At 66.0% G+C, this 112,977-nt stretch carries 102 protein-coding genes, 1 tRNA gene and 2 pseudogenes; 57 read left to right on the forward strand and 48 right to left on the reverse strand.

The window, feature by feature from the left end; genetic code table 11:
- From ACMX2H_RS06525 to ACMX2H_RS06555, 7 genes and pseudogenes are all read left to right on the forward strand, one after another.
- A pseudogene (locus ACMX2H_RS06525) lies at positions 1 to 111 on the forward strand (integration host factor, actinobacterial type); the annotation flags it as partial.
- A gap of 12 nt (positions 112 to 123) precedes the next feature.
- Positions 124 to 696, forward strand: coding sequence for a guanylate kinase (gene gmk, locus ACMX2H_RS06530; protein WP_414959733.1), 573 nt, complete (start codon positions 124 to 126; stop codon positions 694 to 696).
- Between the two features lie 43 nt (positions 697 to 739).
- Entirely contained in the window at positions 740 to 1,003 is a 264-nt protein-coding gene (gene rpoZ, locus ACMX2H_RS06535) for a DNA-directed RNA polymerase subunit omega (protein WP_136785354.1), read from the forward strand.
- 29 nt (positions 1,004 to 1,032) lie between these two features.
- Positions 1,033 to 2,388 carry a bifunctional phosphopantothenoylcysteine decarboxylase/phosphopantothenate synthase gene (locus tag ACMX2H_RS06540; protein ID WP_414959734.1) on the forward strand — a complete coding sequence of 452 codons (1,356 nt, stop codon included), beginning with the start codon at positions 1,033 to 1,035 and terminating at the stop codon, positions 2,386 to 2,388.
- A gap of 308 nt (positions 2,389 to 2,696) precedes the next feature.
- Entirely contained in the window at positions 2,697 to 3,902 is a 1,206-nt protein-coding gene (gene metK / locus ACMX2H_RS06545; protein ID WP_414959735.1) for a methionine adenosyltransferase, read from the forward strand.
- Positions 3,903 to 3,907: 5 nt separating this feature from the next.
- Positions 3,908 to 6,043: a primosomal protein N' gene (locus ACMX2H_RS06550; protein WP_414959736.1), complete on the forward strand. Its 2,136-nt coding sequence runs from the start codon at positions 3,908 to 3,910 to the stop codon at positions 6,041 to 6,043.
- Between the two features lie 286 nt (positions 6,044 to 6,329).
- Positions 6,330 to 8,282 carry an HNH endonuclease signature motif containing protein gene (locus ACMX2H_RS06555; protein WP_414959737.1) on the forward strand — a complete coding sequence of 651 codons (1,953 nt, stop codon included), beginning with the start codon at positions 6,330 to 6,332 and terminating at the stop codon, positions 8,280 to 8,282.
- 356 nt (positions 8,283 to 8,638) lie between these two features.
- Here the strand turns inward: ACMX2H_RS06555 and ACMX2H_RS06560 are convergent, their stop codons facing one another.
- Both ACMX2H_RS06560 and ACMX2H_RS06565 read right to left on the reverse strand, forming a co-directional pair.
- Entirely contained in the window at positions 8,639 to 9,736 is a 1,098-nt protein-coding gene (locus ACMX2H_RS06560; protein ID WP_414959738.1) for a glycosyltransferase family 4 protein, read from the reverse strand.
- The gene (locus ACMX2H_RS06565; protein WP_414959739.1) at positions 9,733 to 10,611 is read right to left on the reverse strand and encodes an alpha/beta fold hydrolase; all 879 of its coding nucleotides are present in this window, start codon (positions 10,609 to 10,611) and stop codon (positions 9,733 to 9,735) included. The genes ACMX2H_RS06560 and ACMX2H_RS06565 overlap by 4 nt, the downstream gene beginning before the upstream one ends.
- Before the next feature lie 285 nt (positions 10,612 to 10,896).
- Here ACMX2H_RS06565 and glpK point away from each other — a divergent pair, with 285 nt between their 5' ends.
- The 8 genes from glpK to holA all read left to right on the forward strand — a co-directional run bounded on the left by glpK (position 10,897) and on the right by holA (position 23,789).
- Complete coding sequence (gene glpK, locus ACMX2H_RS06570; protein ID WP_414959740.1) at positions 10,897 to 12,411, forward strand: glycerol kinase GlpK; 1,515 nt, start codon at positions 10,897 to 10,899, stop codon at positions 12,409 to 12,411.
- 164 nt (positions 12,412 to 12,575) lie between these two features.
- Positions 12,576 to 15,065, forward strand: coding sequence for a leucine--tRNA ligase (gene leuS, locus ACMX2H_RS06575; protein WP_414959741.1), 2,490 nt, complete (start codon positions 12,576 to 12,578; stop codon positions 15,063 to 15,065).
- A 14-nt stretch (positions 15,066 to 15,079) separates the two neighbouring features.
- Positions 15,080 to 16,027, forward strand: coding sequence for a DegV family protein (locus ACMX2H_RS06580; protein WP_414959742.1), 948 nt, complete (start codon positions 15,080 to 15,082; stop codon positions 16,025 to 16,027).
- A gap of 63 nt (positions 16,028 to 16,090) precedes the next feature.
- Positions 16,091 to 17,047 carry a TIGR03885 family FMN-dependent LLM class oxidoreductase gene (locus tag ACMX2H_RS06585; RefSeq protein ID WP_414959743.1) on the forward strand — a complete coding sequence of 319 codons (957 nt, stop codon included), beginning with the start codon at positions 16,091 to 16,093 and terminating at the stop codon, positions 17,045 to 17,047.
- Between the two features lie 43 nt (positions 17,048 to 17,090).
- On the forward strand, positions 17,091 to 18,779 hold the full coding sequence (locus ACMX2H_RS06590; RefSeq protein ID WP_414959744.1) for an alpha-amylase family protein: 1,689 nt from the start codon (positions 17,091 to 17,093) through the stop codon (positions 18,777 to 18,779).
- A gap of 150 nt (positions 18,780 to 18,929) precedes the next feature.
- Positions 18,930 to 19,796 (forward strand): helix-hairpin-helix domain-containing protein, encoded by an 867-nt coding sequence (locus ACMX2H_RS06595; RefSeq protein WP_414959745.1) that lies wholly within the window; start codon positions 18,930 to 18,932, stop codon positions 19,794 to 19,796.
- Between the two features lie 632 nt (positions 19,797 to 20,428).
- Complete coding sequence (locus ACMX2H_RS06600; RefSeq protein ID WP_414959746.1) at positions 20,429 to 22,714, forward strand: ComEC/Rec2 family competence protein; 2,286 nt, start codon at positions 20,429 to 20,431, stop codon at positions 22,712 to 22,714.
- 67 nt (positions 22,715 to 22,781) lie between these two features.
- A complete protein-coding gene (gene holA / locus ACMX2H_RS06605; RefSeq protein ID WP_414959747.1) occupies positions 22,782 to 23,789 on the forward strand; it encodes a DNA polymerase III subunit delta in 1,008 nt (335 codons plus the stop codon).
- Positions 23,790 to 23,922: 133 nt separating this feature from the next.
- Here holA and ACMX2H_RS06610 read toward each other — a convergent pair whose 3' ends face one another.
- The 3 genes from ACMX2H_RS06610 to ACMX2H_RS06620 form a co-directional block, all read right to left on the reverse strand.
- Complete coding sequence (locus ACMX2H_RS06610; protein WP_414959748.1) at positions 23,923 to 24,396, reverse strand: hypothetical protein; 474 nt, start codon at positions 24,394 to 24,396, stop codon at positions 23,923 to 23,925.
- Between the two features lie 157 nt (positions 24,397 to 24,553).
- On the reverse strand, positions 24,554 to 24,814 hold the full coding sequence (rpsT, locus tag ACMX2H_RS06615) for a 30S ribosomal protein S20 (protein ID WP_414959749.1): 261 nt from the start codon (positions 24,812 to 24,814) through the stop codon (positions 24,554 to 24,556).
- 285 nt (positions 24,815 to 25,099) lie between these two features.
- Positions 25,100 to 25,762: a type II toxin-antitoxin system PemK/MazF family toxin gene (locus tag ACMX2H_RS06620; RefSeq protein WP_414959750.1), complete on the reverse strand. Its 663-nt coding sequence runs from the start codon at positions 25,760 to 25,762 to the stop codon at positions 25,100 to 25,102.
- A gap of 196 nt (positions 25,763 to 25,958) precedes the next feature.
- On the opposite strand from ACMX2H_RS06620, the gene lepA reads away from it, so the two are divergent.
- Positions 25,959 to 27,812, forward strand: coding sequence for a translation elongation factor 4 (lepA, locus tag ACMX2H_RS06625; RefSeq protein ID WP_414959751.1), 1,854 nt, complete (start codon positions 25,959 to 25,961; stop codon positions 27,810 to 27,812).
- A gap of 41 nt (positions 27,813 to 27,853) precedes the next feature.
- The gene (hemW, locus tag ACMX2H_RS06630) at positions 27,854 to 29,083 is read left to right on the forward strand and encodes a radical SAM family heme chaperone HemW (RefSeq protein WP_414959752.1); all 1,230 of its coding nucleotides are present in this window, start codon (positions 27,854 to 27,856) and stop codon (positions 29,081 to 29,083) included.
- A 6-nt stretch (positions 29,084 to 29,089) separates the two neighbouring features.
- Here hemW and ACMX2H_RS06635 read toward each other — a convergent pair whose 3' ends face one another.
- Positions 29,090 to 29,659 (reverse strand): TetR/AcrR family transcriptional regulator, encoded by a 570-nt coding sequence (locus ACMX2H_RS06635; protein ID WP_414959753.1) that lies wholly within the window; start codon positions 29,657 to 29,659, stop codon positions 29,090 to 29,092.
- A 54-nt stretch (positions 29,660 to 29,713) separates the two neighbouring features.
- On the opposite strand from ACMX2H_RS06635, the gene ACMX2H_RS06640 reads away from it, so the two are divergent.
- Positions 29,714 to 30,214, forward strand: a complete 501-nt coding sequence (locus tag ACMX2H_RS06640; protein ID WP_414959754.1) for a DUF4188 domain-containing protein — start codon at positions 29,714 to 29,716, stop codon at positions 30,212 to 30,214.
- Positions 30,215 to 30,426: 212 nt separating this feature from the next.
- Positions 30,427 to 30,804, forward strand: coding sequence for a DUF1622 domain-containing protein (locus ACMX2H_RS06645; RefSeq protein ID WP_414959755.1), 378 nt, complete (start codon positions 30,427 to 30,429; stop codon positions 30,802 to 30,804).
- Positions 30,805 to 30,856: 52 nt separating this feature from the next.
- Here the strand turns inward: ACMX2H_RS06645 and ACMX2H_RS06650 are convergent, their stop codons facing one another.
- Positions 30,857 to 31,279 (reverse strand): DUF4870 domain-containing protein, encoded by a 423-nt coding sequence (locus ACMX2H_RS06650; protein ID WP_136785334.1) that lies wholly within the window; start codon positions 31,277 to 31,279, stop codon positions 30,857 to 30,859.
- Positions 31,280 to 31,377: 98 nt separating this feature from the next.
- Positions 31,378 to 32,220 (reverse strand): DUF3097 domain-containing protein, encoded by an 843-nt coding sequence (locus tag ACMX2H_RS06655; protein WP_414959756.1) that lies wholly within the window; start codon positions 32,218 to 32,220, stop codon positions 31,378 to 31,380.
- Positions 32,221 to 32,368: 148 nt separating this feature from the next.
- Here ACMX2H_RS06655 and hrcA point away from each other — a divergent pair, with 148 nt between their 5' ends.
- The 3 genes from hrcA to ACMX2H_RS06670 all read left to right on the forward strand — a co-directional run bounded on the left by hrcA (position 32,369) and on the right by ACMX2H_RS06670 (position 35,494).
- The gene (gene hrcA, locus ACMX2H_RS06660) at positions 32,369 to 33,388 is read left to right on the forward strand and encodes a heat-inducible transcriptional repressor HrcA (protein WP_414959757.1); all 1,020 of its coding nucleotides are present in this window, start codon (positions 32,369 to 32,371) and stop codon (positions 33,386 to 33,388) included.
- 67 nt (positions 33,389 to 33,455) lie between these two features.
- Positions 33,456 to 34,586: a molecular chaperone DnaJ gene (dnaJ, locus tag ACMX2H_RS06665; protein ID WP_414959758.1), complete on the forward strand. Its 1,131-nt coding sequence runs from the start codon at positions 33,456 to 33,458 to the stop codon at positions 34,584 to 34,586.
- Between the two features lie 2 nt (positions 34,587 to 34,588).
- Positions 34,589 to 35,494 (forward strand): 16S rRNA (uracil(1498)-N(3))-methyltransferase, encoded by a 906-nt coding sequence (locus ACMX2H_RS06670; RefSeq protein ID WP_414959759.1) that lies wholly within the window; start codon positions 34,589 to 34,591, stop codon positions 35,492 to 35,494.
- A 92-nt stretch (positions 35,495 to 35,586) separates the two neighbouring features.
- On the opposite strand, the gene ACMX2H_RS06675 is transcribed toward ACMX2H_RS06670, so the two are convergent.
- Positions 35,587 to 36,414, reverse strand: a complete 828-nt coding sequence (locus ACMX2H_RS06675) for a GerMN domain-containing protein (RefSeq protein ID WP_414959760.1) — start codon at positions 36,412 to 36,414, stop codon at positions 35,587 to 35,589.
- A gap of 493 nt (positions 36,415 to 36,907) precedes the next feature.
- Here ACMX2H_RS06675 and ACMX2H_RS06680 point away from each other — a divergent pair, with 493 nt between their 5' ends.
- The 5 genes from ACMX2H_RS06680 (at position 36,908) to ACMX2H_RS06700 (ending at position 42,534) form a co-directional block, all read left to right on the forward strand.
- Positions 36,908 to 37,987, forward strand: a complete 1,080-nt coding sequence (locus tag ACMX2H_RS06680) for a PhoH family protein (RefSeq protein ID WP_414959826.1) — start codon at positions 36,908 to 36,910, stop codon at positions 37,985 to 37,987.
- Positions 37,984 to 38,457 (forward strand): rRNA maturation RNase YbeY, encoded by a 474-nt coding sequence (gene ybeY, locus ACMX2H_RS06685; RefSeq protein WP_414959761.1) that lies wholly within the window; start codon positions 37,984 to 37,986, stop codon positions 38,455 to 38,457. Before ACMX2H_RS06680 ends, ybeY begins: the two co-directional genes overlap by 4 nt.
- A gap of 10 nt (positions 38,458 to 38,467) precedes the next feature.
- The gene (locus ACMX2H_RS06690) at positions 38,468 to 39,799 is read left to right on the forward strand and encodes a hemolysin family protein (protein ID WP_414959762.1); all 1,332 of its coding nucleotides are present in this window, start codon (positions 38,468 to 38,470) and stop codon (positions 39,797 to 39,799) included.
- A 29-nt stretch (positions 39,800 to 39,828) separates the two neighbouring features.
- Positions 39,829 to 40,776 carry a GTPase Era gene (gene era / locus ACMX2H_RS06695; RefSeq protein ID WP_414959763.1) on the forward strand — a complete coding sequence of 316 codons (948 nt, stop codon included), beginning with the start codon at positions 39,829 to 39,831 and terminating at the stop codon, positions 40,774 to 40,776.
- 246 nt (positions 40,777 to 41,022) lie between these two features.
- Complete coding sequence (locus tag ACMX2H_RS06700) at positions 41,023 to 42,534, forward strand: LCP family protein (protein ID WP_414959764.1); 1,512 nt, start codon at positions 41,023 to 41,025, stop codon at positions 42,532 to 42,534.
- Between the two features lie 7 nt (positions 42,535 to 42,541).
- Here the strand turns inward: ACMX2H_RS06700 and ACMX2H_RS06705 are convergent, their stop codons facing one another.
- The gene (locus ACMX2H_RS06705; RefSeq protein WP_414959765.1) at positions 42,542 to 44,482 is read right to left on the reverse strand and encodes a M13 family metallopeptidase; all 1,941 of its coding nucleotides are present in this window, start codon (positions 44,480 to 44,482) and stop codon (positions 42,542 to 42,544) included.
- A gap of 211 nt (positions 44,483 to 44,693) precedes the next feature.
- On the opposite strand from ACMX2H_RS06705, the gene leuA reads away from it, so the two are divergent.
- The 3 genes from leuA to ACMX2H_RS06720 all read left to right on the forward strand — a co-directional run bounded on the left by leuA (position 44,694) and on the right by ACMX2H_RS06720 (position 48,074).
- Positions 44,694 to 46,445 carry a 2-isopropylmalate synthase gene (gene leuA, locus ACMX2H_RS06710; protein ID WP_414959766.1) on the forward strand — a complete coding sequence of 584 codons (1,752 nt, stop codon included), beginning with the start codon at positions 44,694 to 44,696 and terminating at the stop codon, positions 46,443 to 46,445.
- 79 nt (positions 46,446 to 46,524) lie between these two features.
- Entirely contained in the window at positions 46,525 to 47,277 is a 753-nt protein-coding gene (recO, locus tag ACMX2H_RS06715) for a DNA repair protein RecO (protein WP_414959767.1), read from the forward strand.
- On the forward strand, positions 47,274 to 48,074 hold the full coding sequence (locus ACMX2H_RS06720) for an isoprenyl transferase (RefSeq protein WP_414959768.1): 801 nt from the start codon (positions 47,274 to 47,276) through the stop codon (positions 48,072 to 48,074). The genes recO and ACMX2H_RS06720 overlap by 4 nt, the downstream gene beginning before the upstream one ends.
- Here the strand turns inward: ACMX2H_RS06720 and ACMX2H_RS06725 are convergent.
- On the reverse strand, positions 48,071 to 49,120 hold the full coding sequence (locus ACMX2H_RS06725) for an alpha/beta hydrolase (protein ID WP_414959769.1): 1,050 nt from the start codon (positions 49,118 to 49,120) through the stop codon (positions 48,071 to 48,073). The genes ACMX2H_RS06720 and ACMX2H_RS06725 overlap by 4 nt on opposite strands.
- A gap of 58 nt (positions 49,121 to 49,178) precedes the next feature.
- On the opposite strand from ACMX2H_RS06725, the gene ACMX2H_RS06730 reads away from it, so the two are divergent.
- Positions 49,179 to 50,246, forward strand: coding sequence for a quinone-dependent dihydroorotate dehydrogenase (locus tag ACMX2H_RS06730; protein WP_414959770.1), 1,068 nt, complete (start codon positions 49,179 to 49,181; stop codon positions 50,244 to 50,246).
- Positions 50,247 to 50,336: 90 nt separating this feature from the next.
- Here the strand turns inward: ACMX2H_RS06730 and ACMX2H_RS06735 are convergent, their stop codons facing one another.
- Positions 50,337 to 50,918 (reverse strand): DUF3043 domain-containing protein, encoded by a 582-nt coding sequence (locus ACMX2H_RS06735; RefSeq protein ID WP_414959771.1) that lies wholly within the window; start codon positions 50,916 to 50,918, stop codon positions 50,337 to 50,339.
- Between the two features lie 112 nt (positions 50,919 to 51,030).
- Between ACMX2H_RS06735 and ACMX2H_RS06740 the strand changes: the two genes are divergently transcribed.
- The 6 genes from ACMX2H_RS06740 to ACMX2H_RS06765 all read left to right on the forward strand — a co-directional run bounded on the left by ACMX2H_RS06740 (position 51,031) and on the right by ACMX2H_RS06765 (position 57,032).
- Positions 51,031 to 52,410, forward strand: coding sequence for a dipeptidase (locus ACMX2H_RS06740; RefSeq protein WP_414959772.1), 1,380 nt, complete (start codon positions 51,031 to 51,033; stop codon positions 52,408 to 52,410).
- Positions 52,411 to 52,550: 140 nt separating this feature from the next.
- A complete protein-coding gene (locus tag ACMX2H_RS06745) occupies positions 52,551 to 52,937 on the forward strand; it encodes a HesB/IscA family protein (RefSeq protein ID WP_136785319.1) in 387 nt (128 codons plus the stop codon).
- A 175-nt stretch (positions 52,938 to 53,112) separates the two neighbouring features.
- Complete coding sequence (ctaC, locus tag ACMX2H_RS06750; protein ID WP_414959773.1) at positions 53,113 to 53,958, forward strand: aa3-type cytochrome oxidase subunit II; 846 nt, start codon at positions 53,113 to 53,115, stop codon at positions 53,956 to 53,958.
- Between the two features lie 17 nt (positions 53,959 to 53,975).
- Complete coding sequence (gene ctaD, locus ACMX2H_RS06755) at positions 53,976 to 55,703, forward strand: aa3-type cytochrome oxidase subunit I (protein WP_414959774.1); 1,728 nt, start codon at positions 53,976 to 53,978, stop codon at positions 55,701 to 55,703.
- Between the two features lie 2 nt (positions 55,704 to 55,705).
- On the forward strand, positions 55,706 to 56,107 hold the full coding sequence (locus tag ACMX2H_RS06760) for a cytochrome c oxidase subunit 4 (RefSeq protein WP_414959775.1): 402 nt from the start codon (positions 55,706 to 55,708) through the stop codon (positions 56,105 to 56,107).
- A 139-nt stretch (positions 56,108 to 56,246) separates the two neighbouring features.
- The gene (locus ACMX2H_RS06765) at positions 56,247 to 57,032 is read left to right on the forward strand and encodes a GntR family transcriptional regulator (RefSeq protein WP_414959776.1); all 786 of its coding nucleotides are present in this window, start codon (positions 56,247 to 56,249) and stop codon (positions 57,030 to 57,032) included.
- Positions 57,033 to 57,165: 133 nt separating this feature from the next.
- Here ACMX2H_RS06765 and qcrB read toward each other — a convergent pair whose 3' ends face one another.
- The 4 genes from qcrB to ctaE form a co-directional block, all read right to left on the reverse strand.
- Positions 57,166 to 58,812 carry a cytochrome bc1 complex cytochrome b subunit gene (qcrB, locus tag ACMX2H_RS06770; RefSeq protein ID WP_414959777.1) on the reverse strand — a complete coding sequence of 549 codons (1,647 nt, stop codon included), beginning with the start codon at positions 58,810 to 58,812 and terminating at the stop codon, positions 57,166 to 57,168.
- 2 nt (positions 58,813 to 58,814) lie between these two features.
- Positions 58,815 to 59,843, reverse strand: coding sequence for a cytochrome bc1 complex Rieske iron-sulfur subunit (gene qcrA / locus ACMX2H_RS06775; protein WP_414959778.1), 1,029 nt, complete (start codon positions 59,841 to 59,843; stop codon positions 58,815 to 58,817).
- Between the two features lie 89 nt (positions 59,844 to 59,932).
- On the reverse strand, positions 59,933 to 60,745 hold the full coding sequence (qcrC, locus tag ACMX2H_RS06780; protein ID WP_136785313.1) for a cytochrome bc1 complex diheme cytochrome c subunit: 813 nt from the start codon (positions 60,743 to 60,745) through the stop codon (positions 59,933 to 59,935).
- Between the two features lie 78 nt (positions 60,746 to 60,823).
- Complete coding sequence (gene ctaE, locus ACMX2H_RS06785; protein ID WP_414959779.1) at positions 60,824 to 61,462, reverse strand: aa3-type cytochrome oxidase subunit III; 639 nt, start codon at positions 61,460 to 61,462, stop codon at positions 60,824 to 60,826.
- 148 nt (positions 61,463 to 61,610) lie between these two features.
- On the opposite strand from ctaE, the gene trpD reads away from it, so the two are divergent.
- On the forward strand, positions 61,611 to 62,663 hold the full coding sequence (gene trpD / locus ACMX2H_RS06790) for an anthranilate phosphoribosyltransferase (protein ID WP_414959780.1): 1,053 nt from the start codon (positions 61,611 to 61,613) through the stop codon (positions 62,661 to 62,663).
- Between the two features lie 115 nt (positions 62,664 to 62,778).
- On the opposite strand, the gene ACMX2H_RS06795 is transcribed toward trpD, so the two are convergent.
- Positions 62,779 to 63,057, reverse strand: coding sequence for an Lrp/AsnC family transcriptional regulator (locus ACMX2H_RS06795; protein ID WP_136785310.1), 279 nt, complete (start codon positions 63,055 to 63,057; stop codon positions 62,779 to 62,781).
- Between the two features lie 44 nt (positions 63,058 to 63,101).
- Positions 63,102 to 63,509, reverse strand: a complete 408-nt coding sequence (locus ACMX2H_RS06800) for a DUF3054 domain-containing protein (RefSeq protein ID WP_414959781.1) — start codon at positions 63,507 to 63,509, stop codon at positions 63,102 to 63,104.
- Between the two features lie 83 nt (positions 63,510 to 63,592).
- On the opposite strand from ACMX2H_RS06800, the gene ACMX2H_RS06805 reads away from it, so the two are divergent.
- The 3 genes from ACMX2H_RS06805 to ACMX2H_RS06815 all read left to right on the forward strand — a co-directional run bounded on the left by ACMX2H_RS06805 (position 63,593) and on the right by ACMX2H_RS06815 (position 65,143).
- Positions 63,593 to 63,964 (forward strand): VOC family protein, encoded by a 372-nt coding sequence (locus tag ACMX2H_RS06805; RefSeq protein ID WP_414959782.1) that lies wholly within the window; start codon positions 63,593 to 63,595, stop codon positions 63,962 to 63,964.
- 70 nt (positions 63,965 to 64,034) lie between these two features.
- On the forward strand, positions 64,035 to 64,622 hold the full coding sequence (locus tag ACMX2H_RS06810) for a sigma factor-like helix-turn-helix DNA-binding protein (protein ID WP_414959783.1): 588 nt from the start codon (positions 64,035 to 64,037) through the stop codon (positions 64,620 to 64,622).
- A complete protein-coding gene (locus ACMX2H_RS06815) occupies positions 64,619 to 65,143 on the forward strand; it encodes a hypothetical protein (protein ID WP_414959784.1) in 525 nt (174 codons plus the stop codon). Before ACMX2H_RS06810 ends, ACMX2H_RS06815 begins: the two co-directional genes overlap by 4 nt.
- Positions 65,144 to 65,158: 15 nt before the next feature.
- Here the strand turns inward: ACMX2H_RS06815 and ACMX2H_RS06820 are convergent, their stop codons facing one another.
- Positions 65,159 to 65,887, reverse strand: coding sequence for a GAF and ANTAR domain-containing protein (locus tag ACMX2H_RS06820; RefSeq protein WP_414959785.1), 729 nt, complete (start codon positions 65,885 to 65,887; stop codon positions 65,159 to 65,161).
- A 162-nt stretch (positions 65,888 to 66,049) separates the two neighbouring features.
- Between ACMX2H_RS06820 and ACMX2H_RS06825 the strand changes: the two genes are divergently transcribed.
- The 4 genes and pseudogenes from ACMX2H_RS06825 (at position 66,050) to ACMX2H_RS06840 (ending at position 69,007) form a co-directional block, all read left to right on the forward strand.
- On the forward strand, positions 66,050 to 66,382 hold the full coding sequence (locus ACMX2H_RS06825; RefSeq protein ID WP_414959786.1) for a hypothetical protein: 333 nt from the start codon (positions 66,050 to 66,052) through the stop codon (positions 66,380 to 66,382).
- Positions 66,383 to 66,691: 309 nt separating this feature from the next.
- Positions 66,692 to 67,168: a VOC family protein gene (locus ACMX2H_RS06830; RefSeq protein ID WP_414959787.1), complete on the forward strand. Its 477-nt coding sequence runs from the start codon at positions 66,692 to 66,694 to the stop codon at positions 67,166 to 67,168.
- Between the two features lie 146 nt (positions 67,169 to 67,314).
- Positions 67,315 to 68,660, forward strand: a pseudogene (locus tag ACMX2H_RS06835) (amidase).
- Positions 68,661 to 68,761: 101 nt separating this feature from the next.
- Entirely contained in the window at positions 68,762 to 69,007 is a 246-nt protein-coding gene (locus ACMX2H_RS06840; RefSeq protein ID WP_414959788.1) for a hypothetical protein, read from the forward strand.
- A gap of 49 nt (positions 69,008 to 69,056) precedes the next feature.
- Here ACMX2H_RS06840 and ACMX2H_RS06845 read toward each other — a convergent pair whose 3' ends face one another.
- Entirely contained in the window at positions 69,057 to 70,034 is a 978-nt protein-coding gene (locus tag ACMX2H_RS06845; RefSeq protein ID WP_414959789.1) for a S1C family serine protease, read from the reverse strand.
- A gap of 232 nt (positions 70,035 to 70,266) precedes the next feature.
- Here ACMX2H_RS06845 and ACMX2H_RS06850 point away from each other — a divergent pair, with 232 nt between their 5' ends.
- Entirely contained in the window at positions 70,267 to 70,608 is a 342-nt protein-coding gene (locus tag ACMX2H_RS06850; protein ID WP_414959790.1) for an ArsR/SmtB family transcription factor, read from the forward strand.
- Between the two features lie 12 nt (positions 70,609 to 70,620).
- Positions 70,621 to 71,097, forward strand: coding sequence for an SRPBCC family protein (locus ACMX2H_RS06855; RefSeq protein WP_414959791.1), 477 nt, complete (start codon positions 70,621 to 70,623; stop codon positions 71,095 to 71,097).
- Between the two features lie 866 nt (positions 71,098 to 71,963).
- Here ACMX2H_RS06855 and ACMX2H_RS06860 read toward each other — a convergent pair.
- A complete protein-coding gene (locus ACMX2H_RS06860; protein WP_414959792.1) occupies positions 71,964 to 74,348 on the reverse strand; it encodes an ATP-binding cassette domain-containing protein in 2,385 nt (794 codons plus the stop codon).
- Positions 74,349 to 74,544: 196 nt separating this feature from the next.
- Positions 74,545 to 75,471, reverse strand: a complete 927-nt coding sequence (locus ACMX2H_RS06865) for a 5'-3' exonuclease (RefSeq protein WP_414959793.1) — start codon at positions 75,469 to 75,471, stop codon at positions 74,545 to 74,547.
- Between the two features lie 111 nt (positions 75,472 to 75,582).
- On the opposite strand from ACMX2H_RS06865, the gene ACMX2H_RS06870 reads away from it, so the two are divergent.
- Together ACMX2H_RS06870 and ACMX2H_RS06875 are read left to right on the forward strand one after the other, a co-directional pair.
- On the forward strand, positions 75,583 to 76,446 hold the full coding sequence (locus ACMX2H_RS06870) for a hypothetical protein (RefSeq protein ID WP_414959794.1): 864 nt from the start codon (positions 75,583 to 75,585) through the stop codon (positions 76,444 to 76,446).
- Positions 76,447 to 76,512: 66 nt separating this feature from the next.
- A complete protein-coding gene (locus ACMX2H_RS06875; protein WP_414959795.1) occupies positions 76,513 to 77,145 on the forward strand; it encodes a peptide deformylase in 633 nt (210 codons plus the stop codon).
- Between the two features lie 23 nt (positions 77,146 to 77,168).
- On the opposite strand, the gene ACMX2H_RS06880 is transcribed toward ACMX2H_RS06875, so the two are convergent.
- On the reverse strand, positions 77,169 to 79,235 hold the full coding sequence (locus tag ACMX2H_RS06880; protein WP_414959796.1) for a S9 family peptidase: 2,067 nt from the start codon (positions 79,233 to 79,235) through the stop codon (positions 77,169 to 77,171).
- Positions 79,236 to 79,309: 74 nt separating this feature from the next.
- On the opposite strand from ACMX2H_RS06880, the gene ACMX2H_RS06885 reads away from it, so the two are divergent.
- Positions 79,310 to 80,194, forward strand: coding sequence for a putative RNA methyltransferase (locus tag ACMX2H_RS06885; protein ID WP_414959797.1), 885 nt, complete (start codon positions 79,310 to 79,312; stop codon positions 80,192 to 80,194).
- Positions 80,195 to 80,250: 56 nt separating this feature from the next.
- On the opposite strand, the gene yczE is transcribed toward ACMX2H_RS06885, so the two are convergent.
- Positions 80,251 to 80,895, reverse strand: a complete 645-nt coding sequence (gene yczE / locus ACMX2H_RS06890) for a membrane protein YczE (RefSeq protein WP_414959798.1) — start codon at positions 80,893 to 80,895, stop codon at positions 80,251 to 80,253.
- Between the two features lie 267 nt (positions 80,896 to 81,162).
- Between yczE and ACMX2H_RS06895 the strand changes: the two genes are divergently transcribed.
- From ACMX2H_RS06895 to ACMX2H_RS06905, 3 genes are all read left to right on the forward strand, one after another.
- Positions 81,163 to 81,636, forward strand: coding sequence for an NfeD family protein (locus ACMX2H_RS06895; RefSeq protein WP_136786728.1), 474 nt, complete (start codon positions 81,163 to 81,165; stop codon positions 81,634 to 81,636).
- Between the two features lie 60 nt (positions 81,637 to 81,696).
- Entirely contained in the window at positions 81,697 to 82,629 is a 933-nt protein-coding gene (locus ACMX2H_RS06900) for an SPFH domain-containing protein (protein WP_414959799.1), read from the forward strand.
- 287 nt (positions 82,630 to 82,916) lie between these two features.
- A complete protein-coding gene (locus tag ACMX2H_RS06905) occupies positions 82,917 to 83,264 on the forward strand; it encodes an RNA polymerase-binding protein RbpA (protein WP_136786730.1) in 348 nt (115 codons plus the stop codon).
- Between the two features lie 114 nt (positions 83,265 to 83,378).
- On the opposite strand, the gene ACMX2H_RS06910 is transcribed toward ACMX2H_RS06905, so the two are convergent.
- The 18 genes from ACMX2H_RS06910 to ACMX2H_RS06995 form a co-directional block, all read right to left on the reverse strand.
- Positions 83,379 to 84,110, reverse strand: coding sequence for a polyprenol monophosphomannose synthase (locus ACMX2H_RS06910; protein WP_414959800.1), 732 nt, complete (start codon positions 84,108 to 84,110; stop codon positions 83,379 to 83,381).
- 519 nt (positions 84,111 to 84,629) lie between these two features.
- Positions 84,630 to 86,264, reverse strand: a complete 1,635-nt coding sequence (locus ACMX2H_RS06915; protein ID WP_414959801.1) for an amidohydrolase — start codon at positions 86,262 to 86,264, stop codon at positions 84,630 to 84,632.
- Between the two features lie 35 nt (positions 86,265 to 86,299).
- A complete protein-coding gene (locus ACMX2H_RS06920; protein WP_414959802.1) occupies positions 86,300 to 89,119 on the reverse strand; it encodes a DEAD/DEAH box helicase in 2,820 nt (939 codons plus the stop codon).
- 67 nt (positions 89,120 to 89,186) lie between these two features.
- Complete coding sequence (gene tatC, locus ACMX2H_RS06925) at positions 89,187 to 90,083, reverse strand: twin-arginine translocase subunit TatC (RefSeq protein WP_414959803.1); 897 nt, start codon at positions 90,081 to 90,083, stop codon at positions 89,187 to 89,189.
- Positions 90,084 to 90,088: 5 nt separating this feature from the next.
- Positions 90,089 to 90,373, reverse strand: a complete 285-nt coding sequence (gene tatA / locus ACMX2H_RS06930) for a Sec-independent protein translocase subunit TatA (protein ID WP_414959804.1) — start codon at positions 90,371 to 90,373, stop codon at positions 90,089 to 90,091.
- Between the two features lie 42 nt (positions 90,374 to 90,415).
- Positions 90,416 to 90,751 (reverse strand): hypothetical protein, encoded by a 336-nt coding sequence (locus tag ACMX2H_RS06935; protein ID WP_414959805.1) that lies wholly within the window; start codon positions 90,749 to 90,751, stop codon positions 90,416 to 90,418.
- A gap of 10 nt (positions 90,752 to 90,761) precedes the next feature.
- Positions 90,762 to 92,759: a helix-turn-helix transcriptional regulator gene (locus tag ACMX2H_RS06940; protein ID WP_414959806.1), complete on the reverse strand. Its 1,998-nt coding sequence runs from the start codon at positions 92,757 to 92,759 to the stop codon at positions 90,762 to 90,764.
- Between the two features lie 113 nt (positions 92,760 to 92,872).
- Positions 92,873 to 93,268 carry an FKBP-type peptidyl-prolyl cis-trans isomerase gene (locus ACMX2H_RS06945; protein ID WP_414959807.1) on the reverse strand — a complete coding sequence of 132 codons (396 nt, stop codon included), beginning with the start codon at positions 93,266 to 93,268 and terminating at the stop codon, positions 92,873 to 92,875.
- 75 nt (positions 93,269 to 93,343) lie between these two features.
- Positions 93,344 to 94,252 carry an FKBP-type peptidyl-prolyl cis-trans isomerase gene (locus ACMX2H_RS06950; protein ID WP_414959808.1) on the reverse strand — a complete coding sequence of 303 codons (909 nt, stop codon included), beginning with the start codon at positions 94,250 to 94,252 and terminating at the stop codon, positions 93,344 to 93,346.
- Positions 94,253 to 94,340: 88 nt separating this feature from the next.
- Entirely contained in the window at positions 94,341 to 95,702 is a 1,362-nt protein-coding gene (pafA, locus tag ACMX2H_RS06955; protein WP_414959809.1) for a Pup--protein ligase, read from the reverse strand.
- 2 nt (positions 95,703 to 95,704) lie between these two features.
- Complete coding sequence (gene prcA, locus ACMX2H_RS06960) at positions 95,705 to 96,436, reverse strand: proteasome subunit alpha (protein WP_414959810.1); 732 nt, start codon at positions 96,434 to 96,436, stop codon at positions 95,705 to 95,707.
- A gap of 2 nt (positions 96,437 to 96,438) precedes the next feature.
- Complete coding sequence (gene prcB / locus ACMX2H_RS06965; protein ID WP_414959811.1) at positions 96,439 to 97,275, reverse strand: proteasome subunit beta; 837 nt, start codon at positions 97,273 to 97,275, stop codon at positions 96,439 to 96,441.
- A gap of 3 nt (positions 97,276 to 97,278) precedes the next feature.
- The gene (locus ACMX2H_RS06970; RefSeq protein ID WP_414959812.1) at positions 97,279 to 97,482 is read right to left on the reverse strand and encodes a ubiquitin-like protein Pup; all 204 of its coding nucleotides are present in this window, start codon (positions 97,480 to 97,482) and stop codon (positions 97,279 to 97,281) included.
- A 42-nt stretch (positions 97,483 to 97,524) separates the two neighbouring features.
- A complete protein-coding gene (dop, locus tag ACMX2H_RS06975) occupies positions 97,525 to 99,123 on the reverse strand; it encodes a depupylase/deamidase Dop (RefSeq protein ID WP_414959827.1) in 1,599 nt (532 codons plus the stop codon).
- A gap of 14 nt (positions 99,124 to 99,137) precedes the next feature.
- Positions 99,138 to 100,895: a proteasome ATPase gene (gene arc, locus ACMX2H_RS06980; protein WP_414959813.1), complete on the reverse strand. Its 1,758-nt coding sequence runs from the start codon at positions 100,893 to 100,895 to the stop codon at positions 99,138 to 99,140.
- A 188-nt stretch (positions 100,896 to 101,083) separates the two neighbouring features.
- Positions 101,084 to 102,124 carry a tRNA (adenine-N1)-methyltransferase gene (locus ACMX2H_RS06985; protein WP_414959814.1) on the reverse strand — a complete coding sequence of 347 codons (1,041 nt, stop codon included), beginning with the start codon at positions 102,122 to 102,124 and terminating at the stop codon, positions 101,084 to 101,086.
- A 112-nt stretch (positions 102,125 to 102,236) separates the two neighbouring features.
- Positions 102,237 to 103,394 (reverse strand): site-2 protease family protein, encoded by a 1,158-nt coding sequence (locus ACMX2H_RS06990; protein ID WP_414959815.1) that lies wholly within the window; start codon positions 103,392 to 103,394, stop codon positions 102,237 to 102,239.
- Positions 103,391 to 104,119 (reverse strand): HAD family hydrolase, encoded by a 729-nt coding sequence (locus tag ACMX2H_RS06995; RefSeq protein ID WP_414959816.1) that lies wholly within the window; start codon positions 104,117 to 104,119, stop codon positions 103,391 to 103,393. Before ACMX2H_RS06995 ends, ACMX2H_RS06990 begins: the two co-directional genes overlap by 4 nt.
- A gap of 151 nt (positions 104,120 to 104,270) precedes the next feature.
- On the opposite strand from ACMX2H_RS06995, the gene ACMX2H_RS07000 reads away from it, so the two are divergent.
- A complete protein-coding gene (locus ACMX2H_RS07000; protein WP_414959817.1) occupies positions 104,271 to 105,188 on the forward strand; it encodes a PAC2 family protein in 918 nt (305 codons plus the stop codon).
- A gap of 525 nt (positions 105,189 to 105,713) precedes the next feature.
- Here the strand turns inward: ACMX2H_RS07000 and mshC are convergent.
- Both mshC and ACMX2H_RS07010 read right to left on the reverse strand, forming a co-directional pair.
- A complete protein-coding gene (gene mshC, locus ACMX2H_RS07005) occupies positions 105,714 to 106,976 on the reverse strand; it encodes a cysteine--1-D-myo-inosityl 2-amino-2-deoxy-alpha-D-glucopyranoside ligase (RefSeq protein ID WP_414959818.1) in 1,263 nt (420 codons plus the stop codon).
- Between the two features lie 111 nt (positions 106,977 to 107,087).
- A complete protein-coding gene (locus ACMX2H_RS07010; protein WP_414959819.1) occupies positions 107,088 to 107,912 on the reverse strand; it encodes an undecaprenyl-diphosphate phosphatase in 825 nt (274 codons plus the stop codon).
- 172 nt (positions 107,913 to 108,084) lie between these two features.
- On the opposite strand from ACMX2H_RS07010, the gene ACMX2H_RS07015 reads away from it, so the two are divergent.
- The gene (locus tag ACMX2H_RS07015; RefSeq protein ID WP_414959820.1) at positions 108,085 to 109,020 is read left to right on the forward strand and encodes an aldo/keto reductase; all 936 of its coding nucleotides are present in this window, start codon (positions 108,085 to 108,087) and stop codon (positions 109,018 to 109,020) included.
- Positions 109,021 to 109,034: 14 nt separating this feature from the next.
- Here the strand turns inward: ACMX2H_RS07015 and ACMX2H_RS07020 are convergent, their stop codons facing one another.
- Positions 109,035 to 109,313 (reverse strand): hypothetical protein, encoded by a 279-nt coding sequence (locus tag ACMX2H_RS07020; protein WP_414959821.1) that lies wholly within the window; start codon positions 109,311 to 109,313, stop codon positions 109,035 to 109,037.
- Positions 109,314 to 109,365: 52 nt separating this feature from the next.
- On the opposite strand from ACMX2H_RS07020, the gene ACMX2H_RS07025 reads away from it, so the two are divergent.
- Positions 109,366 to 109,599: a DUF5703 family protein gene (locus ACMX2H_RS07025; protein WP_414959822.1), complete on the forward strand. Its 234-nt coding sequence runs from the start codon at positions 109,366 to 109,368 to the stop codon at positions 109,597 to 109,599.
- Positions 109,600 to 109,639: 40 nt separating this feature from the next.
- Here the strand turns inward: ACMX2H_RS07025 and ACMX2H_RS07030 are convergent, their stop codons facing one another.
- Positions 109,640 to 110,797, reverse strand: a complete 1,158-nt coding sequence (locus ACMX2H_RS07030) for an acyl-CoA dehydrogenase family protein (protein WP_414959823.1) — start codon at positions 110,795 to 110,797, stop codon at positions 109,640 to 109,642.
- A gap of 31 nt (positions 110,798 to 110,828) precedes the next feature.
- The gene (locus ACMX2H_RS07035) at positions 110,829 to 112,133 is read right to left on the reverse strand and encodes a M20/M25/M40 family metallo-hydrolase (protein ID WP_414959824.1); all 1,305 of its coding nucleotides are present in this window, start codon (positions 112,131 to 112,133) and stop codon (positions 110,829 to 110,831) included.
- A gap of 241 nt (positions 112,134 to 112,374) precedes the next feature.
- Here ACMX2H_RS07035 and ACMX2H_RS07040 point away from each other — a divergent pair.
- Positions 112,375 to 112,458: transfer RNA gene (locus tag ACMX2H_RS07040), tRNA-Leu, on the forward strand.
- A gap of 65 nt (positions 112,459 to 112,523) precedes the next feature.
- Here the strand turns inward: ACMX2H_RS07040 and ACMX2H_RS07045 are convergent.
- A partial coding sequence (locus tag ACMX2H_RS07045; protein WP_414959825.1) for a DNA alkylation repair protein occupies positions 112,524 to 112,977 on the reverse strand: 454 nt, incomplete at its 5' end.

Here is a 112,977-nt window from a genome sequence, read left to right on the forward strand (position 1 = left end):
GTCCGCGCCGCCGCCATCATGGAGACGGTCGGCATTGCGCGCAGCCGCCGGCTACGCGGCCTCGGCGTCCACCAACGGCGTGCCTTGATTGACCACTTGGAATCCCAGTAACAGATGGAAGATATGTCCGACAAACCCCGCCTGACCGTTCTCGCCGGCCCCACCGCCGTCGGCAAGGGTACCGTTTCCACCTATATCCGCGACCATTACCCTGAGGTCTGGCTCTCCGTCTCCGCCACCACCCGTGAGCCCCGCCCCGGCGAGCAGGACGGCGTCCACTACTTTTTCGTCGGCGCCGATGAGTTCGACCGGCTGGTGTCCACCGGCGACATGCTGGAATGGGCCGTGGTGCACGGGCGGAACCGCTACGGCACGCTGCGCCGCACCGTGGAGCGTGCGATGGCAGACGGCAAATCGGTGCTGCTGGAGATCGATCTGCAGGGAGCCCGGCAGGTCAAAGAATCCATGCCGGATGCCACCTTCGTGTTCCTGGCCCCGCCCAGCTGGGACGAAATGGTCCGCCGACTGGTGGGACGCGGCACCGAAACACCCGAGGAACAGCAGCAACGGCTGGAAACCGCTAAACTAGAACTTGCTGCCGAGCCCGAGTTCGATTTCACCGTCGTTAACGACGATGTCCAGCGGGCGGCAGACGAGCTCGTTTCACTGATGGGACTTCTTCCGCACCCGCGCTGAGCAGGTCATGGAAGAAATTGTTCCGGAACAAATTGGAGATTTTGTGTCGACCAACCTCGAAGGCATCATCAACCCGCCGATCGACTCCCTGCTGGAAGCTGCGGATTCGAAGTACGCGCTGGTGATTTACGGTGCCAAGCGTGCCCGCCAGATCAACGCCTACTACTCGCAGCTGCACGAAGGCCTGTTCGAGTACGTCGGCCCGCTGGTGGACACCAAGCTGAACGAGAAGCCGCTGTCCATCGCACTGCGCGAGATCAACGAGGGCCTGCTGGTCAGCAAGCCCGTTGAAAAGGTCGCAGAGTAACTTCACCAGCGTCTAACACCGGGGCAGGCATGCGGATCATTTTGGGCGTAGGCGGCGGGATCGCCGCCTACAAATCGGCATCCCTGCTCCGGCTCTTTAAGGAAGCCGGCCACGACGTCACTGTGATGCCGACCGACGCCGCAGAGAAGTTCGTTGGCCGCGCCACCTGGGAAGCCCTTTCCGGGAACCCGGTCAGCAACAGCGTGTTCGACGACGTGGAGTCGGTGAATCACGTCCGGCTGGGCCAGGAAGCCGATCTGGTGGTGGTCTGCCCGGCCACCGCGGATCTGCTCGCCCGCGCCGCGGCCGGTCTGGCCGGCGACCTGCTGACCAACACGCTGCTGGTCGCCACCGCACCGGTGGTTTTTGTGCCGGCCATGCACACCGAGATGTGGCAGCACCCGGCTACCGTGGCGAACGTGGCCACTTTGCGCAGCCGCGGCAGCACCGTCATGGACCCGGCCGTCGGCCGGCTGACCGGCAAGGACACCGGACCCGGACGGCTGCCCGAACCGGCGGAGATCTACGCGTTCATCACCAGCGGACTCGCTGATGGAACCTTGAAACAGCGTCCGACGGCGGCGTCTGGCTCTGCAGCGTCCCTCGCCACCCAGCAGGGAACGTCAGCGGTAAGTGCGCCGGACGCCGCTGCTTCCGGCTTTGCTCCGGATGCTGCCGAGGTGGTTTCGAACGTCCCTGCTGCGGAACCGGGCCCGCTGGCCGGTAAGCGCGTGCTCATCACCGCAGGCGGCACCCGCGAGCCGCTGGACCCGGTGCGCTTCCTGGGCAACCGGTCGTCCGGAAAACAGGGCGTTGCGCTGGCACGGGCCGCTGCCGCCGCCGGGGCCGAGGTCGAACTGATTGCCGCCCACCTTGAAGTCGCTATCCCCGACGGGATCAAATCCAGCACGGTGGAGACCGCGCTGGACCTGCGGGAGGCGACGCTTGAAGCAGCGGCGCGCGCCGACGTCGTCATCATGGCCGCGGCAGTAGCCGACTTCCGGCCGTCCGAAGTGACGGACAGCAAGATCAAGAAACGCGACGACGACGAGGACCCGGTCATCACGCTGGTCCGGAACCCGGACATTCTGGTGGAGATCGTGCAGCAGCGCGGCGCCGCCGGCACGCCGCTGATTATTGGCTTCGCGGCGGAGACCGGCGACGACCGCGGAGACGTGCTGGACTACGCGCGCAGCAAGCTCGAACGCAAGGGCTGCGACCTGCTGGTGCTCAACCGCGTGGGCCGCGACCTGGTGTTCGGCCAGGACGACACCGAGATCACCGTGCTGGCTCGCAGCGGCGCCGAACCGCAGACGCACCGCGGCAGCAAGGACAGCGCCGCCGCCGCGGTCATCAAGCGCATCGTCGCCGAACTCTCGGGCTGACGTCTGCCGGCGCCCGCGGGCTGCGCCAGCGCAGCAAGGCCAACACTGCTGCGCCAATGCAGCCGCGCAGGTTCTGGGGTTGCCAGTCCTGACGATGCCGGCGCCACAGTAACTGTGCGGCAGCGCCAGCCAAGGCAGGGCCAGCGGCAGCGTTGGTTCTGCACCGATAAAAGGCCCCGAGTCGCCGCCGTCCAACGGGTGTTCCGGCGTCCCTGCCCCTGATGTCCCTCTGTTTCGCCCCATGACCGGCGCGCTCGGGCCGTGTCAACAGTTCCGTGGCGGTCCCCGCCAGCAAGTAAGGTATGTCTGTGACTTCTTCTGACAGCAATCTGCGGCTCTTCACGTCCGAGTCGGTGACTGAAGGCCATCCGGATAAGATCTGCGACCAGATTTCCGACGCCATCCTCGACGCACTGCTGAGTGTTGACCCCGATTCCCGGGTGGCGGTCGAGACGCTGACGACCACCGGCCTGGTGCATGTGGCCGGTGAGGTCACCACCCAGGGCTACGTGGAAATTCCGCAGATCGTCCGGGACACCATCCTGGAGATCGGCTACAACTCCTCGGACAAGGGTTTCGACGGCGCCCGCTGCGGCGTCTCCGTCTCTATTGGCCAGCAGTCGCCGGAGATTGCCTCGGGCGTCTTCAATTCCTTCGAAAGTCGCGAGGGCACCGGACTGGACGAGCGCGACGCCCAAGGCGCCGGCGACCAGGGCATCATGTTCGGCTATGCCAGCGACGAGACAGACGTGCTGATGCCCGCCCCGATCTGGCTGGCCCACCGGCTGTCCGAGCGGCTGACCGAGGTCCGCAAGGACGGCACCCTGTCGTACCTGCGTCCGGACGGCAAGACGCAGGTGACCGTTGGCTACGACGGCGACAAGCCCATCTCTGTCAACTCTGTGGTCATCTCCAGCCAGCACGAAGCCGGTGTTGACCTGGGCCATCTGCGTGCCGATCTCGCCTCGCACGTGATCGAACCCGTGCTCGCGGCCAGTTCCCTGGACACCACCGACGTTCGCTACATCCTCAACCCGGGCGGCGACTTCGTGATCGGCGGACCGGTGGGCGACGCCGGACTGACCGGACGCAAGATCATCGTGGACACCTACGGCGGCATGGCCCGGCACGGCGGCGGTGCCTTCTCCGGCAAGGACCCGTCCAAGGTGGACCGCTCGGCGGCCTACGCCATGCGCTGGGTAGCCAAGAACGTGGTGGCCGCCGGCCTGGCGCGGCGCGCCGAGATCCAGATTGCCTACGCCATCGGCATGGCCCGGCCGGTGGGCATCTACGTGGAGACCTTCGGGACCGAAACGGTGGATCCCGCCCGTATTGGTCAGGCCATCAACGAAGTGTTCGACCTGCGCCCGCTGGGCATCATCAGCGACCTGCAGCTCAAGCGGCCGATCTACAAGCAGACGGCAGCGCACGGCCACTTTGGTCGCGAAATTCCGGACTTCACCTGGGAGCGGACCGACCGCGCCGACGCACTGCGCAGCTACTTCAACGCCTGAGCCCGATGGGCTCTGATCCGCATCAGCTAAGCCTGCTGCAGGGCTTCGGCACGCCGAAGAATGCTCCCGGTACGTCGCCGGCGGCTGCCACCAACCGGGTGGCCCGGGTGCTGATCGAAACGTCGCTGCCACATCTCGACCGCATCTTCGACTACCTGGTGCCGGAAATCCTCGACGCCGAGGCCGTCCCCGGCGCGCGGGTCAAAGCCCGCTTCGGCGGCCAGGAGATGAGCGGGTTCATCACCCGCAGGACGTCGGAAGCGCCGGAAGGGGTCAAGCTGGTCCCCTTGGCCAAGGTGGTCTCCGCTCAGCCGGTACTCAGCGACGAACTGCTGCAGCTGGCCACCGCGGTAGCGGAACGCTACGCCGGCAACGTCAGCGACGTGCTGCGCGCAGCCATCCCAGCCCGCGTCGCGAAAGTGGACAAGGAATTTGCCGCCCGGGAAGCAGAGTCCGTTGCGTCGGATACTTCTCTACCCGACGCCGCCGGTTCGCCTGAGCCCTCACCGGGAGCTGCCGAAGCCTATGCGGGCTACGACGGCGCCGCGGATTTCCTTGCCCAGCTGGCTGCTGGTGCCGCGCCGCGAGCGGTCCTGGCCAGCCATAAGTCCTACGGCCCGGCGTCGTGGGCCGCACAAGTAGCCCATGCCGTCGCCAGCGTTCGGCAGAGCGGGCGCGGCGCCGTCGTCGTTGTTCCAGACGCAAAGGATCTGGCAAGCCTGGAAGCAGAGCTGCAGCGGGTACTGGGCGCAGACCAGTACGTGCGGTTGACCGCCGAGGACGGCCCGACGCCCCGCTACCGCAACTACCTGCGGCTGTTGCACGGCGAGGTTTCCGTGGCGGTCGGGACGCGCTCAGCGGCCTATGCACCGGTGCAGGATCTGGGCATGGTAGCTCTGTGGGACGACGGCGACGACCTCCTGATCGAGCAACGCGCCCCCTACCAGCATGCACGCGAAGTGTTGCTGCTGCGGACGGCCCAGATCGGCTGTGCGGCACTGTTTGGCGGTGTCTCGCGCAGTGGCGAAGCGCAGCGCCTGGTCGAGAGCGGTTGGGCATCGGCGCTCACGCCCTCCCGACCGTTCCTGCGGAAAGCCGCTCCACGCATCCTGAACACGGCGGATTCCTTCCAACAGGAACGCGATCCGATGCTGCGGCAGGCGCGGTTGCCGCACGCCGCGTGGCTGGCAGCCAAGGAAGGGCTGGAACGCGGGCCGGTGCTGGTGCAGGTGGCGCGGACCGGGTTTTCGCCGGCTTTGTCCTGCCAAGACTGCCGCACGCCGGCGCGGTGCACTGACTGCAACGGGCCGCTGGCGCAGTCGGGACGCAGCGCAGTGCCGGCCTGCCGCTGGTGTGGCCGGCTTGCCACGCACTACTCCTGTCCGGAATGCGGATCGCAGCGGCTTCGCGCCTCGGCGATCGGTGCCCTGCGCACTGCGGAGGAGCTGGGGCGGGCGTTCCCCGGCGCCACCGTGGTGTCATCGTCCGGGGAGCACATCAAGTCCGTTGTGGAGTCAAAGAAGGCCTTGGTCGTGGCCACACCGGGTGCTGAGCCGGTAGCCCCCGGTGGCTACGCCGCGGCGCTGCTGCTGGACGGAAACTCCATGCTCATCCGCGAGTCCTTGCGGACGCCGGAAGACGTGCTGCGGCGCTGGTTCCGTGCCGCGTCACTGGTTCAGCCTTCCTCGGAGGGAGGGCTGGTGGTGGTCACGGCCGACCAGGACACAGTGGTGGCCCCGTTGGTCCGCTGGGATCCCGCGGGCGCCGCGGCAAGGGAAATGCAGCTGCGCCGCGAGCTCCAGTTGCCGCCCGCGGTCCGGATTGCGGCCCTGACCGGCAAGGCGTCAGGGATCGAAGCGTTCATGGCGGATTTTGAACTCGCAGGCAGCCTGCGCACCGTCGGCCCGGTCGAGCTCCAGACGCGTGAGGGGCAGGCGCATGACGGGCAGGCGCGTGAGCATCAGTTGCGCGAGCTTCAAGCGCGGCCGGGGGAGGGCGGTGAGCACCGGTTGCTGTTGTTCTTCAGCTATCAGGACGGGCCCACCGTGACGGCGGCGTTGCGCCATCGCAAGGCGGCGCTGGCGGCCAAGCGCGTCCCCGACCCCGTGCAGGTGCGCTGCGACGGTGTGGACTTGCTCTAGTTGCTTGGTCCCGGACCCGTGCAGGTCGGCGTAATGGGGGGCCTATTTTCGGACTCGGGCTTGCTCCCGAGTTCCTCTCCCACCCTTGGTCTAACGATCACGCGCACTCTTGGACGGACGTCGCCCACCCTTCGTAGTCTCCACCGCCCACCTTTCGATGAAGTCGTTGCTCACCTTTGACGGGTGAAGCCCACCTTCAGTTGAAGTGGATACCCACCCTCTTTTCGAACGCAGTATCTACACCACACCTATTGTGTTCGAAGTCACATTCTACTAAAATAGGTGCATGGCACCCGCACCGCTGGAATCCCGCGAGCCGGACACTCCCGGCCAGGGCAGTGTGCCATTCGCGTCCCGCGACGTGGCTGCCGCCAACCAGCCACAAGCTGAGCCGCAAGCCGGTTCCGGACGCGACGCCGTAGGCGAGGCACAAGTGGGGCTGGCGCGCCGGTATGCAGCGGTGCAGGCGTTTGATGTAGACGGGATTCCCGTGGATCCGGATCCTGACTGGATGTCGGGTCGCTGGGATGCCTCACCCGAAGCCGATTCCTACTGGGCAGAGCTGGAAGCGTCGCTGAACGCTTCGTTGGATCAGCAATGCGTAGATCCGCTGAACGGATTGCTGCCTCGGGAGTTCTTTGACGACGAATCTTGCGATCGGCCCACTGACGCGGACTTTCCCGAACTGATCGGGTTACGAGACTCGGCTGGCGCGCATGTCTCGGCTGGCGGCGCCGGTCTTCCCTCCGGTGCCGCGGCCGACTCCGGTGCAGCAGCCGCCGCCCGCACGGGCGGGCCTGGTGCCGGGTTGCGGTTGTCCGGTCAGCAGTTGCTAGACGTAGTGGGCCGGCAGGAGCCTGCCCTGATGGTTTACGAGGAGGCTGCCTTCGCGCTGGTTGAAACCGGGCGGGCGCTGGCGTGGCTGGAAGCGCACAAGTTCAGTCTGCTCAATGCCCTCTACCTGCAGGCGCTGGACAGCCAGGAAGACGCTTGGGCCACGCCCTACGAACCGGAAGGGCGTCGTCCGAACGGCCACGACGCGGAATCTTCGGTGGTGGATGAGGCCGCGCACGCGCTGCGACTTCCGCGGAGGACAGCACAGGACAAGATCGCGTTGGCACTCAAGCTCCACGGACCTTTTCGCAACACGCTGGCGGCCCTGTCTGCCGGGGATACGAGTGCCGGGATTGCCGAGGCACTGGTGGATCAAGCCGGTTCATTGCCTGAGGATGCACGCACCGACTTCGAAGCTGTCATGCTGCCGGCCGCGACGGAGGACGCGATGACCCGGTCCAAGTTTGCGGCCCGCGCCCGGACGCGGCGCGAGCGGGAACACCCCGAATCGATCGCCGTCCGCCATGCCAAAGCGCGCCGGGACCGTCGGATCGAGCTGCATCCGGACGAGGACGGCATGGCCTGGCTGAACGCATATCTGCCGGCCGAGGAAGCGGTCGCGGCGTTCAACCGGATCCAGTCCACCGCCATTTCATTACAAGACGCCGAGGAGTCCCGGACACTGACCCAGTTGCGGGCGGATGTGCTTTCCGACTTGCTGCTGACCGGCATTTCACCGGGGCCGAGGATGGGTAAATCGGGCCCGAGGATCGCCGCACATGCCAGCCTCACCGTTCCGGCGCTGACGCTGCTGGGACTCGGTGAGGAGCCGGCCGAGCTCGACGGGTACGGTCCGATTGCCCCCGATGTGGCACGCCGACTTGTAGGCGATGGGACATCCTTCACACGAATCCTGACCGATCCGATCAACGGTGCCGTGGTCGCGCTTGACCGCAAACAGTACCGGCCCACCAGGGCGCAGCGCCGGTTCCTGCGTACCAGGGACCGGACCTGTCGGGCGCCGGGCTGCAACAGGGCTGCTGAACACTGCGAAATAGATCATGTCCACGCCTACTCGAAGGGCGGGAAGACTGATGTCGACTGTATGTGTTGTTTCTGCAAGGTCCACCACGGTTTGAAGACTGCGGGCTACGCGAAGGCAGGCCAACCGGTCCCCGGTACCATCGACTGGACTACCGCAGCCGGCCTTACCTACAGCACTTCGGCAGACCCGCTCGCGGTCACCCCGCCGGGGGAGCTCGCCGACATCCTCGAACGGCACGAAATCAGCGACTTGAACGAACGGCTCAAAGACGCTTGGCGAAAGCACCAAGCTGCCCATCCACCCACACCACATGCGGTCCACAACGGAATCGCCACGGACCTCACACCACCACCGTTCTAACCGCCACGTTTCTAGCCGCCATCCTTAGCAGCGTGCAACCGCCGAGTAAGTGATTGGCTGGACGGCCTGACTGTGACTTCACCGCCTGTTCTTCACCGTGAGGGAAATCACGCAGGCCTTACCACGCGGCGTCGCCGCAGGTACTTCACCGTTTAGAGAAAGCGTGCCGGACATTCCATGCGGGGTCGCCGCTTGTGCTTCACCGTGTGGCCTTCACAGGGCCTCGACGAGCGGGCCTCACAGCCTGTGCTCCACCTGCGCGCTTCTCCGCACGAGCTGCACGCTGCATGCTTCACGGCTCAGGAAAACCGTGCAGGCTCACCAGGCTTCATCGAGGAGGTCTGGCGGCTTGCGCGTTACCTCGCGTTCTTCACACCCACTCGGCGGCGTCGCTCCATGACTTCCTCGGCTGCTGCCACCAGCTGCCGCGCCGATTCGTCCCAGTCGTAGGCGGCAGCCCGCGCGATGCTGGCTTCGGAGGCGGAACGGAACGCGCCGGGCTGGTCCAGGGCTGCCACGGCGGCGGCAAAGTCGGCCGGTTGGTCCGGATCGACGAGCGTGACCGCACCGCCGCCTACCTCACGGAAGATGGGGATGTCGCTGGCGATCACCGGCGTCCCGGCAGCCATGGCCTCGATCAGCGGGAGGCCGAAGCCTTCGTCGCGGGAGAGGGTGACCAGCGCGGTGGTGCGCCGGAGCAGCTGCTGGTATCCGGCGTCCGAAATGCCGCTGTGGAATACCAGGCGGCCCGAATCCGCTGCCCGCGCCTCCAATTCAGCCTGCCGGTCCGGCCGGATGGGGCTGAGTAGATGGAGTTGGTAGTCAGGCAGCAAGACCATGGCGTCGATGATGGTTTCCACGTTCTTGTACGGCATGAATGAGCCCATGTAGAGCAGGGTTTTGTCGCGCGCGGCGGCCGGGTCACGCGGCGCGCCGTGCGGCTGGGCGGCGTTGGAGACAATCCGGATGGGCTTCCGGGTGAGCCGGTGGCGTTCCATCAAAGACTGCGTGGTCCGGCTGATCGTGGCGACCGTGTCCGCCCGGTTCAACAGCAGGCGCTGGGGCCAATAGGCCTTGTGGTAAAGCCGCCACAGCAGCTGCACCGGTTTCGGCAGGAAACCGGGAGGCTTGGGGTGCGAGTAGTAGATCAGGTCATGCAGGGTCAGGATCAGGCCATAGTCGCGGCCGAAGCTGCCCATGGTCTGCATGGGGCAGACAACCACGTCGGCGCCCAGTTTGTTGACGCGCCGTGCCACGAAAAGTTCTGCAGGGGAGAGCGGACTGTTGATCTTGGTCCACGGCACATCCGGCAAAAACTGCAGCTGCCGCTCGTCGCTGATGAGCATGCCCACATCCACCAACCGGGCGGTCGCTTCAATCAGGCTCGCCCCGTAGCGGCTGATGCCGTCCAACTGGTCCGTACGGGTGAACCTGGCGTCAATCAGGAGTTTCATGCACTCATTCCGTCGATGAAGTCCCGGATGTAGGCGGCGGCCGGGGCCGGGGTTTCGTAGTGAATCAAATGCCCGACGGCGGGGATCACTTCCAGCCGGGCGTCCGGTATCGCTGCGGCCAACTTGCGCTGGCTCGGCACGGATCCGATGTCGTCGCGTTCCCCGGCAATCAGGAGCACCGGCAGGTCCAGTCGGCCGGCAACCTGGGCGACGTCGGCGGAGATGGAAGCGCGAAAAGCTTCCAGCACCACTCGGCGGTTCGCGAAGGCGCTGAAGTAGGCATCGTGCTGGGCATGGATATAGGAGCGCAGTTGCGGGTCCCGGGTCTTGGCCATCATGACGCTCATCGCCCGGACAATGATGCGGTTGCGCAGCAACCCAAAGCCCAGCCGTTCGGGCAGCTTGGCGCCGGCCCAATAGTAGAACCCGGCCAGCCGGGAGGCGACGGCCTTCGGTCCCTGGAGCGCCGGTTCGCTGATCGGATTAACCAGGATCGCGGCCCGAAAACGCCCCGGATGCGCCGCCAGATAGTGGCTGGCCACGATGGACCCGAAGGAGTGGCCCAAGAGGTAGGTCTGCGGACCCAGGTCAAGCTCCCCGGCCAGACGGTCCAGGAACCGGATGTACCCCTCGACATCGTGGCTGCCGGAGGCCAGCGGTTCGGACTCGCCAAAGCCGGGCAGGTCCGGGGCGATCACGCGGTATCCGGGCAGCTGGTCAACCACCAGTTCCAGCCCATGGTGATCACCGCGGAAGCCGTGGACCATCAGCAGGGTGGGCGCGCCGTCGTCGTGCCCGGGATACTCCCAATAACGCACCCATGCGCCGTCGAGCAGTATCTCGCGCCGAAGTGCGCGTTCGGCCACGGTGGTCACGTCCGGCTTCCTGCAGGTTCCATGCCTTCGACTTTACCGACACGACGGCGGGGCAGAGTGCAGCCGGGACATGTCGGCGCGTGGGATCGCCCGGCGTGGGAGGGTCCGGCGACGCGGCGGCGCACCAGCGGAGGTGCACGAAGGGTGCACCGGGTCGGCGCACCAGCGGCGGTGTACACATGCCGACCCACAACTGCCGGGACGCAATTGACGGTGCCCTGTGCCGCCGGTTAGGTTCAACAGCAGCCGGGCACAGTTGCCCGGGACAATCGGTGGAGGGCTTAGATGGCGGAGTTCGTACTGGCGATCGACCAGGGAACCACCTCCACGCGCGCGATCATTTTCGACCACAGCGGCACCCCGGTCTCCACGGGCCAGCGCGAGCACCGGCAGATCTTCCCGCAGCCGGGCTGGGTGGAACACGACCCGCTGGAAATCTGGGACAACACCCGCGAAGTAGTGGGCACGGCGCTGTCCCGGGCCAGCCTGACCCGCCATGACATCGCCGCCGTCGGCATCACCAACCAGCGCGAAACCACGGTGGTGTGGGAGAAAAGCACCGGCAAGCCGGTGTACAACGCGATTGTCTGGCAGGACGTGCGCACGCAGCAGATCTGCGATGAACTGGCCGCCGACGGCGGTGTTGACCGCTTCCGCGAGCAGACCGGCCTGCCGCTCTCGCCCTACTTCGCCGGCACCAAGCTGGCCTGGATCCTCCGCCATGTGGACGGTGTCCGCGAACGGGCCGAGGCGGGCGAGCTGCTGTTCGGCACCACCGACAGCTGGGTGCTCTGGAACCTCACCGGCGGTCCGGATGGCGGCACGCACGCGACCGACGTCACCAACGCCTCCCGCACCCTGTTCATGGATCTCCGCACCCTGCAGTGGGACAAGGAGATCCTCGACGTCTTCGACATCCCGACGGCGATGCTGCCGCAGATCCGCTCGTCGTCCGAGGTCTACGCGGAGGTCCACGGCTCACAGTTGCTGCGCCATGTTCCGGTAGCCGGCATCCTCGGCGACCAGCAGGCGGCCACATTCGGACAAGCGGCGTTCAACCCCGGCGAGGCCAAGAACACCTACGGCACCGGGTGCTTCGTGCTGGTTAACACCGGCCAGGAGATCGTCCGGTCCTCGCACGGACTGCTGACCAGCGTCGGGTACCAGCTGGGCACCGCCGCACCGCAGTATGTGCTGGAGGGTTCCATCGCCGTCGCCGGGTCATTGATCCAGTGGCTGCGCGACAATCTGGGCATGGTCTCGTCGGCACGGGAGGCGGAGGAGCTGGCCGGCACTGTCGCGGACACGGGCGGCTGCTATTTTGTGCCGGCGTTCTCCGGGCTATTCGCGCCCTACTGGCGGCAGGATGCCCGCGGAGCCCTGGTCGGCCTGACCCGGTTTGTCACCAAGGCACACATTGCCCGTGCGGCACTGGAAGCCACGGCATTCCAGACCCGGGAGGTGCTGGATGCAATCAATGCGGACGCCGCGGTGCCGCTGACCGGCCTCAAGGTCGACGGCGGGATGGTCGCCAATGACGCCCTGATGCAGTTCCAAGCAGACATCCTCGGCGTGCCGGTGATGCGGCCGCAGGTCACCGAGACAACGGCCCTCGGCGCGGCCTACGCGGCGGGCCTCGCCGTCGGATTCTGGGAAGGGACGGAGCAGCTGGCCCGCAACTGGGCGCAGGACAAGGTTTGGGAACCGCAGATGCCTGCCGAAGAGCGGGAGCGCCGGCTGCGCTTGTGGAAGAAGGCGGTCACCCGGACCTTCGACTGGATCGACGACGATGTGTTGTGAACGTGCGGTAAAGTGGTGCCATGTTCGCACTGCTCCTTAGCTAGCCGCTGCCGCGGGGTCCACGCCCTGCTTCAGCGGCCCGCCCCTCCGATGTTGAGGGGCTTTTGTGTGTCTAGGGGAGTCAGGCCAGTGCGCAGTACAGACAAGAGGACGAGGCAAGCACAGTGAGTACGCAGTCGGGTACGGAACAGCACGAGTACAGTTTCTCCACCATGGAGGCCAAGTGGCCGGCCGTGTGGGAGGAACTTGATGTCTTCGCACCCGCCGACGACGGTTCGCGCGAGCGCCGCTACGTGCTGGATATGTTCCCGTACCCCTCGGGCGACCTGCACATGGGCCACGCGGAGGCCTTCGCCATGGGCGATGTGGTGGCCCGCTACTGGCGGCTGAAGGGCTACGACGTCCTGCACCCGATCGGCTGGGACTCCTTCGGCCTGCCGGCCGAGAACGCCGCGATCAAGCGCAATGCCCACCCCAGCGAGTGGACCTACGCCAATATCGACACCCAGGCGGCCTCCTTCAAGCGCTACGCCATCAGCGCCGACTGGTCCCGCCGGCTGCACACCTCGGACCCCGAGTACTACCGCTGGACCCAGTGGCTGTTCCTGCGGTTCTACGAGCGAGGCCTGGCCTACCGGAAGAACTCGCCGGTCAACTGGTGCCCGAAGGACCTGACCGTGCTGGCCAACGAACAGGTGGTCAACGGCGCGTGCGAGCGTTGCGGCACCCCGGTGACAAAGAAGAGCCTCAACCAGTGGTACTTCAAGATCACCGAGTACGCGGACCGGCTGCTCGACGACATGGACGAGCTCAAGGGCCACTGGCCGGAGCGCGTGCTGGCGATGCAGCGCAACTGGATCGGCCGGTCCGAAGGCGCGCACGTCCGCTTCACCGTTGAGGAAGCCGCCGGGCGCCCGGCGAAGGACGTCACCGTCTTCACCACCCGGCCGGACACCCTGCACGGCGCCACGTTCTTTGTGGTGGCCGCCGACGCCCACCTGGCACTGGACCTGGTCACGCCGGAGCACCACGATGCGCTGATGGACTACCGGGAAAAGATCAAGGCGCTCTCCGACATCGAACGCCAGTCCACCGAACGCGAAAAGACCGGCGTGTTCCTGGGCCGCTACGCGGTGAACCCGCTGAACGGCGAAAAGCTGCCGGTCTGGGCGGCAGACTACGTGCTGGCCGACTACGGCACCGGCGCGATCATGGCCGTCCCGGCGCACGACCAGCGCGACCTGGACTTCGCCAAGACCTTCGACCTGCCGGTGCGCGCCGTCGTCGACACCGGTGAAGAGGACCCGGCGGTCACCGGCGTCGCCACCAACGGCGAGGGCACCCTGATCAATTCCGGCGAGCTGGACGGCCTGTCCAAGACGGAGGCCATCAGCCGCGCCATCGAACTGGTGCAGGCTGCCGGGACCGGTGAGAAGACGGTGAACTTCCGGCTGCGCGACTGGCTGCTGTCCCGCCAGCGGTTCTGGGGCGCACCGATCCCGATTGTCCACTGTGACGAATGCGGCGAGGTGCCTGTGCCCGACAACCAGCTGCCGGTCCGGCTGCCCGACGATTTGCGCGGCGAGGCGTTGTCGCCGAAGGGCACGTCGCCGCTGGCCGCTGCCGCGGACTGGGTCAACACCGACTGCCCGAACTGCGGCAAGGCCGCGCGGCGTGATACCGACACCATGGACACGTTCGTGGATTCGTCCTGGTACTACCTGCGTTTCGCCTCACCCGACTACACCGAGGGCCCGTTCGAGAAGGAAGCGGCGGCGCGCTGGCTGCCGGTGGACCAGTACGTGGGCGGCGTGGAGCACGCCATCCTTCACCTGCTCTACAGCCGGTTCTTCACCAAGGTGCTCAAGGACATGGGCCTGATCGATTTCGACGAGCCGTTCCGGGCGCTGCTGAACCAGGGCCAGGTGCTCAATGGCGGCAAGGCAATGAGCAAGTCGCTGGGCAACGGCGTGGACCTGAGTGAGCAGCTGGACAAGTTCGGCGTGGACGCGGTCCGGCTGACCATGGTCTTCGCTTCGCCGCCCGAGGACGACGTGGACTGGGCCGACGTCTCGCCGTCCGGTTCGGCCAAGTTCCTGGCCCGCGCGTGGCGGCTGGGCCAGGACGTCGCCTCGGCGCCGGGCACGGAGTACGACGGCGGAGACCGCGCCCTGCGTGCGGTGACGCACCGTACGGTCGCCGACGCGGCGGACCTGCTGGACGCCGGCAAGTTCAACGTGGTCATCGCCAAGCTGATGGAGCTGGTCAATGCTACCCGCAAGGCCATTGACGCCGGCCCCGGCGCGGCTGATCCGGCGGTGCGCGAAGCCACCGAGGCGGTGGCCATCATCCTGAGCCTGTTCGCCCCCTACACTGCGGAGGACCTGTGGGCCCAGCTGGGCCACGAACCGTCGGTGGTGAACGCCTCCTGGCCGACCGTGGATGAGTCGCTGCTGGTGCAGGACACAGTCACGGCCGTGGTGCAGGTTGCCGGCAAGGTGCGCGACCGGCTGGAGGTGGCGGCGGACGTCAGCGAGGACGAGCTGGAGAAGCTCGCGCTGGCCTCGCCGCAGGTCATCCGCACCCTCGAAGGCCGCGACGTGCGCAAGGTCATTGTGCGTGCACCGAAGCTGGTCAACATCGTTCCGGCCTGATCGGGCCGGCACCCGTGAACTGGCTCGAGCAACTGCTGCAGCGGTCCAAACGGCTGCTGCAGCAGCCGCCTGCCCGGACGGGCCAGCCGCCGCGGCACCGCGTCGCCGTCGTCACTGATTCGGCTGCGTCACTGCCCGCCGACTGGGTCAACCAGCCGGACACCGCCGACTGGCTCCGGGTGGTGCCGATGCCCGTGATGATTTCCGGCCAGATCTACGGGGAAGGGGTCGACGACGTCGCTTCCGCCCTCGCGATCGGCCTCGCCGAGGGACGCGACATCAAGACGTCGCGGCCGTCGCCGGGGCTCCTCGAACGGACCTACCGCGAGCTCGAGGAGCTGGGCTTCGAGTCGATCATCTCCATCCACCTCTCCGCCGAGCTGTCCGGCACCATCGAGGCCGCAGGCCTGGCTGCCGACGGCGTGGGCATCCCGGTGGAAGTTGTGGACACCCGGAGTGCCGCGCTGGGGCAAGGCTTCGCCGTGATCGACGCGGTGATCGCGGCGCAGAGCGGCTTCGACCGGCAAACCGTGGCCGAGCGCGCCCGAGCCGCCGCGGTTTGCTCGGACGTGTACTTCTACGTGCCCAGCCTGGACCAATTGCGCCGCGGCGGCCGGATCTCCGCCGCCTCCGGCGTGCTGGGTTCGCTGCTGTCCATCAAGCCGCTGCTGGGCATCCGCGACGGCGCGATTGTCCCGCTGGAAAAGATCCGCACCGCCGCCCGTGCGCAGGCCCGGCTGCAGCAGCTGGTGGTGCGCCGGATCGAGGAACTCGACTACGAACCGCGGGTCTCGGTGCATTATTTCGGCAATGAATCCGAGAGCCGGGCCATCGCGGAAACCCTGCAGCAACACCTCAGCGACGACGTCCTGATCACCCCGGTGCCGTCGGTTCTTGCTGCGCATACCGGACTGGGCGTCATCGCCGTGGTGGTCGGGCCGCCCGCCCCGCACCTGGCCTGAACGGGCGTTCCGCGACTCCTCAGTCCCTCGACAACCCGTGCAGGGCTCGGTAAGGATGGAGGGGTGACTGTCATTGGATTCCATGCATCCCACGAACAGATCTCGCCCGCACAGCTGCTGAAGGACGTGAAACTGGCGGAGGAAGCGGGCTTCGACGCCGCGATGTGCTCGGACCACATCGAGCCGTGGTCCGAGCGCCAGGGACATTCCGGCTTCGCCTGGTCCTGGCTTGGTGCAGCGCTGGCCACCACCACGTTGCGCTTCGGCGTCGTCACCGCTCCAGGCCAGCGCTACCATCCGGCGATCATCGCGCATGCCGCGGCCACCCTGGCCGTCATGTTTCCGGGGCGGTTCTGGATGGCTCCGGGCAGCGGCGAGAACTCCAACGAGCACATCACCGGCGATGCCTGGCCGTCCAAGGACGTGCGCCAGCAGCGGCTGGAGGAGTCCGTGGAGGTGATCCGCCGCCTGCACGACGGCGAGGAGGTCACCCACCGCGGTCTGGTCACCGTGGAGCACGCCAGGATCTGGGAGGTGCCGGACCCCAAGCCCGAACTGATTGCACCCGCCATCAGCGTGGAGACCGCCCGCCGCGCCGCACGTTGGGCGGACGGGCTGATCACGGTCAACCAGCCGCCGGAGCAGCTAAGGAAGGTCCTGGCCGGTTACCGGGACAATGGCGGGCGCGGGAAGGCCGCGCTGCAGGTGCACCTGTCCTGGGCGCCGTCGGAGGAGGCCGCCGTCAACATCGGCCTGGACCAGTGGCGCTCCAACACTTTTGCTCCTCATGTGGCCGCAGATTTGGCCACGGCCGGGCACTTTGACGCCGTGAGCGAGCATGTCGGCGAGGACCAGTTGCGCAAGGCAGTCAACGTCTCGGCCAGCACCGGCCGCCATGTGGAATGGCTGCAGGAGTATCTGGACTTGGGCTTCGACGAACTGTACCTGCACTTCGTGGGGCAGGAGCAACGGCCCTTCATCGAAACGTTCGCCGGCGAGGTCCTGCCGAAGCTGCGCTGACGGACTGTCCCGGACCGTCCTGACGGAAAGCGAGGAGAGGCCAGTGAGGATTACCGATACCTCCGACCTGTGGTGGAAGACAGCCGTTGTCTACTGCCTGGACGTGGAGACGTACTTCGATTCCGACGGCGACGGCGTGGGAGACTTCGCCGGCCTGGCTCAGCGCGTGGACTATCTGGCCGAACTGGGTGTCACCTGCATCTGGCTGATGCCCTTCTATCCCACGCCCGAGCGGGACGACGGCTATGACATCACCGACTTCTACGGCGTGGACCGGCGGTTGGGGGACCACGGGGACCTGGTGGAATTCCTGCGCACCGCCCGGGACCGCGGCATGCGGGTCATCGCGGACTTGGTGGTCAACCACACCTCGGACCAGCATCCCTGGTTCCAATCCGCGCGCCAGTCCAAAGACAGTCCCTTCCGGGACTACTACGTGTGGCGGTCGGACCCGCCGCCGGACACCTCCAAAGAGGTGGTGTTCCCGGACCAGGAGCAGTCGATTTGGACCAAGGACAAGTTGACCGGGGAGTGGTACCTGCACCGCTTCTATAAGCACCAGCCGGACCTGAACGTGACCAACCCCGAGGTCAGGAACCATATCGCCAAGGCCATGGGCTTCTGGCTGGAACTGGGGCTCGACGGTTTTCGTGTGGACGCGGTGCCCTTCTTTCTTGAAACCGTGGGGCAGGACGGGGCTGGGCTGCCGGACCCACATGAGGTCCTGCGCGACCTTCGCCGCTACTTGAGTCGCCGTCGCGGTGGCGGAATCCTGCTGGGCGAGGTCAACCTGCCGTATAAGGACCAGCTGACCTTCTTCGGCGGCAGCGACGGCGACGAACTGAACGTGATGTTTGACTTCATCGCCATGCAGAACATGTACCTGTCCCTCGCCCGGCAGGACGCGGGACCGCTGGCCAAGGCGCTGACGGGCAGGCCGGCCATTAACCCGGACAACCAGTGGGCAACCTTCGTGCGCAACCACGACGAGCTGACGCTGGACAAGCTCACCGACGAAGAGCGCCTAGAAGTCTTCGCCGCCTTCGGGCCCGAGGAACAGATGCAGCTCTACGGCCGCGGCCTCAAACGCCGGCTGCCCCCGATGCTGGACGGGGATCCGCGCCGGATCCGGATGGTGTACTCGCTGCTGTTTTCCCTGCCGGGCACCCCGGTGCTGTACTACGGCGAGGAAATCGGCATGGGGGAGAACCTGGATGCCGAGGGCCGCCTGGCCGTCCGCACGCCCATGCAGTGGACGGACGGCCCGAACGCGGGCTTCTCCACCGCGGAGCCCCGACAATTGATCTCGCCGATGGTGGACGGCGGCTTCAGCCCGCAGTTCGTCAACGCCGCACAGGCCAAACGGGATCCGGATTCGCTGTGGAACTTCATGGCCATGCTAATCAAGCGCTACCGCGAGTGCCCGGAGCTGGGCTGGGGCCGTTTCGAGGTCCTCAAGCAGCCGGAGAAGTCCGTGCTGGCCCATCGCTGCAGCTGGGAGGAGTCAAGCATGGTCCTGCTGCACAATCTCTCGCCCGATCCGGCCACCGTCACGCTGGACTTGACGACGGAGGATTTGCCAGCGGAGAAGCTCCGGGACGTGATGCTGCTGGACCTGTTGGGCGATTCGGACGTGAAGATCGCCGAGGACGGCACGTGCAGCCTGCCGCTCGAGGGCTTCGGCTACCAGTGGCTGCGCCTGCAGCGCCCCGAGGACCGGCGGCTGCCGTAGGACTGGCGCGGAGCGGACTGCGCGGCAGGGCGGCGCTGTACGGGGTTAGCTGAGCGTCATTCCCTCCACAGCCGGCCTCTCTGGTCGGTTCATCCACGAACACCCCAGCGGCCGGGAAAGGTGCCCGCGCCGCGGACCTAATGTTTCCGCATGGGCCGACACCGCTGGCTTCCAGCAGCCGTCCGCGACGGCGCTGCATCACCGCTCAAGCGAACACCTCGGTTCCGCATTGCCCTCGGAGCGGCCTTCGTCGTGGCCGGGCTGTGCCTGGGCTACGGGATCGTTTCGATAGCGACCGCGGACCTGGCCCGCTCGTCCGCGCCGGTTGTGGACGGCATCCCTTTACGGTCCGGCCCTTCCTCGGGGCCAGATACCCGGGAGGGTGCCGGGGGCAGCGGAGATTCGCCTGCCGCCAGCGACGGTGAAGGACCGGCGATGCCTCAGGACGGCGGCGACGGCACGAAAAGTGGCGGCGGAGCAGACGCCGAGGCTGACGGCGGAATGGGCGGCGGGGACGACGGCGGCGGCGACGCCGGAGCACCCCTCATCGTCCACGTGGCGGGAGCCGTGGCATCGCCTGGCATCGTCCGGCTGGGCGCAGGCGCCAGAGTGTTCGAGGCGATCGAAGCGGCCGGCGGCGCCAGAAAGGAAGCACGGCTCGAGGCGCTGAACCTGGCCGCACCTCTGACCGACGGCCAGCAGGTCTATGTGCCCACGCCGGACGATGCCGGGCCGCCGGCGCCGGGCAGCGGGACCGGCGGCGGCGCCGCTGGTGGACCTGGGAGCGGCGGCGCCGCTGGTGGCGGAGCGGCCGGCGGTCCTGTTGGCAAGATCAACATCAACACGGCCAGCGCCGAGGAACTGGCGGAGTTGCCGCGCGTGGGGCCGGTGCTGGCCGGGAGGATCGTGGAGTTCCGCGAGCAGCACGGGCCGTACGGGCAACCGTCCGATCTGGACGCGGTGCCGGGCATCGGGCCGGTCATGCTTGAGGCGCTGGTGGAGCTGGTGACGGTGTGAGCGGAGCACGGTGGCAGCGGTACGCAGACGCGGCCCGCAAACCGGTCTCGGCCGGGCCGGTGGACTCTAGCGTCCCCTGTGAACGGGAGCACGGCAGCGCCTCTGGCCGCCCGGAAACTGGCGCTGCAATCGACGGGCGCGGCCCTGTCCCCGGCGCTGCGAACGACGGGCGCGGCCCCGTCCGCGGCGCTGCAATCGACGGGCGCGGCCCTGTCCCCGGCGCGCTGGATAGCAGCCGGTCGGAGGGAAGGCGCCGGGCGGACCTGCAGCAGCTGCTGCTGAAGCACATCACGCCGGATCCGGCTTCCGCAGCGCAGGGAGAAACCCGGCGACTGGACCTCCGCCTCGGACTCGCCGCATTGACTTGCTGGGCAGCGGCGCTGGCCTTGCCACATGCCCCGCCCGGAGTGGCACTGACAACGGCTGCCCTGCTCCTGGGTGCTGCCGGCGGCGCGTCGGCCCGCCTGTTGCTTCCGGCGAGGCTGTTCCGAACCGGGCTGCGCCGGGCCGGGAGACTGCAGCCGAAGAGCCGGCCGTCGCCGGAACGTGGCCTAAAGTCCCGGTGCCCGCCTTCCGACGCACGCAACGGCCGGCAGGGTGGCAGGCGGCGCCCCGAGCGTAGGCGACAGCCCGTGCGCAGACGGGGCAGCGGGTCGGGAGCCACCGCCGTCGTGCTGGTGCTGTCCAGCTGTACCGGACTGCTGGCGCTGATGGTGGGTGTGGGGCAGACACAACGGTTGGCCGGACCAATCGGGGGCGCCATCGCCGCAGAGGAAACCATTACCGCGCGCCTCGTAGCCACCGGTGACGCGTCCCAAGTGCAGGCACCGCAGCAATTCGGCGGCGGACCGCGCTTCCATCTGAAGGCCACCATCGTCGAGGCAACGTCCGCGGGCACCCGCTTTGAGGCGGACACGCCCGTGCTGGTGCTGGGCGGCCCGAAGTGGTCCGGAGTCAGGTATGGAGAGCGGCTTCGGGCGTCCGGCACCCTGGTCAGGGCCGACTCTGGCCAGTCGGTGGCGGCGCTGTTGATTGCGTCGACGGTGCCCGCGGATCGGACCACACCGCCGCTGGACGCGTGGGTCTCCGGTCTTCGCACGCAGTTCGTCAAAGCACTGGTTGCCCTGCCTCCGGACGCACGCGGCCTCCTGCCCGGCATGGTGCTAGGCGACAAGGAACACCAGGCCGACGGCTTGGAAGACGCCATGCGGCGCACCGGTCTGACGCACCTGCTGACCGTGAGCGGCGCGAATGTGTCCTACGTGCTGGGGTTCGTTTACCTGCTGGGTTCGGCCGTGCGCTTACCGCGCTGGGCCAAGGCAGTTGCCGGGGTCGCGAGCCTTGCGGGATTCGTGCTGCTGGTTCGCCCCGAGCCCAGCGTCCTGAGGGCGGCGGTGATGGGCTCCATCGGGGTGGCCGCTGTGCTTAGCGGGCGGCGGAGGGCATCGCTCTCTTTCCTGGCCTTGGCGGTGCTGGTGCTGCTGGTCATGGATCCGTGGTTGGCCGCCAGCTACAGTTTCATCCTCTCGGTGCTGGCAACCTTGTCGCTCGTGCTGCTGGGTGCCGCCTGTTCGCGCTGGCTGCAGCGGTTCCTTCCGGTCCCGCTGGCCCACGCCGTGGCGATGCCGATGGCGGCTCAGGTGTTCTGCGCGCCGGTGATCGTGCAGTTGCAGCCGGAACTGGCCCTGTACTCCATACCGGCGAACGTGGCAGCCGGGCCGGTGGTTCCTTTCATCACCATTACCGGAATGATTGGCACCGCCCTGCTACCGCTCATCCCGGGCCTCGGCACGTTGGCGCTGCACACGGCTGGATGGATGACGCTATGGGTGGCCGGCGTGGCCCGATGGTTTTCCGAGCTGCCGCTGGCAGCACTGCCGTGGGCCGGCGGCCCGCTGGGCGCCGCCGGTGCGGCTGCGGCCGGCCTGGCACTCCTTTGGGGCGTCCGCCGCATCTCGGTCGGCAGCAGTTCCGGAAGGAATCCGGAATCGAAGGACGAGCCATCCGGGAACACGTCCCGCCGCGGCGGACACGGCGGGGCCAACTCGCGCCGGCGGGTTCTGCGGCTGGCGTGCTGGACGGCAATTCCGACGCTGCTGGCAGGAAGTGGAGTTGGCCTGCTGGTTGTGCTTCTGGTTCCGAGTGGCCCCCAGGCATCGTGGGATGTAGCAGCCTGCGATGTGGGTCAGGGGGATGGCCTGGTGGTCCGCACCGGTCCGCGGAGTGCCATCGTGGTGGACGCCGGGCCGGAAGCTGACCTGATGGGCCACTGCCTGGACGGGCTGGGCGTGGAGCGGATCGATGTCCTGATGCTCACGCACATGCACCTTGACCACTACGGCGGGCTTGACGGCGTCCTGGCCGGGCGCCAGACCGAGCGCGTCCTGTATTCGAGTGCGAAGGAAACACTGCCCGAGGCGGTCCGCGCCGCGCTCCAGACGCACGGGCTGGACGCCGAACGCGCCGCGGCAGGACTAACCGGCTCGGCCGGAGCGGTTGACTGGGCCGTGCACTGGCCAGTGGAAAACAGCGCCGGCCTGTCCGAGAACGATGCCAGCCTCGTCGTCGGGATCAAACTGCGGGTGGACAGCGGGGGAGAGGTGAGGATGCTTTTGACCGGTGATCTGGAGCAGGAACAGTTGCCTAAGCTGGCGCTTCGCCTGGGCTCGGATTTCGCCGTGGACGTCCTGAAAATCAGCCATCACGGCGCCCGCAACGGCGGGACTGCGCTCATCAGCGGGCTGCGGCCGTCCGCAGCCCTTGTCTCGGTGGGCGCGGAGAACGACTATGGCCATCCTGCGGCGGAAATCCTGTCCGCGCTGAGCGCCGCCGGCGTGCATGTGCTGCGGACCGACCAACTGGGGACGGTGCTGCTGGATGCCGACCGCGGAAAGCTCTCCGTGCTCAGCGGCAGGTAGGCACCGGACGCTTTGGGCAAAAGCCCCGGAACGTGAAACTCTTGACCTGAACAAGGAGGAACCTGACGTGAACCCGCCCCCCGGATCCCGCGCTTCTGCCGCCAAAAAGAGCGCCGCGACTGTCTCTTGGCGCGACGTCGAGCCGGCCCCCATCGTGCTGGTCAGCGGTCCGGAAGAGTACCTGGCCCACCGGGCCAAGGAGCGCGTCCGGAACCTGCTGCGCGGCCAGCAGCCGGACCTTGAGCTGACGCAGCTGGACGCTTCCTCCTACACCAGCGGTGAGCTCACCATGCTGGCCAGCCCCAGCCTTTTCGGCGAAGCGAAACTCATTGAAGCCTCCTCGCTGGCGCAGATGAACGATGAGTTCCTGACGGATACGCTCGCCTATCTCTCGTCTCCGGCCGACGACGTCTGGTTGGTCCTGCACCACGGCGGCGGAACCCGGGGAAAGAAACTGCTTGATGCGGTCAAGGCATCGGGCGCCCCCGTGGTTGACTGCCAGGCGATGAAGAAGGACGCCGACAAGCTGGACTTCGTCAGGCAGGAGTTCAAGGCCGCCCGCCGCGCAATCGACCCGGCCGCGGCCCAGGCGCTGGTGTCCGCCGTCGGCTCATCTCTGCCGGATCTGGCGGCCGCCTGCTCCCAATTGATTTCCGACGCCGATAGCGCCGTCACCGAAGAGACGGTGGAAAAGTACTATGGCGGCCGGGTGGAGGCAACCGGCTTCAAGGTCGCCGACGCTGCCATCTCCGGCCGGGGTGCCGCCGCACTGGCCTCCCTCCGGCACGCGCTGGCAACCGGTGTTGATCCGGTACCGATCGTTGCCGTGCTGGCCATGAAGCTGCGCCAGATCGCCAAGGTCAAAAGCGCCTCGGCCAATGCACGGGAGTTGGGCATGGCCCCCTGGCAGTTCGACCAGGCCCGCAGGGACGCACGGCTGTGGGATTCGGAGGCGCTGGCCCGCTGCATCCAGGTGCTGGCCGAGACCGACGCCCAGGTCAAAGGCGAAGGCCGCGACCCGGAATACGCCGTGGAACGGGCCGTCACGCTGATCGCCACCAGCGCCCGTCGCTAACGGGCTGACCCGGCGGTCTGCGTCCGGGCCCAGCGAGCATGAAAGCCTCACGCTTCCCTACCTCAAGGCGGCATCCCGCCGGCATCACCCACGGTGGGTGAGATTTGGTACTCCTCTGGCTGGCGCTGCGGGGTTAGCTGCCGTCCGGTGACTCCTCCGGCGACCCCTCGGGGGACTCTGCCGGGGACCCTGACTGCGCCGCCGGCACGGCCGTCACACGCGCAACGCACTCGAGGCCCGAGGCATTGCTGGTGTAGATACTGGCGAAGGCGACGTCGGTGGAATCGCCAGGCGCGAGGGTGAAGGATTCCTCCTTCATGCCGAGGACGTCTTCGCTCCCGGTGCGGATTACCGAGAAGCGGATCGTGTACGTGTTGGCGGCGGTACCGACGTTCGTCAGGCTGGCCTTGCCTCGCCAGACCCCGTCCTCGTCTGCAGAACACAGGAACCCGCTCAACGCGCCTTGCGTCGTCGCCGACGGGGAGGCCGTCGCTTCAGAGGCAGTCTCCATTGGGCTTGCGGTGCTTTCGCCTTCCGGCGGACCTGAGCAGCCCGCCAGCAGGATCGTTGCTGTTGCCAGTGCGGTGACGAGTTGGGCCCGTTTCATCTGGCCAGATTATGCGCGGCGACCAGGGGGAAGGATCACCCAATCCGGGTGAAGAACCGGAAACCGGACGAACAACCGGAAAAGGCCGGAGGCCGCCACCCTGAACGGGTGACGGCCTCCGGCCTTGGCTTGGTTCGGCCTGTCGGCCGGATGCGCTTTAGAGCGCGTTGACCTGCTTGGCCAGCGCCGACTTGTGGTTGGCGGCGTTGTTCTTGTGCAGAACGCCCTTGCTGACGGCCTTGTCCAGCTTGCGGCTCGCGGCAACCAGAGCGGTGTTGGCGGCTTCCTGATCGGCGGACTGAATGGCACCGGTCACGGCGCGGATAGCGGTCTTGAGCTCGGACTTGACCGAGTTGTTGCGCTGGCGTGCCTTCTCGTTGGTGAGAATGCGCTTCTTCTGGGACTTGATATTGGCCACGAAATAACTCTCTGTTGTTGAGGAACTTTGGTCTTTGAGGGCATTCGGTCCGGTCATTGACTGAGCGGCGTGGGGCACCGTAATGGCAACCGGCCCGAGGTGCCCGTCGACCTGCGCGGACACACAGCTATAAATATTAGCAGATCAGCGCCCGCGCCGGGCGAATGGTGCTTGGCCGACACGCCGGCCGCGAGTACGGGTGAACAGTGCTTGGCCGACATGCCGGCGGCCGGGCCGGGTGAACGGCGCTTCGCCGACACGCCGCTTGCGGTCAGTTCCAGGCAGTCAGTTCCAGCCGCGGCGGCGCATGCCCTGGGCGACCTTCTCGAACGTGGCGCGTGGGAGCACTGCGCCTTCGCGCCGCACTGCCTCCGGATCCAGCTGGAGAACACGGTCCAGCTTGATCTCACTGGGACGGCCCTGCGAGTCCCAAGCACCGGAGCCGATGTCTACGTAGTCCTCGTCCCGGCTCCGCGCGTTGTTGCGGTCCCGGGAAGTCATCATGAGCGCCAGCAGGCGGCCGCGGTGGTTCCCGATCACCAGGACGGGACGATCCTTCCCCCGCGAAAAGTCTTCCTCGTAGGGCACCCACGTCCAGACGATTTCGCCCGGGTCGGGGGAGCCGTCGGCAGCAGGGGAGTAGCTGATGGTCCCGGAGCCACGGTAGTCGCCGGGATACGGCAAGTCGGTGCCTCCGCCCGCTGTGCCGGTGCCTGTCATTCCGCGGCCCGCCGTGCCACCTCCCGCTGGGCCCTGGCCCGCTGTGCCGCGGCCAGAGCCCCTTCCCTGGGGCTGCGGACGGTTGCCGGTTGCAGCCCCGCGCGGCCGCGTCGAGCCGCCGGTTCCGGAGGCGCCGGGAACGCCGGTGCGGCCGGAGCCGGACAAGGCCCGGATAGCCCGGACAGCGTTGTTGAGGAGCCGATTGAGTCCCTTCGGGGAAAATGCCATGGCCCTAGGCTACTGAACGAAGGCTGCCGCAGGTCACTGACCATCACGGCAACACACCCGGCCATCACCGCAGTTCACCTTGGCGTAAAGGTGCGCGGATGCCGGATCGGCGTGGGACACTTATAGTTGAGCAAAATCTGCGTGCTGGTACCGGTGCGCATTGCCAGTCCGCTTGTCCGAGAGTAAGGAACCATCTGTGTCACCGATGGCCCGCACCGCACCGGTGCCCGCCGCCACCGATCCGGCGATCATCAGGAACTTCTGCATCATCGCCCACATCGACCACGGTAAGTCCACTCTGGCCGACCGGATGCTCCAGCTCACCGGCGTAGTTCAGCCGCGCGACATGAAGGCCCAGTACCTGGACCGGATGGACATCGAACGCGAACGCGGCATCACCATCAAGTCCCAGGCGGTGCGCATGCCTTGGGAACTCGACGGCAACAGCTACGCCCTCAATATGATTGACACGCCGGGGCACGTTGACTTCACCTACGAAGTCTCGCGGTCGCTGGCCGCCTGTGAGGGTGCCATCCTGCTGGTAGACGCCGCGCAGGGGATCGAGGCGCAGACGCTGGCGAACCTCTACCTGGCGATGGAAAACGACCTGACCATCATCCCGGTGTTGAACAAGATCGACCTGCCGGCCGCACAGCCGGAAAAGTATGCAGCCGAGTTGGCCAACCTGATCGGCGGTGAGCCCGAGGACGTGCTCAAGGTCTCCGGCAAGACCGGCGTCGGTGTCGAGGCGCTGCTCGACAAGATTGTCCGGGACCTGCCGGCCCCGGTGGGCGACCCCGATGCGCCGGCCCGCGCCATGATCTTCGACTCGGTCTATGACACCTACCGCGGCGTGGTCACTTACGTGCGCGTGGTCGACGGCAAGCTCTCACCGCGGGAGCGCATCCAGATGATGTCCACCAAGGCCAGCCACGAACTGCTCGAAATTGGCGTCAGCTCGCCCGAGCCGACCCCGTCCAACGGCCTTGGCGTTGGAGAGGTCGGCTACCTGATCACCGGCGTGAAGGACGTTCGCCAGTCCAAGGTCGGCGACACCGTCACCAACCTGGCCAAGCCGGCAGCCGAATCCCTCGGCGGCTACGCCGACCCCAAGCCGATGGTCTTCTCCGGGCTCTACCCGATCGACGGCACGGACTACCCGGTGCTGCGCGACGCGCTGGACAAACTCAAGCTCAACGACGCGGCTCTGATCTACGAACCGGAGACCTCCGCGGCCCTCGGGTTCGGCTTCCGCGTCGGCTTCCTGGGCCTGCTGCACCTGGAAATCACCCGGGAGCGGCTCGAAGCCGAATTCGGACTGGACCTGATTTCCACCGCCCCCAACGTGGTCTACGAGGTCACGCTGGAGGACAAGAAGATCCTGACGGTCACCAACCCGAGCGAATACCCGGACGGCAAGGTTTCCGAGGTCCGCGAGCCGATGGTCTCTGCCACCATCCTGGCGCCCAACGAGTTCGTCGGCACCATCATGGAGCTCTGCCAGTCCCGCCGCGGGGACATGAAGGGCATGGAATACCTCTCCGAGGACCGGGTGGAGCTGCGCTACCGGCTGCCGCTGGCCGAGATCGTCTTTGACTTCTTCGACAACCTGAAGTCGCGCACCCGCGGCTATGCCTCGCTGGATTGGAAGGCCGACGGCGACCAGGTGGCCGATCTGGTCAAGGTGGACATCCTGCTGCAAGGCGAACAGGTGGACGCGTTCAGCGCCATCACGCACCGTGACAAGGCCTACAGCTACGGCGTGATGATGACCTCAAAGCTCCGCGAGCTCATTCCGCGGCAACAGTTCGAGGTGCCCATCCAGGCGGCCATCGGTTCCCGGATCATTGCCCGCGAGAACATCCGCGCAATCCGCAAGGACGTGCTCGCCAAGTGCTACGGCGGCGACATCTCCCGCAAGCGCAAGCTGCTCGAGAAGCAGAAGGAAGGCAAGAAGCGGATGAAGATGGTCGGCCGCGTGGAGGTCCCGCAGGAGGCCTTCATCGCCGCGCTGTCGTCGGACGATTCCAAGGACAAGGCTAAGAAGTAGTTCCGCAGTGCTGAAAACAACGACGGCGGGGGCGCGCCTCAGTGCCTAGCGTCCTGCCCCTCGGGGATCCGGCCCCGGCCGACGGTCTGCTGCCTGCCCAGGCAGCAGACGGGGCGGAAAGCCGGGCCTTCTGCCTGTATGTGCACATACCGTTCTGCCGGGTGCGCTGCGGCTACTGCGACTTCAACACCTACACGGCCAAGGAGCTCGGTTCCGGGGCCTCGCAGGATGAGTACTCCGGCACGCTGAACACCGAACTGGACCTGGCGGCGCGCGTGCTGCGCGGCTCGGGCCTGCCCGACCGCCCGTTGGCCACGGTTTTCTTCGGCGGCGGCACGCCCACCCTGCTGCCGGCACCGGACCTGGCCAGCATGCTTGGCCAGGCCGGACGCTTATGGGGGCTGGAGCCGGACGCCGAGGTCACGACGGAAGCCAACCCGGACTCGGTGACGCCGGAATCGCTGAAGATCCTGGCCGACGCGGGTTTCACCCGGGTTTCCTTCGGGATGCAATCGGCCGTGCCGCACGTGCTGAAGGTGCTGGACCGCACGCACAACCCGGAACGCGTACCGCAGGCGGTGCAGTGGGCGCGCGAGGCCGGGCTCAAGGTCAGCCTGGACCTGATCTACGGCACGCCGGGGGAGTCCATTGCGGACTGGGAGGCCAGCCTGGACTCCGCCATCGCCTGCGGGCCGGACCATATCTCCGCGTACGCCCTGATCGTCGAGGACGGCACTAAACTGGCCGCGCAGATCCGCCGGGGTGAGGTGCCCGGCATCGACGACGACGACCATGCCACCAAATACGAGATAGCGGATGCGCGGTTGGCGGCGGCAGGGTACAGCTGGTACGAGGTGAGCAATTGGGCCCGTACTCCGGAAGACCGCTGCCGGCACAACCTCGCCTACTGGCGCGGCGACGATTGGTGGGGCGCCGGCCCTGGCGCTCATTCGCACATCGGCGGCGTCCGCTGGTGGAACGTGAAGCATCCGGCCGCTTACGCGCAGCGTCTGGCCACCGGAGTCTCCCCGGCAGCCGGCCGTGAAACGCTGGACCCGGGTACCCGGCAGTTGGAGCACGTGATGCTGCAGACCCGCATCATCGACGGGCTGCGCACCCAGGACCTGGGGCCGAACGGCAGGAAAGCCGTAGCCGGACTGATCGCGGATGCCCTCGTCGAGCCGGCAGCGGCCTTCGCCGGGACCATTCGGCTCACGCTCAAGGGACGGTTGCTGGCCGACGCCGTGGTCCGCCGGCTGCTGGAAGACTGATCTTCGCTAGCGTCCCAGTGAGCGGCCAATCTGCCTGAGGGCCGCAGCATAGGCAGCATCCCAGCTCCAGCCAGCCGCCGGTGCCCCGGCCAACTCCAGTGACACCAGCCCGTGGACCTGGCCCCACACGACGCCGACCATCGAGGCGATCTCGTCGTCCGCCGCTCCGGGCAGCGCGGCAGCCACGGCGCTGAAAAGCGGAGCAATCGAGGGTTCAGCTGCTCCCGGCGTCGGACGGCACGGCACCTGGCTGGCCAACGAACCGCCGAACATCAGGCCGTACAGGACCGGATGTTCCAGCGCCCAGCTTCGATAGGCCCAGCCCAGTGCTTCGAGGCCTGCAGCTGCAGCGCCCTGTTGGGAAGCAGCAAAGGAAGCGAAGCCGTCGTCGAGCACGGCTGTCAACAGTTCCGCCTTGCCCCCGAAGAGTGAATACACCGCCGTCGTCGACGTCCCTGCTGCAGCGGCAATGCTGCGCAGCGATACCGAGGCGGCGCCGTCGCGGGCAATCAGGGACGCTGCAGTGTCAAGCAGGCTGCGGCGCAGGGTCTCATCGTGGACTATGGGTCTTGCCATGGGACCAGTATTGCATAACACTGTTCTGTAACACTGTTATGGAAGGAAAAGCTCATGTCGGAACAAGTGCGCCCAGGACGTTTCACTGCCAGTCCCGAAGCAGGCCCGGTGACGGTCTTCCTGATCGGGATGCGGGCCAATCGGTGGTGGAAGATCGGGAAGTTAGCACGCGTGGGGGCGGCCATGCCCAGAATGCTGGCTCACTTGGCCAAGACGCCGGAGGCCGGATTGCTGGGTTACCAGCAGTGGTTCGGGCGCACCACGATCATGGTCAGCTACTGGAAGAGTCCGGAACACTTGCAGCGGTTCGCGGCCGATCGGTCGGCGCCGCACCTGGAGCCATGGCGCCGGTTCATGCGGGAGTCCGCCGGCACCGGGGACATCGGGGTGTGGCACGAGACTTACGAGACGGTGCCCGGCGGGAGGGAAAGCGTGTATAGCGACATGCCGGTCTTCGGGCTGGCAGCTGCCACCGGCCATGTTCCGGTCGGGGCGGGGTTGAACACCGCGCGCCAGCGTTTGGCAGCCGGCGCGGGCGGAGGGGACGCGGACTAGCGGAACATCCTGACCCGGGTGGCCGGGCCTCTGTCCATTGCGCCCCTCGTTCCCTGGGCGGACAATGAGGCCCAGCGATGATGCAAAGCTGCCGAGGCGGTCAGGTGCGTCAGGAACCACCGGTAGCCTCGGTGCCCTGCGCAGGATTTCCCGCCGAACTGCCGCTGGAATAGGACTGGTGCCGTGACGGACCGTGAAGGTCAGGGGATGCCATGGAGTTCGGGGAGATAATGGAGGCAGTCGGCCGCCTCATGGACGCAGCGGGAGTTGCAGCCATCGTGGCCGGCGCGGTCTTGGCTTCCGTGTTTGCCGTTCCGCGGCTAGTGCGGAGGCAGGCCGGAGTCTATGAGCAATTTCGCCGGTTTCTGGGGCGGTCGATCCTGCTCGGTCTGGAACTCTTGGTCGCCGCGGACATTATCAGAACCGTCGCCATCAGCCCGACGCTCGAAAGCGTGGCGGTGCTCGCCGCGATCGTGCTCATCCGCACATTCCTCAGTTGGTCGCTGGAGCTGGAAATCACCGGCAAGTGGCCATGGCAGGGCAGGGCCGCCCAGGCGCCGGGCACGCCTGCCGTGGCGAAGGACGAATAACCAGGGGTGTCCGGGAGTCTTCCGCCGCAGTGGCTACTCGGGCGGCGCAGACCTAGCGGAACAAGCGCAGGTTGTAGGTGTAGCGGTACGGCACGCCCCGGTTGCACTTGATGCCCGCGATCACGGAATAGACCGTGAGGAACACCCAGATGGCGGCGGCGACGACGGCAAAGATGCCGCTGACTGCCGGGATGACAATCAACAGGTTCGCCACAATGGCCACCACAGTGGGCGGGACGGTGAAGTTGAGCGCCTCTTTGGACTCTTGGGCGGTGAACGGTCCCCGGTCCTTGAAGATCAGGTAGATCACCAGCGACGGGAAACAGCCAAGGATTCCGCCGAAGTGCGCCATGGTTGCCCACTGCCGGTCCTCGGAGGGGGTCAGCGGCAAGGCGGAAGCCGACGCGCTCTGATACTGCGGGCGCGGTGCCGACTTGCGTCCCGGCTGCTGGTTGCGAGCAGAGTTCTCGGACACTTGACCTACCTTTGGAAAATCTGCTGATGGCTCACTGCTGTTCCTAGCCTAGCGGTTAGATCCTGCGGTCCGTTGCATACTGCGGCCGCAGAAACAGCTCAGACCGTGAGGAAATCGATGACTTCCTCTACCCGGCCCAACAGGCTGGGCTCCAGATCCGCATAGCTGTTGACGCTGCCCAGCAGCCGCTTCCAGCCGTCGGCCACGTCGATCTGGGTCCGGTGCGGCCAGCCGAGGCCGGCGAGGATGCCGGTCTTCCAGTCCGTGCCGCGCGGAACGACCGGCCACTGTGCCCGGCCGATCACCGAGGGCTTGATCGCCTGCCAGACATCGACGTAGGGGTGGCCCACAATCAGCACATTCCCGGCGGCCGCCGGAACGGCCATCGCGGCCTCGGCAATCCGCCACTCCTTGGAATTCGGCACCAAATGATCCACCAAGATGCCGAGCCTGCGCTGCGGGCCGGGGGAGAACTCAGCCACTGCCGCGGCCAGGTCGTCCACGCCGTGCAGCGGTTCGACGACGATGCCCTCCACTCGCAGGTCGTCTCCCCAAACCTTCTCCACCAGTTCGGCATCATGCTTGCCTTCAACCCAAATGCGGCTGGCCCGCGCCACCCTGGCGCGTTGGCCCTCCACCTTTACCGAGCCGGAGGCTGTCCGCTGGCGGACCGGCGCCTTCGCTGCGGCCGCGGGCGGAACAACGTTCACCGGCTCGCCTTCCAACAGAAAACCGAAGCCCAGCGGGAAGGAACGTATCTTGCCCCTGCGGTCCTCCAAAGAGACCAAATGCACGCCGCCGGATTTCTCCACCCGGACCACGGCCCCTACCCAGCCGCTCTGCGCATCCTCCAGCACCAGCCCCGGCCCGGCGGGGACCTCGCGCAGGGCCCGGGCCTTGGGAGCGGTGAGATCCTGGGGGCCCCAGCCGTAGCTGCTCATATGCTTCAAGTCCTTACACAGGTAGTACGTCCACGGCTCCGCCGCGAAGACAATGCTAACAACGGGGGCAACGTATTAGACTTAGCACTTGGACGTGTTGAGTGCTAACAACCCGTCATCAGGTTGAGCCGTAGACAGGAGGAGTGCAGTGAGCGAGGTCCGGAGGCTGGAAGTGCTCCGCGCCATTGTCGAAGACTATGTGCATTCACGGGAGCCAGTCGGCTCCAAAGCACTGGTCGACCGGCACAGCCTGGGCGTGTCTTCTGCCACGATCCGCAACGACATGGCGGCGTTGGAGGAAGACGGGCTGATTGTCGCCCCGCACACCAGTGCCGGCCGAATTCCCACGGACAAGGGCTACCGCCTGTTCGTGGACCGGATTTCGGACGTCAAGCCGCTCTCTGCACCGGAACGCCGGGCTATCCAGCAACTGCTGGACGGAGCCGATGACCTGGATGACGTGATGGAACGCACCGTGCGGCTGCTCTCGCAGCTGACCAACCAGGTGGCAGTGATCCAGTATCCGCAGTTGGGCGCTGCCAAGGTGCGGCACATTGAGTTTGTCTTGCTCGCGCCGCGTCGGGTGCTGGTGGTGCTGATCGCGGACAACGGCAAGGTGGACCAGCATGTTGCCATGCTGCCAGTGGACGTGGCGGAAGATACCTTGGCCACGCTGCGTACTTCCTTCCTGGCTGCGCTGTCCGGGAAACCGCTGGCTGGCGTGCCGAGCCGGCTGAAGAGCTCCGCGGTGCCGGCGGAGCCCGCGCATGCGCAGATCGTCGAAGAACTGTCTGTGACTCTTGCCCAGTTGGCCGCTGCCACCAGCGAAGAGCGGATCCTGATGGCCGGAACGGCCAACCTGGCCCGTTCCACAGTGGACTTCCCGCTGAGCATCGGCCCCATCCTCGAGGCACTCGAAGAACAGGTCATCCTGCTGCAGCTGCTCTCCGAGATGCATCAGGACGCGCACGGCATGTCGGTCAGCATCGGCCGCGAGAATCCGTACGGCTCGCTGGCCGAAACCTCGGTGGTCGCCACCGGCTACGGCCCCGGCGCCACGGCCAAGGTCGGCATTCTCGGCCCTACCCGGATGGACTACCCCACCACGATGGCGGCAGTGCGCGCTGTCGCACGCTATTTGTCACGGATACTCGCCGGCCAGCCCTAGGCCGCGCCCTGTCCGCGCCGGCCGTCGTCGCCGGTGAACCAATCTCCAGGAAGTGAAGTATTACAAGGTGAGCAACCACTACGACGCCCTCGGTGTCAGCCAGGACGCCTCGACCGAGGAAATCAAGAAGGCCTACCGCAAGCTGGCCCGCAAACTGCACCCGGACGTGAACCCTGGTCCGGAAGCCGCGGAGCAGTTCAAGCAGGTCAGCCATGCCTACGAGGTGCTCTCGGACCCGCAGAAGCGGCGCGTCTACGACACCACAGGCAATGAAAACGGCAACGACACCGGGTTCGGCGGTGGTTTCTCCGGGTCCGGCTTCGCCTTCCAGGACATCTTCGAGAGCTTCTTCGGTGGTGCCGGAGCGGGCGGCGGTCCGGCGTCGCGCACCCGCCGCGGCCAGGACGCCCTGATCAATGTGCGGATCGACCTCAAGGACGCGGTCTTCGGGGTGAACAAGAAGATCGAGGTGGACACCGCCGTGGTCTGCCCCACCTGCGATGGCAGCTGCTGCCGCCCAGGCACCAGCCCGCGAACCTGCGACATCTGCGGCGGCTCGGGCCAGGTCCAGCGCGCCGTGCGGTCCATCCTCGGTCAGGTCATGACCACGGCCGCCTGCGGCAGCTGCCAGGGCTTCGGCACGATCATTCCCGACCCCTGCAACGAGTGCAACGGCGAGGGACGCATCCGCAGCCGCCGGTCGCTGACCATCAAGCTTCCGGCCGGCGTCGGAACCGGAACCCGGATCCAGCTGGCCGGCCAAGGCGAGGCGGGTCCGGCGGGCGGACCGCAGGGCGATCTCTACGTGGAAATCCGGGTCAATCCGGACAAGAACTTCATCCGCGAGGGCGACGACCTGCACGTCACCCTCACTGTGCCGATGACCGCGGCCGCGCTGGGCACCGACGTCACCCTGGATACTTTCGACGGCGAACGCGAACTGAACATCAAGCCCGGCACCCAGGCGGGGGAGACCGTGACACTGCGGGGCCTGGGCGTGACCCACTTGCGCGGCTACGGGCGCGGCGACCTGCAGGTGCATGTGCACGTGGAGACTCCCAGCAAGCTGGACCCGGAGCAGGAGGACCTGCTCCGCAAACTGGCGCAGGCCCGGGGCGAGGAATACACCGAGGGCAAGCTGGCGTCCTCCGGCACCGGCGTCTTCGCCCGGCTGCGCGAGCGGCTCGGTAACCTCTAGGCGTGACCAGCCACCTGTTTTTTACCGCTCCAGGGGAGCTTGACGCGGTTGTCCCCGGCGACAGCTTCACGCTGACCGGGGACGAGGCGCGGCATGCCGTCACGGTGAAGCGGATCGAGCCCGGCGAGCCGGTCGACCTTGCCGATGGCCGGGGCCGCCGGCTGGTCGGCGAGGCAATCTCCGGCGGAGCCGGCGAACTCACCGTCCGCGCCCTGCGGATCCTGCAGGAGCCGGACCCCAACCCGGAATTGGTGCTGGTGCAGGCGCTGGCCAAGGGCAACCGCGACGAACTGGCGATCGAGGCGGCCACCGAGCTCGGCGTCGACGTCGTGGTCCCGTGGCAGGCCGAACGCAGCATCGTGCGGTGGAAAGCAGACAAGGCGACCAAGGGCGTCGCCAAGTGGCAAATGGCGGTCCGGGCGGCCGCCAAGCAATCACGGCGGGCACGCGTACCGGACGTGGAATCGCTGGTGGAACGGTCCGGGCTGTGCGCCATGATCCGCTCCAGCCGGTTGTCGCTGCTGCTGCACGAAGACGCCGCAGGCAGCGTGGCCGACGCCGTGCACGGCGCGGACTTGGGCCCGGGCCCGTCCCGTGCTGAATACAGGGGCAAGAACGACGGCGGTGCCTCGCCGGCTGATGGTTCCTCGCCTGATGGCGGAGCCACACGCGACGGCGGCCCCTCGTCCGCTGCCGCCAGCGTCGGCAGGGCGTCGCCCGGCGACGGCCGTATGGACCGGGTGCTGATGATTGTGGGCCCCGAAGGCGGAATCAGCCAGGCGGAAGTGGACGCGATGCTGGACGCCGGGGCGGTGGCCGTGCGGCTGGGGCCTCACGTCCTGCGTTCCTCCACCGCAGGACCGGCCGCCCTGACCTTGCTCAGCGAGATGTTGGGCCGCTGGCGGTAGACCAACCGGCTGTTCGGCCGCATTTAGTGGCGGCCGCGGTCTACTTGATTGTGAAGACCCTGCTGTCGGTGTTCCAGCGTGGCGGCCGCGGTCTACTTGATCGTGAAGACCTTGCTGTCCGCGTTTTGCCGCTCTTCGGTCCGCCCGCTGACGTCCTCGTGGAAGACGTAGAGCTCGTAGGTGCCCGGATCCAGTTTCTGGCTGAATTTGTACTCGCCGATTTCGCCCGCGGGCGCGTCAACGGAAACCGTTCCGGCCTTGACCAGCTTGCCTTCCGACGGTTTGTCGAGGTCGGTAATCCGGAAGATCTGCCAGCGCAGCTGCGATTCGAAGGCGACGCCTCGGCCGAATACCTCGACGCGTCCTTCGGACGTGACGCCCTGGGCCGGGTCGATGATCCACACCGGGGCGGCCAGGCTGCCGTCGCGGGACATGGGTTCGCCCAGCGTGACATGGCCGAAGGCTTTGTAGCCGTGGTGGCCGTCCACCAGGATCACTACCTCGAGCGGATTATCCGCGTTGCTGAGCCCGGCGTTGGCCGCGGCCGCGGTGGCGGTATAAACCAGCTGCTGCACGGCGCGTTCGGCGATGCCGGCATCCACACGGCGTTTGAAGGCATCCGAGGAGATGTCCAGCGTGATGACCGAGCCGTTGGTGATGGACGCGCCGACCTTGGTGGCGGGGCTGAGCGGATTGAAGTAGTCCGGATCCAGGGGTTGTTGGCGGGTCAAGGCCGCCACCGCCGTCGTAATGGGGTCTCCGAGGTTTTCTGCTTCACGGTATTCGCGGTACAGGAACACGTTGTCCGCGTTCGTGCCCAGCCAGTACAGCGGGGAGAGCTCGGAGGAGCGCAGCGTCTCCACGGGTGCGCTGGAGACCAGCGGGCTGCTGGCGGCGGTGGATGCCGTGGGGACAGGCATGGAGGTCTGCCCGCCGCTGGCAGTACCTTGGGGTGTGCAACCGAGCAGCACCAGCGAGGATGCGGTAACCAGCGCCAGCCACGCGCCGAAGCGGCGTGCCGGGACCGAGCCCGAAGGCTGTCGGAGCTGGTTGCTGGTGATGCCTGGTTCCCTTCTGGTAGGCCGTCTGATCAGTCGGAAAGACTGCGTAGATTCAGGGCAGGAAGCGGGGGCGTCCGTTTTCCTGCCCCACTAGCTTGGCATAGGGGAGGGGGGCTGATGGCTGCTTTAACCAGCCCTCAACCGGACTGATGCACGATTGATGCAGGATCGAGATCAAGGCGTTTTTCACCGCGCAGAGGACTGCGCGGTGCCCTGTGCCGTAGCATGTACCTTGTACCGTCAGGGCTGGAGCACCTCCGGCCCACCACTGGCAGCACCGCCGCCAGTACCGTCATCAGCACCGCGCGCAGCGCCCACCGAAGGAGCGATGAAAGGCCGCATCGGCCGGACTATGTCCCAATCACGCCTGGATGTCGATCCGCTGGGATCAAGCAGCCGTTCCGTCCATTTCGATTCGCCGGAACACATGGTGAGGGCGCTCGGTGCCCATGATGAGGTGCTGCAGGTCATTGAGGCCGAGTTCAGCGACGTGAACCTCCATGTGCGCGGCAACGAGCTCTCCATTTCCGGCCCCGCCGACGCAGTCCAACTCACGCTGAACCTGGTCGAAGAGATCCGTGCGCTGGCCGCCAAGGACACCCGGATCACGCCGCAGGTGGTTGCCCAGTTGCTGCGCATGCTCGGCGAACAGACTGCGCAACGACCGGCCGAAGTGCTCACGCTGAACATCCTGTCTTCGCGCGGCCGCAACATCAGGCCCAAGACGCTCAACCAGAAGAACTACGTTGAGGCCATCGACAACCACACAGTGGTTTTCGGCATCGGTCCGGCCGGCACCGGAAAGACGTACCTGGCGATGGCCAAGGCCGTGCAGGCCTTGCAGCACAAAGAGGTCAACCGGATCATCCTGACCCGTCCAGCCGTTGAGGCAGGGGAGCGGCTGGGCTTCCTTCCGGGCACGCTCAACGACAAGATCGATCCGTATCTGCGCCCGCTCTACGACGCGCTGCACGACATGATGGATCCGGAATCGATTCCGCGCCTGATGGCGGCCGGCACCATTGAGGTGGCGCCGCTGGCCTACATGCGCGGCCGCACGCTGAACGACGCCTTCATCATCCTGGACGAGGCGCAGAACACCACGCCGGAACAGATGAAGATGTTCCTCACCCGGCTGGGCTTTGGCTCCAAGATGGTGGTGACCGGCGACGTCACGCAGATCGACCTGCCCGGCGGCACCAGCTCCGGCTTGAAGGTGGTCAGCGAAATCCTGGAAGGTGTCGAGGACGTTCGCTTCTCCCAGCTCGATGCCACCGACGTGGTCCGGCACCGGTTGGTCAGCGACATTGTGACGGCCTACAGCCGCTGGGACGAGCGCCGTCGCAGCGCGGTCGGGCGCATCCCGCACCGCACCCCGCCCGCGCGGCGGAAGACTGAAGCGGAAGGCCCGAGCCCGGAGCGTGGAGCATGAGCATCGAGGTCAATAACGAATCGACCATCGCGGCGGACGAAGAAGAGCTGGTGCGGCTGGCACGGTTCGTGCTGGATTCGCTCTACGTGCATCCGGAAGCCGAGCTGTCCATCATCATGGTGGACACCGAGGCGATGGAACGGCTGCACATCGAATGGATGGACGAGCCGGGTGCCACCGACGTGCTGTCCTTACCGATGGATGAGCTGCGTCCCGGTACCGCGATGAAGCCCGGCCCGGCCGGCGTGCTCGGCGATATTGTGATCTGTCCGCAGGTTGCGCAGGAGCAGGCGCAGAAGGCGGGCCACGGGCTGCTGGACGAAATGCTGCTGCTGACCACGCACGGCATCCTGCATCTGCTCGGCTTCGACCACGCGGAGCCGGCCGAAAAGGAAGAGATGTTCGGCCTCCAGCGCCAGCTCCTCTCCTCCTTCACGGGCAAGGCCGCCCCCACCGAAACCACGCTGTAGAGACGCGACGATGCTCTGGGTTCTTGCCGGCATGACGCTGGCTTTTATACTTGTCGCCGGCGCGCTCACCGCCGCCGAGGCAGCGTTCACGTATTTGCCGCGCCACGACGCCGAACATTTGCTGCGGTCCGGACGGAGCCGCAGCCTGCGCGTCATCCTGGCCTCGCCGGCGGCGCACATGCATGCGCTGCGTTTCTGGCGGGTCTGGTTCGAGATGGCCGCCGCCGTAGCCATCGCGCTGCTCTTTCACGATCTGCTGGACAACATCTGGTTGGCGGGTCTGCTCGCCACCGCCACCATGGCCGGCGTCGGGTTCGTGCTGGTCGGGGTGTCGCCGCGCCAACTGGGCCGGATGCATGCCAGCGCCGTGGTGCTCTCCACCGCGTTGCTGGTCCGGATGCTGTGCGCGGTGCTGGGGCCGGTGCCGCAGTGGCTCGTGCGGCTGGGCAGCGCGGTTGCGCCGAACGCGCCCCGGGCCGACGCCGCGTTCTTCACCGAAGAAGAGTTCCGCGAACTGGTGGACCGGGCCAATGAATCGGACATGATCGAGGACACGGAAGCGGAACTGATCCACTCGGTCTTTGAACTGGGCGACACCAAGGTCAGGTCGGTGATGGTGCCGCGCACGGACATGCTGAGCATCGATTCCGGCTCCACCCTGCAGGAGGCCATGACGCTGTTCCTGCAGTCCGGCTACTCGCGCATCCCGGTGATCATGGACACCGCCGACCAGGTCCGCGGCATCCTCTATCTGAAAGACGTCGCTGCCCGGATCCACGGGAGGGCCGACCACGGCGCCGGCATCCTGGTGGATCAGATCTGCCGCGAGGTCCGCTATGTGCCGGAGTCCAAGGCGGTGGGGGAGTTGCTGCAGGAAATGCAGCGCGAGTCCACGCATGTGGCGATCGTGATCGACGAGTACGGCGGAACCGCCGGCCTGGTCACGCTGGAGGACTTGATCGAAGAGATCGTCGGCGAAATCGTCGACGAGTATGACACCGAGCGCCCCGAGATCGAAGCGCTGCCGGACGGACGGTTCCGCGTCAGCGCCCGCGCCGGCATCGACGACGTCGGTGAACTGTTCGGCCTGGAGCTGGACGATGAAGAGGTGGACACGGTCGGCGGGCTGCTGGCCAAAAGCCTGGGCCGGGTGCCGATCGTGGGCAGCGAAGTCCTGCTGGACGGCCTGCATCTGCGGGCGGAGCGGCTGGAGGGACGGCGCAACCGCGTCAGCCACGTGCTGGCCTGGTACGACGTGCCGCCCGAAGCGCAGACCAGCCACGACGACGGAGCTGCCGCGACTGACACCGCGCGCCTGCCCGGGACTGAGAGGGAACGATGACAGAGAACAGGTCCGATTCTGGAAAGCCCATGGCGATGCCGTCCAGCGGCTGGCCGGACGACTACCGCGCCGGTTTTGTCTCGCTGGTGGGCCGGCCCAACGCCGGCAAGTCCACGCTGACGAATGCCCTGGTCGGTCAGAAAGTGGCCATCACGTCCGCCAAGCCGCAGACCACCCGGCACACCATCCGCGGTATCGTGCACCGGTCGGATGCCCAGCTGGTGCTGGTGGATACCCCCGGACTACACCGGCCCCGGACCCTGCTGGGGCAGCGGCTGAACGACTTGGTGGCCGATACGCTGTCGGAAGTCGACGCGATCGGTTTCTGCCTGCCGGCCAATGAGAAGATCGGGCCCGGCGACCGGTTCATCGCCAGCCAGTTGGCAGGCCTGGCCCGAAAGCCCGTGGTGGCACTGGTGACCAAGACCGATCTGGTGGACAAGCAGGCGTTGGCCGAGCAGTTGCTGTCGGTGGCCGGACTCGGTACCGAAGTCTTCGGTGCGGAGGGATTCGCTGCGATCGTGCCGGTGTCCGCAGCCAAGGGTGACCAGGTTCAGACCGTCGCCGACGTCTTGGTCCAGCAGATGCCGCTGTCGCCGCCGCTATACCCGGACGGCGAGCTCACGGATGAGCCGGAGGCGGTGATGGTGGCCGAACTGATCCGCGAAGCCGCGCTGGAGGGTGTGCGCGACGAGTTGCCGCACTCCTTGGCCGTGGTGGTGGAGGAGATCGTTCCGCGCGAAGGCCGCAGCGCCGACAATCCGCTGCTGGACGTCCGGGTGAACCTGTTCGTGGAACGTCCGTCACAGAAGGCCATCATCATCGGCAAGGGCGGGGCGAGGCTGCGCGACGTCGGCACCCGGGCCCGCAAGGGGATCGAGGGCCTGCTCGGCACCCGGGTCTATCTGGACCTGCATGTGAAAATCGCCAAGGACTGGCAGCGCGACCCCAAGCAATTGGTACGCCTGGGTTTCTAGGCTGGGGCTTAAACCGGGAACTTTACCCAGCTGCAGGCCGTACAATACTTAGCGGCCTGCGTTCGGGTAGGCCAATTGTGCATTAAATTTTTCAATGGATTGAGGGGAAAGCCAGTGGCTCATCGCGGCAGCTCCAGTGATGAACCGCAGACCCCGACCGGGCCAACCCCGCAGCGGCCCGGACCGTCGCGGCGTGCCACCCCGCGCCACATGGGCCGGGGCCCCCGTTTGCTATGGCTGAAGATCGTGTCCGGCGTGCTGGCCCTGGTTCTGGCGGCCGGCGTCGGTGTCGTCGTCTTCAAAATCGTCGGCCTGCGCGACAGCATCACCACGTCGCCGCTGAACCTGAGCACCGGCGGGCCGGGTCTTCCGGTAGACCTGAGCCGGGATCCCGTGCAAATCCTCGTGCTGGGGACGGACACGCGGGACGGCACCGGCGGCAAGTACGGCTCGAATGATTCGTCGTCGGGCTGGGGCAAGTCGGACGTGATGATGCTGGTCAACATGTCCGCTGACCGCAAACGCGTCACCGTGGTCAGCTTGCCCCGTGACCTGCTCACGACGATCCCCAGCTGCACGGATCCGGAGACCGGGCAGGTCTATCCGGAACAGCAGTCTGCCCAGCTCAACGCCGCCCTCAGCTACGGCGGCCCGGGCTGCACCGTCGCGGCATTGAACGAGATGACCGGCCTGGAGATCGACCACTTCATGATGGCCGACTTCAACGCGGTCAAGGAACTCTCCACCGTCATCGGCGGCGTGGACGTCTGCGTCAACGAACCGATCGACGACAGCTACTCGAAGCTCAAGCTGCCAGCGGGCGTGAGCTCGGTGCAGGGCGAGCAGGCGCTGGCGTTCCTGCGCACCCGCCACTCCTTCGGTGACGGCGGAGACCGCGGCAGGATCAGGGCCCAACAGAGCTTCCTGGCCTCGATGGCCCGCAAGATCCAGTCCGAGGGGACCTTGACCAATGTGCCCCGCTTGTATTCCATTGCCGAAGCCGTGGTCAGCAACCTGACCGTGGATGAGGGACTGGCGGAAATTCCCCGGCTGCTGGCGCTGGCGGACCGGATCAAGGCCGTGGATCTCGGCAAGGTCGCCTTCGTCTCGCTGCCCACCCAGGCATCTCCGGTGGACGAGAACCGCCTGGTCCTGGACGAGGAGCCGGCGCAGGAGCTGTTCCGGATCCTGCGCAAAGACGGCGACGTCACCGCCCCCGAGGTGAACGCTGCCGGATCCTCCGGTGCCGAGTCCTCCGACGCGCAGGCCACCGACGGCGCCACCCCCGATGCGGGCGCCGGGACGCCGAAGAGCGACGACGGCGGTGCTGCCACCGACGCGTCCACCGCCCCCGGGAACGATCCCACGGCCGGCGACGACGTACCGGCCTTCGATCCGGCCGTGCAGCCTGTCCAGGTGGTTAATGCCTCCGGTGCAGCGGACCGCGGCGAGGAATTGTCCACGCAGTTGCACGAGCTGGGCTACCTGCTGGCCGCTCCGGTGGCCGGCGACGCGGAGCGGACAACCACCCAGCTGTTCTACTCCGCCGGCTTCGAAGAGGTCGCCCTGTCCCTGGCCGGGGAACTCAACGTTCCGCGGGCCAACGTGCTGGCCTCCGGCGACTACTACGGCGTCGCGCTGTCGGTGGGGCAGGACTTCGCCAGCGGTAAGCAGCTGGCGAAAACCGGCGGTGTGGCAGGCGGCTTCAAGGGCCAGACCGCCGATCAGGTGACCTGCCAGCAGTCTGGCGCCTTCTAGCCGGCGGCTACCAGATCCGGACGCGCTGCTCCGGGTCGAGCCAGAGTCCGTCGCCCTCGGCCGTCCCGAACGTGTCGTGGAAGGCATCCAGGTTGCGCACCACCTGGTTGCAGCGGAATTCGTTCGGGGAATGCGGATCGATGGTCAGCCGGCGCACCGCCTCCTCGGAACGGATCTTCTGTCGCCAGCACTCGGCCCAGGAGTAGAAGAACCGCTCGCTGCCGGTCAGCCCGTTGACCACCGGGGCTTCCTCGCCCTGCAGGCTCAGTTGGTAGGCGCGGTAGGCGATGGCCAGTCCGCCGAGGTCGCCGATGTTCTCGCCCAGGGTGAGTTCGCCGTTGACGGTGTTGCCGGGAGCCTCTGCCGGACTGAGCGCGGCGTACTGCGCCACCAGCTTGCCGGTGAGGTGTTCAAAGGCAGCCCGGTCTTCGTCCGACCACCAGTTCCGCAGCGCGCCGGTGCCGTCATACTGCGATCCTTTGTCGTCGAAGCCGTGGCCGATCTCGTGGCCAATGACCGCGCCGATGGCTCCGTAGTTCGCGGCGGCATCGGCGTCGGCGTCGAAGAAGGGCGGCTGCAGGATGGCGGCCGGGAAGACGATTTCGTTCATGGTCGGCATGTAGTAGGCGTTGACCGTCTGCGGAGTCATGTGCCACTCGGCGTCGTCGATAGGACCGCCCAATTTGGCCAGATTGCGACGGACCTCAAACTCATTGGAGGCCTGGACATTGGCCCAGACGTCCTCCACCGGCACGAAGCTGGAATAGTCGATCCACTTCTCCGGGTAGCCGATTTTGGTTCGGAAGCCTGCCAGCTTCTCCAGCGCCTTCCCGATCGTGGCCTCGGTCATCCACGGCAGGCCGGTGATGCTTTCCCGGTAGGCCGCCAGCAGGTTGCCGACCAGTTCCTCCATCCGGGCCTTGTGCGTCGGCGGAAAATGCCGGGACACGTATTCCTCCCCGATGGCTTCGCCGAGGGCACCTTCGACCAGCGCCACCCCGCGCTTCCACCGCTCCTTCAGTTCCGGAGTACCGCTCAGGGCCCGGCCGTAGAAGCCGAAGTGGGTCTGCACCGCCTCGTCGTGAAGGTAGGGCGCCGCCGTCGTCAGCAGTTGCAGCCGCAGCCACGCCTGCCAGGCTTCCAGCGGCTCGTTGTCCAGCAAGGCGTCCAGCGTGCGCAGAAATTCCGGCTGGCAGACCACCATATCGGCAGCGCCTGCGGCTTCCGGCCCCAGCGCGGCCAGCCATTCCGGCACCCATCCGGCCACCGCTTCCACCTGTTCGGCGGTGCGCAGGTTGTAGGTCTGCTGCGGGTCGCGGCAGGAAACCTTGTCCAGGTGGCCGGCCGCCAGTTTGTGCTCCAGGTCCAGGGCTGCGTCGGCCTGTGCCGGATCAAAGCCGGCCAGTTGCAGCATCTTGCCCGCATAGTCGCGGTAGGCCTCGCGGATGGGACCGAACTCCTCCTCGCGGTAGTAGGCCTCGTCCGGCAGGCCGAGCCCGGCCTGATACAGGTAGATCACATAGCGGGTGGGGTCGCCGGCGTCGTTGTTGACGAAGAAGGCCAGCGGATAGGCGGCACCGCTGCGGCTGAAGGCCCCGATGACCTCGCGCAGGCCGTCCCGGTCGGAAATTTTCGCAACGGCGGCAAACTGCTCGGCCAACGGGGAGAAGCCCTTGGCTTCGATCGTTGCGGTGTCCATGAACCCGGCATACAGCATGCCGATCTTGCCGGCAGGGCTGGCCGGGTCGGGATGCTTGGCGGCGTCTTCGATGATGGCGTGCACGGCCTCTTCGGACGCATCGCGCAGGGCGGTGAAGGAGCCTTCCAAGGCGCGGTCGTCCGGGATGTCGGTCTCCGCGAGCCACGTGCCGTTCACGTGCCGGAAGAGGTCGTCCTGCGGGCGGACGGCCGGGTCGACGTTGGACAATACGATTCCGGAGCGGCTCATGCGGCGCCTCATTTCATAGTTGTGTCAGCGTTTCCCTCACATCCTACGCACCGTGCTAGTGTGAAATTGTGCGCGCAGGAATGCTCCTTCTTAGCTGCCGCGGCGAGGCCACGCGAACTACTGTTTGACAGGCCGAACCCTCGCTGCGGAGTTTGTGTTGCCCGGCCAATATTCTTCAATTAGCTCTCATGAGAAAAGGCCACACACTAAAATGCGAAACGCACAGAAGCCCTCCGGAATGCCCATCCATAAGTACATTCCGTTCCAGGACCAGATCACTGTGGAACTGCCGGACCGCACCTGGCCGGACAAGGTGATGACCAAGGCCCCGCGCTGGTGCGCCGTGGACCTGCGTGACGGCAACCAGGCGCTGATCGACCCGATGAGCCCCGAGCGCAAGCACAAGATGTTCGACCTGTTGGTGGGCATGGGCTTCAAGGAGATCGAGGTCGGGTTCCCCTCGGCGTCGCAGACCGACTTCGACTTTGTCCGCCAACTGATCGAAGGCGACCGGATCCCCGACGACGTCACCATCCAGGTCCTGACGCAGTCCCGCGAACACCTGATCGAGCGCACCTACGAATCGATCGCCGGTGCGGGCCGCGCCATCGTTCACCTGTACAACTCCACCTCCGTGCTGCAGCGCCGCGTGGTGTTCCGCGAGGACCAGGACGGCATCGTGGACATCGCCCTGCAGGGTGCCCGGCTGTGCCGCAAGTACGAAGAGGGGCTGAAGGGCACCGAGATCACCTACGAGTACTCGCCCGAGTCCTACACCGGGACCGAGCTGGAGTTCGCCGCCCGGATCTGCAACGCGGTCACCGACGTCTTTGAAATCTCGGCCGACCGGAACGTGATCCTGAACCTGCCGGCCACGGTGGAGATGGCCACGCCAAACGTCTACGCCGATTCCATCGAATGGATGTCGCGGAACCTGACCAACCGGGAGAACGTGATCCTCTCGCTGCACCCGCACAACGACCGCGGGACCGGCGTGGCGGCGGCGGAACTGGGCTATCTGGCCGGCGCCGACCGGATCGAGGGCTGCCTGTTCGGCAACGGCGAGCGGACCGGCAACGTGGACCTGGTGACCCTGGGGCTGAACATGTTCAGCCAGGGCATCGACCCGATGATCGACTTTTCCAACATCGACGACGTCCGCCGCACGGTGGAATACTGCAACCAGCTGCCAGTGCCGGAACGTTCGCCGTACGGCGGGGATCTGGTCTTCACCGCCTTCTCCGGCTCCCACCAGGACGCCATCAAGAAGGGCTTCGAGGCCATGGAAGCCGACGCCGCCGAGCAGGGCAAGACGGTGGACGAACTGACCTGGGCCGTGCCGTACCTGCCGGTGGACCCCAAGGACCTGGGCCGCAGCTACGAAGCGGTGATCCGGGTCAACTCGCAGTCCGGCAAGGGCGGCGTGGCTTACCTGCTCAAGCACGAGCACAAGCTGGACCTGCCGCGCCGGGCGCAGATCGAATTCTCCGGCGTGATCCAGCGCCGCACTGATACCGTCGGCGGCGAAGTCAGCCCGGCGCAGCTGTGGGAGGTCTTTAACGACGAGTACCTGCCCACCCCGGAGAACAGCTGGGGCCACTACACCCTGGGCTCGGTGAAGACCGACAGCGCCGAGGACGGCACCTTCCAGCTGACCGCCACCATGGGCGTAGACGGTGTGCAGAGCCGCCGTACGGCCGAGGGCAACGGGCCGATTGCCGCACTGCTGGAGATCTTCCGCCAGGACGGCGTGGACGTGCGGGTCCTGGACTACACCGAGCATGCGCTGTCCGAAGGCGGCAACGCCCGGGCAGCAGCCTATGTGGAGTGCGCCGTGGGCGAGCGGGTGCTCTGGGGTGTAGGCATCGACACCAACACCACGATGTCCTCGCTGAAGGCCGTGGTGTCCGCGGTGAACCGCGCCATCCGCGACGAAGCAGCCAAGAGCGTCGGTTCGCTCTAGCTCCGGCGCCGAATCCGTCATCGCGGGCCTTCCTGCCGTACCGCGGCGGGAAGGCCCGCTTTAGTGGGAGAATAAAACGGTGTCCAACAGATCTTTCGCCTCCCGTACCTACCGGGACCAGGGCGTCATCTTGCGGACCCACAAACTCGGCGAGGCCGACCGCATCATCACTTTGCTCACCAAGCAGCACGGCCAAATCCGGGCTGTTGCCAAGGGGGTGCGCCGCACCAGCAGTAAATTCGGCGCGGTGCTGGAACCGTTCATGGTGGCGGACCTGCAACTGGTGTCCGGCCGCAGCCTCGACATCGTCACGCAGGCCCAGATGGTCGGCCCCTATGGCCGGGACATCGCCGCGGACTACACGAAATACACCTCCGCGGCCGCGATCTGCGAGACCGCGGAAAAACTCACCGACGTGGATGGCGAATCGGCCAGCGCGCAGTACGGGCTGGTCATCGGCGCGCTCTCCGCGCTGAGCCGCAGCGTGCACGCGCCCGAACTGATCCTCGATTCCTACCTGCTGCGCGCCTTGGCGACGGCAGGCTGGGCCCCCAGTTTCGACCAGTGCGCCCGCTGCGGCGCTCCCGGTCCGCACACCGCCTTCAACGCGCCGCTGGGCGGTGCGGTCTGCCACGACTGCCGGCCGCCGGGTTCGGCCTCGCCCGCGCCGCAAACCATGGAGCTGCTGGCCGCCCTGCTCTCGGCGGACTGGCCGGCCGCCGACGCCTCGGCCACCGGTCCGCGCCGCGAGGCCGCCGGGCTGGTGGCCAGTTATCTGCAGTGGCATCTGGAACGAACCCTGAAATCCCTCAAGCATGTGGAGCGAGTGTGACCCCAATTTCCCGGCAACCACAGCAGCCCTGGCCGCACCCCTCCGGCGCCCAGCCGCCCACCCTGCCACCGGCGCTGGTTCCGGAGCATGTGGCCATCGTGATGGACGGCAACGGCCGCTGGGCCAACCAGCGTGGCCTGCCGCGCACCGAGGGGCACCGGGCCGGTGAAGCGGCGCTGCTGGACGTGATGGCCGGTGCCATCGAGATCGGAGTCAAGCACGTCAGCGTGTACGCCTTTTCCACCGAGAACTGGAAGCGGTCCCCGGAAGAGGTGCGCTTCCTGATGGGCTTCAGCCGCGACGTGCTGCGGCGCCAGCGCGACCAGTTGGACGCGTGGGGCGTGCGCATCCGCTGGTCCGGCCGTCGGCCGCGGCTGTGGAAGTCGGTGGTCAACGAACTGGAGGTCGCCGAGCGGCAGACCGCCGGGAACTCCACCTGCACCCTAACCATGTGCGTGAACTACGGCGGCCGGGCGGAAATCGCCGACGCCGCAGCCGCCATCGCTGCGGACGTCGCGGCGGGGAGGCTGCGTGCGTCGTCGGTCTCGGAAAAGACCATCCAGCGCTATCTTGACGAGCCGGACCTGCCGGACGTCGACTTGTTCCTGCGCACCTCGGGGGAGCAGCGGTTCTCCAACTTCATGCTCTGGCAGTCGGCGTATGCCGAGATGGTGTTCATGGATACCCTGTGGCCCGATGTCGACCGGCGCACGCTGTGGGAAGCGATCGACATCTATGCTCGCCGCGACCGCCGGTACGGTGGAGCGGTGGACGCCGCGGCCGCCGGCGGCGCCTAGGCGGTTTGCGGCGGAAGGGCCGGGCGTTCGCTGGTGCCCAGCATGTAAGCCTGGGCCCAGCGCTGCAGCCGCGCATAGGCGTCGTCACGCACGTCCGCCCGGGAGAGGAACACGTCGTGCAGGGCATCCTGCACCTGCTCGATGGAGACGCTGCTGCCCAGCCGCACCGCCCGTTCGGTCATCGTGCGGATGTCGAGCACGACGTCGGTGTTCTTCATGTCCTCATGCCACACCGGTCCGTTCATGCTGCGCGTCGAGGACATCACCAGCACCGGAATCTGAAGGTTGAGGCCCTTCGCAACCTTCGCCTGCCCGTCCCAGATGGCGCTGAGCCAGCCGGCCCGCACCGGGAAGGACTCCGGCGGGCGCAACCGAGGGTCCAGGTCCCACTCGCCCTCGGCCGTGCGACTGATGCTGCGGTAATAGAAGCCCCGGACGGGGAGTTTGATCGCGGCCTCCGGCTTCATCCGGGCCAACGGCTCCAGCACGGCTCCCGCAGCGCGGCGGACCAAGGAGCTGCCGTGCATTTCCAGCCAGGGGCTGTTCAGCACCAGCGCGCGTAGCCGGCCCGGATGTTCGGCCGCCCACAGGGACGCCACCAGCCCGCCGGTGGAGTGTCCCATCAGCGTGACATTGGTCTCCGACCCACCGTTTTCCTCGCCGATCAGTTCCAGCGCCAGGGAGATCTCGTCGTCGTACTGGCGCAGATCCGTGACGTAGCCAGCGGGCTCGCCCTCCTGCAGGCTGCGGCCGTGGTGGTGCAGATCCAGCGCGTAAAACGCCACCCCTTGGCGGTGCCAGAATCCGGCCAGCTCGGTGTTGAAGAAATAATCGCTCCAGCCGTGCACGTACAGCACGGCATGGCCGCCGGGGGAGCGCTGCGGGGACTGAGGCAGATAGCGGACCAGCGTGGCGCGCTGCGCCGCCCCGTCCACCGCCGGCACCTGCAGGACGGTGGACTCGAACTCCGCACCGAGCATGTCTTCCTGCCAGTCGGCTGCCATCGCCAGGGTGGTCCTTCCTCTCGCCACGGTCGCTGACTTCATGCTAGCGCCTAAGGCGACACGGTTTGGTGCGGCGGCCCGCACACGGAAAACTAGGACCATGCGCCTGTACCCAGCCTTCTTCCGCGCCGCGTTCTCCTGGATGGACGCCGAGCGCGCACACCGAATCGGTTTCCAGCTCATCCGGACCGCGCACCGCTGTGGTGCCGGGGCCGTGCTGCGGCGGCTGACCCGTCCGCATCCGTCACTGGCCACCGAGGCCCTGGGACTGCGCTTCCCGTCGCCGTTCGGCCTGGCTGCCGGCTTCGATAAAGAAGGCCACGGTATCGAGGCGCTGGCGGACTTGGGCTTCGGTGCGGTGGAGGTCGGCACCATCACCGGAAGCGCCCAGCCTGGCAACGCGCAGCCCCGGCTGTTCCGGCTGATCGAGGACCGCGCCGTGATCAACCGGATGGGATTCAACAACGACGGCGCCGCGGCGGTCGCACCGCGGATCGCCGCCGCACGGCGCGGCCTTGCTGCCCGTTACGGGGCGCTGCGCCCGGTGATCGGCGTCAATATCGGCAAGACCAAGGTGGTGGAACTGGACAACGCCACCGAGGACTACCTGAAGAGTGCCCGGCTGCTGGCGTCGTCCGCGGACTATCTGGTGGTTAATGTGTCCTCGCCGAACACTCCGGGCCTGCGGTTGCTGCAGAGCGTGGAGACGTTGCGGCCGCTGCTGCAGGCAGTCCGGGAGACGGCCGATACGGCGGCCGGGCGACATGTGCCGCTGCTGGTCAAGATCGCCCCCGACCTCAGCGACGAGGACATCGACGACGTCGCCCGGCTGGCGCTGGAACTGGAGCTGGACGGGATTATCGCGACCAACACGACGATTTCCCGGGACGGCTTGGTGTCCGACCCCGCCCAGGTTGCTGCCTGCGGCGACGGAGGCCTGTCCGGTGCTCCCTTGAAGCAGCGGTCGCTTGAGGTGCTGCGCCGGCTGCGCACCGCCGTCGGACCTGACATGGCGCTGGTAGCCGTGGGTGGCGTGGAGACGGCCGACGACGTACAGGAACGGCTGGATGCCGGCGCCACGCTGGTGCAGGGCTACACGGCATTCCTCTACGAGGGACCGTTCTGGGCCGGCCGGATCAACCGGGGCCTGACGAAGCGGCGGCGCTGACCAGGCGGAAGCTGGCAAGCACATTGGGCATGAAAAAGGGTCGGGAGCAACGTTGCTCCCGACCCTTGATGCGGTGTTCTCCGCGCAGAATCAGCTGGGGTATTCGCCGCGCTTGACCTGCGGCTTCGGCAGCCGCATCCGGCGCAGCTGCAGTCCGCGCATCACGCCGTACCACACGGCGCCGCGCTCCACCTCGCCGAACTTGGCGGTCAGGCGCTTCTTCAGCTGCCGCCCCAGGATGAACGCGTCGACGGCCACCAGCCCCAGCAGCACCCAGAAGCCCACCAGGATGAAGGCCTGTACGTTGAGGTCGCGGACGAAGCTGAGGATCACGAAAATCAGGGCGAAGACAATCAGGAATTCGCCAAGCACCCAGCGGGCGTCGACGAAGTCGCGGACAAAGCGCTTCTGCGGGCCCTTGTCTCGGAACGGCAGGTAGCGCTCGTCGCCGGTGTTCATCGCCTCGCGCATTTTCAGCCGCTGGTCCGCCTGGGCAAGCCGGTTGGCGTCGCGCGCTGCTTTGCGGTCGTTCGGGACCAGCGGGCGTTTCCGCGCAGCTTCCTGGTCCTTGCGCCGAGGTGTGGGCGCGCCCTTGCCGTCCCGGGGCTGGGCCGGGGTGGCCTGGTCGATGGTTTCTTGGGGCGTGGGAGCCTCTTTTTTACGTCCGAACACCAGTCAAGAATACCGGACCGGCCGCGGGTATCCGCCCGCTGTGAAGCACCGGCCCGGCGGCTGCCTTGCGGGCATCGGCGCGAGGCGCTGGGCGGGCGGTAGGGTGGCGGCTATGACCAATGTGAACGTACAACAACTCGCCGCCGCGGTCGACTCCGACATGGGGCGCACCATTTCCTCGCTGGAGCAGCTGGTCTCCATCCCCGGCATCGCCTGGGCGGCCTTCGATCCGCAGGATTTGGTCCGCAGCGCCGACGCCGTAGCCGGCCTGGTCCGCGAGCTCGGACTGGAGGACGTGCAGATCCTCAGTGTGCCGAACGGCGATTCTGACGGCGGCCCTGCGGTGGTGGCGCGCCGTCCGGCCGCAGCGGGCAAGCCGACCGTCCTGCTGTACGCGCACCACGATGTGCAGCCGCCGGGGGATCCGGCGCTGTGGCGGACCGAGCCGTTCAAGGCCACGGAGATCGACGGCCGGCTCTACGGTCGCGGCACCGCCGACGACAAGGCCGGAATCATGGTCCACCTCGCCTCGTTGCGGGCGCTGCTGGAGGTCCTCGGCGACGACTTCGGCGTCGGCATCACCTTCTTCTTCGAGGGGGAGGAGGAAGCCGGTTCGCCGACCTTCCGTTCTTTCCTCGAGACCCACCGCGAACTGCTGCGGGCCGACGCCATCATCGTGGCCGACTCCAGCAACTGGAAGGTCGGTGTTCCGGCCCTGACCACCAGCCTGCGCGGCCTCGTCGACGGCACGGTGGAACTGCGCGTCCTGGAACACGCCGTCCATTCAGGCATGTTCGGCGGTCCGCTGCTGGATGCGCCCACCCTGCTCGCGCGGCTGATTGCCACATTCCACGACGACGACGGCGCTGTCGCCATCGACGGGCTGGTCTCCGCTCCGCCCGCGTCGGTCGACTACCCGGAAGAGGACTTCCGGCGCGATTCCTCGGTGCTGGACTCAGTGCAGCTGGCCGGTACCGGCAGCATCGCCGACCGGCTGTGGAACAAGCCGGCCCTCTCCGTGATCGGAATTGACGCTCCCAGTGTGGAGCTGGCTTCCAACACCCTGATCCCTGCGGCCCGGGCTAAGATCAGCCTGCGCCTCGCGCCGGGCCAGGACCCGGATCAGGCGATGGATGCGGTAGCAGCCCACGTGGCGGCCTATGCGCCGTTCGGGGCCGAGGCCACGTTCGTGCCGGGGGAGCGGGGCCAGGCTTTCGCCACCGATACCGCCGCACCCGCGGCCCAGGCCGCGCTGTGGGCGCTGGAACAGGCCTGGGGCACCCGGCCGGTGGAGGCCGGCATGGGCGGATCGATCCCGTTCATCGCTGACCTGACGGAGATCTATCCGCAGGCGCAGATCCTGATCACCGGTGTGGAGGATCCCGATTCGCGGGCGCATTCGGCCAACGAATCGCTGCACCTGGGGGACTTCCGCAACGCCGTCCTGGCCCAGGCGCTGCTGCTGGCCCGGGTCAACGAGCACGGCATCTGAAGCGGAGTCCGCAAAAGGCTTGGAGGCCGGCCAAGTTATCCCATTTTGGGCGTCGGGACGTACGATGGAACGGTAGCCCGACGCACCACTGAGTAATAGCAGCAGGTCACCGGACGGCCCGTCATAGATAAGGAAGTGCAATGAGCGCAACGACCAACTCATCCGCCCCCACCACGGCTGAAGAAACGGCAGAACTGCCCACGCATGAAGTGGCTCTGACCGATGTGGCAGCGGGGAAGGTGCGCAGTCTCCTGGAACAGGAAGGCCGTACCGACCTGCGCCTGCGGGTTGCGGTCCAGCCCGGCGGATGCTCCGGCCTGATCTACCAGCTGTACTTCGACGAGCGGATGCTCGACGGCGACGCAGTCCGTGATTTCGACGGCGTTGAGGTGGTCGTGGACAAGATGAGCGTTCCTTATCTGTCCGGCGCCTCGATTGACTTCGAGGACACCATCTCCAAGCAGGGATTCACCATCGACAATCCGAACGCCGGTGGCTCCTGCGCCTGCGGGGACTCGTTCCACTAACAGCTGGCGGGGGCGTTCCCCGGCCGCAGCAGCGGCCGACGCACAGGGGAGCCTGTCACATGAAAGTCATGTGTGCGGGTAAGCTCTACAGTGAGTAGTAAAACTGGATATGAGGCCAGGGCTTTGCTCTGCCATGGCCCCATCACTTGCACGAAACAAAGAGGAAGGGCCGTCTGTGAGTTCGCAGGTTCGAACCGGCAGTCGACGCGCCAGAATTGCCAAGGCCACTGGTCTGGGCGCAGTTGGCGCGTTGTTGTTGACGGGATGTTCAGAAGAAGTCCGCCTGGGCTGGTTGCCCACGCAGCGGGACGTTACCAACCACACCCCGGAAATCATCGATTTGTGGGTTAATGGTTGGATCGCCGCGTTGGCTGTTGGTGTCCTGACCTGGGGCTTGATCCTCTGGTGCATCATCGCCTACCGCCGGCGCAAGGGCGAGACCGGCTACCCCCGCCAGCTCAGCTACAACCTGCCGCTCGAAATCTTCTACACCGCGGTCCCGATCGTTATGGTGTTGGTCTTCTTCTACTTCACGGACAAGACCACCACCAACCTCACCACCCGGACGGACAACCCGGACGTCGTCGTCGACGTGCGCGGCAAGCAGTGGGCTTGGGACTTCAACTACGTCAAGCAGGACAAGTACTTTGCCGGTGTGCAGGCCCACCTGACCGGTGAGACCGGCGTTCCGGAGACCCTGCCGACGCTGTACCTGCCGGTGAACAAGAGCGTGGAGCTGGAGATCAACTCCCGCGACGTCATCCATTCGTTCTGGGTTCCCGCCTTCCTTCAGAAGGTGGACATGGTCCCGGGCAAGACCAACTACCTGAACTTCACCCCGACCCGTGAGGGTATCTACGACGGCAAGTGCGCCGAGCTTTGCGGCGAATTCCACTCCGAAATGCTCTTCCGCGTCGCTGTGGTCTCCGAGGCTGAGTTCGAGGCGCAGATGGCACGGCTCAAGGACGGCCAGATCGGCGAAGAGTACGACCGCAACCCCTACGCTGAAGCGTCGAAGTAAAGGAGCGAGGGCCACAAGTGTCAACGTACGAATACACAGCTGACGACCGGGGTACCACGGTAGCTCCGCGCGTCGTCCCGCGGTCCAAGGGGCGCATCGTCGTCAACTGGATCACCTCCACGGACCACAAGACCATCGGGTACATGTACCTGATCACGTCGTTCATTTTCTTCTGCCTCGGCGGCGTGATGGCCCTGGTCATCCGTGCTGAACTGTTCGAACCGGGCATGCAGATCCTGCAGACCAAGGAACAGTACAACCAGCTCTTCACCATGCACGGCACGGTGATGCTGCTGATGTTCGCCACCCCGCTGTTCGCCGGCTTCGCCAACGTCATCATGCCGCTGCAGATCGGCGCCCCAGACGTTGCTTTCCCGCGATTGAACGCGCTGGCCTTCTGGTTCTTCCTGTTCGGCAGCGTCATCGCCGTTGCCGGCTTCATCACCCCGCAGGGCGCAGCCTCCTTCGGCTGGTTCGCTTACGCACCGTTGTCCAACACCACGTTCTCGCCCGGCGTGGGCGGAGACCTATGGGTGTTCGGCCTGGCACTGTCCGGCTTCGGCACGATCCTTGGCTCGGTCAACTTCATCACCACCATCATCACCATGCGGGCCCCGGGCCTGACCATGTGGCGGATGCCGATCTTCACCTGGAACACGCTGGTCACCGGCATCCTGGTCATGATGGCGTTCCCGCCGCTGGCCTCCGCCCTGTTCGCGCTTGGTGCTGACCGACGGTTCGGTGCACATATCTTCAACCCGGAAAACGGCGGCGCCATCCTCTGGCAGCACCTGTTCTGGTTCTTCGGCCACCCCGAGGTGTACATCATCGCCCTGCCGTTCTTCGGCATCGTGTCCGAGATCTTCCCGGTGTTCAGCCGCAAACCGATCTTCGGGTACAAGGGCCTGGTCTACGCGACCATCGCGATTGCTGCCCTGTCCGTGACGGTGTGGGCACACCACATGTACGTCACCGGATCGGTCCTGCTGCCGTTCTTCGCCTTCATGACCATGCTCATTGCGGTCCCCACCGGCGTGAAGTTCTTCAACTGGATCGGCACCATGTGGCGCGGATCGATCACGTTCGAAACACCGATGCTGTGGAGCCTGGGCTTCCTGGCTACCTTCCTGTTCGGTGGCCTGACCGGCATCATCCTGGCTTCGCCGCCGCTGGACTTCCACGTCTCCGACACCTACTTCGTGGTGGCGCACTTCCACTACGTGGTCTTCGGTACCGTTGTGTTCGCCATGTTTGCAGGCTTCTACTTCTGGTGGCCCAAGTGGACCGGCAAGATGCTCAACGAGCGCCTGGGCAAGATCCACTTCTGGATGCTGTTCCTCGGCTTCCACGGCACCTTCCTGATCCAGCACTGGCTTGGTGTTGAGGGCATGCCCCGCCGCTACGCGGACTACATGCCGGAAGACGGGTTCACCGCAATGAACCAGTTCTCCACCATCGCTTCGTTCGTGCTGGGCGCTTCGATGATCCCGTTCTTCTGGAACGTGTACATCACCTGGCGCAACGGCAAGAAGGTCGAAGTTGACGACCCCTGGGGCTTCGGTGCCTCGCTGGAGTGGGCCACCTCTTGCCCGCCGCCGCGGCACAACTTCACCTCGCTGCCCCGGATCCGGTCGGAGCGCCCGGCGCTGGACCTGCACCACCCGGAGCTCGCACCGCGGCACACCCCGACGACTCCGGTGCCGGCGGCCCAGCTGGCCGGTCCCGCTGACCAGAAGGATGCATAACTGTGAAGATTGAAGCCTGGCTATTCATCGCGCTTGCGCCGTTCTTCGCCATTGTTGGCACGGTTTACGGCTTCATGGGTCAGTGGCACGAACCAGTCGGTTACCTGGCGCTGTGGTTGACGGCCGGACTGTCGCTGATGATCGGCGGCTACCTCTGGTTCACGGCTCGGCGTGTCGGACCCCGTCCCGAGGACCGGGTAGACGCCGAAATCCATGAGGGTGCCGGCGAACAGGGCATGTTCAGCCCGTGGAGCTGGTGGCCGCTGGTCTTGGGCCTTGGGGCCGCTTCCGGCTTCATGGGTCTGGCAGTCGGCTGGTGGATCGTCTACATTTCCCTCGGCCTCACCACCGTAGCCATCATTGGATGGGTCTACGAGTACAGCCGTGGAGATCACGCCCACTAGGCGCATAGCACCACCTGAAGGGCCCGGAACCGCTTGGTTCCGGGCCCTTTCGCATGCCCGGGATCCTCCCGCGCTGCCGCATGGCTGGTCTAGACCGGGATAGAATGGCTTCGACCCCATCACCTGTGCAGGAGGCCGCATGTCCATCAGTTCGGCTGCGATCGAGGGCGAGATCGACGTTACCTCTCGCACTGCGAAGCATGTTCAGCTGCGGGACATCCTGCGCCGTCATGCCCAGGAACGCTGCGAACCCGGCAGCGCCTTCCCATCGGAGCGGGATCTGACCGAGCGCTTCGGCGTTGCGAGGATGACCGTACGGCAAGCAATCGACTCGCTCGTAGCCGAGCAGGTACTCGAGCGCATCGTCGGCCTGGGGACGTTTGTACGCCAGCCCAAGCTGGACCTGCAGGTCAAGCTCACCTCGTACACGGAAGAGATGCAGCGCCGCGGGATGGTCCCGGACGCGCGGGTGCTCAGCTTTGAGCAGATCGGCGCCACGCCGCTGGTTGCCCGCGAACTCCAGATCGAGGAGGGCCAGCCGGTGGTGCGTTTCCGCCGTCAGCTGCTGGCCGATGCCGAGCCCATGAGCGTGGACGAAAACTTCATCCCCGCCCAACGGGTGCCGGGCATCCTGGACGAGGGCCCCCCGTCGTCGCTGTACAACGTTCTGAGCGAACGCTATGGCCTGATCATGGAGTGGGGCGAGGACACCATCGAGGCCACCGCGGCGCAGCCCTCCATCGCCCGCCTGCTGAATGTGGACATCGGCTCGCCGCTCTTGAAAATCCAGCGGCATGCCTACGTGTCCAAGACGATGGTGGACTTTTCCATCTCGTACTACAGGGCGGACCGCTACAAGCTCTGGGTGCCGCTGCAACGGCCTGGTGGACGCGCGCCGCGTTCCTACAACGTGAAGAGGTATTAGGGGGCCCAGAGGGGCCTAGAACGCCGTGCCACGGTACTTTCAGCCAATGGGGGAGGTGCTGAAAAACGTTCCCGGCATAGACACAAGAATGGCCCCGGACTCAGTCCGGGGCCATTCTCATGCAGACGGTACTTTAGCGGCCGCTGACTTCCGCCTTTTCGGCAGGGGCCTCAACCTCGGCATGGTGGCTGTGGGCAGCCTCCAGCTCGGCCGGGGTTACCGGTGCCACGCGATCCTCGAAGAAGAACCGGGACAGGGCACCGCGCAGCTTTTCAGTGCGCTTGATGTGGCCGGCCTTGTTCGGCTGAGCCGGTAGTACCTCAGGCGACTCGAAGTTGACCAGGCGGTACAGCTTGTAGTCGTTCAGCGGCTCGTGGACCTCGATGAACTCGCCGTGCGGCAGGCGGACGATGCGTCCGGTCTCCCGGCCATGCAGTGCGATCTCGCGGTCCTTGCGCTGCAGTGCAAGGCAGATGCGACGCGTGATGATGAAGCCGAGGATCGGGCCCAGGAAGAACAGCGCGCGCAGCCAGTAGGTCACGTCGTTCAGCGACACGTGGAAGTGCGTGGCGATCAGGTCCGAGCTGGCAGCAGCCCACATCACACAGTAGAACACGACGCCTGCAACACCGATGCCGGTGCGGAACGGGGCGTTGCGCGGGCGGTCCAGGATGTGGTGCTCGCGGTTGTCCTTGGTGACCCAGCGTTCGATCCACGGCCAAGCGAACATCAGGGTGAACAGGATGCCGGCCGGCACGAGAGCCGGGAGCAGCACGTTCAGCGAGACGGTCCGACCGAAGATGACGAACTCGCCCACACCCGGCATCAGGCGCAGCGCGCCATCCACCCAGCCGATGTACCAGTCAGGCTGGGTACCGGCCGAGACGGGGGAGGGGTCGTAGGGTCCGTAGTCCCAGATCGCCAGGATCTGGAAGTTGGCCGCAATGACCGCCAGGATGCCGAACACTACGAAGAAGAAGCCGCCTGCCTTGGCCGCGTAGACCGGGCCGACCGGGAAACCGACGACGTTGGACTCGGTACGGCCCGGGCCGGGGTACTGGGTGTGCTTGTGCACCACGACCATGAACAAGTGGATGGCGATCATCAGCAGGATGAGGGCCGGGACCAGCAGGATGTGGAGCACGTAGAGGCGTCCCACGATGTCGGTACCCGGGAACTCACCGCCGAAGAGCAGCAGGGAGATGTAGGTACCAACGAGCGGAATTCCCTTGATCACGCCGTCGATAATGCGCAGGCCGTTACCGGAGAGCAGATCGTCGGGCAGCGAGTATCCGGTGAAGCCGGCAGCCAGGGCCAGAATCAGCAGGACGCAGCCGACAACCCAGTTCAGCTCGCGCGGCCGGCGGAAAGCGCCGGTGAAGAAGACGCGCAGCATGTGGAAGGATACCGAGGCGACGAACAGCAGTGCCGACCAGTGGTGCAGCTGGCGCATGAAGAGACCGCCGCGGACCTCGAAGGAGATCTGCAAGGTGGACTGGTACGCGACGGACATCTCGACGCCCTTGAGCGGGACGTACGGTCCGTCGTAGTGCGTCTCCGCCATCGACGGGTCAAAGAAGAACGTCAGGAACGTGCCGGAGAGCAGCAGGATGACGAACGAATACAGCGCGACTTCGCCGAACATGAAGGACCAGTGGTCCGGGAAGATCTTGCGTCCGAATTCCTTGACGATCGAGGAGCCGCCCACGCGGGTGTCGACGAAGTTGGTGATCCGTCCGACCCGCGTCTTGGGTGCGTAAGTATCAGTTGAAGCGCTCATGCTTAGCCACGCTCCCAGTAGCTCGGTCCAACAGGTTCATGGAAGTCGCTGGTCGCGACCAGGTAGCCCTCGTCGTCAACGCTGATCGGAAGCTGGGGCAAGGCGTGAGCGGCGGGGCCGAAGATCACCTTGCATTCCTGCGTCAGGTCGAAGGTCGACTGGTGGCAAGGGCAGAGCAGGTGGTGCGTGTGCTGTTCGTACAGCGCCACCGGGCATCCAACGTGGGTGCAGATCTTCGAGTAAGCAACGATGCCGTTGTAGTTCCAGTCTTCACGACCGGGGGAGACATGCAGCTCATCGGGGTTCAGGCGCATCAAGAGGACAACGGCCTTGGCCTTCTCCTCAAGCTTGTGCTCGGCTTCGTTCAGCCCTTCCGGGATAACGTGGAAGGCGGAACCGATGGTGACATCCGAGGCCTTGATCGGGGTGCCGCTGGGGTCGCGGGTCAGACGGACGCCGGCATCCCACATGGTGTGCCGCAGCACGTCCGGATTCAGGTCCTTGGAGAGGTCGCGGAAGATTCCGATGGCAGGCAGGATGGCCAGCACACCGGCGCCGATCAGCGTGTTGCGGATCAGCGGACGGCGGGAGATGCCCGATTCGTCGAGGACCTGGCCGATGATTTGTTCTGCGTCCCGGCGGTCCTCTTCGGTGCGGACCTCGTGGCGCTCTTCCACGATTTCGTGGTCAGGCATGAGGGTCTTGGCCCAGTGGACAATGCCGACGCCGATGCCCAGCATCGCGAAGGCCGTGCCCATGCCCAAGGTGAAGTTCTGAAAACGCAGCGTTGCGATGGTGTCATCCAAACGGATGCCAAAGTACCCGACGAAGAAAAGTACGGTGCCAATGATGGAGATTACGAAGAGTATCGCAACCTGGCGTTCGGCGCGCTTTTCCGCCCGGGGATCTTTGTCGGCACGGCGCGGGCGGTGCGGGGGAAGTCCAGGATCCTGAAACTTCTCCACGTCGCTCTGACCAGCCGTAGCAACGGTGCCCGAGGTGCTCGGACTGCCGTGACTATGGTCGCCCATGATCCCTCTCATCCTTCTGTAAATAGTTCAAAAACATAATGACTGGTGACGCTTCTGCGGCGGCCTTTGCAGGCCGCCGGAAGCGAAGGTTATGAAGACCGCTGGGTCAGCCAGATGGTGAACGCAATGACGACACCCAATCCGGCAGTCCACATCAGCAGGCCCTCGGATACCGGACCGAGCGAGCCGAGCGAGAAGCCACCCGGGGTGCCCTGTTCTTCAATCGTCTTCAGGAAGGCGATGACATCGCGCTTCTCCTCGGGGGAGATGTTCGCGTCGTTGAACACCGGCATGTTCTGGGGGCCGGTGGCCATGGCTTCGTAAATGTGTGCTTCGCTGACGCCGGCCAGGGCGGGGGCGAACTTGCCGCGTGTCAGGGCGCCGCCAGCGGCGGAAGCGTTGTGGCACATGGCGCAGTTGACGCGGAAGATCTCGCCGCCGGCGGCGGGATCTCCCTTGGAGACATCGAGAATGTCTTCGTCCGGGATGGCCGGACCTGTGCCGAGGGATGCCACGTACGCAGCCAGCTGCCTGGTCTGCTCTTCGTCGAACTGGTTCGGCTTGACCTGCGCCTGCGGGCCGGACATCTGCATCGGCATGCGGCCGGTTCCCACCTGGAAGTCGACAGCGGCAGCGCCAACACCGATCAGGGCCGGGCCTGCCTGGTTGCCGTGTGCACCCTCCGGGGCCCCGACTGCACCAATTCCGTGACAAGTTGCGCAGTTGGCCACGAAGAGCTTTTCGCCCTCTTCGATGTCCTGCGCGGAAAAGTTGGTGGTCTGGGCCTTGGCCTCGTTGACATTGCCAGCAACGGCGTACAAGCCGCCGGTGACCAGCAATCCCAAGAGCAACAGGGCAACGGCCGCCAGGGGGTGTCGTCGCCTCTGGGAGAGTGCCTTCACTTGATGGTTCCTAACTCTGCGGTGCGTGTGCGTAGATGTTCGGCCGGGGTGAGCCTGCACGATGCGGGCCCTGGCCGTCTACTTCAGGAAGTAGATGATGATGAAGAGAGCGATCCACACGACGTCGACGAAGTGCCAGTAGTACGACGTGACGATGGCGGATGTGGCTTCGAAGTGACCGAACTTCTTAGCGACATAGGCGCGGCCGATGATCAGCAGGAAGGCGATGAGCCCGCCAGTGACGTGAAGGCCGTGGAAGCCGGTAGTGATGTAGAACGCTGACCCGTAGGCGTTGGAGGACAGCGAGACTCCCTCGGAGACGAGCATCGCGTATTCGTAGGCCTGGACGGAGACGAAGACGGCACCGAGGAAGAACGTCAAGAGGAACCACTCGACCATGCCCCACCTGGCGACATTGAGGAGACCGCCGGTGCGGCGGGCCTGCAGGCGCTCTGCGGCGAAGACGCCGTACTGGCAGGTGAAGGAGCTGGACACCAGGACGATGGTGTTGGCCAGCGCGAATGGAACGTTCAACTTTTCGGTTTCAATCGCCCACATCTCGCCGGAAGTGGCGCGGAGGGTGAAGTACATGGCGAAAAGACCGGCAAAGAACATCAGCTCGCTGGAGAGCCACACAACGGTTCCGACAGAAACCAGATTGGGGCGGTTCAGCGTTGGATGCGCCGGGGTGCTGGGGGCGTGGGTTGCAGTTGTCACAAGGCCATTATGTCTATAAATCCGCCTAGTTCACCAATGCATCCGAACGCGCGGCGCGGCGTTTGGGTTCCCAACCCGCGGTATTCCGCGGAACGGCGCGGAAGTTAACAATCCGGAAGTTTCTACAAAACGTAGATAACCTAGTGAAGTGACGACGGAACCGAACGCTCAGAACACACCCACCTGGCCGGAACTGATTTCAGCCCTGATCTCGCGGCAGGACCTTACGTCCGCTCAAACGGAGTGGGCGATGAATGCCATCATGTCCGGCGCGGCCACCGATGCGCAGATGGCGGGCTTCCTGGTCGCGTTGCGCGCGAAGGGCGAGACCGTCGACGAACTGACAGGGCTGGTGGAGGCCATGGTCGGCAACGCGCGGCCGATCGACATTCCCGGCGAGAAGCTGGACATTGTCGGCACGGGCGGAGACCGGCAGAACACCGTCAACATTTCTTCCATGGCCGCCTTGGTGTGCGCTGGGGCCGGCGCCCGGATCGTCAAGCACGGGAACCGGGCGGCGTCGTCGTCCTCCGGTTCAGCCGATGTGATTGAAGCCCTGGGAGTCCGTCTTGACCTCCCCGTGGAGCGGGTGGCGCAAACAGCCGTCGACGCCGGCATCACCTTCTGCTTTGCCCAGGTCTTCCATCCGTCCATGCGCTACGCGGGCGCTGTCCGCGGAGAACTTGGAGTGGCCACGGCCTTCAACTTCATGGGACCGATGACCAATCCGGCAAACCCCACGGCGGCCGCCATCGGCGTTGCTGACGCCCGGCTGGCGCCGCTGATTGCCGGCGTGCTGGCTGCCCGCGGCATCCGCGCGCTGGTATTCCGCGGCGGGGACGGGCTGGACGAGCTGACCACGACGGGTCCTTCATCGGTGTGGGAAGTCCGTGACGGCGCCGTCACGCAGTATGACTTGGATCCCTTGGACCTGGGCGTCGCTCGGGCCACACTGGACGACCTGCGCGGCGGCGATGCGGCTGCGAACGCCGAGGTGGTGCGCCGCGTCCTGGCCGGCGACAAGGGGCCGGTGCGGGACGCCGTCGTCCTGAATGCTGCGGCAGCGCTGGTAGCCAATGACATGTCCGCGGACGCACCGCTGCTGGAACGGCTGGCGGACGGCTTGGCGCGCGCCAACGCGGCCATCGACAGCGGTGCTGCGGCCGGGGCCTTGCAGCGTTGGATCGATGCTACGCGCTGATGACTGCTGCTGCCGATTACTGGCGGCAGGTTAAGCGGCCGACCGCTTAAAGCGAAGTGCCCCGGGTGCCAGTTCCCATGAACTGGCATCCGGGGCACTTCCGCCGCTGGCTGCCCTACTCGAATCCCAGCGAGAAAGCGGCATCCAGATCATGCTTTGAATAGGCACGGAAGGCGATGTGCGTTGTGGTGGCCTGTACGCCCTTGACCTTCGAGAGGCGGTCGGCGATCACGTCGGCCAGGTCGTCGTGCTTGGCTACACGGGCCACAGCGATCAAGTCCCATTCGCCGGTGACCGAGTAGACCTCGCTGATGCCCTCGATCTCGGAGATTTCCTGCGCGCACTCCGGGATCCGGGTTGCATCGGTCCGGATGAGAACGAATGCTGTAGCCACTGCACTGCCTTTCTGCTGGAACGGAATCTTTCCTATCACCGAGGTTATTCCACCCGCCGACGGAAGCGTAGTTTGATGAACAGTGTCGCCAGCGCGCGCCAGCCCAGCAGCAGCGCGCCGAGCACCAGGAACGTCACGATCTGGAACGACACTGCGAGCCCACCTCCTGCCAGGCCCCGCAGGGCAAGACCCAGGACCACTGCTGCCAGCCAGACCGCAACCCCGGTGGGCCAGAGCGCGATCGGCCGGCGCCAGCCGCGCACAACCGCCCAGCCAATCAGTGCCCCGATCAGGAACGGGGCTGCGGTCAGGAGAATGCCGACGACGGCAAGGCCGTGTTCATGCGTGTTTCGGCCGGCTGCCGCAAACAGAACGATGGCCGCCAGATCCAGGGCCAGCGACCCTGCAGCCAGCGGCAGGCCAGCGTGAAGCCGAGGGGAAGTTTCAGTCACCACTCCAGACTATCGGCCGCGGGCGGGCGTACGATTCGGCTAGGCCAGAGTGCGGAACCGAAGCGACCGAGGGGAGAGGAAGCATGAAGCTGGCGCAGGTTGCTTTGGGCGTGCAAGACCTGGACCGAGCAACTGCTTTCTACACCGAATTATTCGGGTATCCGCCAGCCGGCGTCTTTAATCCGCCGGGGTTGGTGTTCTTCGATCTCGACGGCGTCCGGCTGCTGTTGGAGGTTGGAGCGCCGGCGGCGCTGTTGTACCTGCAGGTGGATTCGGTCAGGAACCGGGTGGAGGAACTGCGCCGGCACGGAATCACGGTAGTCGAGGAGCCGCACGTGATCTTCCGGCATGAGGATGATGCCTTGGGGCCGGCCGGAACGGACGAATGGATGGCTTTTGTCCGTGATTCGGAAGGCAACCTGGTGGGTCTCGTCAGCCACGAGCCGGGGGAATAGCGGCGTCGGCTTGCGGTCCTCTACACAACCCTGCATAGTTGTGAGAATAATTACAAGGAAGCAGGGTTGTATGTTTGTGCTGACGGTTGACCAGCGTCGGTCCCGAAGCCGCGAGGATCTGGTGGAGGACGCAGTTGACGTCCTGAACTCCGATTCCGCCCGCCCGCTGCTCCGCAGGTTCGAACGCACTGCCGGGGATGAGATGCAGGCAGTCATTGCCGACGCCTCGGTGGCGGGGGGAATCGCGTTGGATTTGGCCACCAGCAACAACTGGAGCGTCGGCATCGGCATCGGCACCGTGGATGACCCGCTGCCGGAGTCCACGCGGGCAGGCTCGGGTCAGGCGTTCGAGCGTGCGCGGGAAGCGGTAACCGCAGCCAAGACCGCCCCGGGGAACATCGCCGTCTCTGGTGCCCGAACGGAAGCCGGGCATGCGGAAGCAGTGCTGCAGTTGCTGGTATCCGTGGCACGCAAGCGCAGTAAGGAGGCGCGCGAAGCCGGGGAGCTCAGTGATCAAGGACTCACCCAGCAGCAAATCGCCGAACGGCTGGGCATCACGCAGCAAGCTGTCTCAAGCAGGCTGCATAGTGGACTTTGGCACGAGTGGCGCCGGGGGCAAACGGTGGCACTGGCACTGCTGGAAGGAGCCGATCGATGAGCGCTGTGGCACTCGTGGTGCTCTGCGTGGCTGCTGCCGTGGCCGGTCCAATGTACTTTGAGCGGTTCCAGGGAGCGGGTAACCGCTGGCTCTACGCTGCCAGCGGCCTCTCGCTGCTGCTGCTGGGGGTCGCGGCGCTGCTGGCGGTGCTGGGGCAGGGCGGGCTGGGGCCAGTCGCCTATGCCTTGGGCGTGGCGGCGGCCGCGATCGGCGGCGGCCCTGCCACAGTCACCATCCTGCGGTTGTCCTTCAACGCCTCCCACCCGGAGAACCACAGCGACCCGGAGGAGTCTCCGGTTCTGCGCGGAGGCGCCTGGATCGGAGTGCTCGAGCGGACAGCCATTGCTTCGACGCTGTTGGCCGACTGGCCGGAAGGCCTGGCTGTTGTCCTGGCGGTGAAGGGCTTGGGCCGGTACTCAGAGCTCGGCCAGTCCGGGGCAGCCGAGCGATTCATCCTCGGCACGTTCGCGAGCGTACTCTGGGCCGCGGCAGCCACCGGCATTGCGGTGCTGGTGCGATGAGCGGGCAATAGCCGGTCAGTCGTCGAAGCGCGTGGCCGCAGCGCCGGCCAGCGGCTCGACGATGCCTTGAGCAACGTCTCGAAGTTTGACGTTGCGTGCGTTTGACGCACGGCGCAGAATCTCCATGGCCTGAAGCTGGCTGCACGAATTCTGACCCATCACGATGCCGGCGGCGAGGTTGATGGTGGTGCGGGATTCCAGGGCCGCCACCAGATGCGCGGTTCGCTGGACCATCCGGTCCAGCCGTTCCGCAAGCAGGAGGGGTTTGGCCGCGATACGTGCAAAGTTGGCGGCCGCAGCAACAGAACGGTCGTCGAAGCCGTACCCTTCGCGGTCATAGAAGGACAAGACGGCGCCCAAGCCGCCGACGTCCACGCGCAGCGGTACTGCCAGGATGGAGCCGATCCCGGCGGCCGACGCGTCCGCCATCAATGCATTCCACCGTGTCTCCGCCGAGACGTCGTGCACCAGTACCGCGGTTCCGGTCCGCAGGGCACTCAGTCCGGGACCGTCGTCGTAACCAGCCTGGTATTCCGCCCAGAGGATCGGCCCGGTTACAGCAGACACCGTGCGTTCTTGGCGGCCGCGGAGCACCAACGCGCTACAGGCAGTGTGGCCGCCTGTTTCAATAGCCGTGGCGGCGTGCTCGGCGAGTTGATCGAGGAAGTCCTGCAGATCGTCACTGTTGAGCAGGGCGTCTTGCACCGTGTCGACTAGCTGTGCCTCTGAACCGGCCTCACCCATGGCAGCCACCTCCGGAGGGCGGGCCATCAGCCGGTGGGCTTTGGGGCCCGCGTTTCGTCCATTCCGAAATATTCTATGGGTTTTGTTGCTCACGTCACATCCCCCTCCTATGATGGTCTTCGGTCAAGGAGCGGCCATGGGGAACTCTTGAGGGGACTGACTATGGATCCCAAATTGCGTGTGGTCGTTCGTGTGGACATGGACAGGGAATCCGCCCAGATTGAAGTGCGCGGACATGTGACAACCCGAAACATCGTGGCGCTTTACTCGCTGGTCCGGCGCACTAGTGCGTTGGCTTCCGGTTTGGGCGTCATCATCAACCTGCAGCACGCTCGCATTGAAGCTGCAGCACTTGAGGAGTTGCACAACTGCAGCCAGAGCGAGCATTTGCCCGGCTATGTGGACCCGGCTGGGGAGGCTTGCCGCCTGCGGGTCATCGATCCGCCCGGCAGCGGGGCGGCGGCAGGCTTGGCCATGGCCGGCGTCGCGGGCTGAACCGGGAGGCCGACATGACGTTGACTACCGGCGGGCGTTCCGCCCAGTCCAGCCCGGACGTCCCGAATGCGCCAGACTGCCAATCCTGCGGCACAGACCAATTTCTCATCGTCGAGGAATTCACTCCGTTGCGCCTGCTTCCGGGCGGCCAGCGGATACCGGCAACCGCTAGCTACAGCTGCAGCAGATGCGGTTCCTTCAGCGGTCACGAAGTGCCCGACTCGTGGGCGCCGGTCGGTTGGTTCTGGTACGCGTAACACAAGTGGTGCGTCCAGCGAGGTACGTCCAGGACAGGGGGAGGAGCCCATCATGCAGAAGATCACACCGTGCCTCTGGTTTGACGGTGAAGCCGAAGAAGCGGCGCAGTTCTACGTCCAGTTGTTCAAGAACTCGAACATTCTCGACGTGACGCATTACGGCGAGAGCGGCCCCGGAACGGAAGGGCAGGTCTTAACCGTAGAGTTCGAACTGGACGGTCAGTCTTTCACTGCGCTGAACGGGGGAGCGCAGTTCACCTTCAACGAGGCCGTGTCGATGCAGGTGGACTGTGAGGACCAGGCCGAAGTCGACCGGCTCTGGGATGCCTTGACCGCAGACGGCGGCGTCGAAAGTCAATGCGGTTGGCTCAAGGACAAGTACGGATTGTCCTGGCAAATCATTCCTTCGGCTCTGCCACGGCTGATCGGCGGACCGGATCCGCAAAAGGCCCAGCGCGCGATGGAAGCGATGCTTCAGATGAAGAAGATCGATATTGACGAACTCCAGCGCGCTTACGACGCCGGGTAACAGGGTCCGCGGTGGCAACGGCTGCGGCGGCGGGTACCGACACCGGTAGGCTGATGACCTGATAGCCCGTTGCCAATGCACCTTCAGGAGTAGCTCTGGAGCCTTACGAGTACGCCCTGCTCGACGCCGTGGGACTCCGGGAATTGATGCTCCGCGGCGAACTAACGGCCGATGAGATTGTGGAGTGCGCACGCGCCGCAGTCGAGTCCGTCAATCCGGACCTCAACGCCTTAACCTTGCCGCTGCTCGACGAGCCGCAGGAGTACGACGCCGACGGCTGCTTAGCGGGAGTGCCTCTCCTCATCAAGGACAGCTCTCCCTTTGCCCGCGGCATGCCCTTCAGCCTGGGCAGCCGGGCGATCCGAGGCGCCGTTGCCACCCAGGACCACCAGTTGATGACCGGCTTCCGTTCGGCAGGACTGGCGGCCCTGGGCCAAACAACTGCCCCGGAGCGAGCTTTGCCACCGAATCTCGGCGGTACGGCATCACACGGAATCCGTGGGCGCTGGACAGGGGCGTGGGAGGGTCCAGCGGCGGTGCTGCTGCACTGGTCGCTGCCGGTGCGGTCCCTCTGGCGCATGGCAACGACGGTGCGGGCTCGCTCAGGATTCCGGCCGCTAGCTGCGGAGTGATCGGCCTGAAACCGAGCCGGGGCCGGACACCCCGCACCGCGACGCTGAGTGCGTCGGCGCAGGAACCCGCCGTCGAATTCGCGGTGACCAAATCCGTCCGCGACACGGCGCAACTGCTGGATGCCGTGGGCCTGTCCCTTCCGGGGGAGCCAGCGTGGGGGAGCGGACGCTATGTCACCGCCATCTCCCGCGCCCCCCGCCGACTGAAGATAGGCATCAGCACCGAGCCGTGGAATGCCACCGCCGTCGACCATCAAGTGGCAGCCGCAGCAGTGGCTGCTGCGGAGATGCTGGAGTGGATCGGGCATTCCCTCGTGCCGGGAAAGCCCAGACTGGACAGCGAAGACATCGTTGAGGGCGAAATGTTGGCTATTTATGCCGCCGGCCGTGCGATGTTGTCGGCTCCCCGGCCGGTCGACGCGTCCCTGCTGGAAGCAGTCTCGAGGCTGGTGCTGGTCGAGGCGTCGGCAGCCGACGCGGGCGCGCTACACGCTGCAACCCAGGCCCAGCGGCGGATCACGGCAGCAGTTGACCGGTTCTTTGAGGTCCACGACCTTTTGGTCACACCGACGCTCGCCCAACTGCCGCTTCGCCACGGCACGCTCGACTACGACGACCCCGAGGGCGACGTTCGGGCCTGGCTGCGCAAGCTTTTTGATTACGGGCCATTTACTGCTGTCTTTAATGTTTCCGGACATCCAGCCATCAGCCTGCCGTTGGCGGAGAGCCGGGAGGGGCTCCCTATCGGCGTGCAACTCGTGGCGCCCATGGGCGGCGAGGACCTTCTGCTGCAGGTGGCGGCTGAGCTGGAGCAGGCGATGCCGTGGACAGGGCGGCAACCGTCCATCTTCGCTGGTTAGTCTCTTGCCTGCAGGGCATGGCGGGTCCTGTCGGTGGCGGCGGAGGCCGGTGTCGGGCCCTAGGCCTTGTGGCCGACGAATCGCGGGCGTATACCGTAGGTATGTTTACTCCGGTTGGTCCATTAGTGCATTGGCTGGAATTTTTCGCGTGGAGCGTGGCTCTCGTGGGACTGGTGGTCTTCCTGTTGGCCGCGGATTCCATCGTGCTCTCGCACCCCCACGGCGAACGGCTGACACAGGACCACTCCAGGCACCTCACGATGCTCATAGCCGGCTGGCTTGCCGTCATCGGCGCGGTGACTGGATTCGTCCTGACCGCCATGGCCGTGTGGAACGGCAGCTACTGACAGCTCCAGCCTCCCGGAACCGGCCGCGCAGGTGCCTCGGCGTCCGCGGCTAGAGGCCCTCTGACATTTCCTCGGGCAAAGCTATGACATCCACCAAGGCACCGGACCTGAGGACTGTCATCGGAAACGGTACGCCGATGGCGTCGGCAAAGAGCAACTTCTGCAGGCTTTCCGCGCTGGAGACGTGGCGCCGGCCGGCGTCCACCACGAGATCGCCTTGCTTGATCCCGGCACGTTCGGCGGGGGAGCCGGCAATGACTTCCACTACTCTCAGCGCGTCCCGCTGCCCCGAACGTAGGGCCATGTGCACCGGAAGGCGTACCGGTGTGCTCACCAGGCCAAGGTAAGCGCGTCTAACCCGGCCGCCGCTCATGAGTGCGGAGATGATGCGCCGCGTAGTCGCATTGATCGGGACTGCCAATCCCAAACCGGTACCGGCGACGGCGGTATTGATCCCGACCACGCGTCCATGGCTGTCGGCGAGGGCGCCGCCTGAATTGACGGGGTTCAGTGCTGCATCGGTTTGAATCACGTCTTCGATCACGTGCCGGCCACGACGGGACCGGGTGGGAATCGAACGTCCAAGCCCGCTGACAACGCCTGCGGTGACCGATCCGGCCAAGCCCAGCGGGTTACCCACGGCAATGACCAGCTGTCCCACCCGCAGCGACTCGGCGTCACCCAGCTCGGCGGGCGAAGGCGTGTTCGACAGGCCTCGAATGACTGCCAGGTCGGACAAGAGGTCGGCGCCGACAATCTCGATTTCCGTAACCTCACCGTCGGCGAACGCGGCAGAACCCGCTTTTGCGCCCGCGACCACATGGGCGTTCGTCAACATAAAGCCGTCCGCGGTGAAGACTACGGCGGAGCCGCTGCCGGCCGGGATCCTGTTGCCGGGCCCGTTCCTCACGTCGATCGCAGCAACATGCGGGGTGACGATTTGGGCAACACGCATAACTGTCTCCGAGTAGGTGTCCATCGGATCGTTGTCAGAGGAACGGTCCGGGCCCATTCCATTGGTGTCCATGGAAGTCCTTGCGTACGACTGCTGTGAAGATGGAACGGTCTCCAGGCCGACGCTAATCCGGATGCTGCTACGCCGTCAGTGAACGCAGCAGCCTCCGACGCTTGTGCTGGCGGTGCTCCAGACAGCAATCCGGGGCTGTGCGGTGTTGTCCAGGCGGGAATATCCGGTTCAGACATCCAGTGCAGAAACTTAGCCCTTGCGCTTAGCATTGCGGAAACGGTAACTTAGCCGTATGGCTCAGTATTCAGGGGAGCTCGACGGCGTCTTTCACGCCCTGGCCGATCCCACCCGGCGAGCGGTACTAGGCCGGCTGGGGGCTGGGCCAGCGAGCATCAGCGAGCTGGCGGCGCCGTTTGACATGGCTCTGCCGTCGTTCATGAAGCACATCCGCTACCTCCAGGACACTGGGTGGATCACGACCCGTAAAACAGGCCGAGTGCGCGTGTGCACCCTCGAGCCGAAATCGTTTGAGGACATAGAAGCGTGGCTGAGTGAGCAGCGACGCATCTGGGAATCCCGCACCGACCGTCTCGAGCAGTTCGTTACGACGTCTCAAGATGACGCCTCAAGATAAGGAAGCATCGGCATGACCACATCTCTTCATCCCGAGCTGGACCTAACCGTCTCTCGCATCATCAAGGCTCCACGTTCCGCCATCTGGAATGCCTGGGCCGATCCCGCAAGCTTCGAGCAATGGTGGGTTCCCGCACCACAGGTCTGCCGCGTGCGGGAGATGAACCTCAGGCCGGGCGGCGCCTTCCGCACCGAAATCAGCGAGGATGGCGGTGCGTTTGGCCCGCACATCACCGGCTGCTTCCTCGCCATCGATGAGCTCGAGCGGATTGTCTTCACCGACGCGCTCGTCTCCGGATGGCGGCCGGCGGAAGCGTCCTTCCTGACCGCTGTCATCACCATGAAAGATCACCCGGAGGGGACCGAGTACACGGCCACCGCCATGCACCGCAACACCGCCGACCGGGACCAGCATGAGCAGCTGGGATTCCATGACGGCTGGGGCACGGTCATTCGTCAACTCGCCGAACGTGTAGAGCAGTCTGCTTAGCCAGGCCGTCGAGGCGGACGACGGGCGCCGCATATCGACACTGTCAGCGACCTGCAAGTGACCCGCACTTGCCGTCAGGCCGAAACGCATCGTCCAGCAGCGGGCTGCGTCGACACAGCGCCGCCGAGGATGTTGGCAGTTTTAGACAGCGTGGCCACCGACGATGCTGGCAGGTTTAGCCTCAAAAGGACATGCCGAAGTTAGCGGGTGTGGCTCGAGGAACATCCGGAAAGGATGGTGGAGCGGGGTTGGTGGAGAGCCCAGCTCCAGGAACAAGCAGGATAGATCGGGACTGATTCGGGGAGCGGGCCAGGCGCCAACCACCTCAGCGGCATCTGCGATACTCATTCCTTGCCTCGCGGTTAGTTGACATAATGTGGATTATCGGCGTTACGAATTGGGCCGGGCGGGGAGCCTGAAAGGTGGTCTGGCAGCTGAATCATCCAGCGCTGGTGAACCTCGTTGGTGGCCAACTGCGGGCGGCTTTCTCTGCACGACGCCTTGGCATCAAATCGGCCCGCATCGGGCCAGCGGCATGCGTCTGTGCCGAGACCTGGCCGCGCAGTCACCATGCCGGCAATGTTTGTCTGGCTGACAGTTGCCCGTGGATAAATTCGCCGATGACGCTGACTGCACAGCACCTGTGCGCCTGCCATGCACGCTCGGCAGTAACTGTGCGTCACCCGATCAGGTGTCTATCGTGCGAGCTCCGTGTCGCAGCCTCCAGGTAAGGCTCTGAGCTTGCAGATAAGTACAGGACTCCCGTGCTCTCGCTGCTGGTACGGCCTGCCGCCTGTCTAGGTTGACATAATCCTGCGCCAAACCGGCGGGCCTGGCGCAGGATCAGCAAAGCGGCTGCGGCAAAGTCAGGCTCCGACGTAGGCCGCCAGATGCTTGCCGGTCAAGGTGGAACGGTCGGCAACCAGCTCGGCTGGGGTGCCTTCGAAGACGATTCGTCCGCCCTCATTGCCGGCACCCGGCCCCAGGTCGATAATCCTGTCTGCATGGGCCATGACTGCTTGGTGGTGCTCGATGACGATGACGGATTTCCCGGAATCCACCAGCCTGTCCAGCAGACCGAGCAATTGCTCGACGTCGGCCAGATGGAGTCCGGTGGTCGGCTCGTCGAGGATGTAGATGTCGCCCTTCTCCGCCATCTGAGTGGCCAGCTTGAGCCGCTGCCGTTCTCCGCCGGACAAGGTGGTGAGCGGCTGGCCCAAGGTGAGGTAACCGAGGCCAACGTCCGCCAGCCGGTCCAGGATCTTATGCGCCGCCGGGGTGCGCGCCTCACCGGAACCGAAGAACTCCTCGGCCTCAGTCACTGACATCGCGAGCACTTCCGCAATGTTCTTCTCCCCCAGCGTGTACTCCAACACTGCCGACTGGAAGCGCTTGCCTTCGCATTCCTCGCAGGTCGACTCGACGGTCTCCATGATGCCGAGTTCGGTGTAGATCACCCCGGCACCGTTGCACACCGGGCAGGCGCCCTCCGAATTTGAGCTGAAGAGGGCCGGCTTGACGCCATTGGCCTTGGCAAACGCCTTCCGGATCGGCTCAAGCAGGCCGGTGTAGGTTGCCGGGTTGCTGCGCCGGGAACCCCGGATGGCGCCCTGATCGACCACCACCACGCCGTCGCGGCGGGCAACCGAGCCGTTGATCAGCGAGCTTTTACCTGACCCGGCCACCCCGGTGAGGACACAGAGAATCCCGAGCGGGATGTCGACGTCAACGCCCTGCAGGTTGTTCGTGGTGGCGCCGCGGACCTCCAGGGCGCCGCTGGCCTCGCGGACGGTTGCTTTGAGGGCCGCGCGGTCGTCGAGGTGCCGGCCAGTCAGCGTGTCGCTGGCGCGCAGCCCGTCCACGCTGCCTTCGAACACGACTTCTCCGCCTGCGGTGCCGGCCCGCGGGCCCAGGTCGACCGCGTGATCCGCAATCGCGATGGCCTCCGGCTTGTGCTCCACGACCAGCACGGTGTTGCCCTTGTCCCGCAGTTGCAGCAGCAGCTGGTTCATCCGCTCAATGTCGTGCGGGTGCAAACCAATGGTGGGCTCGTCGAAGACATAGGTCACGTCAGTGAGGGACGACCCGAGATGCCGGATCATTTTGGTGCGCTGCGCCTCTCCCCCGGACAAGGTGCCCGAGGGCCGGTCGAGGGACAGATAGCCGAGGCCAATTTCGGTGAACGAGTCGAGCAGGTGCTGCAACCCGGTGACCAGCGGCGCGACCGAAGGCTCATCCAGCGCCCGGACCCAGTCCGCCAGGTCGGTGATCTGCATCGAGCAGAGGTCGGCGATGTTCTTGCCCCTGATCTTTGACGACAAGGCTTCCTTGGCCAGCCGGGTGCCGCCGCAGTCGGGGCAGGTGGCGAACGTGATCGCCCGGTCCACGAAGGCCCGGACGTGGGGCTGCATCGCCTCACGGTCCTTGGAGAGCATCGACTTCTGGATCTTGGGGATCAGCCCCTCATAGGTAAGGTTGATGCCCTCCACCTTGATTTTGGTCGGTTCGGCGTAGAGCAGCTGGTGCAGCTCCTTCTTGTTGTACTTGCCGATGGGCTTATCCATGGGCAAGCCCGCGCCGCTGAAGATCCGGCCGTACCAGCCATCCATGCTGTAGCCCGGCACGGTCAGCGCGCCCTCGGACAGCGATTTGGTGTCGTCGTAGAGCGCGGTAAGATCAAAGTCACTCACCGAGCCCATCCCCTCACAGTGCGGGCACATGCCGCCGAGCCGGTGGAAGGTGGCCTTTTCGGCCTTGGTCTTGCCACCGCGTTCCACGGTGATGGCACCGCTGGCCTTGACCGACGGAACGTTGAAGGAATACGCGTTGGGCGAGCCGATGTGCGGGTCCCCCAGCCGGCTGAACAGAATCCGCAGCATCGCGTTGGCGTCCGTCACCGTGCCGACGGTGGAACGCGGGTTGGCGCCCAGCCGCTCCTGGTCAACGATGATTGCCGTGGTCAACCCTTCGAGCACGTCCACCTCGGGCCGGGCCAGTGTGGGCATGAAGCCCTGCACGAAGGCGCTGTAGGTCTCGTTGATCATGCGCTGGGACTCGGCGGCGATGGTGGCGAACACCAGCGAGCTCTTGCCCGAGCCGGAGACTCCGGTAAAGACGGTCAAGCGCCGTTTCGGGATCGCAACGCTGATGTCCTTGAGGTTGTTCACCCGCGCACCCTGCACGGTGATCATGTCGTGGCTGTCTGCGGCATGCGCCCGCGGCTGCGAGTCCGTCGTCGTGGCCGTACTCATCGTGTCTCCATCTGTGAGGCTGGGTCACCTTTGGGGTCTCCGAAGGTGACGATATCCATGACGGTAATGCTAGCCGTGGCCGGGTCGCCGGAGCTTCTTCATTCCTGCCCGTTCCGGACGGCGGCCAACCCAGGCGGCTTGCCTAAGCCGCCTGCGGCGCCCGCGACGTCAGCCCGCGGCAGGCCGCCGGGGCCTTTCAGCCGGAGGCCTCGCCGGCCGTCGCCAACGCCTTGCGGGCGCGGCCCAGCGGTCCGCTGATGTTCAGCTCGTTCGCCAGCCCGTCAAGCCGTTCCGCCTGGTCATCGTCGGGCGCCCGCAGCCGGCCGTCAACGCTCCCGAGGAACAGGTCCCGGACCACGTTGACCACCGTGGGCGCAACCTTGAGGTAGTCGGCGGATTCGGCAATCTTCGCCCGGAACCGCGCGGACATCGGAGCCTCCGGATCAGCGGCGGCGGAAACTATTCCGTCCAGGCTGCCATGGTCCTTCAGCAGTCCGGCCGCCGTCTTGTCGCCAATGCCGGGCACCCCTGGCAGGCCGTCGGAGGTGTCGCCGCGCAGCGTGGCGAAATCCGCGTATTGCACGGGCAGCACACCGTACTTGCGCACCACGGACACATCGGTCAGGACTTCAAGGTTGCTCATGCCCCGGGCCGTGTAGATCACCCGGACGTCCCGCTCGTCGTCCACCAGCTGGAACAGGTCCCGGTCTCCGGTCACGATATCGACGGGAACGTGGGCTTGGGCTGCAAGGCTGCCGATCACGTCGTCGGCCTCATGCTGGTCAGCTCCGACGACGGCGAGGCCGAGCGCGTCCAGCACCTCGCGGATCAGGGGCAATTGGGCTACCAGCCCCGGCGGAGTCTCTTCAACATCGACGCCGCCGGGCACGGTCGAGGCAACGCGATGGCGTTTATAGGTCGGAATCAGTTCGACCCGCCACGCGGGACGCCAGTCGTTGTCCCAGCAGGCCACCAGGTGGGTGGGCCGGTAGTCGGTGACCAGCCGGGCGATGATGTCGAGCAACCCGCGGACGGCGTTCACCGGTGTTCCGTCCTTGGACTTGATCGAATCAGGCAGTGCGTGGAAGGCCCGGAAATACAGCGAGGCGGTGTCAAGGAGCATGAGTCGTTCGTCCACAAGTTGCCCTTTCGCTGCTGGCAGGGACAAGTCCCCCGGAGTTGGTACTACCTTAGTGCCATGGGTCACGGCAGCCGAAGGAATCGGAAGTGTTCGGTGTTGCTGTTGACGGCGGCAGTCTTGACCTCCGGATGTACCGGCGCCCCCGGGGGTCTGTCCCCCGCCACCCCGCCGGCTAACCATCCGGTATCGGCCGCCGTTGACCAGGGCCGCGCGCACTACACGGACCGTGTGGTCAACCTGCTGATCACGAACATTTCCCCTGATCCCGTGCTGGTGACCTCAGCCACGCTGCATTCACCGCTGTATGACGGAGCAGCGGACTGGAAGCCCACGCGTATCGGCGGCACCAAGGTCTCGGCCGGTTCAACTGTCAGCCTGCCGGCTGAGCTGCCGCCGGCCCAGTGTTCGCCCGGTCAAGCGGCGGATGAGGCTGCGGGGCACCGGATAACGGCGACCATGGACGGCGAGCGGTCAGGGCTGAGCACCGTTGAAGTCCGGGCCAACGATCCGCACAACGTGCTCTCCCGGAACCACTCGGAGGACTGCATCGCGCAGGCTGCAGGTTCGGTGGCAGCGCTGCGGATTGACCAGACACTAAAAGTGCTGCCAGGCAGCCGCTCCGCAGTGGTCGGCATAGACGTCCGACCGACGGGCGGGAAAGAGTCGATGGTCATTGAATCCTTTGGCACCACCACCCTGCTGGACGAGGACAGCAAACATGCCTGGCCCAGGAACCTCCGCGTGGCCGGAGCTGATGCGGCATCTCGCGTGAGCCTGCAGGTGGTGCCGACTCGTTGCGATCCGCATGCCATGGCCGAGGACAAGCTGGGCACCCGGATTCCGGTCAGCATCGCGGCCGGGAACCGCCACGGCGTCCTGCGGCTCAATGGCGGCCATGATTTTGACCGCGCGGTGTACCGCTTCATCACCGCAGCTTGCCAGGCCGCCGGCCAGTGAGGCTGACGGCCTCCGCCGGCCGGCGCCTGCGGTTGCGGCGGCGTGCCAGCGCCTACACTGACAGCTGTGACCGACTACTCTGCCGAGCAACTGCGTGATCTGGTTCATGCACTGACCGCCTCCGGCGAACCTGCCCCCATCCTGCAAATCGGCGACCCGATGCTGCGGCGCCAGGCAGCGGTGTTCGACGGGCAGTTGGACGCTGCGGACCTGGCCGCGTTGTTGGAGCTGATGCGCCGGACCATGCAGGCTGCCCCGGGCGTCGGACTGGCCGCTCCGCAAATCGGGGTGCCGCTGCGGATCGCGGTTCTCGAAGACAGCTACGCCGCGGACCCCGAGGTGGCCGAAGCCCGTCAACGCACCCCGCTCCCCTACTTTTCGATCATCAATCCGTCCTACCGCGCCGTCGGCGAGGAAACGGCCGCCTTCTACGAGGGGTGCCTGTCCTTCACCGGATTCCAAGGCGTAGTGGAACGGCACCGTAGCGTCGAGCTGGACTACGACCTTCCCGACGGCAGCCACCGGCGGGAAACCTTCACCGGCTGGCCGGCCAGGATCGTGCAGCATGAAACCGACCACCTGGCCGGCACCATCTATGTGGACAAGGTGCTGCCCCGGTCGCTCTGCGGCAATGCCGAGTACATGCGCTTCTGGGCACAGCCAACGGTCGAACGGGCGCGCGCCGGCCTAGACTTCTAGGCCGGCGCCTGCACCGGCTTACCCTACGCCGGAGCAGCTGCTTTCGCCCCGGCTGCTGCCGTGAGGCCGCCGTCGTTGTTCTGCTCGGTGGGAAGGTAGGCGGCCCACCAGCGCAGGATTTCGTCAAAGCGCTGCTTCCGGTGCCACGGGGTGCCGGCACGCGAGAGCTCGTGATTCTCGCCGGGAAAGATCAGCAGTTGGGTGGGAACGCCCCGCTGTTTCAACCCCACGTAATAGCGCTGGGCCTGCTCCAGCGGACAGCGCAGGTCTTCTTCGGAATGGATGACGAACACCGGGGTGCGCACCGAGTCCAGCTGGGCAAAGGGATTCTGGCCGCGGACCTGTTCCGGATCGGTGCCGGTGTATTCATCCGAGAAGAACCAGCCGATGTCCGAGGAGCCGACGAACGACGGCGGATCCAGATAACCGCGCTCCACGATGGCCGCGACGAACCGGTGGTCCTGGGACACCGTCCAGGCGGTCAGGTAGCCGCCGTAGGAACCGCCCATGATGCCCTGCCGGCTTCCGTCCAGCTGCGGGTACTTCGCCACCGCGCCGTCAAGGAACGCCAGCACATCGGCCATATCCACGGTCCCCATCGCACCCTTGATGGCGCGGCCATGCGCCTGGCCGTAGCCCGCGGATCCCCGCGGGTTGCACATCACGACGGCGTAGCCCGCCTTGGCGTAGACCTGCGCCTCGTCGAACACCTCCCAGCCGTACTGGGCAAACGGCCCGCCGTGGATGTTCAGCAGCACCGGATGCGGCCCCTCGCCCTCGGGCAGCAGCACCCAGCCGTGCACCGGGTAGCCGTCGGCCGACGCGAAGACCTCTTCCCGGGCTTCGGTAAGGCCGGTGCTGCGCAGGGCTGCGGAGAAGTCGGTCAGTCGGGACAGGCCGGCGCCGGAGACCAGTCCCACGTCCCCTGCCGTACCGGCGTCGGAAAAACTGACGACCGTTCGGCCCGCGGCGTGTGCAGCAGCCGACACATTCAGTGGCCCGTCGACCAGGACGGTGATGCTGCCCGTGGCCGATACTTCCAACAGTTGTGCGGAGCCGCGGTGCCGGTTCACGGCCAGCACCGAGTCTGGCCCGGCGGGCACCAGATCGCCCTCGGCCAGGTCCAGCGTTTCCGGATCGGTCAGCCGCCGGACCTCGTGCGGAGCGGACACGGGGGCGGCATAAAGTGCGGTGTTACGGGCGACGAAGTCCGTTCCGTTGCCGATCGAACTGCCCAGATAGAACAGCCAGTCGCCGTCGTTGCTGAGCGCAGGAGAACCGGCGCCCAGGGCCTCGCCGGCCAGGTTGGACAGGAGCTGTGGCTGCACGTCAGAGGCCTCAGGATCGAGGGCGTACACGTCGCGCCGTAGATCTTCATCCGCGCTGTTGTGCAGCGCGGCGGCGAAGTACAGCGTCCGCCCGTCCGGGCTGAAGACCGGGCTGTCGTGGTCGGCGTCGGCGCTGGTGAGCTGCCGTGCGGGGGCCACCGCCGAAAACTCTGCGCCGGCGTCCTCGGTGGCCTTCTGGGCCCGGCCTACCGGCGCCACCGCCGGTTCCGCCTGCAGGTCCGGCGCGTCCACCATGAACAAGTGGGTGCGCTTGTCGCCGGTGTAGCCGGCACCGTTCATCCGGTACTTGTAGCCGGTGACCAGCCGGGCGTCCTCCGCGCCGGGACCCACGCCGTCCAAAGTGCCGTACCGGCCTTGGGCCGGCACGCGGGCGGCGAAGACCAGGCGGCGGGAGTCTGGTGCCCAGACGAAAGCGGAGACCCCCAGCTTCTGATCGGTGACGGCCACTGGCTCTCCGCCGCGGCTGTCCACCACCATCAGTTGCGGCCGCTCCCCCGGTGCCGCCGCCCGCAGGAAGGCCAGCGAACCGCCGTCGGGCGAGTAGCACGGCGCGGTGTCCCTGAAGCCGCGGGTCAGGCGGCGAGGCGCTCCGCCGTCGTCAAGCGGAACTTCCCACAATTGCCCTACGTAGCTGTCCGACGCAAAGTCAGGATGGGTGACGGACACCGCCGCACGGCTACCGCCCGGATGGAGTGTTGGGCCGGACAACGAATTAAATAAAGCAATGTCTTCAGATCTCACCCTTGTGAGCCTAGTCTCATCGCCGGGCCGGAGCCAATCAGCCGCACTGCTGACCGCGCTGCCTAGGATGGAGCATGCCCTCCGCCGTACGTCCCCTGGATCTGGTCCCGCTGATGCTCTGCCCGGTCTGCGGGGAACAACTGGAAGCCGCCGGGCGGGTCCCGGCCCAAGGCCTGCGGTGCGCGGCAGGCCACCAGTACGACGGCGCCCGGCAGGGTTACGTCAACATGCTCACCGGCCGCGGTACCCGCTTTATTCCGGACACGGCCGAGATGGTTGCCGCACGCGACGCGTTCCTGGGCGCCGGACACTACGCTCCGCTGGCCCGGCAACTGGCGGCGACCGCCGGCACGCTCCTGGCCGGCACGCAGGCACCCGTGCTGCTGGATGCCGGTTCAGGTACCGGCTACTACCTTGAAGCCGTGCTGCGAAGTGTGATGGATGGCCGGGCATTCGCGCTGGATCTGTCCAAGTTCGCCCTGCGCCGGGCTGCCCGTGCCCTGCCGGACGCCTTGTGCGTGGTCTGGGACCTGTGGAAGCCGTTTCCGCTGGCTGCTGGCAGCACCGACCTGATCCTCAATGTCTTCGCGCCGCGAAATCCCGCGGAGTTTGCTCGGGTGCTGAAACCCGGCGGCCATTTGGTGGTGGCCACCGCAGCGCCCGGGCACCTGGGCGAACTGCGCGACGTGGTACCGCTGCTGGCCGTGGATGCCGACAAAGCGGAGCGGCTGGGCAGCACCCTGGGCGACGGCTTCGAGGAAGTGGACGCGGTGCAGCTCCAGGTGCCGCTGGAGTTGGACGCCGAGGACATGGTGCAGCTGGTCATGATGGGACCTAACGCCCACCACAGCGATGCCGGAAAGATCCGGGCCGCCGCGGCTGAAGCGACTGCCGCTGGCGGATTTGAGGTGACCGCGCGGTTCACCGTGTCGACGTATCGGCGCCTCGGCCGCGGATAGCCCCGTCGTCGCCGGCAACGGCCTCATGCCCCTTCCGGTTTAGTGGACGGGAACGATCAGTGGACGGGCTCGGCGGAGGCGTCCTTGCGGGCGGCCGGTTTCAGGTCGACAAACATCCATTTCAGGAACAGCTGGATCAGCGGTCCGATGGCCAGGACGAACACCAGCGTGCCAAGCCCGACGACGCCGCCGAGCAGCCACCCGGTTAAGGTCACCGCTGCCTCGATCCCGGTCCGGACTATCCAGACCTGCCACCCTGTGACTGCATGCAGGCCGGTCATCAAGCCGTCGCGGGGTCCGGGGCCCAGTCCAGCTCCGATGTACAGGGCGCTGGCGGCAGCCAGCAGCAGCAATCCGACGCTGAAAGACAGAACCTGCGCAGCCAGATGATGCCAGTGCGGAATGACCAGCAAACCAATGTCGGCGAAAAAGCCCACGAGCAGTGCGTTGGCGATGGTGCCTGCGCCCGGCTTCTGCCGCAGCGGGATCCAGAGCAGCAGCACAGCCGCGCTGATTGCCACGGTCGCCCAACCGAAGCTCATGCCGGTTGCCCGGGCTATCCCCTGGCTCAGCACATCCCACGGCGCGGAACCGAGGCTGGCCCGGATCATCAGGGCGATCGCGATGCCGTAGGCGAAGAGACCGACAAACAGGCGCAGCGTCCTCAGGGACAATCGGCTGCTGGTCAGTACGGTCTGCATGGCAAGCTCCGGGAGACACGGTGGGGCGCGGTATTCAGCACCGAACCATCCTATCCAGCCCCGCGGCTTGACTTCCCGGCAACGCCGTTCTGGTTACAACTTGGCCACGATACGCCCAATCCCGCACGCAAGTGGCCAATTTCACGCCGACCCGCCCCGCCGTCGGGCATGATGGAAGCATCAAGGGCAGCAGCAGCTCGCGGTGGATGCCTGCTTGAACGATGCAGGCTCAGGAAACGGCGGCTGCTCCAACATCTGGGAGTACTGATGATCGAATGGCTTGTCGCCAACAGCTGGGTACTCTGGCTGGTCGTGTTCCTGATCTTGGCCATCGTCGAAATGATGACGCTTGACCTATTTTTTATCATGATGTCCTCCGGCGCACTGGTGGCCCTGTTCGGGGCTTTGCTCGGGCTGCCTTTCTGGCTGCAGGTGGTCATCTTCTGCGTCGTCGCTTTGCTGATGGTGCTATTCGTCCGGCCGGTCGCACTGCGGCATCTGCGCCGTGGACCGCGGGAGCAAGCAACAAACGTGGACCGGCTGATTGGCGAATCAGCGATGACGCTTGAATCCGTCACCGACCATTCCGGCGTGGTCAAGATCGGCGGCGATACCTGGACCGCAAGGTCTGCGGACGGATCGGCCATTCCGGCCGGACAGCGCGTTTCGGTGGCCCGGATCGAGGGCGCGACCGCCGTCGTGACACCGCAACGAACAGACGGGCCGCTCCCGGCCCAGTAAGACCCGCGCCGGGCTGGATTCCGGCACCCGAGTCACTGACACCACTCCTAGAGGGGAACTATGGATAGCAATATCGCAATCTGGATCGTGCTGCTGGTCCTGATCTTGTTCGTCGTGATCGTCCTGGTCCGGGCCGTACGGATCGTCCCGCAGGCACGGGCCGGCGTTGTGGAGCGACTGGGCAAGTACCAGCGCACCTTGAACCCCGGACTCACCATCCTGATCCCCTTCGTGGACCGGCTGCTGCCACTGTTGGACCTGCGCGAACAGGTTGTCTCCTTCCCGCCGCAACCGGTGATCACCGAAGACAACCTCGTGGTCTCCATCGACACGGTGGTCTATTTCCAGGTCACCGATGCGCGGGCCGCCACCTACGAGATCGCCAACTACATCCAGGCTGTGGAACAGCTGACCACCACTACCCTGCGCAACGTAGTCGGCGGCCTGAACCTGGAAGAAGCACTGACATCACGTGACCAGATCAACGGCCAACTGCGCGGAGTCCTGGACGAAGCCACCGGCCGCTGGGGGATCCGCGTCTCACGGGTGGAACTCAAGGCGATTGATCCACCGCATTCCATCCAGGATTCGATGGAAAAGCAGATGCGGGCCGAACGTGACCGCCGCGCGGCCATTCTGACCGCCGAAGGCCTCAAGCAGTCCCAGATCTTGACCGCGGAGGGCCAGCGGCAGGCTGCCATCCTTGCGGCCGAAGGCGATGCCAAGGCGGCCATCCTGCGGGCCGACGGCGAAGCCCAGGCCATCCAAAAGGTGTTCGATGCCATCCATAAGGGCAACCCCACCCAAAAACTCCTGGCCTACCAGTACCTGCAGACGCTGCCCAAGCTTGCCGAAGGCGAGTCGAACAAACTCTGGATTATCCCCAGTGAGGTCGGCGAAGCACTCAAGGGCATTGGCAGCGTGCTGGGCGCCGCGGTTCCGGAGGACGGCACGCCGGCCGTCTCCGCAGCCGACAACCAACCGCGCGGTTAGGCCCCACGACCGCACCTTATGAAGGACCCGGCAGCCGAGGCGACTGGCAGCCCATGGCCGCCGGGATCCGCAGCAGCCCGGAGGCGTTTTACCTGAAACAGGGGTGCGGACTATAATGGGTTGTTTGCCGGGAAGTTGCCGCTCATAACCATCCTTGACGTGGAGCAGATTGCCATTATCATCTGCGACCGGGAACAGACGGCCGCCCGCCGACGTTGAGGGTGTTAGCGAGCCATCGCGGACGTGGTCCAAGCACCGGGTCCGCCACAAGACAAGAGGGAGAGATCATGAGCGATCGTAGCCTGCGGGGTATGCGCCTCGGAGCGCAGAGCATGGAGACTGAATCCGGTGTCGAGCCGGCTCCGCGCCAGCGCGTTGAGTACCGTTGCGAGGATGGCGAGCAGGTGTTCGTCACTTTTGCCGCAGAGGCCGAGATTCCCGCAGTCTGGGTCTCCAAATCCGGCAAAGAGGCGCTCCTGGTTGACGGTGAAAGGCCCGTTGACCCGAATGCCAAGCCAGTGCGCACCCACTGGGACATGCTTCTGGAGCGCCGCAGCGTGGAGGAACTGGAACAGATCCTCGAAGACCGCCTGACCAAGCTCCGCGAACGCCGCGGGGAACGGCGCACCGCTTAACGCCTCGCCTCTCAGCCGCTAAAGCTAAAGGGAGCAACCCGGAATCCGGGTTGCTCCCTCTGCTTTTATGTCTGCCTCTGTTGCGCTTGCCCGGGTCCGGATCGCTTGCGCGGCTCAGGCCCTCTTGGCGCGAAGCCTGCGCCACTTGTCGGCGATCCCCCATTTGGTGACCAGCACAATCGACTCGGCGACAATCGCACCGCTCATCTTCGAGTCGCCGTACTCCCGCTCGACGAAGGTGATCGGAACTTCGCGGACTGTCAGTCCTGACTTCAGGGTCTGCCAGGTGAGATCGATCTGGAAGCAGTAACCGACGGATTCCACGGCAGCAAGATCGATGGTGCGCAGGGTCTGGGCCTTGAAGGCGTTGTAGCCTCCGGTGATGTCGCGGACGGTCACACCCAGCATGAGCCGCGAGTACAGGCTGCCAGCCAGCGAAATGGCCTTGCGGTGGATGGGCCAGTTGACGACTTTGCCGCCGGGGATCCAGCGTGAGCCTTTGGCCATGTCTGCGCCCTCGCGCAGCGCGGACAGCAACCGGTTCAGTTCTTCCGGCTGGTGGGAGCCATCGGCGTCCATTTCCACCAGCACGTCGTAGCCGGCGTCGAGGCCCCAGCGGAATCCGGCGATGTAGGCTGCGCCCAGCCCGGCCTTGCCCTCGCGGTGGAGCACATGGATGGCGGAATCTTCAGCGGCCATCCGGTCGGCGAGGGCACCGGTGCCATCCGGTGAATTGTCGTCGACCACCAGGATGTCGGAGCCGGGTTCGGCGGAGCGGAGGCGGGCTACTGTCTTCGGGAGGGACTCAATCTCGTTGTACGTCGGGATGATGGTGACGACCCGCACTCAGTGGCCTTTCGAACGTTGTGCTGCAAACCGCAGATTCCATGATGCGTGAGGTGCCCAAAGGGCTTCCACATCGACGGTCCAGTATAGGCCATCGCCCGGATGGCCAGTTGGCAGACGGACCGGGCGGCCGGTAACGGGAGGAAGGGCGGGTAGGTCCGCATGCCTTCGGGCCACGAAAGCAAACCTGTAGGGGAACGCAGACATGTTTTCTACTGACATGCGGACCTACCCTGGAAAGTGCCGGTTCGTCAAGGGGCAAAGGGTGCAACCGCACAGAGGCAGGCTACCGCCAGCTGCCGCTCTCCCCGGCACGGGCCGAAATCCGCGAAGAAATACCGGCCCACTGAGACTTCAGCCTACTGGCTATGTAGGAAGTGTCAATACCGCTCTGACCTGCGGTTTTGTCCAAAGATGCACGTCAGAGCGGGTCTCCTCGCTGCGGAAATGAGCAGAAATTAAACATTTCATTCAGATTTCCCTCTTTGCGGCCTGGACCGCGCCGCGGCGCTTCCCGCGCTAAAGCGCGTCATGGATGGTTATTCCGTTCACCACAGTCCGGACACATTCCGGCAACCGACCATTGTCCAGGGACGGAAGCATGGGGGTGCCGGCGCGGGCGTCCGTGCTCCAGGCAGACACCCGCGAGTCCGGCGTCTGGATGGAAAGCTCATCCGCATCCCAGACGGCGAAGGTGGCGGGTGTCCCCGGGGCCAGCTGCCCCTCCATCGGGTTGCGCTCCCCTGCCGCCCGCCACCCAGCCCGCGTGTGCGCCAAAAACGCAGCCCGGGCAGACATCTGCTCGTCCCGGTTGTGGTGCTCCAGGCACGCCTTCACGGTCGCCCACGGGCTTTGCTCGGTCACCGGGGCGTCGGATCCGATGGCTACCGGAACGCCCGCGGTCTGCATCGTGCCCACCGCGTTCATCGCCAGGGCGGCGTCGGCACCAAGACGGGTGGCGTACATCCCGTCGCTGCCGCCCCAATACGCGTCGAAGAGTGGCTGCATGCTGGCCGTCACGCCATGCTGCAGCAGCCGCTCGAGGGCTCCATCAGGCAGCATCTCCACGTGTTCCAAGCGCGGACGGGCGGACCGCACCGTCGCTTGACCGACGCGTTCGGCGGCCAGATCCAGCGCATCCAAGACCCGGAGGAGGGCGGCGTCGCCGATCACGTGGAAGCCGGCCTGGATGCCTGCCTCAGCAGTCAACTCCAGATGCCGGGCAGCTGGCTCGGTTTCCAGGTACAGCGAACCATGTTCGCCCGGCCGGTCGGCATAGCCGGCGCTGATGGCCGCGGAGTGGGATCCGATGGAGCCGTCCATGGTCAGGTCGCCGCCGAGCCCCCGCAGGCGCCCGGCAAAGCGTTCCAGGGTCTCGGTGACCTGTCCGGCCGAGGTCATCAGCTCTCCCCAATACGGCAGGATCCTGGGTCCGGGTTGGGCATCGCTCAGTGCCAGCAGTCCCAGCAGGTCCTCGGCGGGTCCCAGCTGCGGGGCAGCCATTTCCGTCAGCGCGACGTACCCTCGGGAAGCCGCGTGCTGCAGGGCCTTGCGCTGGAGCTCTTCCCGACGGCCGGCAGCGGGTGCCTGGACAGCGTGCCGGGCGCGTTCCAGCGCCGGCCCGCTGACGGTGCCGCTGGCGGTCCATCCGGGCACCTCGGCCAGCGCCAGCCGGGCCGCCAGCGCCGCCGAGACCACTGCTGAATGGACGTCCACCCGGGTCAGGAAGACCTCTGCCCCCGACGCGGCGCGGTCCAGTTCGGCAGCGCTCGGTGCGCGGTGCTCCGGCCACTGAGTTTCATCCCAGCCGTGTCCCAGCACGGGCCCGGTGTCCTGTCGCGCAGCCGCCGCGACCGCATCGAGCAGTTCCGCCAGTGAGGCACAAGCGGCCAGATCCAGCGAGGACAGGGCGAGGCCGGTCTGGGTTACGTGGGCATGCGCATCCACGAACCCGGGGGCCACCAGCCGACCGTCCAGGTCGACGATGCTCATGGTGTTGTCCGCTATGGACGCGGCGGCATGCTCGGATCCGATCCATGCAACGGTGCCGCCGTCAACCAGCATGGCCGTGGCATATGGGTCGGCCGCGCTGTAGATGCTGCCATTGCGGTACAGCGTGAGACCCGAGGCGGCGGGCAGGGCGGATTTACTCATGGAGATCCTTTCAGGGGGTACAGCGGCGGGCCGGGCTAGTCGGCCACGGCGGCATAGGCAACGACGCCGCGGCGGACCTGGCCGATGGCCTGCCTGCCGCGCGCCGCTAGCTGTGGATCAATCGCGGGAACCTTGACCAACTGGTCCAGCAGGTCGATCACCTGCTTGGCCCACCGGACAAAGTCGCCGGCAGCCAGGTCAGTTCCCTTGAGGGCTGTTTGCAGCGAGCGGCCGCTCGCCCACTTGTAGATCGGCCAGACGAGTCCCAGTTCCGGCTCCCCGCTCAGCGGCAAGCGGTGCTGCTCCTCAAGGTCGGTCAGCTGCGACCACTCGCGCACCGCGATGCTGACCGACGCTTCCATCGCCGGCGAGGGCATCTTGGGCCGAATGCCGGCCTCTTCACGTTTGGCCTGATACACCAGGCAGGAGACGAAGGCCGCCAGTTCTGCGGCGCCGAGCCCTGCGAAGGCGTCCTGCTCCAGGCACAGGGCCACCAACAGGTCGCGGTCCCCGTAGATCCGCCGGAGGCGTTCTCCCGCCGGGCTGATCGCCACGCCGTCGCCACCGGTCTCCAGATAGCCATAGCTGTCCAATACTTGGCAGACGCGGTCGAAGGTCTTGGCGATGGTGTTGGTCCGGCCTTGGATCTGCGAGACCAGTTGGTCGGTCTCTTTGCGGAGCTTCCACCACCGCTCGGCCCAGCGGGCGTGATCCTCACGATCGCTGCAGCCGTGGCAGGGATGGGCCTTGAGTTTGCGGCGCAGGTCGTTGATCTGCCGCTCGGCCTGTTGCCCGCCGGGCACCACAAAGTCACGGTGTTCGGTCCCGCGACGCGGCGGACGCTTGTCGTGCAGGGCATTGCGCAGCGATGACGCCAGGTCGCGGCGTTCCTTCGGGCTGCGCGCGTTGAAAGACTTGGGGATCCGGATGCTGGACAGGACCTCCACCGGGCCCTGGAAATCGTCTACCGAGATGCGCCGGATGTGCTTTTCCTGGGTCAGTACGGTCGGGCGGGGCTCGCGGGCTGATTCGTCCCGGTCCAGCACCACCGCGTAGCCTAAGCTCCGTCCTGCCGAGATGTCGATGATGTCCCCGCGGCGCAGCCGGTCCAGCGACGATGCGGCCGCCGAACGCAGATGCCGGGACTGAGTGCGGGAGGCGCGTTTCTCGACGTCGTTCAGTTCCCGGCGCAGCCGCGCGTACTCGGTGAAGTCGCCCAAATGGCAGCTCATCGCCTGTTCGTAGCCGGCCAGGGATTCTTCCCGGCTGCGCACCTGCTTCGCCAGGCCCACCACCGAACGGTCTGCCTGGAACTGCGCGAACGAGCTCTCCAGGATCTCGCGGGCGGGACCGCGGCCGAACTGGGCGATCAGGTTGATGCTCATGTTGTAGGTCGGCCGGAAACTGGAATTCAGCGGATAGGTGCGCCGCGAAGCCAGGCCGGCCACGGCACCCGGATCGGTGCCGGGCTGCCACAGCACCACGGCGTGGCCCTCAACGTCGATGCCCCGCCGTCCGGCGCGGCCGGTCAGCTGGGTGTACTCCCCCGCCGTGATGTCGACGTGTGCCTCGCCGTTGAACTTGTCCAGTTTCTCCAGCACCACGGACCGGGCCGGCATGTTCACTCCCAGCGCCAGCGTCTCGGTAGCGAAGACTGCGCGCACCAACCCGTCGGCAAATAGCTTCTCCACCACTTCCTTGAACGTGGGAAGCATGCCGGCGTGGTGGGCCGAAAACCCGCGGGACAAGCCCTCGCGCCAGGTCCAGAAGCCGAGCACGTCCAGATCCTCTTCGGCAATGTCCTGCACGGCTTCGTCCACCCGGCGGACGATGGCGCCGCGTTCCTTCTCCGTGGTCAGGATCAACCCGGACTCCAGGCACTGCTTCACGGCGGCGTCGCAGCCGTTGCGGGAGAAAATGAAGGTGATCGCCGGCAGCAGCCCTTCGCTGTCCAGCTTGGCGATCACCTGCGGGCGGCTGGCGCGCCGGATCCGGGTCAACGCCTGCCGGGGAGGTTCCGGGGCACGCCGTCCCCGCCGTCCGCCGGACCGGCCCCAGTTGACGCTGCGGTTAAGCTTGTGCTCGGCCGAAGCCAGCTTCAGCAACTCAGGGTTCACTTCATAGGCACGGCTGTTGCCGGCCCCGGATTCCGGCACCGACTCATCGAAGGCGATGTCGCCGGCGAAGAGATCGAACAAATCGGAGCCGACCATCACGTGCTGCCACAGCGGCACCGGCCGGTGCTCGGACACCACCACGTCGGTGTCGCCGCGGACGGTATCCAGCCAGGCGCCGAACTCTTCCGCATTGGATACGGTGGCCGACAATGAGACCAGTTGCACGTCGTCGGGAAGGTGGATGATGACTTCTTCCCACACCGCACCACGGAAGCGGTCGGCCAGATAGTGGACCTCGTCCATCACCACGTAGGCCAGGTCCAGCAATGTGTCGGAGTTGGCGTACAGCATGTTCCGCAGCACCTCGGTGGTCATTACCACGACGTCCGCATGCGGGTTGACGGAGGTGTCGCCGGTCAGCAGGCCGACGCGTTCCGCTCCGTAGGTGGCGACCAGTTCGTTGTACTTCTGGTTGCTCAGCGCCTTGATCGGCGTGGTGTAAAAAGCCTTCAAGCCCCGCTGCAGCGCCATGTAGACCGCAAACTCGCCGACGACGGTCTTGCCGGCGCCGGTGGGGGCGGCAACCAACACGCCGCGCCCGAGCTCAAGCGCTTCGCAAGCTTCGCGCTGGAACGGATCGAGTTCGAATCCGAGAGTCTGGCTGAATGAATACAACCGGGTCTTGGAGAAGGCCACCCGTTCGGCGGCTGCCAGATAGCGTTCGGATGGAGAACTCATACCAAAAGACTATCCGTTTAAACCACCGTGCCTGAGGGCAGCTCCGGGCTCGACGAGCCGAAAGCCACTAGCGGGCGCCGTCCGGCTTCCCGTCGTCGGCTTTCAACTGGTCCAGCGGCGTTGCTTTATCCAGCGGCGTGGCCTGGTCCAGGGGCATAGCCTGGTCGAGCGTGGCTGTGATGTCCGCCTCGCGCGCAGCGCGCCGCTTCTCACGGCGCTTGTCGTTGATCAGGCTGATGCCTGTTGCCACGAAGAACAGCGCCAATAAGGGTCCGGCCAGGAGGAACATGGACATGGCGTCGGGTCCGGGGGCCGCCATGGCCGCGACCAGGCAGACCACGAACACCACGATCCGCCAGCTCTTGATCACCCTGCGGCCGGACAACAGACCGGCAAAGTTCAGGCCTACCAGCACCACCGGAAGCAGGAACGCAATCCCGAGCGACAGGAACATCCGCATGACGAACGTCAGGTAGTCGGTGGCCAGGATCTGGTTCACGCCGCCTTGTGGGGTGAACATGGTCAGGACCTTCACGATCTCCGGCAGGACAATCCAGCCGAAGTAGATCCCGAGCAGGAACAGCGGCACGGCGGCGAACATGAAGCCCAGCGTGTAGCGACGTTCCTTGGTCTTGAGCCCGGGCGTGATGAAGCCCCAGATCTGGTAGATCCACACTGGCGAACTGACCAGCAGGCCCAGGAAAATGGAGACCTGGATTTTCAGGTCAAAGGGCGAGCCGACGCTGCCGTAGTTGATTTCGGCGCGCCGGCCCTTTTCCGCCGAGATTTCCATCAGCGGCTGCTGGACGGCCACCATGACCGGGTCATAGAGGAACCAGCCGGCAATGGCCCCCAGCAGGACGGCGATGCCGGCGATGATCAGCCGGTTGCGCAGTTCTTTGAGGTGGGCCTTGAGCGGCATCCGCCCCTCAGGGTTGGCCTTTCGGCCCTTCTTACCGGCCACGGCCCTTACTGCTGGTGCGGCGATGGGGATCCACCGTTCGCATTCGGCGCCTGGCCGCGGTTATCAGTGTTGTTGCGCGGTGGGTTGACCACACGGCCCTCGACCGGCTCCGAGTCCGCAGCGGAAGCGGACGCGTCGTCGTCCTTCATTTGCTTCACTTCGGACTTGAAGATGCGCATAGACTGACCCACGCTGCGGGCGAGGCCCGGCAGCTTCGGTGCGCCAAAGAGCAGCAGCACAATGATGACCAGAATAATGATGGTCCAAGGGTTATCGAAGAGTCGTCCCATGCGTGGTTCCTTTCGTCTCCTACATCTTATGTCATGGCAGGGTCAGGAAAGCCGCAGGTCGTGCAGGGACTGCCGCTGCCCGCGGGCCTCCCGGCGGGCCACCCGACGCTCCCGCCGCTGCTCCCGGCGCTGCTCCTTGCCCAGGGCATATTCCTCCTTGAGCACGGCAGGATCCGCGAAGAGTGCCGGTCGGGGCTGGTGCGGTTCAGCCACCGGCGGTTCCGACTGCAGGCCACTGGACAGCCGGTCCGCCGCCGACTCGAATTCACGCAAAGTTCGCATGAACTGGCGGAAGATCCGCCAGCCCAGCAGGCCGATGAAGACCAGTGCCAGCGCACAGAGGGCAACCCACAGAAGAATCCAGAACCAAAGCGGCATGCTGTCTACTCTAGCTTCCGCTGCCAGACGCAGCCGAGCTGTACACGTCCAGCGCCTGCCCCAGCCATTCCTGGCTGCGCTGCACCACGTCGGCCGGCTCCAGCACGACTACTTCGCCGCCGTGCCTGGCCACCAAGCCGGGCAGCACAGCTGTGGAGGACAAGCGGATTTCGGCCGCCAGCGATCCGTCCTGCAGCACCGCACGGCGTCGGGCGTTGTATTGATCGGCCAGTTCGGCGAGGCGCTCTGAGATCCGCAACACCACCACCTGGTCGGTCTCCTGCGGCGTGAACAGGCTGTCAGGGAATTCGCTGCTGCGCGCCGCCGGCGGCTCAAACGACTCACCGGTCTGGGTCAGGGACCGCATCCGGTCTACGCGGAACTGCCGCACGGCCTGCTGCCGGTGGCACCAAGCCTCGGTGTACCAGTGGCCGTCTACGGCGAAGACCCGCAGTGGATCGATCCGGCGGGACGTGATTTCGTCCCGGGAAGGCACCAGGTAGTCGATCTCCACGCTCTGTCGCGCGGCCGCAGCCTCCTGCAGGGCGAGCACTTCCGGCGCGCGTTCCTCGGCGGCCAGATCCGCCGCGACGGCGGCGTGCCGGCCGGCAACCCCGCCGGCCGCCGCCAGCAGTTTGCTGAGTGCGCTGCGCAGGGCCGGCTGCTCCCCTACCCCGGGGACGGTCTCCAGTGCCTGCAGCCCCACCACCAGCGAGAGCGCTTCGTCGAGGCTCAGCCGCACCGGCTTGTCGATCTCATCGGCATTGCTGATGGAAATCGTGCCGTCCTCCCAGAACGCCTCGATCAACTGGTCCGGACCGTAGCCGGGGGTCCCGCAGACAAACAGCAGGTTGAGGTCCTTGATCAGCTGGGTAGTGCTGATGCCGAATTTTTGCGCGGTCTCCTCCAGCGGCACCCCGGGGTTTGCGGTGACGTAGGACACCAGATCCAACAGCCGCGGCAGATGGTCCAGGGAGCCGGACTTCCGTGACGGCCGCGCAGGGTCGTCTTTGAGGGTGTACGACGGCGGGGCATCGGCTGCGGCGGCCAGGGCGCCTTCCAGCCGGCGGACCACCGCGCCGCGCAGCTCGTCCGGTTCCTGCACCCAGGCGTTGGCGCCGTGCGAGGCAATTTCCTCGGCGAGGACTTCCACGTCGCCGTAGCCCAGTTCGACCGCGTCCCAGCCTGCAGGCGGCTGAACGGCTTCGACCGCTGAAGCGGCCGCACGCAGCGAATTGGCCTTGTCTTCGCGGAGCAGCAGCACCGCGGTGCCATTGTCCTGGGGCGCCTGAAGTTCCGCCAGCACAGCACGCATGGTGAAGCCCTCCGGAATGCTGTAGGTCCCGGGCAGCTTTTTAACGGTGGAGGTGATTCGGGACAACCGGAAGGTGCGCTGGGCGTCCCGGTCCAGATCCCGGCCGGCGAGGTACCAGTGGCCGTAGCGGTTGCCCAACCCCCAGGGTTCGACCCGCCGCTGCTGCGGCTGCCCGTCCCGGGGAGACCGGTAATCGAAGGAGACCGGCGTGTGCTCGAGCACGGCCTTGAGCATGGCTTCGAAAGCCGGTTCCGCGGTTCTGATGCGCGGCTCCACGCCAATCAGCGGGTCGCCCTCGGCCAGCGCCCCTTGGACGTCCAACCGGCGTACTGCGCGGGCGGCGGCAGACCCCAGCGAGGCCTGCTGCCAGAGGCGCGATGCCAGCGAGAGGACGGCGCTTTCCTGCGGGCTGAACTGCAGTTCCGGCAGCCGGTATTTGTGCCGGTCGATCCGGTAGCGCAGCCCGCTTTGGTCGTTTTCGTACAGCGTGTCGTCCGGGAACGTCTCCACCGGGACGCCCATTTCGCGCAGGTCTTCTTTGTCCCGCTCGAACAGGCGGTTGAAGGCATCGTCGCTGGTGGCCTCGCGGTACGGCGGAATCAGCGCGCGCAGTTCCTCCTTGCTGTAGCCGCGCCGGCGTTCCAACAGCGCGATCAGCAGGTTCAGGAGTCGTTCGGTTTTGGAGGCGGACATAGTTGAAACGTTACTGGCTAGCGGGCATTCGGAACGAAGTTAACCACCAGGAGCGGAGTAACGATGACCTAACGTTCACCGTTGCTCCGCCCCTGTTCAGGCGGTCGGCGGACCTAGCGGACGCCGAGCAGATCGACCACGAAGATCAGCGACTCGCCCGGCGCAATGGCCGATCCTGCGCCGCGGTCGCCGTAGGCCAGGTGGGCCGGAATCTCCAGCCGGCGTCGTCCGCCGACCTTCATGCCCAGCAGGCCCCGGTCCCAGCCCTGGATGACCTGCCCGACGCCGACGCGGAAGTCCAGCGGTGCGCCGCGGTTCCAGGAAGCATCGAATTCCTCGCCGGTGGACCAGGCCACGCCCACGTAGTGCGTGGAGACGGTGTCGCCGGCCTTCGCCTCGGCGCCGTCGCCCACGATGATGTCTTCGATCACCAGGTCCTGGGGCGTTTCGGTCCCGGGAAATTCGATTTCAGGCTTGGTGCGGTCATAGTCGCGCTTGCCAAAAGACATGCTGAACCTCTCTTGCTTGTGACGTGTATGCAGTGCTGCCGACGGCTACGTTACCGTACCGTCCAGGCTCGGCCACTACTTCACGTCGGTCAGCTCCACATAGAAGATGAGGTCTCCGACAGCATCTCCCTGACCCTGAACATAGGCCATTTCGGTGGGGATGGACAGCATGACCTTGGCGCCTTCCTTGAGCCCGGTCAGGCCCTTGGTCCAGCCTTCAATCACGCCGTCTAGCGGAAATTCGGTAGCTTCTCCGCGGGAGTAGCTGGAGTCAAACTCGGTCCCCTCGGACCAGTTCCAGCCGGCATAGTTGGCCTTCACCGTGCTGGTCTCGGTGGCCTGCTTACCGTCGCCTTCGTCGATCACCTTGACGATGAGGTTGTCCGGTGCGTCGTTGCCCTCGGGGATCTTGACCGAGGGAACGCCCTTCTTGTCGAGCGTGATCTCAGGCAGCTTGCCGGCCTTGTCCAGTTCGGCGACTTCGGACGCGTCGGCCTTAACCGCCTTGTCCCGGACGTCCTGCACGGTCAGGAAGAGCAGCTGCGGGTTCTGCGCGGGGGCCGAAGCACTGGTGGCTTCCGGCGGCTGGACGTAGTAGGCGATCTCGCTGCCGGGACTTGCGCCGAGCAGCGCGTTGTACAGCGAGGGGTCGGCGGATTTGAAGCCTTCGCTCAGTTCCACTGTCTGGTCGACCGGGCCGGAGTAGGTCTCGCCCAGCTGTTCGCCGGTGACGGCATCCTTGGCCAGCAGCCGGTACCGGATCCACTGGCCGTCGGCAGCGCCGTCGCCCTTGCCTTCGGTGATCACCTCGGCGTTCGATTCGGGCAGTTCCAGCGGGGCGGAGAAGTCCACCGTGGGTGCGGCGCCCTCGGCGCCGGCCTTCACGGTGATGTCGTCCAGGCTGTCCGATCCGGAATCAGCGTCGCCGCTGCACGCCGTCAGGAGCAAGGCTGCAGGTAGCAGAATGGAGAGTATTTTGCGCACAATCGACTTTCTTATCGTGGAACATGTGGGCTTGAAGGACATTCTCGCAGAGAAATCTGGAGATCTGCTTGGAAGCAGCGACGGCAGGTCACAAGGTGGCGAGAAGGGCTTCCACCCGGGGGTCCTCGCTCTTGAAAGGATCCTTGCACAGGATCGTCTGTTGGGAGCGGTCGTTGAGCTTTAGATGGACCCAGTCGACCGTGAAGTCGCGGCCGTTCTCCCGGGCCGCCCGGACAAAGTCGCCACGCAGCTTCGCCCGGGTGGTCTGCGGCGGATAGTCCATGGCATTCTTGACCTCCTGTTCCTCCACCACACGGGCCACCTCGCCGCGGGCCTGGAGCAGGTGGTACAGGCCGCGCTTGGCCGAAATGTCGTGGTAGGTCAGGTCCACTTGGGCAATCCGCGGCGCATCCAGGTCGATCGACTCGCGGTCCATGATCCTGTTGATCAGGCGTTTCTTGATCGCCCAGTCGATCTCCCGTTCGATGCCGCTGTGGTCGCCGGACTCCACCGCGGCCAGCGTGCGTTCCCACAAGTCCAGGATGCGTGCCACGTGCGGATTGTGCGCCCCGTTAGCTTCGACGAACTCCCGTGCTTTGAACAAGTATTCCTGCTGCATGGCCAGCGCGGACATCTCCCGCCCACTGGCCAGTTTCAGGGGTTTGCGCCCGGTCAGGTCGTGGGAGATGTCGCGGATGCTCCGGATCGGGTTTTCCAGCCGAAGATCGCGCATGATCAGCCCGGCTTCCACCATTCTCAGCAGCAGGTCCACAGACCCGACCTTCAGCATGGTGGTGGCTTCGGACATATTGGAGTCGCCGTTGATGACGTGCAGCCGGCGGTAGTACTCGGCATCTGCATGCGGTTCGTCGCGGGTGTTGATGATCGGCCGCGACCGCGTGGTGGCCGATGAGACGCCCTCCCAGATGTGGTCGGCGCGTTGCGAGAAGGCATAGATAGAGCCGTTTTGGGTTTTGAGCACCTTGCCGGCGCCCACCAGGATCTGCCGGGTCACCAAGAAGGGGATCAGGATGTCAGCCAGCCGGGAGAACTCGAGTTTGCGCGGGATCAGGTAGTTCTCGTGGCTTCCGTAGGAGTTCCCGGCAGAATCGGTGTTGTTCTTGAACAGGTAGACCCGGCCGCCGAAGCCCTCGCGGGCCAAGCGTTCCTGGGCCTCGTTCATGAGGTCTTCGAGGATCAATTCGCCGGCCCGGTCATGGGCTACCAGTTGGGCGACGTCGTCGCATTCCGCGGTGGCGTACTCGGGATGGGATCCGACGTCCAGGTACAGCCGCGAGCCATTGGTCAGGAACACGTTGGAGGACCTTCCCCACGTGACCACCCTGCGGAAGAGGTAGCGGGCCACCTCTTCGGGCGAGAGCGGGCGCGAATCCGGCGCCGAATAGGAGATGCCGAACTCGGTCTCGATCCCGAAGATCCGTCTGTCCATGGCTAGCCGTCCATTCCCTCGCCCAAAATCTCGGTTAGTTCAGCGGTCGCCAACCGACGGAAGGCACGCTGGCTCCCCCGGCTGGACAGCGGGTCGCGGTCCAGCACAGCAACTTCGAGTCCTTCGGGACGCAGTTCGCGGGACTGCCCGGCATCCTGCTGCCCGGTCTTGCCGGACAAGGCGGCCACCGCGGCCCGGACCGCGCCCGCATAGTCGCGGCCGTCGGCCCAGTCGGTCCGCAGGGCTTCGCCCACTGCTTCGGCGTCGCCGCCCATGACCACGAACCGGCGTTCGTCCGCGATGGACCCGTCGAAGGTCAGCCGGAACAGCCGGTCCTCGGCCGGCGTCGCGCCGACTTCGGCGACAGCGAGCTCCACTTCGAACGGTTTGGTGTCGGCGGTGAAGACCGCGCCCAGGCTCTGTGCATAGACGCTGGCCAGGCCCCGCCCGGTCACGTCCTCGCGGTCGTAGGAATAGCCGCGGACGTCGGCGTAGCGCACGCCTGCCTGGCGCAGGCTCTCGAACTCGTTGTACTTGCCGACCGCGGCGAAGGCGATGCGGTCGTAAATCTCGCCGATCTTATGCAGCGACGGCGAAGGGTTCTCGGCGACCAGCGCGATCCCGTCCGAGCAGCTGAGCACCACCACCGAACGGCCGCGGGCAATGCCTTTCCGGGCGAAGTCCGCCCGGTCCTTCATTAACTGCTCGGGCGATACGTAGAACTGCTGTGTCATGCCTACGCCTCCCGTCCGGCCACGGCACGTCCGGCGATCACGGCTTCGGACGTGGCGGCCAGTTCCCGCTCCGGGATCCGGCGGGCGCCGGCGGCGTTGACGGTGTACACCACCGGCCACACTTGCCGGACGGTATCCGGACCTCCGGTGGCCGAGTCGTCGTCGGCGGCGTCGTAGAGGGCTTCGATGGAGACCCGGACAGCGGTCGCCTCGTCAAGATTCGGCTGCCAGAGCTTCTTCAACGCGCCGCGGGCAAAGACGGAGCCCGATCCGACGCTGTGGTGCTCCTGCTCCTCGTAGCGCCCGCCGGTCACATCGTAGGAAAACAGGCGGCCCACCCGGCGCTCCTGGTCGAAGCCGGCAAACAACGGAATGACGGCCAGTCCCTGCATGGCCATCGGCAGGTTGGACCGGATCATCGCGCCAAGCCGGTTCGCTTTGCCCTCGAGGCTCAGCAGGGTGCCTTCGATCTTCTCGTAATGCTCCAGTTCCACCTGGAAGAGCCGGGTGATGTCGAGGGCAATGCCAGCGGTGCCGGCGATGCCGAGCACCGAATAGGAATCGGCCGGAAAGACCTTCTCGATGTGCCGGCTGGCGATCATGTTCCCCATCGTTGCCCGACGGTCACCGGCCATCAGCACGCCGCCGGCGAAGGTCATCGAAACGATCGTGGTGGCATGCGGCACCATCGGGGCGGCTCCTGCCGGCAGTTGCAGGGCTCCGCGGGCAGCCGGCAGCAGGTCCGGCGCCGTACGGGCCAGATACTCACTGAAGGAGGCGGTGGCTGAGTGCGAAATCTGGGCGAAGACAGAGCCCGGACCGCCGGCCGGCATGTTCATCAATTACTGCCCGCCCTTCTGCACGAATCCACGCACGAATTCTTCCGCGTTCTGTTCCAACACACCGTCGATCTCGTCCAGCAGATCATCGGTGCCTTCGGTCTCGGCCTGAGCGGCAGGTGCGGCGGCAGGCTCGGGTGTGGGCTCGTCGTCGTACGCTTCGTCTTCGCGGCGGGAGTCCACGTTCTTGCGGTCCTGGGTTGCCATGATGGCCTCCTTATGGTGTGACGGTCGACTCGGTCCTCATGCTTATGTTGCCACGTGCGGCTCGCTGCTGGGTCCCAGCAAGGCGGTAATAAAATCCTCCGCGGATTCGGCCTGCTCGAAAAGCTTCCCGGTCAGCTCGCGGTTGCCGCGCAGCGGTTCGCGGGTCGGTATGCGCTGCAGCCGCCTGCGGTCGGGAAGATCGAAAATCACTGAATCCCAGCTGGCGCCGACCACTTCCTGCGGGAAATGCTGGATGCATTTTCCGCGGAAGTAGGCCCGGGTGTCGTCCGGCGGTTGGCTCACGGCGGTGTTGATCTCTTCGTCCGAGAGCAGCCGCTGCATCCGGCCGCGGGCAGCCAGCCGGTGGTAAAGGCCTTTTTCCGGCCGGACATCCGCGTACTGCAAGTCGATCAAGCCCAGCCGCGGATCGCCCCATTCCAGGCCGTCCCGGTCACGGTAGGCCTGCAGCAGCTTGAGTTTGGCCACCCAGTCCACCTGGTCCGCGGCTTCCATCGGGTCGCGCCGCAGGGTCTCCAGCACCGAGGCCCAGCGCTCGAGCACCTCCGCGGTCTGGCCGCTATTGGTCCCGTGCCTCCTGCAGTGCTCCACGGCTGCCTGCAGATAGATATCCTGCAGGTCCAGGCCGGTGACCATGCTGCCGTCGCTGAGCGCAACCTTTTGCTGCAGCGAAGGGTCATGGCTGACCGCCTGCAGCGCCTGCACCGGGTCGGCCAGCTGCACGTCCGGGGCTTCCCCGTGTTCGATCATGGACAGCACCACGGACGTTGTGCCCATCTTCAGGAAGATCGACACCTCGCTCAGGTTCGCGTCGCCGATGATCACGTGCAGCCGCCGGTATTTGTCCGCGACCGAGTGCGGTTCATCGCGGGTGTTGATGATCGGTCGGCGGATGGTGGTCTCCAGACCCACCTCGGCCTCGAAGAAGTCCGCGCGCTGGCTGATCTGGTACCCCGGCGTCCGGCCGTTGGTGCCGAGTCCCACCCGGCCGGCCCCGCACACCACCTGCCGGGACACGAAGAACGGAACCAACCCGGTCACAATCTGGTTGAACGGCAGGCTGCGCGGCATCAGGTAGTTCTCATGCGCACCATAGGAGACCGACTTGTTGTCCGTGTTGTTCTTGTACAGGTTCACCGGCGAGAACCCCGGCGTCGCGGCTATCCTGCGAAGCGCGGACAGCACGACGGCGTCGCCCGCCTTGTCCCAGCGCACAGCGTCGAGCGGGTTGGTCACCTCCGGCGAGGAGTACTCCGGGTGCGCGTGGTCCACGTAGAGCCGGGCGCCGTTGCTGAGCACCATGTTCATCAGCACGCCGGAGGCCTCATCCGTGTAGAACTCGTTGGCCGCCGCGCGGCCCCCGGCCAGCGCAATCTGCTCGGCATCCAGCACCGGCGGCACGTCCGTCAACTGCGACGGGTCGGCAGCCTCGCGCGAGAGGTCGAAGCCGCGCGCATCGTGCAGCGGTTCCTCGTCGGTATAGTCCCAGCGGGTGCCGGCCAGATTGCCCAGCCCCTTGCGCATGGTTGCCGCATACGCGTTGATCACCTGCGAGGAGAGCACCGTGGAGTTGGCCAGCGGTTCGCCCGGAGCATGGATGCCATACTCCGTCTCCGAACCCATCACCCGGTAGACACTCACAGGTACTGCCCCGTGTTCGGCATCGTTTCGATCGACTTGCCGGCCTCCTGCCCGGCCTTGCCCTGCACGATGGTCCTGATGTAGGTGATCCGTTCGCCCTTCTTACCGGAAATCCTGGCCCAGTCGTCGGGGTTCGTGGTGTTCGGCAGGTCTTCATGCTCGCGGAATTCGTCCACCACTGCGCGCAGCAGATGTTCGATCCGCAGGCCCTTCTGCCGGCTGGTCAGCAGGTCCTTGATGGCATTCTTCTTGGCCCGGTCCACCACGTTCTGGATTACCGCTCCGGAGTTGAAGTCCTTGAAGTAGAGCATCTCGGTATCGCCGCTGGCGTAGGTCACTTCCAGGTACTCGTTCGACTTATCGGTGGAGTACATTTCCTCCACCGTGCGCTGGATCATCGCCTCGATCGTCGCCTTGCGGTCCTGGCCATGCTCGGCCAGGTCCTCCGCATGGATCGGAAGGTCCGTGGTGAGGTACTTGGTGAAAATGTCCGCGGCCGCCTCGGCATCGGGGCGGTGGATCTTGATCTTCACGTCCAGTCGTCCCGGGCGCAGGATGGCCGGGTCGATCATGTCCTCGCGGTTGGAAGCGCCGATGACGATCACGTTCTCCAGCTTCTCCACGCCGTCGATCTCGGAGAGCAACTGCGGCACAATCGTCGTTTCGACGTCGGACGAGACACCCGTGCCGCGGGTCCGGAACAGCGAATCCATCTCATCGAAAAACACCACCACCGGGCTGCCGTCGGAGGCCTTCTCCCGGGCGCGGGCGAAGATCAGCCGGATGTGGCGCTCGGTCTCACCCACGTACTTGTCCAGCAGCTCCGGTCCCTTGATGTTCAGGAAGTAGCTGCGGGTGTCCGTGCCGTTGCGCTCGATGGCCTTGGCGGCCAGCGAGTTGGCAACCGCCTTCGCGATCAGCGTCTTGCCGCAGCCCGGAGGTCCGTAGAGCAGGATGCCCTTGGGCGCCTTCAGCCCGTGCTCGCGGTACAGGTCGGGGTGCAGGAAGGGCAGCTCGACGGCATCGCGGATCTGGTCAATTTGCGGGCCCAGTCCGCCGATGTCCTCGTAGGAGATGTCCGGGACCTCTTCGAGGATCAGGTTCTCCACTTCGCTGCGCGGGATCTTCTCCAGCGCGTAGCCGCTGCGGGCGTCAATCGAGACGGCATCACCGACCCGAAGCCGCTCGGACAGCAGTGCCCCGGAGAGCTTGACGACGCGTTCTTCGTCGGCCCGTCCCACCACCAGGACCCGGTGCCCGTCCAGCATCTCCTTGATGGTCACCAGTTCTCCCGAACGCTCGAAGCCGAGCGCCGCAATCACCGTCAGCGATTCGTTCAGCAGGACTTCCTGTCCGGGCCCCAGTTGGTCCATGTCGACCAGGGGGCTGACCGCAACCCGGAGCTTGCGTCCGGACTGCACAATGTCCACGCTCTCTTGCACCATGGCGGCGTTGCTGATGCCCGGACGCGGCTTCTGCGCCTTATGGACGTCGGTGACGGTGGCGAAACTGAAGGGTGTCTCGCCGTCGCGCTCAAGGGCGGACTTGAGCCGCACAATCTCCGTCTTGGCGGCCTCAAGGGTGGCGACCAGACGGGCATTGTTCTGGGTGGCTGCAGCAAGGGACTTGTCCAAGTGGCGCAGCTTGTCGCGCAGGACGTTGATTTGGCGCTGGGCGACGGTCAGCGCGTCACGCTGTTCGTCCACTTCGTCAGCCGGTGCCGGTTCATTGTTCTGGTTCTGGTTGTCCTTCATCACCGCGACCCGCTTCCTTGAATCGGTTCCTTCCCTAGACCCTAACGGGCGCCTGATCCGCCTGCACGTGTCTACGAAAAGAAACGCCGAATCGAAACATGGAATTCCAACGTCCGGCCGGGAGGATCTGTTGCCTGTGGTCGGCTTATTACGCGAGATAACGAAAACGCTGCCGCGTTGGTGCCCGGCTAGTCGGTCTCTGGGTTGATGTCCTTAAATGCGCCGCGCTGCACAGTGGAGGCGGCGTCCTTGGCCACCCGGCGCAGCCGCTTGTCCGAAACCGTCCGCTCGCCCAGTGCCTCGGAGTTCCAGTCCTCCTCGTTACCGGTCCACACCTGCACGTCCTCGGCGGCAAATTCGGTTTTGGACGGGCGGCGCTTGGGGGTCAGCCCGGTCACGCCGCTGGCCAGTCGCCGGGCGGTGAGCAGGAAACCGGTGTGCGCCACCATCCTGTGGTCCGGACGCACGGCCAGGCCCTCCAGATGCCAGCCGCGGACCATTGATTCCCAGCCTTCGGGCTCAGTAAACCGGCCGTCTTCCCGGATGGCTTCGGCGGTGCGCGACAACTGCGTCACGGTGGCAACGTAGTTGATCCACACTCCCCCGGGCGCCAACACGGTGGCCACGGCGTCCAAGCATTCCCACGGCGCCAGCATGTCCAGCACCACGCGGTCCACGCTGCCGGGTTCCTCAGCCTTGACCACTTCGTCCTGGAAATCGCCCAACGAGATCTGCCAGGCAGGGTGCGGTCCGCCGAAGAAGGTCTCCACATTGCCGCGGGCTACGTCGGCGAATTCTTCGCGGCGCTCGAACGAGTGCAGCCGTCCGCCGTCGCCCACGGCGCGCAGCAAGGAGATGCTCAGCGCTCCGGAGCCGACGCCGGCTTCCACCACCCGGGCACCGGGGAAGATGTCCGCCATGGTGACAATCTGCGCAGCGTCCTTGGGGTAGACGACGGCGGCGCCCCGCGGCATGGACAGCACGAAGTCCGACAGCAGCGGACGCAGCGCCTGGTACCGGTGGCCCACGGTGTTGGTCACCACCGTGCCTTCTTCCCGGCCGATGACTTCGTCGTGCGGCAGGAAGCCCTTATGCGTATGGAAGGCACCCCCGGGCGTCAGGGTGATGGTATTCATCCGGCCCTTTTCATCGGTGAGCTGGACCCGTTCGCCGGGCCGGAGCGGTCCGCGTCGCTGGTTGGCGCCGTGCGGGCTGGTGGAGGAGCTCATGCGTGGATCACTTCCGGTTGTTGTTGCGTGGCCGCGGCGGTACCAACCGCTGCGGTGTTGTCGATTGTATTCGCACCGGCAGTCCGGCTGCGGGTGCTCGTTGTCGTGAAGGTCAGAGCCGGCCGGGTTTGCCGGTAATGGCACGCACCACCGTGCTCTGCTGCAGCACCCCGGTGACTCGGCCGCCGCCGTCGATCACGGCATACTCGCTGCCAGCCAGCCGGGCCAGGTACTGGACCAATTCTTGTCCGGCGGCCACTTCCGGGACATACGCTCCCGGCGCCAGCGCCCGGGAGACGGCCGCAGCCGGGGTTAGCGCGGCTGCCGACGGCGGCACTTGGCTCAGCGCGCCGCGGTCCACCACCGCTTCGGGCTGGCCGGTGGGGGCAGTGAGCACCACGCTCAGCTCCGGGTCCCGCTCCAGCAACTGCTGGACCTGGGCGACCATGACGGTGGCCGGCAGCGACGTTGCCGGGAGTTTGAGCTGCCCGGCGCTGACGGACGGCAACCGCAGCCGCATCCGGGCGTGCTCGATCGCCGAGCTGGCACCCATCCACAGGAACCCGCAGACCAGCACCATCAGCACCACCATTTGCAGGTCGGGCGAGCCGCCTCGCATCAAGGGCACGCCGATCACGCCGACCACCAGCAGCACAACAATGACGCGGCCGGCCCAGCCTGCCGCCACGGTGCCCTTTTCCTGGCTGCCGGTCACTTTCCAGACCGCAGTCTCCACCAACCGGCCGCCGTCCAAAGGCAGCCCGGGCAGGATATTGAAGAGCGCCACCAGGAAGTTCGCCAGAATGAAGATGTCGGTCAGCAGGAACGGAATCGGCTCGCCGCGGAACAGCGGCAGGACCAGCGAACCGAGGCCGGCCAGGGCAAAGTTGGCCACCGGTCCGGACAACGCCACCATCAGGGACTTCCCCGGTGTGGCATTGAAATTGTCGAACTGGGTGTGGCCGCCCCAGAGGTTGAGCACGATTTTCGCCGTCGGCCAGTGGAAGGCGCGGGCCGTCAAGGCGTGGGCGAGTTCGTGTACCAGCACGGAGAACAGCAGCAGCAGCGCATATCCGAAGGCCACTGCATAGGCGCCGACGCCGAGTTCCGGTATCAAGCGCTGAACTTGGGGCCCGAAGATCAGCACGATGAACGCGGCGATGACGAACCAGGACCAGGCGAGCAGCACCGGCACACCGAACATCCGGCCCAGCGGAATCCCTTCGCTGCGCTGTTTTTGCTCCGGCGTCCGGGGTGTCTGCGTGCTCATACTCCTGCTTCCTGGGAAGCGGGCACCAGGAGCCGCTCCATGTCACTAACGCCCTTCCCGGCCAGGCTGTCCCACTGCGGACGCCCGGGCGACGGCGGAACCGGCACCACGTGCGGAATAGCCACCGTCACGAGGCCGGCGGTTTCGGCAGATGCAACGCCCGGAACGGAGTCCTCCAGCGCCACCACGCACCGTTTGTCTGCGCCGGGCAGCCGTTCGCTAAGCCAGTCAAAGGCCCGCTGGTATGGCTCCGGATGCGGCTTGCCGTGGCTGACCATATCGCCGGTGACCAGGTAGTGGAAGCTGCCTTCGGGCAGTGCACGCACCACCTCGGTGGCCAACTTCGTCTCGCTCATGGTCACCAGAACGGTGGGAATGCCCGCCTCACGCAGCTCGGCCAGCAACTCCCGGGCCCCGGGGCGCCACGGAATGCTTTGCCGGACTCGTTCGGTCACGGCGTCGATCAGCCGGTCGATGATGTCGCGGATGCTGAGGTCCACGCCGGCCCGCTGCAGCACCGCCGCCGATGTCTCCAGCGCATTGCCGACGAGCTTCAGGCCCAGTTCGTCGCTCCACACTCCGCCGAAAGAGGCGACGAGTTCGGATTCGGCTGCGATCCAATACGGTTCGGTATCGACGAGTGTTCCGTCCATATCCCAGAACACCGCCTGCAGGTCGGGCTGAAGGGCGCCGGACGCAGCGGCGGAAGGATCAAGTGCGGGCATGGCACCAGTCTACGGGCCCGGCTGGCCCGGCCATTGACCGGCCACAGCCCGGGCACGGAACCGCTAGGACACCGGAAACCGGCCGCTATGCTGTGCGCGAATCGCAAAGGGGCTCACTGACAAGCCGTGCGCGGAGGATTAGGGTGAAACCGTGAGTACTCAGGACAGTGGCGATCTGCCAATGGACGGCCCCGGTGAAAAGCACGGGCTGCATTTGCTGTTCCCGCAGGCCAAGGCCGGGGAGGCACAGCGGCGCTATACCGTGATGCTGGCTGCGTTCGAAGGTTGGAATGATGCCGGAGAGGCCGCCACGGATGCCGTGAAGTACCTCAGCAGGTTGTGGGACAGCCACAAGGTGGCCACCGTGGACCCGGATCTTTACTATGATTTCCAGTTCACCAGGCCGGTTGTCCACCGCACCGGTTCAGGCGAACGCCGGATCAAATGGCCGACGACGAAGCTCACCCGGAGCAGCGTTCCGGACGCGCCGCTCGACATCATTTTCGTCCACGGCGTGGAGCCGTCTTACCGCTGGCGGGCCTACACCGCTGAGCTTCTGGCGCACGCCGAGGAGCTGGGCGTGGACTGCATCATCCTGGTGGGCGCGCTGCTGGCCGACGTTCCGCATTCGCGGCCCATCCCGGTGACAGTGACCAGCGACGACGACGATGTCCGGAGCGCCTTGAACACCGAAACCAGCCAGTACGAAGGCCCCACCGGGATCGTCGGGGTGCTGGCCGACGTCGCCTCGCTGGCCGGCATCCCGACCATGTCCGTCTGGGCGGCGGTGCCGCACTACGTGGGCCAGTCGCCCTCCCCCAAGGCCGAACTCGCGCTGCTGCACCGGCTGGAGGACATTCTCCAGGTGCCGCTGGAAGTGTCCGTCCTGAGCGAAGAAGCCGAAGCCTGGGAGCGCGGCGTCGACGAATTGGCCACCGAGGACCCCGAAGTTGCCGCCTATGTGCGGCAGCTGGAAGAGGCCAAGGACACGGCCGAACTGCCGGAGGCCACCGGCGAGTCCATCGCCCGCGAATTCGAGCGCTACCTCAAAAAGCGCCGCAAGGAATAGAGCGGGAAGGCTCCTTTCTGGCCTGGGCACGCGTTTCGCGTGTGAACGTGCGCCGGCCGAGGACGCGCCGCTCAAGAACTATGTCCGGCTGCTTGGGCGGCTGCCGGTGCTTCCCAACTGGCAGCCGTTCACCATGCGCCGGGTTATCTGTGCATCAGGTGTCGACGGAACGGCGCCTTCGTGCTGTGATGTACGCACTCGATCGACGGTCCGGCAAGGGGAGCACGTATGTCTGTCCAGGGAACATTCGTCAAAAACCGTCTGCACAGCCCGGACTTCAGGAGGGGCACCCTTGTGGTCGGGGCGTACCTGGTCGCGCTGTGCTGGGCCGGCTTTCTCTACCTTCTGGTTGTCACGAGCGGCGGCGCCGCTTCGCTGGTGCATCCCATGCTCTTGGGAACTCTCGGGCTTTGGGTCGTCTGGAACCGGGGAACCAAGGCCGTCCCCCGTGCCTACAGGCCGGCAAGGCACCGGAAGACGTCGGAACGGCGCCGGCTCTAAGAAGGCGCTCCTGCGCAGGCCGCGTTAGAGCCGGATGCCCAGCAGCGCGTCGAGCAGGGCGGCGAACTGTTCGGCGCCGTCCTGCGGCTGGCCGTTGGCCTGCTCGCGGGAGTGCTCGGCGAAGCCGTCAATTTCGGCCAGCGCCGCGGGGGCATTGAGGTCATTGGAAAGCGCGCGCCGGACCTGCTGCGCGAGCTCGGGCACCTGGTCCGCCTGCACGTAAGGGGCGGCGCCGCGCCAGGCAGCCAGCCGGGCCTGACCCTGGTGAAGCAGGTCCTCGGTCCAGAACCAGTCGCTGCGGTAATGCTGGCCCAGCAGGACCGTGCGGATGGCTGCGGGCTCCACGCCTTCCTCGCGCAGTGCCGACACCAGCACCAGGTTGCCCTTGGACTTGCTCATCTTTTCGCCGTCAAGGCCCACCATGCCGGCGTGCACGAAATGCTTGGCCAGCGGTTTGCCGGCTAACGCGTAGGCGTGGCCGGCACTCATTTCGTGGTGCGGGAAGCTCAGGTCGGAGCCGCCGGCCTGGACATCGAAGGTTTCCGGCAAAAATTTGCGGGCAATCACCGAACACTCGATATGCCAGCCGGGCCGGCCATCGCCCAGTGAGGCACCCGGCCACTCGGGCTCACCGTCGCGGGCCACACGCCACAACAACGCGTCCAGCGGGTGCTTCTTGCCAGGCCGTTCCGGGTCTCCGCCGCGCTCGGCAAAGAGCGGCAGCATGTCCTCTTCGGTCAGCCGGGAGGTAGCGCCGTTGTGCCAGCCTGGTCCGGCGGCAGCAACGGAATCGAAGTAGACATCGCCGTCGGGCTCGCCGTCGGTGCCGGGCACCCGGTAGGCCAGGCCACGGGCCAGCAGATCCTCCACCGCCGGGACAATCCATTCAATGGATTCCACCGCGCCCACATACTGCTGGGGCGGGATCACGTTCAGCTCTTCCATGTCCGTGCGGAACAGCTCAGTCTGGTCCTTCGCCAGGATCTGCCAGTCCACGCCGGTGGCGTTGGCACGTTCCAGCAGCGGATCGTCGATGTCCGTCACGTTCTGGACGTAGTTCACCGCGCGGCCGGCGTCGCGCCAGTAGCGGTTGAGCAGGTCGAACGCCACGTAGGTAGCGGCATGGCCCATGTGGGTGGCGTCGTACGGGGTGATGCCGCAGACGTAGAGGCTCCCGGTAGAGGACGGCTCCAGCGCTACCAGCGACCCCACAGAAGTGTCGTGGATGGTCAGTTCGTCTTTGCCGCCCGGGATTTCGGGTACGGCACGGGCATTCCAACCAAGCACTCTTGAGTTTCCTTCCAATGGGGTGGACCGGCGCAGGGGCGGCGGTCCCGCCGTCGTACATTAAAGCTCCTAACGTTTAAGGACGCAGGAGCCGGATAAATTCCCGCCCTTTCAGGCGTTGATGATCCCGAAGCCCAGCAGCACGAATAACAGCGTGCCGAGGCCGATCCGGTACCAGACAAACAGGCGGTAGCTGCGGGTGGAGACGTACTTGAGGAACCAGCCGATGATGACGAAGCCCACGCCGAACGCCACCGCCGTGGCCAGCGCGGTCTCGCCCAGTCCGTACGGTCCCGGCTCGCCAAAGCTCTTGACCAACTGGTACAGGCCGGAGGCGAAGACAGCCGGGATGGCCAGCAGGAACGAATAGCGGGCCGCTGCCCCGCGGGTGTAGCCCATCAGCAGGCCGGCGGTGATGGTGCCGCCGGAACGCGAGACGCCCGGAATCAGTGCCAGTGCCTGCGCCAGACCATACAGGATGCCGTGTTTGTAGGTGAGTTTGTCCAGCGTGCGGGTGTGGCGGCCGATCGAGTCCGCGACCGCCAGGAACAGGCCGAAGACAATCAACATGGTGGCCACGATCCACAGGCTCCGGAAGGTGGATTCAATCTGGTCCTGAAACAGCAGCCCGAGCACGGCGATGGGCAGCGAACCGATAATGACCAGCCAGCCCATCCGCGCGTCCGGATCGTTGCGTGGCACTTTGCCGGTCAGCGAGCCGAACCAGGCCTTGACGATGTTGACGATATCGCGCCAGAAGTAGACGACGACGGCGGTTTCGGTGCCCAACTGGGTGATGGCGGTGAAAGCGGCCCCCGGGTCGGCGGCGCCGGGCAGGAACTCGCCCACAATGCGCAGGTGTGCGCTGGACGAGATCGGGAGGAACTCGGTCAGGCCCTGCACGAGCCCCAAGAGGATTGCTTCTAGCCAATTCACACACTAGACCCTATGGCACCCGGGCCCCGGAAACGGAACCAGACACAGTCCCCGGGCGAAGATCACCCCGCGGTATGAGGACGGGGTACCGTCCTCGGACGGGGCAGGACCACGTGCACGGGTCGGCGGGCCGCTGCCAAGGCCACGGCGCCGCAGGCCATAAGCTGGCTGTATGGAGCATAAGCGCTTGGGTAACAGCGGGCTGAAGGTCCCGCAACTGTCGCTGGGAACGATGACCTGGGGCGAGGAGACGGACGAGGAGGCCGCCGGCGCCATGCTGCGTGCCTACCTCGACGCCGGCGGCACGCTGTTGGACACTGCCGCGCCCTACGCCGAGGGCCGCAGCGAGGCGATGCTCGGTGCGTTCCTGGGCGAGCTGGTTCCCCGGCAGGAAGTGCTGGTGGTCTCCAAGGCCGGCGTGACCCGGAGCGAGGGCCGGCGGGAGGTGGACACGTCACGCGGCGCCATGCTGCGCAGCCTGGACGCCAGCCTGGCACGGCTCGGCACCGATTACCTGGACCTCTGGCTGGTGCATCTCTGGGACGACGCCTCGGCCCCGCTGGAAGAAACCTTGTCCGCGCTGGAACATGCCGTTTCCTCCGGCCGCGCGCGCTATGTGGGTGTGTCCAACTACTCCGGCTGGCAGCTGGCCCGGGCGGTCTCGGTCAGTCCGGTTCCGCTGGTCGCGGTGCAGAACGAGTACTCGCTGCTAAAGCGCCGGCCGGAACACGAGGTGATTCCGGCAGCCACTGCGTTGGGCCCGGGCCTGATGGCGTGGTCGCCGCTGGGCCGTGGCGTCCTGACCGGCAAATACCGCACCGGCACGCCCGCCGATTCCCGCGCCGCCTCCGAGCAGCATGCAGGCTTCGTGGAACCGTATCTGGCCGGCCGGCCGGCCAGGATTGTGGATGCGCTGGCCACGGCGGCCCGCGGCCTGGACGTCCAACCGCTGGATCTGGCGCTGAGCTGGGTGCTGCAGCGGCCCGCGGTCGGCACCGCCGTGGTGGGGCCGCGGACTCCGGCGCAGCTGGACGAGATCCTCAAGGCTCCGCTGGATGCCTTGCCTGCGGAGATCGCGCAGGTATTGGATGAAATTTCCGCGCCCTGACCTGCGGCGCGCCGCTACTTTTCTTCGATCTCCAGATCGTCGTCGAACGGATCGACGACGTCGTCGGGACCGTCCATGTCCTCGTCATCGGACTCGTCGTAAATGACCAGCGGCGTCACTTCGCCGTAAGCATCGTAAAGCGCGTCTTCGTAGGTCTCGAAGGATTCCATAATGGACGAGAACGCTGCTTCCACGGCAGGATCGTCTTCACCCCGGCGGCTCGAAGCGGCGGCCAGATGTTCCTGCAGCGCGGAAACCAGTGACTCAAGTGCGACACGCGGATCAATGCTCATGGTGTAGACGTTAGCCGCAATGTGGAGAATAAGTGAAGAGAACAGGAGGGCAATGAGAGAACAATTTCTGGGTGCCGCTGTCACCCGCGAACGCGACTACGCCCGGCAGTACGAATACCTGGTCCTCACCGTCAACAAGGACGAATCCATCGGTGAAGCACGCCGGGTGTTGACCGACCACGCCGAGTACGGCAAGTGGGATTTGGTGCGCACCCGGTTGTATCTGGGCGGCAGCCGCAAGTACTGGCTGCGCCGCCGGGTGCTCCGGGTCGAACGCACCGCCTGAGCCAGCCGGACGGTGCGCCGCACAGCCCGGACAGCCCGGGTCAGTCGTCCAACGGCCCCAGCCAGGCCGTGGCAACGGTGCTGTGCGCCGACTCGTCGTCGGAGGGGTGGTACAGCCCGGCCAACACGTCCCGGTACAGGCGCTCAAGCTCCCCACCGCGGAAGTAACCGCCGCCGCCGGAGACGCGGACGGCTTTCTCCACCACGTCCTTGGCCGTCTCGGTGGCCCTGATTTTGATCCCGGCCAGTTTGGCGAACCACAACCCGCCGTGGTCGGCCAGTGTGTCCACATCACGGGCGATGGATGCCAGCTGCGGGTACAAGCCGTCCATCGCGAGTGCGGCGTCGGCCACCCGCCAGCGGATGTCCGGATCCTGCGCGTAGCTCTTGCCTGTCTTCAAAGAACGACGGCGGTGCACGGCTTCCACGGCCAGGTCCAGGGCGCGGGTGCCGATCCCCGCATACACGGACGAGAGCAGGATCTCGAAGCACGCGAAGATGCCGAAGATCAACACATCAGGATTGGGGCCCACCGGTAGTTTCCGGAAGATCCGGTCCGGTGCTGCCACTGCGCCTTCCAGCACGGTGGTGTTGGACTGGCTGGCGCGCATGCCCAGCGTGTTCCAGTCGTCCTTGATCCGGTAGCCCGGCTTGTCGCGGTCGATGAACCCCCAGACCAGCTGCGGGTCCTCGCCGGAGTCGTCCCGGCCAAAGACTCCCAGCCGGGTCCATGCCGGCGAGAGGCTGGTGAACACCTTTGTCCCGGTGAATTCATAGCCTCCGTCAGCGCGCGGCGCCGCTACCGTCCGGGAATCGAAGAGCACCTGGTCGTTGCCGGCTTCGGAAACGCCGAAGCCAAAGACTTCGCCGCGGCCGGCCTCGGCCAGGACGTAATCCAGGCTGTTATCCCCTCGGGCCTTGAGCACGCGCGCCACGCCGGTCCAGACCAGATGCATGTTGACCGCCAGCGCAGTGGCCGGGGCGGCGCCGGCCAGCCGCATCTGCGCCCGGGTTGCCTCTTCCAGCGAGTAGCCCAGTCCGCCGTCTTCCTCCGGCACGAACATTTTCAGGTAGCCGGCCGCAACCAGATCCTCGAAGTCCTCGTGGAAAAAGCTGTTCGCCTCGTCGTAGCCTGCGGCCCGTCCGCGGATGGTTTCCAGCAGGGAGTCCGGGAGCAGTTCTTCAACACTGGCAGGCATGCCGGTGGTCCTTTCGTTGTCGGTGCAGAGATCAGTAGGTGGTGAGCAGCCGCTGCAGCACGCGGGTGCCGAACTTCAGCGACTCCACCGGCACCCGTTCGTCCACCCCGTGGAACATGCCGGGGAAGTCCAGCTCTTCGGGCAGCCGCAGCGGCGCGAAACCGTAGCCGGTGATGCCCAGCCGGGCCAGCGACTTGTTGTCGGTGCCGCCGGAGAGGGTGTACGGCAGCACCACGGCGTCCGGGTCCTCAAGCTTCAGCGAGTCCACCATGGCGTCCACCAGATTGCCGGCAAACGGGACTTCCAAGGACATGTCCTGGTGCACGTAGCTCACGTCCACGTCCGGGCCCGCCAGCTCGCGGATGGTGGCGAGCACCAGCTCTTCCTGGCCGGGCAGCGTCCGGGCGTCGATCCGCGCCTCGGCCAGTCCGGGGATCACGTTCTCTTTGTAACCGGCCTTCAGCACGGTGGGGTTCGAGGTGTTCTGCAGCGTGGCGCCCACAAAGCGGGCCACGGTGCCCAGCTCCTTGAGCAGAATCTCCGGGTTGTCCGGGTCAAATTCCACGCCGGTCAGCTCGGTGACGCCGTCCAGGAACTGCCGGGTGGTGTCCGTCAACTCGATGGGCCACTGGTGTGATCCGATCCGCCCGACGGCGGCGGCCAGCGTGGTAACCGCGTTGTCGGTGTTGATTTGCGAACCGTGGCCTGCGCGGCCGGCGACGGCGAGGCGCAGCCAAGCGATCCCCTTCTCCGCGGTCTGCAGCAGGTAGGCTCGCCGGCCGCCAATCGTGGCCGAGAAACCGCCCACTTCCGAGATGGCCTCGGTGGCGCCGTCGAAAAGCTCCGGCCGGTTCTCCACCGCCCAACGCGCGCCGTAGGTGCCGCCCGCTTCTTCATCGGCGAAGAACGCGAAGACGATGTCCCGGCGGGGCTGGATGCCGCTGCGGGACATGTGCCTCGCCACGGAGAGGATCATCGCGTCCATGTCCTTCATGTCCACGGCCCCGCGGCCCCAGATCAGCCCGTCCCGTTCCTCTCCGCTGAACGGATCCACCTGCCAGTCGTCGGCCTGCGCCGGGACCACATCAAGATGGCCGTGCACCACCAGCGCCGGGGCCGAGGGATCCGAGCCGGCCATCCGCGACACGACGGACGTCCGGCGGGGCGCGGACTCGAACACCTCGGTGGCCAGCCCGGCTTCTTCCAGCAGGCCAGCCGTATATTCGGCGGCCTGCCGCTCCCCCGGGCCCTCGGTGCTGCCGTAGTTGGAGGTGTCGATCCGGATCAGTTCCTGGCAAATCCGGACCACTTCGTCGTGCGGGTTCGGTACGGTCATGACGGCTCCCTCAAGGTAGGTGTCTGTCCCCAGCCTATCCAGCCAAAGCGCCAGAACCAGCAGCAGCGCCGCGCTGCGCCGCGGAGGTTCCAAGCCGGGGCCGCTGCGTGCGGCGCGCACCGCCGGACAGGCCGCGCGCCCGATTCAACACTTCGGACAAAACATGTTAGAGTTTTTCTCGCTGCTTTCGACGGAATCAGTGCGCCTGAGGGCTCCTGATCATCCATCGAAAACTCCACCTGCGCGGGTGGCGGAATGGTAGACGCGCTAGCTTGAGGTGCTAGTCCTCTTATTGAGGGTGAGGGTTCGAGTCCCTTCCTGCGCACAGAGAAAGCCCCGGGAATCCGGGGCTTTTTTGTGTCCCCTGGCGCCCGCTACGTTTGAGGCCAACTATGTTGCGGTGCTGCACGGTAGTTGGAGCGATGCCACCCGGCCCGGGGCAATTTTCTCCACCTCGGTGCAGAGCCTGGCCACACCTTCCCGGACGATGCCACTGTCACCTGACGCGGCTGCAGCCCGGACCCGTCGCACCACCTCCTCCGCGTCGATGCTGGCGGCACGCAGTGCCCGCAGCGGAGCAAGGATCGCGGCCCGGCGCAGCCAGGGGTCGGGCTCCCCCGCCCAGCGATCCAGGATTGCCTCGGCCCGTACCCGGGACTGGCCCGCCAGCCCGCTGATCATGGGGCCCACGACGTCGACCGCGAGCGGATCCACCAACGCCGCCGTGCGGGCGTCCCGCAGGAATCCCTCAATCCGTGTCAGGTCGGAGTTGCGCAGCAGGCGGAGGTTGGACTGCAGCAGCACCACGGCGGCCAGCCGCAGTTCGAAGACCGGCCGCGTCCAC

Source organism: Arthrobacter sulfonylureivorans (assembly GCF_047607445.1).
Lineage (GTDB): Bacteria > Actinomycetota > Actinomycetes > Actinomycetales > Micrococcaceae > Crystallibacter > Crystallibacter sulfonylureivorans_A.

What these genes read in the sequence shown, in the direction of transcription:
- gmk (WP_414959733.1), top strand. Translation starts at nt 124, where the DNA reads ATGTCCGACAAACCCCGCCTGACCGTTCTCGCCGGCCCCACCGCCGTC.
- ACMX2H_RS06540 (WP_414959734.1), top strand. Translation starts at nt 1,033, where the DNA reads ATGCGGATCATTTTGGGCGTAGGCGGCGGGATCGCCGCCTACAAATCG.
- ACMX2H_RS06550 (WP_414959736.1), top strand. Translation starts at nt 3,908, where the DNA reads ATGGGCTCTGATCCGCATCAGCTAAGCCTGCTGCAGGGCTTCGGCACG.
- ACMX2H_RS06555 (WP_414959737.1), top strand. Translation starts at nt 6,330, where the DNA reads ATGGCACCCGCACCGCTGGAATCCCGCGAGCCGGACACTCCCGGCCAG.
- ACMX2H_RS06560 (WP_414959738.1), bottom strand. Translation starts at nt 9,736, where the DNA reads ATGAAACTCCTGATTGACGCCAGGTTCACCCGTACGGACCAGTTGGAC.
- glpK (WP_414959740.1), top strand. Translation starts at nt 10,897, where the DNA reads ATGGCGGAGTTCGTACTGGCGATCGACCAGGGAACCACCTCCACGCGC.
- ACMX2H_RS06595 (WP_414959745.1), top strand. Translation starts at nt 18,930, where the DNA reads ATGGGCCGACACCGCTGGCTTCCAGCAGCCGTCCGCGACGGCGCTGCA.
- ACMX2H_RS06610 (WP_414959748.1), bottom strand. Translation starts at nt 24,396, where the DNA reads ATGAAACGGGCCCAACTCGTCACCGCACTGGCAACAGCAACGATCCTG.
- ACMX2H_RS06620 (WP_414959750.1), bottom strand. Translation starts at nt 25,762, where the DNA reads ATGGCATTTTCCCCGAAGGGACTCAATCGGCTCCTCAACAACGCTGTC.
- ACMX2H_RS06635 (WP_414959753.1), bottom strand. Translation starts at nt 29,659, where the DNA reads ATGGCAAGACCCATAGTCCACGATGAGACCCTGCGCCGCAGCCTGCTT.
- ACMX2H_RS06640 (WP_414959754.1), top strand. Translation starts at nt 29,714, where the DNA reads ATGTCGGAACAAGTGCGCCCAGGACGTTTCACTGCCAGTCCCGAAGCA.
- ACMX2H_RS06645 (WP_414959755.1), top strand. Translation starts at nt 30,427, where the DNA reads ATGGAGTTCGGGGAGATAATGGAGGCAGTCGGCCGCCTCATGGACGCA.
- ACMX2H_RS06655 (WP_414959756.1), bottom strand. Translation starts at nt 32,220, where the DNA reads ATGAGCAGCTACGGCTGGGGCCCCCAGGATCTCACCGCTCCCAAGGCC.
- ACMX2H_RS06675 (WP_414959760.1), bottom strand. Translation starts at nt 36,414, where the DNA reads ATGCCTGTCCCCACGGCATCCACCGCCGCCAGCAGCCCGCTGGTCTCC.
- ACMX2H_RS06680 (WP_414959826.1), top strand. Translation starts at nt 36,908, where the DNA reads ATGTCCCAATCACGCCTGGATGTCGATCCGCTGGGATCAAGCAGCCGT.
- ybeY (WP_414959761.1), top strand. Translation starts at nt 37,984, where the DNA reads ATGAGCATCGAGGTCAATAACGAATCGACCATCGCGGCGGACGAAGAA.
- ACMX2H_RS06690 (WP_414959762.1), top strand. Translation starts at nt 38,468, where the DNA reads ATGCTCTGGGTTCTTGCCGGCATGACGCTGGCTTTTATACTTGTCGCC.
- era (WP_414959763.1), top strand. Translation starts at nt 39,829, where the DNA reads ATGGCGATGCCGTCCAGCGGCTGGCCGGACGACTACCGCGCCGGTTTT.
- ACMX2H_RS06705 (WP_414959765.1), bottom strand. Translation starts at nt 44,482, where the DNA reads ATGAGCCGCTCCGGAATCGTATTGTCCAACGTCGACCCGGCCGTCCGC.
- leuA (WP_414959766.1), top strand. Translation starts at nt 44,694, where the DNA reads ATGCGAAACGCACAGAAGCCCTCCGGAATGCCCATCCATAAGTACATT.
- ACMX2H_RS06725 (WP_414959769.1), bottom strand. Translation starts at nt 49,120, where the DNA reads ATGAAGTCAGCGACCGTGGCGAGAGGAAGGACCACCCTGGCGATGGCA.
- ACMX2H_RS06730 (WP_414959770.1), top strand. Translation starts at nt 49,179, where the DNA reads ATGCGCCTGTACCCAGCCTTCTTCCGCGCCGCGTTCTCCTGGATGGAC.
- ACMX2H_RS06740 (WP_414959772.1), top strand. Translation starts at nt 51,031, where the DNA reads ATGACCAATGTGAACGTACAACAACTCGCCGCCGCGGTCGACTCCGAC.
- ACMX2H_RS06745 (WP_136785319.1), top strand. Translation starts at nt 52,551, where the DNA reads ATGAGCGCAACGACCAACTCATCCGCCCCCACCACGGCTGAAGAAACG.
- ACMX2H_RS06765 (WP_414959776.1), top strand. Translation starts at nt 56,247, where the DNA reads ATGTCCATCAGTTCGGCTGCGATCGAGGGCGAGATCGACGTTACCTCT.
- qcrB (WP_414959777.1), bottom strand. Translation starts at nt 58,812, where the DNA reads ATGAGCGCTTCAACTGATACTTACGCACCCAAGACGCGGGTCGGACGG.
- qcrA (WP_414959778.1), bottom strand. Translation starts at nt 59,843, where the DNA reads ATGGGCGACCATAGTCACGGCAGTCCGAGCACCTCGGGCACCGTTGCT.
- ACMX2H_RS06805 (WP_414959782.1), top strand. Translation starts at nt 63,593, where the DNA reads ATGAAGCTGGCGCAGGTTGCTTTGGGCGTGCAAGACCTGGACCGAGCA.
- ACMX2H_RS06810 (WP_414959783.1), top strand. Translation starts at nt 64,035, where the DNA reads ATGTTTGTGCTGACGGTTGACCAGCGTCGGTCCCGAAGCCGCGAGGAT.
- ACMX2H_RS06815 (WP_414959784.1), top strand. Translation starts at nt 64,619, where the DNA reads ATGAGCGCTGTGGCACTCGTGGTGCTCTGCGTGGCTGCTGCCGTGGCC.
- ACMX2H_RS06820 (WP_414959785.1), bottom strand. Translation starts at nt 65,887, where the DNA reads ATGGGTGAGGCCGGTTCAGAGGCACAGCTAGTCGACACGGTGCAAGAC.
- ACMX2H_RS06825 (WP_414959786.1), top strand. Translation starts at nt 66,050, where the DNA reads ATGGATCCCAAATTGCGTGTGGTCGTTCGTGTGGACATGGACAGGGAA.
- ACMX2H_RS06830 (WP_414959787.1), top strand. Translation starts at nt 66,692, where the DNA reads ATGCAGAAGATCACACCGTGCCTCTGGTTTGACGGTGAAGCCGAAGAA.
- ACMX2H_RS06840 (WP_414959788.1), top strand. Translation starts at nt 68,762, where the DNA reads ATGTTTACTCCGGTTGGTCCATTAGTGCATTGGCTGGAATTTTTCGCG.
- ACMX2H_RS06845 (WP_414959789.1), bottom strand. Translation starts at nt 70,034, where the DNA reads ATGGACACCAATGGAATGGGCCCGGACCGTTCCTCTGACAACGATCCG.
- ACMX2H_RS06850 (WP_414959790.1), top strand. Translation starts at nt 70,267, where the DNA reads ATGGCTCAGTATTCAGGGGAGCTCGACGGCGTCTTTCACGCCCTGGCC.
- ACMX2H_RS06855 (WP_414959791.1), top strand. Translation starts at nt 70,621, where the DNA reads ATGACCACATCTCTTCATCCCGAGCTGGACCTAACCGTCTCTCGCATC.
- ACMX2H_RS06860 (WP_414959792.1), bottom strand. Translation starts at nt 74,348, where the DNA reads ATGAGTACGGCCACGACGACGGACTCGCAGCCGCGGGCGCATGCCGCA.
- ACMX2H_RS06865 (WP_414959793.1), bottom strand. Translation starts at nt 75,471, where the DNA reads ATGCTCCTTGACACCGCCTCGCTGTATTTCCGGGCCTTCCACGCACTG.
- ACMX2H_RS06885 (WP_414959797.1), top strand. Translation starts at nt 79,310, where the DNA reads ATGCCCTCCGCCGTACGTCCCCTGGATCTGGTCCCGCTGATGCTCTGC.
- yczE (WP_414959798.1), bottom strand. Translation starts at nt 80,895, where the DNA reads ATGCAGACCGTACTGACCAGCAGCCGATTGTCCCTGAGGACGCTGCGC.
- ACMX2H_RS06895 (WP_136786728.1), top strand. Translation starts at nt 81,163, where the DNA reads ATGATCGAATGGCTTGTCGCCAACAGCTGGGTACTCTGGCTGGTCGTG.
- ACMX2H_RS06900 (WP_414959799.1), top strand. Translation starts at nt 81,697, where the DNA reads ATGGATAGCAATATCGCAATCTGGATCGTGCTGCTGGTCCTGATCTTG.
- ACMX2H_RS06905 (WP_136786730.1), top strand. Translation starts at nt 82,917, where the DNA reads ATGAGCGATCGTAGCCTGCGGGGTATGCGCCTCGGAGCGCAGAGCATG.
- ACMX2H_RS06915 (WP_414959801.1), bottom strand. Translation starts at nt 86,264, where the DNA reads ATGAGTAAATCCGCCCTGCCCGCCGCCTCGGGTCTCACGCTGTACCGC.
- ACMX2H_RS06920 (WP_414959802.1), bottom strand. Translation starts at nt 89,119, where the DNA reads ATGAGTTCTCCATCCGAACGCTATCTGGCAGCCGCCGAACGGGTGGCC.
- tatA (WP_414959804.1), bottom strand. Translation starts at nt 90,373, where the DNA reads ATGGGACGACTCTTCGATAACCCTTGGACCATCATTATTCTGGTCATC.
- ACMX2H_RS06935 (WP_414959805.1), bottom strand. Translation starts at nt 90,751, where the DNA reads ATGCCGCTTTGGTTCTGGATTCTTCTGTGGGTTGCCCTCTGTGCGCTG.
- ACMX2H_RS06940 (WP_414959806.1), bottom strand. Translation starts at nt 92,759, where the DNA reads ATGTCCGCCTCCAAAACCGAACGACTCCTGAACCTGCTGATCGCGCTG.
- ACMX2H_RS06945 (WP_414959807.1), bottom strand. Translation starts at nt 93,268, where the DNA reads ATGTCTTTTGGCAAGCGCGACTATGACCGCACCAAGCCTGAAATCGAA.
- pafA (WP_414959809.1), bottom strand. Translation starts at nt 95,702, where the DNA reads ATGGACAGACGGATCTTCGGGATCGAGACCGAGTTCGGCATCTCCTAT.
- prcA (WP_414959810.1), bottom strand. Translation starts at nt 96,436, where the DNA reads ATGACACAGCAGTTCTACGTATCGCCCGAGCAGTTAATGAAGGACCGG.
- prcB (WP_414959811.1), bottom strand. Translation starts at nt 97,275, where the DNA reads ATGAACATGCCGGCCGGCGGTCCGGGCTCTGTCTTCGCCCAGATTTCG.
- ACMX2H_RS06970 (WP_414959812.1), bottom strand. Translation starts at nt 97,482, where the DNA reads ATGGCAACCCAGGACCGCAAGAACGTGGACTCCCGCCGCGAAGACGAA.
- dop (WP_414959827.1), bottom strand. Translation starts at nt 99,123, where the DNA reads ATGGGTTCGGAGACGGAGTATGGCATCCATGCTCCGGGCGAACCGCTG.
- arc (WP_414959813.1), bottom strand. Translation starts at nt 100,895, where the DNA reads ATGAAGGACAACCAGAACCAGAACAATGAACCGGCACCGGCTGACGAA.
- ACMX2H_RS06985 (WP_414959814.1), bottom strand. Translation starts at nt 102,124, where the DNA reads ATGAGCTCCTCCACCAGCCCGCACGGCGCCAACCAGCGACGCGGACCG.
- ACMX2H_RS06990 (WP_414959815.1), bottom strand. Translation starts at nt 103,394, where the DNA reads ATGAGCACGCAGACACCCCGGACGCCGGAGCAAAAACAGCGCAGCGAA.
- ACMX2H_RS06995 (WP_414959816.1), bottom strand. Translation starts at nt 104,119, where the DNA reads ATGCCCGCACTTGATCCTTCCGCCGCTGCGTCCGGCGCCCTTCAGCCC.
- ACMX2H_RS07015 (WP_414959820.1), top strand. Translation starts at nt 108,085, where the DNA reads ATGGAGCATAAGCGCTTGGGTAACAGCGGGCTGAAGGTCCCGCAACTG.
- ACMX2H_RS07020 (WP_414959821.1), bottom strand. Translation starts at nt 109,313, where the DNA reads ATGAGCATTGATCCGCGTGTCGCACTTGAGTCACTGGTTTCCGCGCTG.
- ACMX2H_RS07025 (WP_414959822.1), top strand. Translation starts at nt 109,366, where the DNA reads ATGAGAGAACAATTTCTGGGTGCCGCTGTCACCCGCGAACGCGACTAC.
- ACMX2H_RS07030 (WP_414959823.1), bottom strand. Translation starts at nt 110,797, where the DNA reads ATGCCTGCCAGTGTTGAAGAACTGCTCCCGGACTCCCTGCTGGAAACC.
- ACMX2H_RS07035 (WP_414959824.1), bottom strand. Translation starts at nt 112,133, where the DNA reads ATGACCGTACCGAACCCGCACGACGAAGTGGTCCGGATTTGCCAGGAA.